This is a genomic window from Oceanihabitans sp. IOP_32, from assembly GCF_009498295.1.
GTDB classification, from domain to species: domain Bacteria; phylum Bacteroidota; class Bacteroidia; order Flavobacteriales; family Flavobacteriaceae; genus Wocania; species Wocania indica.
The window spans coordinates 1,358,015-1,473,357 of sequence record NZ_CP040813.1; the positions used below are offsets into that span (position 1 = coordinate 1,358,015).

A 115,343-nucleotide genomic window follows, 5' to 3' on the forward strand; every position below is an offset into this window, starting at 1 on the left:
CTAGGAGAGAATATAGCGCTTAGCTGATCCCAGTAAGACGACAATTTATCTTTAGCTTTTGTTAGGCCAACTGGGAAAGATTCAAAAAACCCGTATTTCTTAGTTTCAAATTTATAATATCCTAAAGCTTCTAAAGTCTTAGGGGTAGATGCTGGTGCATATACTAGACCTAACTTTCCATCCTCGCTAATAGATAAAGGCAACTTAGTTTCTTGTCCATCTCTTAAAACAGTGGCAGAAACGTTTTGTCCGCTATATTTTTCCAAACCGAGTATCACCTCATCGGCATATTTAGTTTTAAAGTCGTTAAGCCCAACGATAACATCGCCCTTTTTAAGTCCACTTAATTTATTTGCAGAGGTGTCTGGAACTTGAACAACCACAAAGGGTTGTCTTAAACTTATAAATCGGCTCTCGTTAGCATCTATTAATTGTGCTAAAAAATCTTCAGGTAAGGTTATGCTAACTTGTTCTCCGTCCCTTTCAACCGTAACTTGTTTACCAAAAAGCACTTTTTCAGAAATTTCAGAAAAATTCTCTATGGAATTTCCATCAACAGCCAAAATTTTATCACCAGTTAAAAGTCCAGCGTTGTTAGCAACTGTACTCTCAATTAATACCCCATCCTTAATATTGTTATTAGGCAAAAAATTATCGCCATAAAAATAACTCATCCCAATATAAATGAATATGGCTAATAAAAAGTTAACTGTAACACCGCCAAGCATGATAATTAAACGCTGCCAAGCTGGTTTAGAACGGAATTCCCAAGGCTGTGGCTCTTTAGCCATTTGCTCGGTATCCATGCTCTCATCAATCATACCAGCAATTTTAACATAACCTCCTAGAGGCAACCAGCCAATGCCGTAAACGGTATCTCCAATTTTCTTTTTGAACAAAGAAAACTTAACATCAAAAAATAAATAAAATTTTTCTACTCTAGTTTTAAAAAGCTTTGCAGGAATAAAATGACCCAATTCATGCAAAACAATTAATAAAGAAAGGCTCAATAAAAATTGAGATATTTTAATAACAAACTCCATATACTTCAGTATAATTTTTTAATCGTGCAAAAGTACACTTTTAAACCAACTTAAGGAAGGCTATTATTTTGATGTGTAAATTTTTAACAGGAATTTAAGTTTAAGTAAATCTTAATACTTTTATCTTTTAGCCTAGAAAGATTCATTGTATTTTTGTTATAATTATTTATTAACCACTACTTATGCTTTCATTTTTTAAAGACTACAAAGGGTTTGCAATTGTTTTTGGTGTTATTTCATTAATAATATTAATTATAATTTACAATACCTTAAATGTGTACCAACCGCTGCCAATTTATCAACCTGCAATGGTGAGCACAGAGTTGGTAGACAGCACGATTCAGCATAAAAAAAAATATCATAAAATAGCTAATTTTAAACTTATCAATCAAAATGGAGAAACCATAACCCAAGACCATTACAAGGATAAAATTTATATTGCCGATTTCTTTTTTACCACCTGCCTTACCATTTGCCCGATCATGACAGACCATATGGTGTTAATACAAGAAGAAATTAAAAATGATGATGAAGTTATGCTACTTTCGCATACCGTAACTCCAGAAATTGATACCGTTGCACAGCTAAAACGATATGCCAAATCTAAAGGCGTCATTGATGCGAAATGGAATTTAGTGACTGGCGATAAAAAACAAATTTATCAACTTGCCAGAAAAAGCTATTTAGCGGTTTTAGATGATGGCAGCGCAGATGAATTCGATATGATTCATACCGAAAACTTTATGCTTATTGATAAAAAAAGAAAAATTCGCGGGTTTTATGATGGTACAGACAGAGAGGAAATAGAACGTTTATTAGAGGATTTAAAAATTCTCAAAGAAGAGTACACCAAATAGTGTGATAAGTATTTTTTCAGTAAAAAATTTTGCCTTACATTTACTTCTTTAAAACCAATCTAAATAAGCTTGCAGCATACAATAGCCGATTTAAAACGTGGAGAACGTGGCATTATTACCGATGTTTCATCTGTACATATTCCTTTAAAACTTTTAGAAATGGGATGTTTACCAGGAAATCCTGTACAACTATTACAGCTCGCTCCTTTTCAAGACCCGATGTATTTAAATATAAATGGTACGCATCTAGCGATAAGAAAAGAGACTGCTATTCACATCTTAATAGACAAAGTAGCACATGAGTAAGCAAATTAATGTAGCCCTTATAGGAAACCCCAATACGGGAAAAACATCCGTATTTAATGCCCTTACTGGTCTAAACCAAAAAGTTGGCAACTACCCTGGTATTACGGTCGAAAAAAAAGAAGGCATCTGTAAATTACCACGTGGCGTTAAAGCCCACATTCTTGATTTACCGGGTACCTATAGCTTAAATGCCTCTTCGTTAGACGAGAATGTAGTAATCGAACTCCTACTTAATAAAAACGACAAAGATTTCCCAGATGTAGCCGTGGTTGTTGCCGATGTAGAAAACCTTAAAAGAAACCTTCTGCTTTTTACGCAAATAAAGGATTTAGAGATCCCTACCATACTAGTCATTAATATGAGTGACCGTATGCACTACAAAGGCATTTCGTTAGATATTGAATATTTAGAAAAACAACTACAAACTAAAATTGCCTTAGTAAGTACACGTAAAAATGAAGGGATAAATGATTTAAAAGAACTCATAGCGAATTACAAAAGCATTCCTGTTTCGTCTTGCATAGACGCTAATGATATTGATGCTGCGTATTTTGAAAATTTACGTAAAGCCTTTCCAAATCAGTTACTTTACAAGCTTTGGCTTGTTATTACCCAAGATGTAAACTTTGGAACCATTAACAGAAATGAATTTGATGACGTAGCCGATTTTAAAACCAAAAGCAAAAGCGACCTAAAACGATTACAGCAAAAAGAAACCATAAAGCGCTATCAGTTTATTAACCAAGTGCTTAAAGAAGGACAAATTATTGATGCTTCTAAAGCAAAAGATTTACGCACAAAATTTGACAGAATACTAACGCATAAGTTTTGGGGGTACTTCATATTTTTGCTCATATTGCTTCTTATTTTTCAAGCTATTTACGATTGGTCAAGCATCCCTATGGATTTTATCGACAGTACGTTTGCTTCTTTAAGTGAATGGACTAAAAATAGCTTACCCGAGGGTACTTTTACAAATTTACTTGCCGAAGGTATTATACCTGGTCTTGGTGGCGTCGTGATTTTTATCCCGCAAATTGCTTTCTTATTCCTGTTTATAGCCATACTTGAAGAGAGTGGCTATATGAGTCGTGTAGTCTTTTTAATGGATAAAGTCATGCGGCGTTTTGGCTTAAGTGGAAAAAGTGTGGTGCCTTTAATTTCTGGTACCGCTTGTGCCATTCCAGCCATTATGGCGACACGTAATATTAGCAGCTGGAAAGAACGCTTAATTACCATTTTAGTCACGCCGTTTACAACTTGTGCAGCACGTTTACCGGTATATTTAATAATAATTGCGCTAATTATTCCCGAAGGTCGGTTTTTAGGAGTAATAAGTTACCAAGCTTTAACATTAATGCTGTTATACCTTATTGGTTTTGGGGCTGCAGTGGGTTCGGCTTATATTTTGAATAAAATTTTAAACATAAAAAGCAAAACGTTTTTTGTTGTTGAAATGCCAAATTATAAACTCCCCCTAATTAAAAACGTAGGGTTAACCGTTGTTGAAAAAACAAAGGCCTTCGTTTTTGGCGCTGGTAAAATTATTCTTGCTATATCTATCATACTCTGGTTTCTGGCTTCTTATGGCCCTGGTGAAGAATTCAATAATGCAGAAACCATTGTAAAAACCGAATATGCTGCTCAAAATTTAAGCGAAGACGAATTAGAAGAACAAATCGCTTCTTATAAGTTGGAACATTCCTTTATTGGTATTACAGGAAGAGCCATAGAGCCCGCCATAAGGCCTTTAGGTTACGATTGGAAAATTGGTATTGCGATTGTAAGTAGTTTTGCTGCACGAGAAGTGTTTGTGGGCACGCTTGCTACCATTTATAGCGTAGGAAGCGATGAAGAAGAAACCATTAAAAACCGTATGGCAGGCGAGGTAAACCCCATTTTAGGTGGGCCCTTATTTAATTTTGCCTCTGGTATTTCATTACTGTTATTTTATGCTTTTGCCATGCAATGTATGAGTACACTAGCCATTGTTAAAAAGGAAACTAACAGCTGGAAATGGCCCATGTGGCAACTGGTTATTATGAGTGCTTTTGCTTATGTGGTGGCATTAATAGCATTTCAGCTTCTAAAATAATTTGTCTTTGCGAAAAGTTTTTACGACGCGGTAATCTTTAAATTGAAAAAAAGCCTTAATTTTATTAATTGATTGATTTACACCACTTATGAATACTATTATACAAAACATATTGGCCTTTACTGTTCTTGCTTTTGCTATCGTTTTCTTAGTAAAAAAGTTTGTGTGGAAACCCAAGAAAAAATCGGTTAAAGCCTGCGGAGGTGATGGCGGTTGTGGGTGTAGTTGATTTTATTCAGAGTAGTAAAATTTTTAGTTCATTTTATTACAAGGTTTGATAACGGTTATTAAGACTGAAGTCAAACTATTTAATTTTCAGTCAATCTTCCTATTCTAAATAATTCATACTTATTTTTAGTGTAAATAGAGGCACTTTCAATTTTATAGTCCTTCTCATTATAGTTAAAATGGAGTACGCCGTCACAAAATTTTAATCCGTTTACCTCGTTGATCTTGTATGTAAAATCATCATAAGTTATTCGAGAAAGGTCCATTTCATAAGAGGCAGCACGCTCTTTTATCTTATCGTATTTCTCAATAAAATCACCATAGTATTCATCTTTGGGCCATGAGGTAACCTTATTTTTAGTTTCTTGACTGATTTTCATTTCGGGATTATTAACAAACGTTCTCAATTCTTCAAGCTTTAAAAAATGGGATAAGAACTCCTCTTGTGTAGAAGAGGGGATTTTTGTAACAATTGAATACAATTGTTTTCCAATATCTTCTGGCTTGTCTACTGGAGTTACAACTGTAGTTTTACAAGATACTAACATTAGAATTAGGTATGGCGTAATATATTTGTATGTGTTATTTTTCATTTTTTTAATATATGTTAGTTAGCTGTAACTTTTATAACGATGCATAAACGCAATGAAAGCCAATCCTTATTCACTCATTTTAAAAATCAATCATTATACCTATTAATCCAAGCCAAAGTATGCGCCACCTTACTAATTAAATTACTAGGTTTTCTGGCAATACCATGGGCAGCACCTGGGATTTCTACTAAAACCGTTTCTATTTTTCGCAATTTTAGAGCATGGTATAATTGTTTGGCTTCGCTTGGCGGGGTTCGCAAATCTTCCATACCTACCATGAGCATGGTTGGAGTTTCAATATTGCCAACTAAAGATATTGGCGAAAACTTCCAATAGGTTTCAAAATTCTCCCAAGGTTGCCCAGGTAGACGCGTGTCGGCATAAGCATAATAATTATCGGCAACCAATGTTTTACTAATCCAATTTATAACGGGTTTTGTAACTACGGCAGCTTTAAAGCGGTTGTTTTTGCCAATCATCCAAGTGGTCATTATGCCACCTGCGCTACCGCCAGTAACATAAAGTTTGTTATTATCTACGATGCCTTTTTCAACTAAATAATCTACGCCATCCATCACATCTATATAATCTTCGCCTGGGTAGTTATGGTATAATAAATTTGCAAATTCTTCGCCGTAACTCGTACTTCCACGTGGGTTTGGGTAGAATACCACATAACCATCGGCAGCGTATAATTGAATTTCTGCCGTAAAGCGGTCGCCATAGTTTAAAATAGGGCCACCATGATTTTCAACCAATAAAGGATATTTTTTTGAGGGGTCGTAAAACGGTGGTTTTACAATCCAGCCTTGAAGATCTCGACCGTCGAAAGACGATTTATACCAAACTTCTTCGGTTGTTCCTAAGGTTCTAAAGGCTAAAACATCATCATTTAAACGGGTTATGCGATTAGCGACTTTTTTATTCTGAATAACAGCTAAATCCGCAGGATAATCTGGTGTAGATTGTGTAAACGCAATAACGCCATTTTTAGACACCGAATACGATCCCGATGCATAAGGACGCCCCAGTGTGGTGCCACCCATATTATCGGCATGCTTTGTTATTTTTCCTGAATTAGAAATATAGGCCACTTTAGAATTCCCTTTATCATCATAAGTAAAATATAAGCCTTTTCCGGAGCTGTCCCAAGAAATATTGTTCACACTACGATCTAGATTGGTGGATAAAACACGTCTTTTACTACCATCAACATTCATGATATTCAATTTTGTGGTTTGAAAGGCTTGCATTTTGTCTTCGTAAGATAAAAAAGCAATGGTTTTTCCGTCGGGTGAAACTTTAGGTGAGTAATCTGGCCCGTTTTGAGTGGTAAGCGCGGTAATTGCTCTTGTATTTACATCGACTTTATACACTTCGCTGTTTCTAAACTCGTATTCCCAATTATCGCTTCTATTGCCAGAAAAATAAATGGTTTGTCCGTTTGGAGCAAACGAAAAGTTTCCGCTATGGTTAAAATTGCCAGAGGTGATTTGTCTAGGTGTTCCGCCGTCTGCTGGCATAGTGAAAATATGGGTAAATCCCGGTTCTAGATACCCTCTCCCATCGGCTTCATGCTTTAATCGGTCTGTTATTCTAACCGGTTTTGCCCAATTTGCACCTTTAGGTTTTGCGGGCATTTTTATAATTACTGGAGCTTCTTGCGGTACAAACATGGTAAATGCCAAGTGTTTTCCATCTGGCGACCAGGTTAATGAAGCTGGAGATTTTTCTAATTGAGACAGCTTTGCAATTTGCCCTGTATTTACCCAATACATGTATAATTCTGATCCTGCTTCAGTCGTACTTGTAAACGCAATTCTATCGCCACTTGGCGACCATCGTGGCTGCGATTCGTTAACCTCTCTGGTGGTTAATTTACGGTGAGATGTGCCATCAGCATTTATAATCCACAGGTTGCCCTTAGGTTCATCCGTCATAATATCAAAACCGTTTCTTTTGTACACAATTTGTGTTCCGTTAGGTGAAATTTGAGGATCTGATGCCCATTCCAATTCAAAAACATCTAAAGCTTGAAATGGCGTTTTTTCTATTTGAGAGAAAGAAAATTGGAAGCTTAAAGCCAAGAGTACTACATAAAATAACCGATACATAACGACGCGTTTAAAAATTAAAACGGGAAGTTAGTAATTTTAAAAATATAATACCAAATATGCGATTAAATTAATATTTATAGCGCTTTCAAATAGAGATTTTTCGCTACGTTTTGAGAAACCACCATTTCGGTGTTGTGTAATTTTATTTTAACCGATTTATCAAAAGGTTCTTTATGAAGAACCTCTATAGTGGTGCCCAATCCAATATTATTGCTGTCTAAATACTTCAAAAAATTTGAAGAGGTATCGACTACACCAATACATTGGTACGTGGTGCCAATCTCAGACTGCGCCAAGGTAATTTTATCAATGGTTTTAAAATTCCCGTGTTTATCTGGAATCGGGTCGCCATGGGGATCGCGGGTAGGATATTCTAAAAAGGCATCCAACTCGTTAATCAATTTTTCAGATTTTATATGCTCTAAATGCTCGGCAACATCATGCACCTCATCCCAAGAAAAATTGAGTTTTTCTACCAAAAAAACCTCCCAAAGTCGGTGTTTTCTAACAATATTTACCGCAATACGCTTTCCTTTCTCAGTTAAAACCGCACCTTGATACTTTTTGTAATTGAGATACTCTTTGTCGGCAAGTTTTTTAACCATATCGGTAACAGAAGATGCTTTGGTATCTAAGGCCTCGGCAATGGCATTGGTATTAACCGTTTCTTTGCCGTATTTACCAAGATGATAAATGGCTTTAATATAATTTTCTTCTGTTAGTGTGATCATCTCCTTAAGTATATGTTAGCAAAGATAAAGTTAAACTTTTTAATAAAATATTTTTAGGCTAATCTAAAAATATATTTATATTTGCATAAAAACTAATTAAGATGAAACTAATTACCTTAGCGATAGTGTTATTTAGCTTAAATATTCATGCACAAGATTATTATAAAATTAAAGGTCGAGTTACTCACGAAAACGAAGCTTTGCCTTATGTAAACGTTTATATTAAAAATTCCAGCACCGGCACAACCACAGATGATGATGGTTATTTTACACTAAGTCGCATTCCAGCGGGTAATTTTGACATTACAGCATCGTTTGTAGGGTTTAAAACCCAAACAAAAGCGGTAAAAGTGTCTTCAAATATTAATAAGCTAGTATTTGATTTGGAATACGACAATGCTTTAGATGAAGTTGTGGTTACAGGAACGCTTAAGCCGGTAAGCCGTTTAGAAAGCGCCGTGCCAGTTGAGGTCTATTCGCCCGCATTTTTCAACAAAAACCCGACGCCAAATATTTTTGAAGCCTTACAAAATGTGAACGGTGTGCGTCCGCAAATAAATTGTAGCGTTTGTAATACGGGCGACATTCATATTAACGGTTTAGAAGGGCCATATACTTTGGTGCTAATAGATGGCATGCCAATTGTAAGCGGTTTATCTACGGTTTACGGCCTGTCTGGTATTCCAAATCCTTTAATTGAACAGGTTGAAATTGTAAAAGGTCCCGCCTCTACACTTTATGGTAGTGAGGCTGTTGGTGGCTTAATAAATATTATTACTAAACTACCAGAAAACGCACCCATAGTTTTTGCCGATAGCCATGTTACTGGATGGGGAGAAGTTAATGTAGATGCTGGTTTTAAAGCTAAAGTAGGCGACAAGGCCACCTTATTATTTGGTACTAATTATTTTAATTACAGTAATAAAATAGATAATAACAACGATAATTTTACAGATGTCACCCTACAAGATAGAATCTCGATTTTTAATAAATGGGATTTTAAACGCAAAGAAAACCGAACATTATCGCTTGCTGCCCGTTATTTTTACGAAGACCGCTGGGGTGGAGAAATGCAATGGAACCCGAGTTTTAGAGGGAGCGACGAAGTTTATGGCGAAAGTATTTACACCTCGCGCTACGAGGTTTTTGGTAAATACCAATTACCAGTTGATGAAAGTATAAATTTTGAATTCTCCTACTCAGACCACGATCAAAATTCTGTATATGGCGACACCCCTTACTTAGCAGAACAACGTATCGCTTTTGGGCAAATGCTTTGGGATAAATCCTTGAAAAATCACGATCTTTTGTTTGGTGTAGCGGCGCGTTACAACTTTTATGACGATAATACTACGGCTACTATTACAGCAGACGAAGCAACCATTCCTTCTATTTTTGTTCAAGATGAAATCAAGTTATCTGAAAAACAAAATGTGCTTCTGGGCTTGCGTTACGATTATGATAATCGCCATGGCTCGATTGTCACACCAAGAATTGCTTATAAATTTAAACCTACAAAAACCGATATTATTCGATTAAATGCCGGTACTGGATTTAGAGTGGTTAACTTATTTACAGAAGAACATGCCGCATTAACAGGAGCGCGTGATGTTATTATTGAAGAAGCTTTAGACCCAGAACAGTCATATAATGTAAATTTAAATTATTTGAAGAAGCTGTACACCAAAAAAGGCATGATTTTTACGTTCGATGCCTCGGCGTGGTACACTTATTTCACCAATGCCATTATCCCAGATTACGATACCAACCCCAATCAAATTATTTATGCTAATCTCGATGGTAATTCAGTATCACAGGGCATAAGTTTAAATATAGATGCTGTTTTAGGTAGCGGTATTAGTGGTTCCATTGGAGCCACACTGCAAGAGGTTTCGCAAACTGAAAATGATATTAAATCTCGACAAATATTAACCGAAAAATTTACGGCTACTTGGGCATTATCGTATAAGCACTATCCCACCCATTTAACTTTAGATTATACGGGGAACCTTTACGGTCCTATGCGCTTGCCAATTTTAGGTGAGCTAGACCCAAGAGATGAATACTCGCCAACTTGGAGCATTCAAAATATACAACTGACTTATGATGGGTTTAATAATTTTGAAATTTATGGTGGCGTTAAAAACCTTTTAAATTGGACACCAAACAAAGGCAACCCCTTTATTATTGCTCGTGCAGACGATCCATTTGATAAAAATGTAGATTTTGATGCCAACGGCAATGTGCTTGCCACCCCAAATAATCCTTACGCCTTAACTTTCGATCCCTCATATATTTACGGGCCAAATCAAGGCATTCGTGCGTTTTTAGGATTACGGTATACTTTAAAATAAAAACATTAGAGATTGAAATGCATTCGGTAATAAGCCTATCACCCCGAATAAGACAAGACAAAGAATTCCATTATTATAAGATGTCTCGTTATTCATTTGGTACGCTTCAATTGATTAGAACACAACCCGAAAATCTTACAAAAATTAAATTAGAACCCTTGTAAATAAGGGTGTTTGGATTTAAAATCAATAAAAAAACCACTAAATTTTAGTACCTTCGTAAATTAAATTTAGAGGAATGAAAAAAATAGTTTTTATACTGCTAATTGCTAGCACTATTATTAGCTGTAAAACTGATAAAAAAGAAAACGGAAAACTTAATATTGTTACCACAACAACCATGATTACCGATTTGGTAAAAAATATTGGTGGCGACTATATCAATATTGAAGGTTTAATGGGTAGTGGCGTCGATCCGCACCTTTATAAAGCGAGCGAAGGCGATGTTACCAAACTTGTAAATGCCGATATTATTTTTTACAACGGTTTACATCTTGAAGGTAAATTAGTTGATGTTTTTGAAAAAATGAAAAGCAAATCACCCATTGCTTTAGCTGAAGAGATTGATAAAAGCACCTTAATAGGTTCTGAATATTTTGGGTCGAATTTCGATCCACACGTATGGTTTAATATTGAATATTATAAGCAGTTTGCCAGGAAGGTAACAACAGTGCTATCAGAAAAAGATCCAAAAAACGCCAATAATTATATTGAAAACCAAAACCAATATCTAGCAAAATTAGATAGGCTACAAGAAAACATTAAAACGACTATTGAAACGCTTCCAAAGGAAAAAAGAATATTAGTGACAGCACATGATGCCTTTAATTATTTTGGGAAAAATTACGGTTTCGAAGTGGTTGGTTTACAAGGTTTATCGACTGCCACTGAAGCTGGTGTAAAGGATGTTCAAAGATTAGCGGCATTCATTATCGAAAAAAACGTAAAAGCTATTTTTGTAGAAAGCTCGGTGCCAAGGCGCACAATAGAAGCCCTACAAGCCGCAGTAAACTCCAAAGGCCATGACGTAAAAATTGGAGGCACCTTATATTCTGATGCTTTAGGAAACGAAGGTACTTTAGAAGGCACCTATATTGGTATGTTCGAGTATAATGTGAATACGATTATAAACGCTTTAAAGTAAGTTTTTAATCACTGTCACAGTTTTCAATGTTCACTCAAATTAAAAAGAGTATCGCATAATAAATGAAAGATAGCAGAACAGAAAGTCCCTATCTCGGACCCAGTCCGAATCATCAATCTGCAGAAATAATGAACGAAGGAATGGAGATGCGAAACGAAGTTTCAAGAACGTTAAGCCGAGAGTGAATGATCCGCAGGAATTTCCTCAGATTGAAATGATCTTTTGGCTTGGTTTATCCTGAGCGTAGTCGAAGGGTTTTGCATCAAGGCAAAATGAACATTAAAAACATAAAAGATGAAACAAAAAACAGCAATAAAAGTAGACGATCTAACCGTGGCTTACAATTACAAACCCGTACTTTGGGATATCGATTTAGAAATCCCAGAAGGTGTACTTATGGCTATTGTAGGACCAAACGGCGCGGGAAAATCTACGCTTATAAAAGCAATTTTGGGTATTTTAAAACCCATTGCCGGAAGTGTTAGTATTTTCGGAAAACCTTATGAAAAGCAACGCCATCTCGTCGCTTATGTACCACAAAAAGGAAGTGTAGATTGGGATTTCCCAACCACAGCACTAGATGTTGTGATGATGGGAACTTACGGCAGTTTAGGTTGGATAAAACGGCCCAAGGAAAAAGAAAAAAAGGCAGCACTCGAAGCTTTAGAAAAAGTAGGGATGCTGGCTTTTAAAAATAGGCAGATAAGTCAGCTTTCTGGCGGACAACAACAGCGCATATTCTTGGCAAGAGCCCTAGTACAAAACGCCTCTATTTATTTTATGGACGAGCCGTTTCAAGGTGTAGATGCCACAACAGAAATAGCTATTATCAACATTTTAAAGGAATTACGAAAAGCTGGAAAAACCGTTATTGTCGTGCATCACGATTTACAAACTGTTCCAGAATATTTTGATTGGGTTACCTTTTTAAATGTAAAAAAAATTGCCACAGGTCCTATTAAAGATATTTTTAACGACGATAATTTAACCAAAACCTATGGTATTAATTATAAAGTAAGTGTTCAGGAGTAATGAATTTACAAGACTATTTTTCTTTAGTATTTAGTGATTATACACTTAGAACCATCACGCTAGGCACAGCTATTTTAGGTGCTGTAACAGGTATGCTTGGTAGCTTTGCTGTATTGCGTAAACAAAGCCTTTTGGGCGATGCCATTTCTCATGCGGCTTTACCAGGTATTGCTATTGCTTTTTTAATTACTGGTACAAAAGACACGAATGTACTGCTTTTAGGTGCTTTGGTAAGTGGTTTAATTGGAACGTTTTGGATTAGAGGTATTATCACCAAAACGCATCTAAAGTCGGATACGGCTTTGGGTTTAATCTTATCGCTATTCTTTGGCTTCGGAATATTACTACTCACCTTCATACAGAAACAACCCAACGCCAATCAAGCGGGTTTAGATAAGTATCTATTTGGTCAAGCAGCCACACTAGTTGAACGCGATGTTTGGCTTATGGCTATTGTTACAGGAATATGTGTCTTGGTACTATTGCTTTTTTGGAAAGAGTTTAAAATGCTCTTGTTCGATGCCGATTATACAAAAACCCTAGGTTTTAATACCAAATTCATTGATGTTTTAATCACTTCTTTTATTGTTTTAGCTATTGTTTTAGGCTTGCAAACAGTGGGTGTGGTTTTAATGAGTGCCATGCTTTTAGCTCCAGCTGCTGCGGCTAGACAATGGACAAACAGTTTGAGCACCATGGTTTTTCTTGCGGCTATTTTTGGAGCGTTTTCTGGAGTTTTTGGCACAGCCATTAGCGCCAGTCAAAACAATTTATCTACAGGCCCTGTTATTGTTTTAGTGGCCTCTGTTTTTGTTATATTTTCATTTATTTTTTCACCCAGTCGTGGTTTATTATTTAAGCAAATTCGTTTTAGAAATAACAGACGGGATTTAGAACTTCATAAAACATTAGCCTTCATGTATCATATTGCAGAAACACACGATAACATTTCACATCCCCACGCCATTAAAATATTGAATAATTTTCAGGGGTATACCCGAGGAACCCTTCAAAAGCTAGTCAAAAAAAATTATGTTACACTTGACGGGAATATGTGGAGTTTAACTGAAGAAGGCTTTAAGACTGCTGCTAATTTATACACTCAAAAAACTCATGAATAGTGCGCAAATAGAAATACAATTAATTGCCAGTTTAGTGGCCGTGGCTTGCGCCATTCCAGGCGTGTTTTTAGTGCTACGTAAGATGGCTATGATTAGCGATGCCATAAGCCACTCCATTCTGCCGGGTATTGTTGTCGGTTTTTTTATAACCCAAGACCTCAACTCCCCATTACTTATTTTACTGGCCGCTTTAACCGGAATTATTACGGTTGTTTTGGTGGAGTATATTCAAAAAACAGGATTGGTAAAAGAAGATACAGCTATTGGCTTAGTCTTTCCAGCTTTGTTTAGTATCGGTGTGATCATGATTGCCAAAAACGCCAGCGACATTCATTTAGATGTAGATTCCGTTTTATTAGGTGAATTAGCTTTTGCTCCTTTTGATAGATTACTTATTTCTGGTGTTGATGTAGGACCAAAATCACTTTGGGTTATTGGTAGTATTTTAATAGTAAGCATTTTGTTGTTATTGGCCTTTTTTAAAGAACTAAAAGTAAGCACCTTTGATGCTGGCTTAGCAGCCTCCATGGGGTTTTCGCCAGCTATAATTCATTACGGCCTCATGTCGGTTTCTTCAGTAACCATTGTTGGTGCTTTTGATGCGGTGGGCTCTATTTTAGTGGTAGCACTTATGATTGCCCCTGCCGCAACCGCCTATCTTTTAACTACTAATTTAAAGAAAATGCTTGGGCTTGCCATAAGTTTTGGCGTTTTAGGTGCTATTTCTGGTTATTGGATTGCGCATTGGCTTGATGCTTCCATTGCGGGCTCGATAACCACCATGTTGGGTTTGTTTTTTTTAATGGTGTATTTATTTGCGCCCAGCAAAGGCATTATTGCGGTGCTTTACAGAGAAAAACAACAACGCACAGAAGTCTCTCTAATAACTTTTTTACTGCATTTAAAAAATCATAATGAACTCGAAGAACGCCATGTAAAGCATTTAAACGAGCATATTAATTGGCAAAAAGTGCGATCAAAAACCGTTTTAGATTTGGCTCTAAAAAATAATATGATTGTCATTGAAAACCAGATCGTCTCGTTAACTAAAAAAGGCGACGATTTCACCTCACAAGCCATCGATTATATCATTACCAACGAAGATGCAAAAATAGAACACATGAAGGATGATTTCTTTTTGTTCAGAGGCTAATGGCATTCAGTGCATTCCGAATATATTCGGAGTCGAAGAATCTCATGATTTTACTTGTTGTTATAATTGAAAGATGGCTTCGTCATGCTTCCTCGCCATGACGGGTTATTATGATGTGCTTTGCTTTAAAGCTGGTTGTTATATAGGGCGTAGCTTGTTACTCAGAGCTCAACCTGTCATTCAGAGCACAGCGAAGAATCTCATGATTTTACTTGTTTTTTTAATTGAAAAGATGGCTTCGTCATGCTTCCTCGCCATGACGGGTTATTATGATAAGCTGGTTGTTATATAGGACGTAGCTTGTCACTCAGAGCACAACCTGTCATTCAGAGCACAGCGAAGAATCTCATGATTTTACTTGTTGTTATAATTGAAAGATGGCGTCGTCATGCTTCCTCGCCATGACGGGTTATTATGATGTGCTTTGCTTTAAAGCTGGTTGTTATATAGGGCGTAGCTTGTTACTCAGAGCTCAACCTGTCATTCAGAGCACAGCGAAGAATCTTATCGTTTTAATTGCCGTTTAATTGAAAGATGGCGTCGTCATGCTTCCTCGCCATGACGGGTTATTATGATGTGCTTTGCTTTAAAGCTGGTTGTTATATAGGGCGTAGCTTATCTCTCAGAGCACAAACTGTCATTCAGAGCACAGCGAAGAATCTTATGATTTTACTTGTTGTTTAATTGAAAATATGGCGTCGTCATGCTTCCTCGCCATGACGGGTTATTATGATGTGCTTTGCTTTAAAGCTGGTTGTTATATAGGGCGTAGCTTGTTATTCAGAGGACAACCTGTCATTCAGAGCACAGCGAAGAATCTCATCGTTTTAATTGCCGTTTAATTGAAAAGATGGCGTCGTCATGCTTCCTCGCCATGACGGGTTATTATGATGTGCTTTGCTTTAAAGCATGTTGTTATATAGGACGTAGCTTGTCAATCAGAGCACAAACTGTCATTCAGAGCACAGCGAAGAATCTCATGATTTTACTTGTTGTTATAATTGAAAAGATGGCGTCGTCATGCTTCCTCGCCATGACGGGTTATTATGATGTGCTTTGCTTTAAAGCTGGTTGTTATATAGGGCGTAGCTTGTTACTCAGAGCACAAACTGTCATTCAGAGCACAGCGAAGAATCTCATCGTTTTAATTGCCGTTTAATTGAAAAGATGGCGTCGTCATGCTTCTTCGCCATGACGGGTTATTATGATGTGCTTTGCTTTAAAGCTGGTTGTTATATAGGGCGTAGCTTGTCTCTCAGAGCACAAACTGTCATTCAGAGCACAAACTGTCATTCCGAGCACAGCGAAGAATCTCATGATTTTACTTGTTGTTATAATTGAAAGATGGCTTCGTCATGCTTCCTCGCCATGACGGGTTATTATGATGTGCTTTGCTTTAAAGCTGGTTGTTATATAGGGCGTAGCTTATCTCTCAGAGCACAAACTGTCATTCAGAGCACAGCGAAGAATCTTATGATTTTACTTGTTGTTTAATTGAAAAGATGGCGTCGTCATGCTTCCTCGCCATGACGGGTTATTATGATGTGCTTTGCTTTAAAGCTGGTTGTTATATTGGGCGTAGCTTGTCTCTCAGAGCACAACCTGTCATTCAGAGCACAGCGAAGAATCTCATCGTTTTAATTGCCGTTTAATTGAAAGATGGCTTCGTCATGCTTCCTCGCCATGACGATTAATTTAAAAACGCGTTAAAAAATGTGCTTCAGTTGTACCTCCTGTTGAGAGATAGTGGCAATCTCATTTAATATATTTATTTTAGCAATATGGCAAAACATAACGAACTTGGAAAAAAGGGCGAACAACTCGCAGTAGATTTTCTGTTGAAAAACAAATACGACATTATTGAGCGTAACTATCGTTTTGATAAAGCTGAAGTTGATATTATTGCTCAAAAAAAAGATATACTCGCCATTATTGAAGTTAAAACCCGATCGACAACCGATTTTGGAAATCCGCAAGATTTTGTAAAACCCAAACAAATACAACGACTCGTAAAAGCAGTAGATGAGTATGTAAACTCTAAAGATTTAGACGTGGAAGTACGTTTTGATATTATTGCCATTGTTAAAGAACCAAACAGCTTTAAAATTGAGCACCTAGAAAATGCTTTTTATCATTTTTAAGACTTACACCAACAAACTACTCAACTTCAAAAAATGATTTTAAAGCCTCAAAATCGTATGGCTTAGCCACAATTTCTTTATCTCTATTTAAAATAAAATAGGTTGGTGTTTGATAAACTCCATAAGCGTTACCAATTTTATTATCCCATTTACCTTCGCCATAAATATGTGTGAATTCGGAATAATTTTTGATTAAACTCTTCCATGCCGTAGGTTCATTTTCTAGCCCAATAGCTAGCACTTTTAGCTTGCTGGCATTTACTGTTTTTATGAACTTTTGCAATTCCGGAATCTCGTCTAAACAATGCCCGCAGGTACTACTCCAAAAAACAATCACGTAATGTTCGGCTGAAAGTAACTCACTTAATTTTTTAGTGATTTTATTTGATGCGCTTGTAATCTCAAAAGAGAAATCTGGGGCTTTATTTCCAATTGAAGTGTTTTTAAACACGGTTAAATCCCTAACTAAATCGGTATCGTTTAATTTTTTTGCAATGTTAATTAAATGCTTTTCAGAAATATAATTTGCAACCTCCTCTAAACCTAGATCAATCATTTGTTGCCATAAATCGATTAGCAAGACCCGTTTTGTTTCATTTGGAGCCTTTGTCATGGCCTGGCAAAAAGCGTCGATATTCTTTTTGTAATTAGTGATTTCATCTTCGTTATCCTGCGATAAACCAAATATATAATTTAGCATTCGCTCTTGAAAGAAATCTGAACTCTGTAAAATGTCGTTATTAAAATCAACATGATCAAAATAATGCTTTTTTAAATGTTTTACATAGGTTTCTACATCTTCGAATGTTTTAGGAATATAAGGCCGGTTTGCTTTTATAAATTCTAGTGCTATAGTCCCTTTCGCTAGGGCTTCGTAGCTCGCTTGGGCTTCGCGCTGCGTTTTAAAAATAGAGTTAAGAGTTAGGGAATCTTTGCTTTCTTCTCTGTAAAAATTACCGATACTATGCGTTATCATTGACATACTATTAGTATAAGACGCTAGTAATTTATTTTCTGATGAGGATTGAAATTTAACACCAGTTTCTGAGTTGAATGTGAATTCTATATTTTCTTTTCCGTTGTAAATAATATCAAAATTATAATCTTCTTGCGGAATAGCGTATACAATTTTAAATATGCCTTTTTTTATAGTAGAATCCAGTTTAAATTCTAATAGTCCATTTTTAATTTCGGCATTTGTAACATACTTTGAAACCGTTGGTGTTACTCGGTATAACAAAGCCATATTATAGGATTGCGCAGGTGTAAACTTACCTTTTATAGTATGTTGACCAAAAAGCATATTTGGCAATATTAAGATTAAGGCAAGAAATAATTTCAACATGATTCTAAATTTAAATTTCGTCAACACTACTTAAGCCGTAATGGGTTTTAAAATCGCCAAGGCTTGCTGTACTGTTTTAACTGCATCAAAAGTAAGCAATAACCTTAAACCATTTCGAGTTTGCTTTTCTTTTATCTTACAAATATTAGGGTTTGATTGTACAAATTTAAGTACTTTAGTAAAACTATCACTTTGGTAAAATTTACTTTGTTGATCGGTTATAAAATACCCAATAAATTTACCTTTTTTCATAATAACTTTTTCGAATCCTAATGTTGTAGCCATCCATTTTATCTTAACGCTATCTAACAAATCGACTACTGGTGATGGTAATTCTCCAAAACGATCTATGAGGTTCGATTCAAACTTTTGCAAATCGACTTCGGTCTTTAACTGATTAAGTTGGGTATATAAATTTAATCGTTCTGCTATATTATTTACATAATCGTCTGGGAAAAGCAGCTCGAAATCGGTGTCTATAGTTACCTCTTTTACATACACTTTATCGGTTTCATCTTCATCGTAAAGATCTTTAAACTCGTTTTCTTTAAGTTCTTCAATGGCTTCATTAAGTATTTTTTGATAGGTATCAAATCCTATTTCATTTATAAAACCACTTTGTTCGCCACCAAGTAGATCGCCTGCCCCTCGAATTTCTAAATCTTTCATAGCGATATTAAAACCGCTACCCAACTCTGTAAATTGCTCTAAGGCCGTGATGCGTTTTCTAGCATCATCGGTCATTGCAGAATACTCTGGAGTTATAAAGTAACAAAAGGCCTTTTTATTGCTTCTACCAACACGACCACGCATTTGGTGCAAATCACTCAAACCAAAATTATTGGCATTATTAATAAAAATCGTGTTGGCATTTGGCACATCAAGGCCACTTTCTACAATGGTGGTACTCACTAAAACATCAAAAGCACCATCCATAAAAGACAGCATGAGTTCTTCAAGTTTTTTACCCTCCATTTGCCCATGACCAATACCAATTTTAGCATCGGGCACTAGACGTTGCAACATGCCAGCCACTTCTTTTATGTTTTCTATACGATTATGAATAAAGAATATTTGTCCGCCACGCTCAATCTCATAACTTACTGCATCACGAATGGTTTCTTCGTTAAAACGAATAACATGACTCTCTATAGGGTATCGATTTGGGGGCGGTGTTGTAATGACCGATAAATCTCGTGCTGCCATTAAACTAAATTGTAAGGTACGCGGTATTGGAGTAGCGGTAAGGGTTAACACATCGACGTTGTCTTTTAAGGTCTTTAGCTTTTCTTTTACGGCAACGCCAAATTTTTGTTCTTCGTCTACGATAAGCAATCCTAAATCTTTAAACTTTACATTTTTGTTTACCAATTGGTGCGTGCCAATAATAATATCGACGTTTCCGTTCTCTAAACCCTCTAAAGTCTCTCGTTTTTCTTTGGCTGTTCTAAAGCGGTTTACATAATCTACGGTAACTGGAAAGTCTTTTAAACGCGATTTAAATGTTCTGGAATGCTGATAGGCGAGTACGGTTGTTGGCACTAATACAGCAACTTGTTTCCCGTTATCGACGGCTTTAAATGCGGCGCGAATAGCCACTTCGGTTTTACCAAATCCCACATCGCCACAAACTAACCGATCCATTGGGCGCGTGCTTTCCATATCTGCCTTTACATCGGCGGTAGCTGTGCTTTGGTCGGGTGTGTCTTCATAAATAAAAGACGCCTCCAACTCGTGTTGCATATAACTATCTGGATTGTATTGGTAGCCCTTTTCGGTTTTACGTTTGGCGTAAAGTTTTATCAAATTAAAAGCCACATGTTTAACACGTGCTTTTGTTTTTTGTTTTAGGGTTTTCCAGGCATTACTGCCCAATTTATAAATTTTTGGAGCCTTACCATCTTTACCGTTAAACTTAGTGATTTTGTGTAAGGAATGAATGCTTAAATATAATATATCCCGCTCCCCGTAAACCAATTTTATGGCCTCTTGTTTTTTGCCTTCAACATCAATTTTTTGAAGCCCACCAAAGCGTCCTATACCGTGATCGATATGCGTAACATAATCGCCAATATCTAAATTAGTAAGCTCCTTTAAAGTGATGGCTTGTTTTTTGGCAAAACCATTTTTAACATGAAATTTATGATAACGCTCAAAAATTTGATGGTCGGTATAACACACGATTTTACTGTCGTGATCTATAAAACCCTGATATAAGGATAAAATAATAGTTTGATACTGCTTAACGTCAAGATTAGAATCGTCGAAAATATCGTGAAAGCGTTTAGCTTGCTGCTCGCTTACACAAGCAATATAATTGGTGTAGCCCTTTTCATGATTCGTATTTAAATCTTCTATTAAAAGATTAAACTGCTTATTGAATGAAGGCTGTGGTGTGGTATTAAAAGATATTTCTTTTACCTCGTTACGAGACGTTTGCGACGCACTAGTCTCTGCAAATGAAACAGATTGTTTCGTTTCGCTAGCCATGCCTTTGTTTCTAAAAACAGATGTGCTTCCAAATTCTAGTAAAGAAAAATCTAATAATTGTTTTTTTAGTAAAACTGAATTCGTGAATAGGGCTTCTGGTTTCGCGTGTTTTAATTCGGAGTCGAGTGATTTGAAAGCGTCTTGGGCTTTTTCATAAAAATCGTCTATTCGCGCAAAGAACAAATCGGTGTTTTTAAAACAGACAACTGTTTTCTGAGCGATATATTTTAGAAAACTTTGGCGGTTTTCGTTTAGTAATTTATTGGCAACATTGGGGATGATATTAATTTTCTTTATTTGCTCTAAAGAAAGCTGGGTTTCTACATCGAAAGTTCGAATGCTATCGACCTCATCACCAAAAAATTCCATGCGATATGGCTTGTCGTGCGAAAATGAAAATACATCTACAATACCACCACGCACTGAGAACTCACCAGGTTCGGTTACAAAATCGACACGTTTAAATTGATATTCAAATAAAACTTCGTTTACAAAATCTATAGATATTTTATCGTTTAGCGCGACTTTTAATGTATTACGCTCCAACTCTTTCCTAGTGACTACCTTCTCAAACAGCGCATCGGGATAAGTTACAATTATGGCTGGTTTTTTTTGAGAGTTAATACGGTTTAACACCTCGGCACGAAGCAGTACATTAGCATTATCGGTTTCTTCAATTTGATAAGGCCTGCGGTAACTACCTGGATAAAACAACACATCTTTTGGGTTACACAATTGCTCTAAATCGTTTAGGTAGTGTGCCGCTTCTTCTTTATCGTTAAAAATAATTAAAAAAGGATTCTTACTTTGTTTAAAAACATTCGATATCACGAAAGAAAAAGACGATCCTACAAGTCCTTTTAAATGTATTTTAGACTGGTCTTGTGCAGGATCTAAAGGTTTGTTTTTGGCAATGGCAGTTTGCAGATTTTGCATTTGCAAAGTCTGTGCATAGGTTTGCGAGAGGATAGATTGACTCACCTAGTTATTAAATTTTAAGATTGCAAATATACGGTTTACAATTATTTTTTTGATCCTTTTTTGATTCACTCGTCTTGATATGCCCTTATTTTTTAAAAACCAAGGCTTTCAAATTCCCATAGTCATGGTGTTTGCATTTACAACAGCATGCTTTTGTTGTGCTTGTGATAAGATTTAAGTGTATCGCTATAGAACGGGTACTTAACTCAAAATAAAAAACGAAGACTAAAAGCGTGACCTTTTTTATCTTAGCAAAAAAGAGTCACGCCCAAAACCATTAATCACAGCAGTTTGAAATTTCGGTAACTCGCAATGTGTTTACCATCCCTTTTTCTTTAATTGGCATGGCCGCTAAGCTTATATGCATATCTCCAGTTTGTAAATATCCCTTATCGCAAGCAATTTTATTTACATCTTCAATAGTTTCGTCGGTACTTACAAATTTGTCGTAATGAAAGGCCTTAACACCCCATAGCAAACTAAGTTGTGTTAAAATACGCTTGTTGGAGGTGAATACTAAAATATGTGATGAAGGTCTCCAAGCCGAAATTTGAAACGCCGTATAACCGCTATTGGTAAGGGTTGAAATGGCTTTAGCATTTATCTCGTTTGCCATTATTGCGGCGTGATAACATATAGATTTTGTAATGTACCGTTTGGTGCGGATGTGTGGTGGCAGTTCAGGTACTTTAATTAAATCTGAATTCTCTACACTTTTTAAAATGTTTGCCATTTGTCTTATAACTTGCACGGGGTAGCTTCCAATAGATGTTTCTCCAGAAAGCATCACAGCATCTGCGCCATCCATAACGGAGTTCGCTACGTCGTTAACTTCGGCTCTAGTGGGTGTGAGACTAGAAATCATGGTTTCCATCATTTGTGTAGCGATAATTACCGGAATTCTTGCTTTTTTAGCCCGAAACACCAATTCTTTTTGAATAAGTGGCACTTCTTCAGCGGGTACCTCAACGCCTAAATCACCCCGAGCAACCATTAGGCCATCGCAATGCGAAATAATTTTATCGATATTTTTTACAGCTTCAGGTTTTTCTATTTTAGCGATTATAGGAATTTTATGTTTGCTATGCTCTTTAATTAAATCGCGCAATTTTAATAAGTCTTCGGCATGTCTCACAAAAGACAAGGCCAGCCAGTCTACCTCTTGACCTATAGCAAATATCGCATCTTCTACATCTTTTTCGGTTAAAGCTGGCTGAGATATGGCTGTATTAGGAAGATTTACCCCTTTTTTAGATTTTAGAGGTCCTCCTTGAATAACCCGTGCCTTAACCTCGGTTGTTTTATTCGTGGAAACAACCTCAAAAATTAATTTTCCATCGTCTAATAAAATGCGCTCTCCAGGTTTAGCGTCCTGAGGAAACCTTTCGTAAGTCATAAAAACACGCTCTTTTGTACCTTCAAAGCGTTTGCCAGTTGCGAAAATTATTTCATCACCCTCTTGCACCACGACATCTTCCTTCATAACACCTACACGAAGCTTTGGCCCTTGTAAGTCTCCTAAAATTGCGGCACTATAGCCCAGTTCGTCATTGAGTTCACGTATCATTTTAATACGTGCTTCAACATCCTTATAATCGGCATGAGAAAAGTTAATTCTAAAAACATCTACGCCTTCTTCAAGCATAGCTTTAAGCGTTTCTTTAGTACTTGTAGCTGGACCCAGGGTCGCTACTATTTTGGTTTTTTTTCTTATTAACATTTAGTAAAAAATTAAATTATCTTTTGATCTTAATTGATCAACATCCACAATAAAAGCTGTTGTAACTTTCGAAATTTTCAAAATCTTATTTAAAACATAAGCGTCATCATAAAAATTAGTGTCGTTATCTATTTTTAGAAAATAGTTTACGGTTTTGTGTTCTGGCAACAGATTAAATGTTTTTGTTATTTGCCCTTCTGCATTAAATAACGATTGATGATTATGTTGTGGAGAAGCCTCTATTGTATTACAAATATTAGATACCAAACTCCAGGTGGTTAATTGTTTTTGATCTTCCCATTGGAAGATGGAATAAAAAGAACCATTTTTAGAACAGTCTAAGTCTCTAGGTTTTCTTACGAGGTTTATTCCCAAATTTTTATTGAGGAGATAAGCTAACCTATAATCTTCTATAGAACAGTGAATGGCTATTAAGGTGTACAGGGCTTCTTCAAAAACATCATCTAAAATAAGTTTATGTACAGACATGCCTTAGTTGTTAATAATTGTAAAGATAATATTTAAAATTTTTACTTGTGATACCTTTATCGTAATCTTAACGAATAAAACCACTAAAACGTTATAGTTTCATTTTATAAAAAACCCTTTATTAAAAACAAAAAAAGGTGTCTGTTTAACGACTTTTTTACCTTTAAGGTCTAACTCTTGCATATAAAATAAGCCAAGTACTTTTAAAAAAGTACTTGGCTTATTTTTACTTATAAACAGATTAAATTTTTACAATATCTGTTCTTTATTGGTCTTATTAGAAGCTATCTAGCCATCAATTCTTAAAAACGCTCCTTGCATATTAAACTCTAAATCTAATCCGTTATCCAGTTCAATTTGCTGGTTTTTATCGTCTAATTCCCAGTCTAAAATAATGTTGTTTGGGTAATTTGATTTTACGTACTCTAAAATAGACTTAGGGATCACACTATTTGGCAGTTGTGATTTTCCGCTAATATCTGTCACTCTGTTTTTGGAATCGAACTCCAAACTAAAATTATCTTGCAAAATCACTTCATAAGATGTGGAAAATAATTCTTTATCAACCTGAGCTTGCAGGATTGAGTTATTAGGAAAATGCTTACTTAAATAGCTTTTAATTTCGTTTGGCAGTTCGCTTGCTGGAATAATTTTATCTTGAGCAAAGCTTGTTAAACTTACTGAAAACATAATAAATGTGAGCACTAAAAATTTCATAGGACTTTTCATATGATATTAAATTTTTATGATTAAATAATTTTATTAACAACCTCATGAGGTCGAAGAGTTTTGAATCAACAATTATACCAGTTTTTAATTTTTATAGCTTAAAATGTTTGATTCTAGTACCAATTTAATTTTGAAATGCCGTATGGTGAGTTTGAATTATTTTTTGATTCGATGAGATAGAAATCGCAGATTCACGAACTCGTTATTTTACTATAATAAGGGCGTGAGCTAAAATCAAAGCATAGCCTAAGTTATGGTTTGATTTTAAACCGAAATATGGACGAAAAAGAACTGCGAAGCACATCATGAACACCTATTTATAAAATAGAAAGATGTGAGTAAACGAGCCATAGGCGACATGACATGGTTAATTTGGTATAACACAGCGAATTTAAAAAACTGAAGCATTTAAAAACGATATTTTACGTTTTATTAAAGCGAAATTTTAACTGCAAGCAGACGTTTTTATATGAAGGTATAAGCCACAATATCGGGTATAAAAAAAGCCAAAACAATTTATTTTGGCTTTTAATATTTTGTGGTATCACAGGCTTATTAAAACCATGGTTTTTTACCTACCTGGTACGTATTATAAAAGTCTTCATCAGATTTTGTTAAGTAAATAATACCTTCTACTAACCCAACAAGATATGTTAGACCAGCACCAAAACCACAAGTAACAGTACCTAGTACAAGAGTTGTTACTAAAAGTATAATCCCTTCTTTGTTATACCCTAAAATAAATTTATGCACCCCTAAAGAGCCTAATAAAATAGCTAAAATACCTGCTAACACTTTTTTATTTTCACCAGAGCCGAATGTTTCCTTTGCACTTTCGGTAAATTCTGAAGCTGTTTCCTTAGCTTCTTCAGCAAAATCTTTAGCTTTCTCCTTAGCACCTTGGGCAAATTCTCCTGCCTTATCACCCGCTTTTTTAGCGCCTTCTTTAGCTTTATCCGTCTTATCGTCTAGATTGTCACTAAAATTTTTTTCATCTGACATATTTGAATTGTTTTATAATTAATTGTTAAAGTTAAAAAAAAATATTGAACAGCCATTAAAATAATACGGGTATACATTATACATGAATAATCTCACCCTCGCTTAAAAGTGCCTCGCCACATAATCTTAAAAATATTTGAGCGACTGCAATGGTATCTTTTTCGCAGTAAGTTACAATACGGTTTATTTCATTTTCTTGATAATACACCTTATAAACTTCGCTTCCATCTATGTCGTCTTTAGGTGAAGGAATGCCTAAAACGTTCGTTAATAATTTTAATGAGGTATAATTTTTATAGTCGCCAAACTTCCAAAGCTCCAAGGTGTCTAAATGTGGTACTTCCCAAGGTTTTTTACCAAACAAATTAAGTTTTTCTGGAAGTTTTAAATTATTAATTATCATACGTCGTGCGATATAGGGAAAATCGAATTCTTTGCCGTTGTGCGCACAGAGTAAGTGTTTGGCTTTATTAAAATGAGAAGTTAGGAGGGTTTTAAAGTCTTCAAGAATCTTTTTTTCTTCACCATAAAAAGAGGTGACCCTAAATTTTCTACCATCTTTTTGTTTTGTAAAATATCCCACCGAAATACAAACTATTTTTCCAAACTCTGCCCAGATGCCAGCACGGGGATAAAATTCTTCGGCAGTGTAATCGTCTTTTCTTTGGTATTGTGATTTATGCTCCCAAAGGACTTGTTTGGTTTCATCTAAATCAGAAAAATGCTCTACCTCTGGAACGGTTTCAATGTCTAGAAATAAGATATTTTCTAAGTTTAGTTTATAAATCATAACCTAACATACTATATGCTTCTTCAATATACGTTTGGATATCTGGTGTAAACGATGCAATGGCATCTCCTGGCCCTTTAGAGTGCCCAAGTCGCACAATAATAATATTGTCTTTAGGCTCCACAAAAACATACTGACCGAGGTGTCCACGCATCATAAAAAAATGTTTTTTTCCTATGTCTTTCAACCACCAACCATAACCGTACTCCGGACTTTCAGGAAAACGAGGTGTTAAGGATTTTGCTACGAAAGTGGAATCTAATATTGGTTTACCGTTCCATTTGCCATGGTCTTTATAAAGTTTTCCAAAACGCGCAAAATCTTTAGCATTACTAGCAATACAACAGTAAGCTTTAACCAAATCGTTGGCTTCACTATCAACTTGCCAAAGTGTTGGGTTTTCACTACCTAAAGGTTTCCAAAAACTCTCGGTTAGGTAGTCATACATCTTTTTTCCTGTAGCTTTTTCAATAACCATAGCGAGCATTTGTGTATCGCCACTAGAATATTTATAAGCTTTGCCTGGTTCTTCAACAACTTTTAAGCCTAGAATAACTTTTTCTAAATCGTCGTCAAAATAAGCACGTGTTGTAATGGATAAGGGCGAATAATATTTCTCGTCCCAATTGGTTCCAGATGCCATAGATGATAAATCCCCCACTGTCATTTTTGCAGCAAGCCCGTCGCTAAATTCTGGAATAAAATCGCTTACTGGCTGGTCTAAACTTTTTATATACCCGTCTTCAATAGCTTTGCCCATAAGACCAGAAACATAGCTTTTAGCCATTGAAAACGAATTGGTTTTAGAGTTTTCATCAAATCCATCATAGTACTTTTCAAACCAAATGCTGTCGTTCTTAATAATGACATAAGCAATAGTACCGTTGGTGTTATTAATTTGTTTTAAACTTTCGGTTTCCTGAATTGTATTGTAATCTTTATGATTGGGCCAGGGTTGTGGCGTGCCATTGTTAACCACTTGGTTATCGAACTTTTTATAATCTTCTAAATAGGCTGTAGAGTGCCCTTTAAGATAAATGGTTCTTACGGCTTTAAGTAAGTAATCGGTATCGGTAGCGTAAAGCACTACAATTAATAAACCCAATAGGATTATAAGCCACTTTACAATTTTTTTTAAGAATGTCATTGGTTAAGTTTTGTTTTTAGATACTAAATATAAGAAAATTTATACCATAATGTGATTAATGGGTTGATGCTAATTTAGCTGCCAGTTTACTTTTGCGCTTTAATTTATAATAAGCCGTATTTGCAACATAAATAGTTTTACTAAGCTCTGCGATTACCAAGCCATCTTTAGTAACAATGTTTGTATTTTTAACCATATCCATTTCTCCATTTTTGGCAACGCTTTGTTTAATATGCTCTATATCTGTTTGGGTAAAAATAAATTCTGTAAACACGGTTTCTTTTGCGGGACGCTTGTATCGTATGGTGGCCTCTTTATCCCAAACTACATAATCGTCTTTTAATATATTTATGAGTTGAATCATATAAATCGGGTCGGTTGCCGAAAATAAACTACCTCCAAAAATACTCCCCATATAATTCTTGTTTTTTAGACTTAAGGGAATTTTTATTTTAACATAATACCCGTCTTCAGACACCTCAATAACTCTGCCTGTTGTGCGTCTGTACATTGGCGACCAATTAAAGCCGTATTTATATATTTGGGCATCGGTAAAATACCGTTTTGCGATTTTAGTAACTGTTTTGTACATTTAAAATAGTGATTGTTGTTTGTTTGGGCTTTCGTGTTCTAAGAGCCATTTTTTGCGGTGCAACCCGCCCGCATATCCCGTTAAACTGCCATCACTACCAATAACACGATGGCAGGGAATAATTATCCAGATTGGGTTTTTACCGTTAGCATTGGCAACGGCTCTAATGGCTTTTACATCGCCCAGTTGTTTTGATAATTCTAAATATGATATGGTTTTTCCGAAGGGTATCTGCTCTAAAGCTTTCCAGACGCGTTTTTGAAAGTTAGTGCCTTTTGGGTTAAGGTTTACACTGAATTGTTTGCGTTTACCCTCGAAATATTCGTTAAGCTGAATGACACAATCTTCTAATTCAAGCGGAATAATATCTGTGGGTTTTTCTTCAGAATTTAATACTGTAATCGAAACTACACCCGCTGCATCACCAATTATTTTGGTAAACCCTAAAGGCGATTTAATGATGCAGCTTTCCATCACTTTTCATGATTTGATTCCCCTAGAAGCCCTAATTTCTTAGCTCTTAATTTCCAGTTTTTTCTAGCCTGCACTTGAAGGTCTGACACGTTGTCTTTTTCATCCATAATTTCTAAGCCCAGCAAGGTTTCAATAACATCTTCCATAGTTAGTAAGCCGCTCACTGTACCATACTCGTCGACCACTAAGGCCATATGGTTTTTGGTTTCGATAAGGTTATCGAATAATATGGGAATGGCCATATCGCGATCTACAATAATAATGTTACGTTTAAGGTCTAGCAGGGTTTTATTGCCGTTTCCTAATGCCATTTCTTTAAACACATCGTCTTTTAAAACTAGGCCTGTAATATTATCTTCGGTATCGGTATAAATAGGTACTCTAGAAAAACGTAAATCTAAATTTTTATTAAAAAAATCTTCAACCGTCATGGTTTCATTCTCCAACTTCATAACGGTACGTGGGGTCATCACATCTTTAGCCTTAATTTCTTTAAAGGTTAATAGATTTTTAATAATTTTTCTTTCAGACTCCAAGAAAACCCCCTCTTCATGAGCCATATCGGCCATAACCATAAACCCTTCTCGACTTAATATACTGCCATGACCAGTGCCTCCAATTAATTTTGTGGTAAGCTGAAGCACCCAAAGAACACCTGTCCATTTTAATGGAAACATAAGCACTTTTAAGGTCTTGGTTGTAAATTTTGCCAGCGATTTCCAATAGGTAGCACCAATGGTTTTTGGTATAATTTCTGAAGCCACTAAAATTAAAACCGTCATTACTGTCGATACCACCCCAACCATTAAATCTTCAGTAAATTTTAATCCGAAAAAATTTACAGTTTTCGAACCATACATTTCAGCATAAGCTACCTTTGCTTGAACACCAACTAAAATAGCACCAACCGTGTGTGCAATAGTATTAAAGGTAAGAATCGCTATTAATGGTCTATCAACGTCTTTTTTTAAAGCCTCAAGGGTGTAGGCATAATCATTTCCTTCTTGCTTTTTTAAATTTATAAATGTTGGTGTTACGCTCAATAATACCGCTTCAAGTATAGAACAAATAAAAGAGAAGCCTGTAGAGACAAAAGCATATAATAGAAGTAAACCCATATCGTGTTTTTATTAAAATCAAAATTACTAATTTCAAATGAGAAATTATATTAATCTTTACTACTGGTGTAAAATAGTTGTTGTAGTTTAGGTCTAATATTTAGTTCATAAAGATGGCGATGTGTTCTTGTGGGGTAAACGCGATTGGAAAGAAAAATAAAAACAAGTTCTTCTTTGGGGTCTGCCCAAACAAAAGTACCCGTAAAACCAGCATGACCAAAACTTTCTGGACTTACTTGTGGCGCAGGGTAAGCATCTTTAATACTTAAAGTATCGTTACCTATTAATGGTTTGTCGAAGCCCAAACCTCTACGATTATTATTTTCTGGATATTGAATTCTTGTAAATTCTTTCACGGTTTCGGGTTTAAAATACTGCTTACCATCGTAGGTTCCGTTTTGTACCAACATTTGCATAAATATGGCCATATCTGTAGCGCTACCAAATAAACCAGCATTACCCGACACACCACCAAAAAGTGCCGCATTATCGTCGTGAACCCAGCCTTTTACAAGTTGTTTTCTAAAAACAGTATCCATTTCTGTGGGTACTATAGCGTTTTTAAAATTTTTATCCTTCGGAAGATAACCAAGTGTCTTACAACCTAAAGGCTCATAAAAGTGGGCTTGGATATAGCGTCTATAAGGTACTCCAGTAATATCTTCGATTAATTGCGGATAAATTAATGAAGCAATTCCAGAATAGAGATATTCTTTTTCGTCGTTCACTTTAACCCGTTTAATTTTTCGATACACCTTATTTTTAAATCTGTTTTTTACATACAAACCGTTGTAAACCTGATTTGAAAACCGATTACTTTTTTTAGTTCTTACGAAGCGTTTTTTTATTTTTCCGTTTTTTACAACCTCATCTAAAAAAACGATATACGGCTGCATTCCAGATTGATGCGCTAAAAGTGCTCTAAGGCTAATGTCTTTTTTATCCTTTTTATTTTTCCATTCGGGCCAATAAGTACTAAAAGGTACATCTAAATCTATCTTACCGTCTTCGTAAAGTTTCATTAATGCTGGCAATGGCCCCATTATTTTGGTTACCGATGCCAGATCGTAAACATCATCTTTAGCTACTTTTGTTATACTATCAAAAGTATGGTAGCCGTATGTTTCATGAAAAATAATCTTGCCTTGTTTAGCAACTAATAATTGTGCGCCAGGAAATGCTTTTTGAGTGATGGCATCCTGCAGAATAGAGTCGACTTTAGTTTTGATATAAGTCGAATCCAACCCAACAGATTCTGGCACATCATAGCTTAATTGCGCCTGTGTCATTTGGGCATGAAACAAAAAACAGCATAATGCAAAAACCTTAAAATGAATCATATATAAAAAATAAGTATCTTTAAAGTTACGAAATCATTTTTTAACACTCTTTTGCCATGCTTGTAAAGCCTTCAGAAAAATAAATTTATTTTTAATTATCCGCAAAGTACGACAAATTGCTATCATATAGCAACATCTCCCTTTTGGTACGAAAAAAAATAGGACACAAATTTATTTTAACGATTAATAAGTTTAATAACATCTTTTGCAAAATAAGACGCTATAATATCGGCTCCAGCACGTTTTATCGCGGTAATTTGTTCTAGCATAACAGCATCGTGGTTTAACCAGCCTTTTTCGGCTGCAGCTTTTAGCATAGCATATTCGCCCGAAACTTGATACACCGCCACAGGTACATCGACATCATTTTTAATTTCGCGAACAATATCTAAATAACACAATCCGGGTTTTACCATCACAATATCTGCACCTTCATCAATATCCATTTGGGTTTCTTTAAGGGCTTCAATGCGATTTGCAAAATCCATTTGATAGGTTTTTTTATCTTTTGGAATATGTTCTAAATCTACTGGTGCAGAATCTAAAGCATCTCTAAAAGGGCCATAAAAAGCAGAGGCGTACTTAGCTGAGTAGCTCATAATACCAGTATCTATTAAACCTTGACCATCTAAGGCGTTGCGAATTGCCAAAATTCTTCCATCCATCATATCACTTGGAGCTACAATATTTGCACCAGCTTGAGCATGAGACACACTCATTTCAGCCAAAAAATTGGCGGTAGCATCATTTAGAATTTTACCGTTTTCTACAATACCGTCATGACCGTACATAGAGTATGGATCTAAAGCCACATCCGTCATCACCAACATATCCGGACAAGTATTTTTAACGGTTTTTATGGCGCGTTGCATTAAACCGTTTGGGTTTAAGGCTTCTTTACCTGCATTATCTTTTAAATTATCGGGTACTTTTACAAAGAGTAAAACCGATTTTAATCCCAGACTCCAAAGTTCTTTAACCTCATTCTCTAGCAAGTCTAAACTGTACCGGAAGTAATTGGGCATGGAATCAATCTCTTCCTTAACACCTTGACCTTCAACTACAAATATGGGTACTATAAAATCGTTTGGCGTGATACTGGTTTCTCGAACTAATGCACGCATGGCTTCGTTGGTTCTGAATCTTCTATTTCTTCTTATTGGAAACATAATAATTTATTTTTTTATTTTGAAAAGGTTTCGATGGCGATTAAACCTTATTGTTGAATATACAACGCTCCTTATTTTTTCATTAAACAAATTTGTTCTACAAATTAAATGGTACTCTCAATTTTTTTATTAAGCTGAAGCGCTTCAACCGTTCTAACAGTAGCAGCGGTTACCGATAAAGGCAACACGATAATAACCCCAATAACGGGAATAAACAAAAACAACATGAAAACTAAACCGTTACCAATGGCCAAACCGCGATGCTTACGAACAAATCTTGTGCTTTCGGCATATTTATAATGCCGCTCTAAAGTATAATCCATATTACCAAAACCAGCGTAATAAGCTTGTACAATAAATAATAAAATGGTTGAAAACATATTGACCACTGGGATAAACTTAAGCAATAAAATAGGGATAGTTATTAAGAGTTCTTTTATTAGATTGGCCACATTTATTTTAATACCCCGCCAAAGTTGATCGAAAAACGAGGTATTTCTATCCGATTGGTTTGAGACTCCTGTTAAATGCATTTCAATTTTTTCGGAAACTGGACTCATAAACGGAGCCGATAAGGCCATTATAATATGTTTATAAAGTATTAACCCTATCACTATAATAAATAAACCACCAATAACATTTCCAATGGTTATAAAGGTTTGTTTTCCCCATTCCCAAATCCATAATTTGGAAATTAATCCGCCAATATTATCGGAAAGCCCATAGGCCGAAACTCCAATAGCTATAGCCGTTACCACACTAATAAGTACAGGTATAGCAAAGTATTTCCAGAGTTTAAGCTTGGAGATTAAACTAAAAGCGCCAAAGTAGGCTTTCACTCCTAATAATATGTTTTTAAGCATAATATTTTTCGCTAACCCGCTCTTTGTGGAACGGGTATTAATAAGGTTTATCTCTTAAAATATGCAAATCTTCTTGATATTTATAATTTATTCCTTTGAGAAAGATTACGAAGGACTTTGATACTCTTTTACAGCATCAATAAAGGCTTTTGCATTATCTAAAGGAATATGTGGTAAAATACCGTGACCAAGATTTACAATGTACTTGTCTTTCCCAAACTCATTTATCATTTGGGTTACCATTTTCTTGATTACCGCTGGTGGTGATAACAAACGTGAGGGGTCAAAATTACCCTGTAACGTGATGTTGCCGCCGGTTAAAGCACGTGCGTTTTTTGGTGAGCAGGTCCAGTCTATACCCAATGCCGAAGCGTTAGATTTTGCCATATCGCCAAGCGCAAACCAACAGCCCTTACCAAAGGTAATAACCGGTGTCTCATCTTTTAAAGCTTCAATGATTTGATTGATGTATTGCCACGAAAATTCTTGATAATCGGCAGGGGATAGCATACCTCCCCAAGAGTCGAAAATTTGAACCGCATTTACACCCGCCTTCACTTTTTCTTTCAAATAGGCTATGGTTGTATCGGTTATTTTCTGTAATAATTGATGTGCTGCCACAGGATTTGTAAAACAGAATTCTTTCGCTTTATCAAAATTTTTACTGCCTTGACCTTGCACACAATAACAAAGAATAGTCCACGGAGATCCTGCAAAACCAATTAATGGAATATCATCGTTTAATAATTCTTTTGTGGCTTTTATCGCTTGATACACATAGTCTAATTCTACCGTAACATCGGGAACAATAACATTATCGACATCTTTTTGAGTACGCACCGGATTTGGTAAATAAGGGCCAAAATTAGGTTTCATTTGCACCTCGATATTCATGGCCTGCGGAATAACCAAAATATCACAAAACAAAATCGCGGCATCCATACCGTAGCGGCGAATGGGCTGTACCGTAATTTCACTTGCCAATTCTGGGGTTCTACACCGTGTAAAAAAATCGTATTTCTCACGAATGGCCATAAATTCTGGTAAATAACGCCCAGCTTGACGCATCATCCAAACAGGTGGACGATCCACTACTTCGCCTTTTAAGGCTCTTAAAAATAAATCGTTTTTCATATCTAGCTTTTGGCTGATGGCTTTTGGCTTTTCACTTTGGCTTATCAGCTATTTTTTATTCTATTAATTAAACTATTGATCATTTTAGCTTCTTTTTGAATTAAATCAAAAATGATTATCAGTTCTTTCAACTATATTAACCCTAATTAATAATGCGTGATGCTTTTAGAGATTAAATCTATTTATTCGCGAGAACCTCACAGGTTTTTATTAGCGGAACTTCGCTATTTCTAATGCATCCTCCTGCTATATTTGAAGGCACTAAAACTAGCGCTCTGTTAAATTGACTTTTCAATCCAAACCTTTCATCTGTGGGTATTTTATCAAACAGAAAAGAAACCTGTTTTACGAGTTCTATTGCATTTTTCCAGATGTTTAATTTTTTAAAGTCTCTCATAATTCATACTACTAACTGTTGGCGATAACAACTTTGCCGTGTTAATCTTAAATAGTCAAGAGGTTACCACGTCACTGGGTTTCTCGTAATGCCGTATCACACGTAATGTTCATTAACCAATTCAATAACACTCTCTACACTTGGCATTTTGGCCACTCTAACGTCTTTAAAATGTTTTTTAGCTTCGTTTGCAGTCGATTCTCCTAGGCAAAAAGCGATAACATCGGTGTTATTTATTTGCAAGAAACTATTTACTGCAGACGGACTGAAAAACATCACACTTTCAACCGAATCTATAACTTTTATACCATCGAACTTGGTTTGGTAAGCTTCAATTTCGTTGACTTTAATATGATTTTCTTCTAATATGTTTGGCAAATCATCTAACCTTAAATCACTACAAAAATAAGTCACTTCGGTACCCTCCATGAATTCAACTAAATAGTCTGCTAATTTTTTAGCACTATTTTCTACATGGGCTACCTTCCCAATTTTTTGTTCAACTAGACGCTTGGTACGCCTGCCCACACAATAAATATTTTTAAATTGCAATTCGGTTGCCGAATAATTGGTAATTAACGACTCTACAGCATTTTTACTGGTAATGATAACGTTTTCAATTTGGTTCTTTAACAGTCTAGCAGGTATTCTGTTTAAGCTAAATTTTATAAAATCGGCACTTTCAACATGCACCTTATCCTTAAACAGCAACCGCTGCGTTTCGGTAAGTGATTTGGTAGAATATACATTCGTTCTTTTGGCGACACCTCGAATACTATCCATTAAACGTTTACCACCGCGCTCAATTACAAAATCTGCACAATACTGTGCTATATCGTGATGCTCGCCAAGCTTTTTTACCCGTGTTACATCAATTCTTTTCGAACCATCACCGCTTAATAAAACGCCTTTAAAGTTAACCTCTTCATTTTTAATATATGCCAATGCACCAATGGGTGCCGTACACCCACCTTCTAATTTATTTAAAAATTCACGCTCAATACCCACACAAATCTCTGTTTCTTCGTGATTTATTTCTCTACAAATGGCTAAAACCTCTTCATCGTCTGCTGGCGCAGTAACCATAATAGCCCCTTGAGCAGGAGCAGGAATCATCCAATCTAAATTAATGGCATCTTCTGGTCGCACACCAATACGACCTATACCAGCGGCTGCAAAAATAGTAGCATTCCAATCTTCATTATCTTGAAGTTTTTGCATTCTAGAAATTACGTTACCACGAATATCTACAATAGTATGTGTAGGATATCTGTTAAGCCATTGTGCTTTACGGCGTAAACTACCTGTTGCAATTACGGCATGCTTAGCACTTAAAAACTCTTCGTTGTTTTTAAATACTAAGGTGTCGTTTACATTACCGCGCTTTATAACCGCCGCTTGTACAATGCCTTTAGGAAAAATAGTGGGCACATCTTTTGAAGAGTGCACCGCAATATCAATATCCTTATTAAGCATAGATAAATCTAAAGCTCGCGTGAAAATACCAGTAATACCCAGTTGATAGAGCGGTTTATCTAAAACAATATCGCCTCTAGATTTTATAGGGACTATAACTGTTTTATGGCCTAAATTTTCGAGCTGTTGTTTTACGGTGTTGGCTTGCCATAAGGCTAATTCACTATCGCGGGTGCCAATTCTTATGATTCTTTCTTGGTGGGATTTCAAAATGCTGAATTAATTAGTTGAGTTGTATTTAATTGAATTGAAGGCAAAAAACAAGGTGAATATGCTTAGCCTGCTTTATAAGCGTGCTAAGCTAACAAAATAAAACGAGCTTTACTTAAGCTTGTTTTACAGCTTAGGCAATATCAGCTTTTTTTGGTGGATTCTCCAGCTGAAACACTTTTTTAATAAGCTCAAGACTTTCCTCGGTAGAAACTTCGTTGTCTTTTAAATGATGTGCGAAATGATTTGTAATTTTTTGAATGATATTATTACTAATTATCTCGGCTTGCTGCTCGTTGAAATCTGAAAGTTTTTTACGTTGGGTATCTAACTCAGCTACTTTAAAATCATTCAGTTTAAGTTTTAAAGCCTTAATTGTAGGAGCAAATTTTCGGGTTTCTAACCAAGCGTTAAATTCTGAATTAACCGTTTCAATTATAGTTTCTGCTAAAGGAATATGCTTTTTCCGCTCAGCTAAGGTTTGATCGGTTAATCTCGATAAGTGATCGAGATGAATTAAAGAAACATTGCCCAACTCACTCACGTTATCATCTACATTTTTAGGAATAGATAAATCTAGAATTAAAAGTGGTTTTTTAGTAGTTATAAGTTGCTTATCGATGGTTGGACGTTGCGCCCCTGTAGCTACAATTAACACATCTGAAGCATTAAGCTCTTCTTGTAAATTCGCATAATCTTTAACCACTAAATTAAACTTACCTGCAACTTGTTCGGCTTTAGTTTTTGTTCTGTTAATTAAGGTTATATGGTCGTTTTTCGTGTGTTTTACCAAGTTTTCGCAAGTATCTCTCCCTATTTTACCTGTTCCGAAGAGCAGAATATTTTTACTGGAGACATCTTCAATGGTGTTTAAAATGTATTGTACAGACGCAAAAGATGCCGATGTGGCACCAGATGAGATATTAGTCTCGGTTTTAATGCGTTTACTAGCCTGAATTACAGCATTTACTAAGCGTTCGGTAAAATGATTAAGCAAACCGAATTTTCTAGAAAGTTTAGCGCTTTTTTTAAGCTGACTAATAATTTCGAAATCACCTAAAATCTGGCTATCCAATCCAGAACCTACACGAAACATATGTGCTATAGCCGCCTTGTTTTCATGAATATAAGCCACCTCTTTAAACTCTTCAACGCTACCTCTAGTATTGTCGCAAAGCAACTCAATAAGCTGGAAGGGATGCTGCGCAAAACCATAAATTTCAGTTCTATTACAGGTAGAATTCACTACTAAGCTCTCAATACCATTTTCTTTGGCTTGATTTAAAAGTGCAAGCTTAGCATTCTCATCGAGGCTAAAACGCCCTCTAACATTCGCATCGGCTTTTTTGTAACTTAGCCCAATAGCATAAAAAAAACTACTTCGTGATATATTGTATTTTAACATTTACAGTTTGAAAAAATTGCCTAACAAATATAGCAAGTATGTTAGTCAAAAAACAACGCCAAAAGAACTTTTAATATCGCTTGTAGTTTTTTGGTATTTTATTTTAATAATGTGACTCGAAAACGTTATTTTTGTAAGCCCATAGAGCTTTATAGCTCTGTTGATTTAGAATGAATCTAAATAAAGCAAAAATGAATAATCAGGAAATTATCGAAAAAAATGTCGCTAGCGGTACTTTTAATAAAACGGTTGTAGATGATGGTTTTTTCGTCTTTACCTACAAAAATGATAGTAATCAAGTTGAAAAGGTATCAAAAGAAATTGGTAGCAAATTCATTCAGTTTCACTTTTGCTTAAAAGGTCTAAGCAAATTTGTTTTTAACCAAGGCACATACGGTTTAAACATTAAGGAAGATCACTCCTTATTACTATACAACCCCCAGCAAAATTTACCCATTAATTTAGAATTAAACCCAAACTCTTGGGTGGTATCTCTACTTATTTCAATTAAAAAATTTCATAGTCTGTTTTCTTTAGAAGCCGATTATATTTCATTTTTAAATGAAGACAACAAGGATAAAAAGTATTACAAAGAAGGGGTTATTTCGCCGTCTATGGCTATTGTTTTAAACCAGTTAATTAGCTTTAACCTAAATCCGTCAATAAAAAGACTTTACTTTCAAGGTAAAGCTTACGAACTGTTAAGCCTGTATTTTAATAGAAGTGAAGACACAGATATTGAGCAGTGCCCGTTTTTAGAAGATGAAACCAATGTTATAAAAATAAGAAAGGCTAAAGATATTATTATTTCAAGAATGTCAGAGCCACCAAGCTTACAAGAATTAGCAGACGAAATAGGATTAAGTTTGAAAAAATTAAAAGAAGGATTTAAACAAATTTATGGCGACTCCGTTTTTAGCTTTTTAATCGATTACAAGATGGAGGTCGCCAGAAAACTATTAGAAACTGGCGAACTTAATGTCAACGAAGTAGGCCTTAAGGTGGGCTACAGCACATCGAGTCATTTTATTGCCGCTTTTAAAAAAAAATATGGTACCACGCCAAAAAAGTATTTAATGTCTCAAACATAAATTAAAACCGTTAGGTTGAAAAAAAATCAAGGAACCAAAAAAAACATATGAAAGGAATACTATTAGTAAACTTAGGGTCTCCAGACAGTCCCGAACCTAAAGATGTTAAAAAATATCTAGGTGAATTTTTAATGGACGAGCGCGTTATCGATATTCCGTTACTTGCGAGAACTGCCTTAGTAAAAGGTATTATACTAAATACGCGCCCAAAACAATCGGCTGCAGCTTATAAAAAAATATGGTGGGACGAAGGTTCTCCCTTAATTGTATTGTCGGAAAGATTACAAAAGAAACTTCAAAAACAGGTAGATGTACCTGTAGCTTTGGCTATGCGCTATGGCAGCATGACCATTAAAAAAGGCCTTCAAGAACTAGTAAACAAAGGCGTTAATGAGGTTTTATTGTTCCCTTTATACCCTCAATTTGCCATGGCCACTACAGAAACAATTACAGTACTCGCCGAATCGCTCCGCCAAGAACATTTTCCTGAAATTTCTATAGACTCTGTTCCGGCCTTTTACAATAAACCTGATTATATTGAAGTGCTTTCAAACTCTATTAAAAGGCATTTAGAAGGTAAAAAATATGAGCATTTATTGTTTTCTTACCACGGTGTACCAGAGCGACACATTCGTAAAAGTGATATCACAAAATCTCATTGTAAAATAGATGGAAGCTGTTGTGCAACACCAAGTAAGGCGCACCAATACTGTTACAGACACCAGTGTTTAGAAGTTACACGACTCGTTGGCGAAAAGCTAGGCCTTGAAGAGGGCACATATTCCACATCGTTTCAATCGCGTTTAGGTTTCGACCCATGGTTACAGCCTTATACCGATAGAACCATAGAACGTTTAGGAAAACAAGGCATTGAAAATATGGCCATTGTAACCCCTGCATTTGTGAGTGATTGTCTTGAAACATTAGAGGAAATTGCCATGGAAGGTGAAGAAATATTTCACGAAGTTGGCGGGAAGGATTTTACGACGATCCCGTGCTTAAATGATGATGATGAATGGGTTGCCTTACTCGCCAAATGGGTAAACACATGGGTAAGCGCAAAAGTGGAAACAGTATAAAACATGGAGCACTACTTTTATATAAAAGCGCTACATCTTATCTTTATAATAACGTGGTTTGCAGGTTTATTCTACATTCCACGTTTGTTTGTTTATCAAATAGAAGCTGCTGATAAACCTTCACCAGATAAGGAAATTCTGGGCAAACAATTAAAACTTATGGCCAAAAGATTGTGGCATATTATTACTTGGCCTTCGGCAATTTTAGCCACGCTTTTTGGCTTAGTTTTATTTGTTATAAACCCTAGTTTACTGCAACAACCTTGGATGCATGTTAAACTCGTGTTTGTGGTACTGCTTTTTATTTACCATTTTAAAACGCATCAATATTTTAAACAATTACAGAACGATGTAATTAAAAAATCATCGAGCTTTATGCGAATTTGGAATGAAGGCGCCACTTTTATCCTCTTTGCCGTTGTGTTTTTAGCCCTCTTAAAAAACGCTTTAAACTGGGTGTTTGGTGTGGTTGGCATTTTTGTTTTAGGAGTATTAATCATGCTCGGTTTTAAGTTATATAAGAACATAAGAAAAAAGAATCCCGAGGCTTAAACCACGCCCAAAATAGCATTGATATGACAATTATTATTGGTCTTTTATCTTAAGACAAAAGCTTTACATAACCAGTGTTTAAAGATATTTTGATTACACTAAGGATTTAGTGTATCGCTATTTTAGTAAGGGACAATAAAAAAAACCCAAAGGTTGTGCTTTTGGGTTTTTTGATATGAAACGGGCTGGCCTTTATTATACTCGTTCTAACATAATAGATTCTTGGTGGAATGGTTTCTATAAAATTATGTATCTCAAGATTGTAAAACAGTCTTGTAAACAACGCTCTCTCTAAAAATCTAAAAACAAAAGGCCTCTTTCTTTACTGATGAAACGCTACATTATGCACTAATGTTTCCCCGCAGCTAGCACAAGGCTCAACTACACCAGATCCCCCAGCACAACCTTTACTACAAGTATAATGCCAAACGCCCGCACTATTTTGACCAGCTGGAGCAGTTGGGGCTGCAACAGGTGGATTAGCAAAAGGCGCCGAAGACGCTGGAGCGCTATTCATGTTAGCACTTCCGTGATACGCTGGATTATGCGCTAAAAGACTTCCACAATTGTTACATTTACCCGTGGTGCCAGCACCCCCTGGACAACCTTTTATACAGGTATAATGCCAAATACCTAAAGCATTTTGACCAGAATCTGCCGATATTGGTTGGGTTGTGGCCGACTTTGTAGGCGTTTTTACATCCAATGCTTGGGGTGATTTTGAAGCGCCTTGCTTTGGTGCTTCAGATGTGTCTTTACAGCTATTTAAAAAAACGGCTGAAACGAATACTAATACAATGATTTTAAAATATTTCATATGGGTAGGTTAATTCAAGTCATCTAGGCGACTTTTGTTAAAACAATAAATTATTAGCTTCAAATATAGTTAATTTCAACAAAACCGAGTTCGGGGTTTATTGTTTGGTTGGGTTGGTTCGATTTAAATAAGTCTGATGGCTTTTACTAATTTCGTAGGTTTCCCAAGGTGCATTCTTGTATGATGATTTAAATTGAATTAAACTTTAGTATAACACCTATTATACTCGGTAAGTTTTAAGTGAAAAACCGCTGTTTTCAAGCTAATCTTGTAACTATTTTGAAATTTCAACAAGCCTAACAAAACCTCAATCAACCAATTGTCTACCTAACTCGGCTAAAAACGACAATCCAATAGTGTCGTACTCATAAATATTGTCGTTAAAGACCTGGTTTTTATTCACATGTATTGTTGCCGTCATAATAAATTCTTTTTTAGTTTTTTCGTTTATTATATATGCGCAATCTGTTAAAGTACCGTAAGCACTACCCACCTTATTGTATATTTTTATGTGTTTTGGAATGGCAGCTTTCGAGTCGCCAAACATTAAAAATTTGACATAACTTTCATGGTATTCTTTAGATAGGTAACCTGCTTCATGTGGCAACATCCCCATCGCCTGTATTATAAAATTCCTATCGTTTTCAGTTAAATGAAACTGCGCTTTTTTAGGATATAGCTCCGGAAACATAATGCGTTTCATTATGCCATGCAAAGCTGTTAAGGGCAAATAATTTTTTAAAGCAAAGTCCATAGGCGCATTTACCAAACTATCGCCAACCTTAAACCCTTTTCCTTTTTTAAGCTTTTTAAGTTTTAGAGGCTTAATAGGGTCGTTTATGTGCGAACTCGTTTTAAAAACGACTTTATTATTGTTGTAAAATACAAGTGGTTTTGTTTTTAAATCGTCTGAATTTGTAACCGATAAACGATGAGAAACGCTCCCTTTTATGCCTTTTTCTTTAAGCTTTAGGTTGATATAGTCTTTTCCTAAGTATTCAAATAATTGATTAAAAGCCGTATTGTCGCTGACAGCAAAAATTCTTTCAATCGCTTTAGAGACGGTCGTTTTTATACTATCGTTTTCTAAATTAAAAACGGTGTTTCTGTCTATTAGTTTGTTGGTATTTAATTTTTCTAAGGCCAGTATAGCAATGGGAAGCTTTACGGTACTTGCTGGATAAAAATAACAGCTGTCGTCTACCTGATAGACGTGATCTTCAAAATATACGGTATCATGTTGTCTTTTAATTTCGGTAAATAGAATTTGAACTTCGTGGTCTTCTATAGCGTCGAACACCGCTTTAATTTGACTGTTTTGAGAAGTCATCACCCTTTCGATGGGATTTTTAATTTCGCTTTTACAGCTTATTAAGATAATAATCCCGACTAAAAAGAAAAAACGCATGGCTGTAAAATTAGTTCCAATAAATATAGCATTTCTTTTCTAGATTTTAAAAACTTGGTTCATTATTATAAGTATACCATGCTTAATAAACCCGTTTAAGAAACCTGAAGTAAAATAAATGGTATTTACTTCGTTTTTAATAATTCGTTTTGAAGACTCGTTAAATTTTATTTTAAATCGAATTCTTTTTTACAGTCTTCACATCTGTACTTGTGTTTGGCATGTAATGGCATGGTGCCAAAGAGACATCCGAGAATAAATGCGAAAAAAGATTTTACGTCTTTTATTGTTGAAAATAATTCGATTTTTTCACTTTTACACTGCGGACACTTAATGGTTTCACCCTCATCATCAAGAGAATATTTATTAATAGTATCTAAAATATATTGCGCTTTAAGGGCTTGTGTAGACAGTACTTTTAGTTTTACACCACCAATAGCATTACTCACCAAAGGGTCGGTGTCTATAGTAAGATTATCAGACAAAAACACCTGAATACCCTCGGCCTCTAATCTGCCTTTAATAATTTGTGCTTCAGCAGAATATTGAAATCTGGCTATCGTCTTAAAGGTATCGCCCATTACTATATTGTTTGTTAAGATGCTAAATTTGTATTAAAGATAAGCCTAATACCAACTTAAGCATACGACATTTCGAAATTAAATTGGTTTATTCCATCTGAGGTCGCTAAACAGCCTTGAATTTGTATCAATCTAACTTAATAATCACACGATTTTCAATGTTTAACTATCCTGTGTTATCCGACTATTTCAAAACTAAAAAGCCATCTTTAAAATAAAGATAGCTTTTTTACATAACTTTTTAAAAATTTGTGCGTTTATCTCATGTTGCAAACTTCTATTTTTTTTCAAATTTATTTAAGGTGTCCTTCTTTTCGTCTACAACATTTATAGTTGCAGGTTTAACATCGGCATCGTGCGCATTAAAGTACTCTTCCAGAAGATTCATAGTGGCAGTTAATAAATCTTTTGTTTCTAGTAACAAACTAAAATACAAGGTCGTATTTTTAGGACTGGACTCTTCTGTTCTGGTTCTAGAAACTTGTTTGTCAATTTTATCGGTTACTAAATCGAATACTTCTTTTTTACGATTAAGAATAGAGCCGATTTGTTCGAAAGAGTGCGAATCGAAAGCAGCCTTGGTTTCATTAAACAGAATTTCTAAGGCATTATCAATATCTTTTAATTCTTTAATCTGACTAAACTTTAGTTTCTTATGATTATTATTAATATGCTTATGGCTTACTTTCGAGATATATTCCAACGATTGTGTCATATCTTGCAAATACCCAAGAATATTAATATAGAAGCTACTAGCGCGTAAACTTGTTTCGTCTAAGTTTTTAATAAAATAGAAGATACTATCTCTTAAATCATCAACCTCATCAGATAATTTATCAACCTGTTTTTTATTCTTTTTAAGCAATGCTAAATCTTGTTTAGCTAACCCTTTTACAGCATTAGTATAAATTCTGTTCCCGCGTTTTACAACGTTCGCTATATTACCTGCACTTTCGTGAATAACCCCTTGCACCGATTTACTCCCGGTTCTTTTTAGGCTGTCTTCAGCACTTACGGCTTTAGATTTTTTATTATGTGCGACACTACTTCTTATTAACAACACAATGGCAGCTAATAATAAAATAGGGAACATGACCTGTATATTCAAGTTTAACAAATAAGCCACAATAGCCGCTGCAGTAAAAGCACTTAACGCTGTGAAAAACCAGCCCCCAATAACATTTAAAACCCCAGCCACGCGATAAACGGCACTCTCTGCGCCCCAAGCGCGGTCGGCTAAAGAGGTTCCCATAGCCACCATAAACGTGACATAAGTTGTAGATAGTGGCAACTTATAAGAGGTTGCAATAGAAATTAGCACCGCCGCAACCATTAAATTCACGGCTGCTCTTACCAAGTCGAAAGTAGGAAGATCTTTAGCATCTTCTTTCGGGGTGTTAGCTTCGGGAATTTGAAATTGTTTCTCTATTTTATCTTGCCAAGAATTAGGCAGCATATAAGAGGACATTTGCGACATTAACATCGCTGTTCTCACAAATCCACGAGATAAAAAATTGGGCTGAAAACGTTCTTTTGTTTCACTTTGGCTCGCCAAGTCTAAAGAGGTCTTTACCACATTCTTGGCCTTTGTAGAAAACCACAAGGTTAATACCATAACCATTCCAGCTCCAAATAACAGCCAGTTATTTGTTGGTACTTTTTGAGCCAAAGCACCCATTGGAAAACTGTTAGCAGCCACACCAGAAGCCGCCCACTCGTTAAAAGCACTGTATGCCGCCATAGGCACACCAATAAAGTTTACCAAATCGTTACCAGCAAAAGCTAGCGCCAAAGCAAAAGTACCGACTATAATAATAAGCTTATAAATATTTGCTTTTAAAAAAACTATGGTTGCATATGCTAGTAAAGACCAAATAACAGCACTTACTAAAACAATAAGAGTGACTTGCTCTTCTAAAAATACCTGCAAGTTACTACCTCCAAGAATATCGAGCGGCTCACTGGAGTAAGCCGTTCCTTTTAGTCCTTTTACAAAAATAAAGTAGGTTATAGCGGTTAAGGCTATACCTCCAAATAAAGCACCAACCCAAGATGGTTTTGTTTCAAAATTGTAGGACAGCAATAATCTTGAAACCCATTGAACTGCGGCACCAATGGAAAAAGCCACGAGGACCGAGAGCAGAATACCAAATATAATTTTAGAGGCCTCTGAGGTATTTATATAATTTACCACATCGGTAAAACTACCACCATCGGCTCCAATTTTTATTAAAGCCATGGCCACAGCAGCTCCCAATAACTCGAATACAATAGAAACGGTAGTCGAGGTTGGCATACCCACCGAGTTGAAAAAATCTAGTAAAAGAATGTCTGTGATCATAACCGCCATGAAAATAATCATGATTTCACTAAACATAAATTCTCCGGGGTTAAAGATGCCTTTTCGCGCTACTTCCATCATCCCACTAGAGAAAACGGCTCCAATGGCCACACCAATACTGGCAACAATCATAATCGTTTTAAAGGATATTGCTTTAGAGCCAATGGCAGAGTTTAAAAAGTTTACAGCATCATTACTAACACCAACAACCAAATCTGCAACAGCTAAAAAAGCTAAGGCAATTATCATGTATAAGTATATGTTTTCCATAATTTAGTTTAAATCTGTTTATGCTTAAAATCGCTCACAAATATCATGAGTCTTTACGTTTGTAATGTTATGTAATTGTTATATTTTAAAAATACACCTCAAATTGTAAGCGGCACATGAGTTGATTATTACCGTGGTGCACTTCTAAATGGCTTATATCGGTTTGTACTTTTAAATTGTGTCCAGCAATAAATTTTGAAACCCCTAATGTATATTGATTTTCGGTGTTTTTTCCAGTAATATTTTTATCTAAGGCTATCGTAGTGTACCGCCCTGAGATTTCCCAATTGTTTCTACACAACAAGCCCGATTGCACATTCAAGCCTTTACCTACCTGCACAGTATCTCCTGTTAAGGTACCATCAGAATTTTTTGCAAGGGGATCTTTTGCCATTCTATCGGCATATTCTGCCATAAAAGAAAAGCCTTTATACTTAAACATGGCGTCTATAAAAAGCGTGTTTATGTGAGTTTCAAAAAAATGGGCGTCGTCATCAATAAACATATAGCTTCCTTGATTACTTCTGGTTTTTACGGCCTTGTTATTGTGGTCGTAACTCACACCAAGTGCTAATTTAGGGCTTTGCTCTTTCTCTAAGTCGCCTCCTTTATAATTTCCGTTTTTCACAAAATTTCCGAAGGGTAATACTTCCAGACGACCGGTATATTGATGCCCCCCAAGATTTCCTGTGGTTATGTTCCTTCCCTCACCTTGAGCTATGGAAAAAGCTTTTCTAATCATAAATCTATCTGAAAGATTAAATTGATAGTGTAGCTGTAAACCCAAATCTCTATCAATAGTAAATTGACTATTTAATAGCGAACGCCCTACTTGTTGCAAATGAGCCGAAGAAATAAGCCTTTCCCTGTTACCTGGTAGCTTAGTTTGACCAAACCAAAGCTCGAATCCAGGTGCGAAATTCCATTTCATAACGGCATCTATAATATAACGCGGCGCATGACTTGTAAAGGGTGAGGCTCCAGAAATATCTCGGTTAGATAGCCCTAGCTCTAATTTGTACCGCAGTTTAGGCGTTAAGGCGTAACCGTCAAATTTTAAACGCGCACGTCGCACTAAAAAATTAGACTCGTTACTTGCGCCATCTTCCCAATTAGATAAAGCCTGAAACTGCATTCTTGCACCAATTTTCATGGTCCAAGTACTATCTTGCCCCACTAAATTAAACAAACCATTTCCAAATTTAGGAGCTGCAAGCTCTTGAGAATATGAGGTCGAAATGGCTAAAAAGCAGAGTGCTAAACATGTAAATTTGATCTTCATAATAATACATCTGGTTAAAACAGTTGCAAATAACCAAAACCAATGTTAATTCAATGTTTCCAAATCATTAAGTAATAGACTAAAATAGGGTGATTTAATCTGGGTGTTAACCTTTAATACCAAATTAACAATACGATATTTCGAAATTAAATGGGTATAAATGGTGTTACGACTAACAAAAAATACCTTAAATTATGAAGACACTAGCTACGACTTGAAATTATTAGAGAGAAATAGGGTTTAAATTTTTATTTTCTCATCGTTATATTCGCAGGTGTTTCATTAAAAAAAGGCGCAGAAGACTTATACTTAAAAATTAAAAACACCAGTACCAAAACAAACAATACACCCAAAACCACATAAAAAACAAGGTCTTGTGATTTGTTGGGTTCAAGCGCCCCGTAATAAACGAATGCCCCCCAATAATACGGTGATTTCTTTATATTACTAATCGTATTATCTTGTAAGTAATCGAGTTTAGATTGGCGATTCGAATAAAAAGCAGATTGCGAGATGTTTAAGTTTTTATAAAACGATTGCATAAGCTGCGACGTAGACATATCGTTTATTGGCCACAGCGAAAACACAAGATTTTGGGCACCTGCGTATTGAAAACCGCGTGCAATACTCATAGCCCCTTCGCCCTTATAAAGTTTACCCACGCCTGTTTCGCAAGCGCTTAAAACTATAAGATTAGTATCTAAATTTAAACTGTACAGTTCATTTAAGTTTAAGGTATCATCATAAAAATCGATGGTTGCAGGTTTTACAAAGTCGCCGCTACTAGCATGTGTTGATAGGTGTATGGTATTATACTTAGACGCATTCTTTAAGAAATTACTTAAGGTTGCTTTTGTATTTATAAATATTGAAGATGGCATTTCGTTCTCAATGGCTTTAGCCTCTTCAATAGAATAGACCAATTGTTTATTTGTGTTTTCAAAAACTGGAAAAAACCCAAGGAGCGAGTCATTACTAGCACCCATCCTTGTAGCCAAATAGAAAAACGCACTCGAATTATAAGCAATGCTTTGACTTTTAAACCAAAACGGCATGTTTACAAATGAGGTCGTACTAGTTTCTGCACTTAAAAGCGTTTCAAAAGGCACAAAATTTAGTAAGCCGTCTGGGATAATAACTATATTTTTATTTTCCGAGAGCTTTTGCAAATCAAGTGATTTAAAGAGTTTATAAGCTTTATTTGTGAAATTTTCAATATTGTTATTAATAATAGAGGCCTCATCAAAAAGATGAATAAAATCAAGGATCTGTCTTTTAAAACTCTCATTTAAAACCATTTGGTTTAATGAAATTGTTTTGTTTGAAACTGTAAATTGATACAGCGCTTTGTTACCCCAAAAATACGCTACTAAAACGGCCTGATCTTCTAATAATTTATCTTGCAATTCTTTTATCTCAAAAATATCATTGCGAAGGGGTTGACTTTGGTTAATAACTGTTTTTAAGCTTTTTATTTGAACACTTAGTTCTTGAAGCTTCATACTTAAATCATTAATTATAGTCGGTCGATTAGCCTCTAATTGCTCTTTTATGAGCAAGCTTGTAATTCGCTCTTGCGCTTTTAACAGACCAAATTCTTTTTGTAAAAGACTGTCCTCAGGATATTGTTTCAAACGTTTTTTTATCAAAAACATCTCTTTTAGGGTTGAAGCTTTACTGTTTTCAGAATATTGAAACGCTTTTAATAAAAGGTCTTTATTTTTGGTTTGTTTATATAAATTATAAAGGATGTCGATACATTTTTCACTTCTAATTCGGTTGTTGGTTTCGTTCAAAATCTTGGTTTCTTGCGAGGTCCAGCTGTTTTCCAACAAATGAGCCACGTGAAAACTTAAATCGAAACTTTGTAATGCTCGTTCTGGACGGGATTCCATTTCGGCATATAAATCGAAAATGTCGATAAAGGTATTCTCGGCGTATAAGTCGGATTTATTTGGCAAGCCATTACCTTTAAAGTTAGGCAATAAAAGTGTTAAAGCAGTTTGTAAACTTCTAGAAGTCGCTTTGGGCTTATTTAAAAACAAGTACAACTGCGCTTCTTCAACATGAAGTTTCGCTAGGTTTCTTTTTGATAATTTTTTATTAGAAATTCTATGATTTTTAAATTTTTGAAATTCTGAAAACGCGATAGCATAATCCCCTTTTTGAAGTGCTATTTTATAATTATTACTACTATGAAGCGAATTTGAGAAGGTTGTGTAATCAAGTAGTTTTCCAGAAGCAATTTGACTTTCTAAATTTATTTCTCTTAGTTTTTGTTTTTGGTCATTACTGGCATTACTGTGGTTTATATATGTATTTACTATTTTAAAAACCATATCGTAATTGCCAATAGAGTAATACAGCTTCGCTAAATTAATACCACCACTAATTTGATGAGGGGTTTGATTGCTCTTTTCGGCTAAAAAAATGTACTGATTTATGGTGCTTATGGCATTGGTATAATTACCTGTTTTAATGTATAGATTCCCTAATGGTTTTAAGCAGTTTTCGATAATATCAAAATCTGAATAGCCCGAAAGCGCATTGCTATTAAAGCGTTTTATGGCGTCTTCATAAGTGCTAATGGCTGCCTCAAGCTTAGAAGAGTTATTTAAGTAATAGCCTTTATGACTTTGCAAAAACACTAAAGCCAATTGTTCATCTTTAGTTTTTACTTGGTCTTTAAATACCGTTTCAAGACTTTCTATACGCCGAAAAGAGGCTGAGTTTTGGTTTGAAATAAAAGTTTCGGTTGCGCTATAGATAGTTTCTTCTAGCGTTTGCCCAAAACTTATTAAACCCGTAAAAAATAGAATAAAGCACAATTTAGTCATAACATGGCGCCAGCAAAAGCGTTTTAAACTCAGAATTTCCAAATGGCGTAGAACTGCCAATAATTGAATTCGTTTTCAAAATTCATTACATAACGCGCGCCCAAACTAGGGCCAATTCTTGCAAAACCTACGGTGGCTTCAAACAGCAAACCAGTTCTTAAATTACTAAAAGCGTTTGTATTACTGCCAAACTCTTCAAAAGTATTAATAATTGGAGCACCGGGTTGCACGCCTTCAAATTGCTCAATTAAACGCTCTTCTTTACTTTTTTCACTTAATGAAATGGTGTTTTGCAGTCCGGCTCCTAAACCTATATAATTGTTTAGGTTATAGCGTAATAAAACAGGAATATCTAGGTCTATGTTTTTATAAGACCTATTGGTGGTAGTGCGCTGCCTAAACCTAAAGCCGGCTGCGTCATCAATGATTTCTTCAACAACTTGACTATCACTTTCATAATTATGAAAGGTGTTTAAAAGCTCTACTTGCCAATACCAACGGTACGATTTATAGGGAGATAAGGTGGCACCAAAAAAGTAGCTTTCAGAGTTTTTTAAATCGCTAAACGCGTTATAGCCCATTTTAGCACCAATTGAAATACCTGGCAAAAAACGTGTCGTGGCGTAATTGGTAATAATGGGGTCGTTTTTATCGAAAATAATAGCCGTTTTACTTTTGGTTTTTTTCTTATGAAAATCTTTAGCAAACTTAATACTGTATTTTACAAAGCCTTTTGTAGAGTCGTATACTTTAACGTTTTTTTGTTCGCTGCCGGGCAAGTATATGTTTTTGAAGGTGAAAATGGCTTGCTTGTCTGTAAAAGTCGTATCTAAACAACTGTAAATCACGTCCTCTTTCGGACAAATATCGCACTTGGGATACATATCAAGAATTTTTATGGTAGACTTGTCGAGCATATCCGGAATATCGGTTTCAAGACGGATGGTTCTCGCCGGCCCCTCCCCGTTATTTTGAAATTGAATTTTATACTTTAAGGTTTTAAAACGTACCAATCTATAATTTAAAATAGTACCGTTTGATGACATTTTATTAGGATCGTGGGAGGTTACAATTTCCATTTCCATGTCTTTAACCTTATGGTTGTCGTAATTTGCATCGGGCACATAAATACCACGAACAGAAATAATGGCACTGGTGTCTTTTAGCATTTCTGGGGTGGTTTTTAAACTAAAGAAGATGTTGCGCTCTTCGCTGGGTGCCATATTATCAAATTCTAAAACGCTCCAATTTTTATATGTCGATTTAGATTCTTGAATGGTTTCCACCAAATTAAATCGTTCTGTAGAATCTTGTGGTATTTCACTGCTTTTAATCATAGCTTTATTTGATGAAGCTAAGTAAGCATTCTCATTATTTATATTATGAGTATAGACAAAGGCCGTTTCAGGTTGGTTTTTTTCATTATGATGTGTCCTTATTTCTAAAACCTCAAAATTATCGGCTTTGTATTTTAATTCGTTATAAAACAGGAAAAGTTTGCCGTTAGTTTTATAGTTTTTGGTGTTTTTATAGCTTACAATAGTCACCATTTCTTCATCTGGAATCGGGTCTCTATTTCGTTTTAATTGGAAATCTTCATCCATCGACGCTACATCTTCATACGCTGTTGGTAGCGTATTAATCAATACTTTTTTTGGTCTTGTTGTTGGCGGTTTACCCGTATCATAATTATTTGTAGCCCAAAATTTAATGGTGTATTCCCCCTTTTTTTTATAAATGTGTTTTGGTGCTTCCTCGGTGCTGTAATGCCCATCTCCAAATTCCCAGAAGTAGGTGTAAAAGGCTTTAGGTGCTCCTGCTATTTGATTTAAAACAGGTGTTTCTGGAATAAATGAAACCGAATTTCCTACAATATTAGTTTTTATGTCGGCCTTTCGGGTTATAGTATCATTAAGAAGCGCCTGCCCATACAAAGATGAAAAACATAAAAAAAATAGAACTATGGCCATGCGGTTTTTCATTTGATTATATTTTTTTGATTCCTATTAATTGTGCTCATAGCATCTCGATTTATTTTCTATGGCTTATAAATATACTAAAAGGATACGTTTTAACTTAAAAAATATAAGAGCACAACAAAAATATTTGCGAGCAAAACAAATAGAATCCAAAATACAAGTATGATTATAAAAATTTTCTTCCTCATACCATCATATCAAAAAGACCTCGCTTTTGTTACCCTATAAACTTCAAAAAACCAGAAACAAATGTTTCTGGTTTTAAATAAAAGGCTAAGTTTAGCGGGGTAAATTAAGTAGGTTATTAAAGGTAGCTGTTTAAGGCAGCCCATTAATAAGGGCTGTAAGTTGAGCTTCGGTAGCGATTTGTGTTTCGCTGTCTGTGAAAGTAAATATATCATTTTCGGCAATGGTTACCGATTTTATAGCGTATTTCCAGTTATTTCCTTCTTCGGTTGCAAATATAATGTGACATTCTAAACCAATTGGAATCTGTCCGTAATGCTCGCTAAACAAACCAGTACCAGCATCAAAAGTATCTAATTGCGCCAATCCAGTTTCCTCGCCATCATAAGAAAGATAAACAGAGCTGTTTGTATTGTTGTAACCTTCTGGCACAGCCACTAAAATAGTTGTTTTTGGTCTTGGGTCGTTATAAAATCGATCGACATTAGACCATCCAAAAGATTGAAAAAAACCAAAATAGGTATTGCCTTCTCCAAACACACCGCCTCGGCCAGCAGCATCTTCCATTTCTTCCCAAGCGAGGTTACCATCTTCGTCGATAATGCCATTCCATAGAATCATTTCATTATCTACACCACCAGTTAAATCTGCCGGAATACGCATTTGAAAGCCACAATTGCTTTCTAAAGCCATACCTTTTTGAGTGGTTTCCACAAAGAACGCTCCACCAGTTAGCAACAACGCTTTGTCGCCATTTGGTTTTATTCCCATAGTAGGTTTGTTGGTAGTTATCATTTGGCCTCTTTCGAAAATTTCAACAAATTCTAAATCTACTTCTCCTGTTACAGCATTGCCATTTAGCGTTAAACAAGCACCGTTAATGATAATTTCGACACCTTTTTGCGATGTTAAGGTTATGGAGCCATCATTTGCATTAAATTGAAAGTTTTGTGTTAAATTTTCTAAAGCAACTTCTCTTAAATTATTAAAGTCTTCTGCTGTTGCACGCGTAACCATATCACTATCGTCGTTTTTTGTGCAACTTGAAAAAAGTAATGTTGCTGCTAATAAAGTTCCTAATACGTTTTTAAATTGTTTCATAATAAATTGGGTTTAAATTATTGTTCTCATTTATATAAACAAGGCAACTAGAATGTTACCCTGTTTCGCTAATTGTTTTTTTAGAGCTGGGGCTGACTAATTATTATTTTCTCTACAATCGCATCGCCAGAAGCTACTAGTTGTATCATTTTATGTGCGTAAGCTTCAGTAGACGAATAGCCTCTTGCTTTTCCAGAAGGGGTTTCCACTTCCCAGAAATAGTTCCTTTGAGTGTTATCAATTTCAGATTTTAAAACAAAGTAACTTGTAATTTCTGTGCCTTTTACCAATTCACCAGCACTTGATAAGGCTATCATTTTTTTTGCAGATTCCAAGCTTAATGATGTTCCAGAATAATTACCTTTTATAGTTTCTACCTGCCACTCAAAAATTTCGATAATATTATTATTTGTGATTTCTAGGACTTTAATTGCGGTATTAAAATCTGATTTTGAGGTCATGGCATTAGCATTTAGTAATGATAAGGTAAGGGCTGCGATAATTAATATTGATTTTCTCATGATTTCTAATTTTTATGGATTAATACCAAATTAGCCATGTCATGCCGCATATAATTTGTTTCTTTTTCGCCCATATTTCGGTATAAAATAAAATCATAACTCAGGCTATACTTTGATTTTCTATCTCATCTGAACAAAAAATAATTCAAATTAACAATACGACATTTCAAAACTAAATTGGTATAATTAAAATTTTTGTGTTTTTTATTATATCAAATGGTTTCTATTTGTAATTAGTTAACTGGTTAAAGCATTTTTGGATTAGTAAAAATTATGGGGTTAATCCACTTTAAAGCCAAGGGCTATGTGCGGTTGACCATAATTTAAAACAGGTCCCCCAGCACCGTAAAACGCAGCGCTTTGAAAAACGACATTGCCTTCTGTGATGGGATATGCGATATTGGTAAAATTGGTATTTCTAAAAATTCTCCCAATCGTTTGGTTTAAGTTGGTGTATCCTGGCAAAATGGTACGTCTAACGGTTATTACATCGCCCACAGCTACAGCTACTGGTGTAATGGCTTGATAATCTAGCATGGTTTGAGAAAACGTATGTACACCAGTATAAGAGGTATTGCCATTAATAATTTCCATGGTATAACCACCAGCATAAGTACTCGGGTTTTGGTAGCCCACAGAACAAATTTCTCCATTTGCATTAATTATTATTTCGTATTCATGGGTTTCTAAATCCATGGTCTCCACAATATCATAACCGTTAGCAGTGGCGTAAGCTGCAGTAATTAAATCGTTAACATAATGGTTTTCACATACATTATTAGTGGGGTCGTTGTCGCTATCACAGGATACAAGTGTTAGCACACAAATTGTAAAAAGAAATAAAAGTTGAGTTGTTTTAAGATTTTTCATGATTCTCTATTTTAATAATTATGGTTAATAGGCTGTTGCCATATTTGTTATGACACCCTTAGATAAAAACCATTTTAAATTGTTACCCTTTTATTTGAAAGTTTTTTTACTTTAGTAGCAAATACAAGGTGTAATGAGTGAAAAAAAAACACATGAAGACCAAAAATATATTGTGGGATTACTGCAAAATAACTCCTCTATTATACAGTCTATATATAATAGGTTTGCACCAAAGGTTATTAATTACATCAAGCAGAACAGTGGCTCTACAGAACAAGCTCAAGATGTTATTCAAGACACTTTAATCACCATTTACAATCAAGCCAGTAAAAAAGAGCTAAGGCTAACTTGCCCTTTTGATGCGTACTTCTTTTTATTGTGTAAACGCAAATGGTTAAACGAATTAAAAAAACCTAATAAGAAGCAGGTAACAATTAATGAGGAGGTGTTATATAAAGACGACGACGCCCAAGAACTGGCTTTCGAAACGCATTTATTTGGTGAAAAGCAAGCCTTATTTACCGAGATGTTTAGCAAACTGGGTACCGCGTGTAAAGATTTACTAAACGCCGCTTTTAAAATAAAATCTATGGAAGCAGTAGCCAAAAGCCTTGGTATTACCTATGCTTATGCTAGGAAAAAGAAATCTTTATGCATTGCTAAACTAACAAAATTGGTTCAAGAGTCGCCAAAATTTAACCAACTTAATAACTAATTGTAATGGAAGACCAAAACCACATACTGTTCGAATCTTACTTATCTGAAGAATTATCTCCAGATGAAAAATTGGCTTTTGAATTACGCCTAAAAACCGAACCAAAACTCAAACAAGATTTTAAAATCTATAAAGAATTAACTTCTTTTTTAACCCATAAATTCGATCATGAAGAAGCTTCTGAAGCCTTTAAAAATAATTTAAAAACCATATCTAATACCTATTTTGAAAAAGGAGAAACGCCAAAAAAAACCATTCGTTTTAAACCCTGGCAATACGCTATAGCAGCAAGTGTGGTTTTATTGGTGGGGGTTTTTGTGTTTAACAATTTTTCAAGTCCGAGGTATACTGATTTTCATACGCACCAAAACATCAGCCTAACGGTTAGAGGCGACAACCCCGATTTATTGCATACCGCAGAAACCGCTTTTAACCATAAAGATTTCGCTAAAGCAGAAACCGCTTTTAAAGCATTATTGGATAAGGGTGAAACAAATTCTGAATTAAAACTCTACAGCGCCATCGCAAATATCGAATTGAGTAATTATGAGCGCGCAGAAACCTTACTAAACGAATTAAAGGATGGGCAATCGGTATATAAAAATAAGGCGATATGGTATCTGGCTTTAAGCAAATTAAAACAAAAAAATTATGAGGCTTGTCTGTCTATTTTAAAAACCATTCCCGAAGATGCCGAAGATTATAAACAAGCACAAAAATTAATTAAAAAATTAGATTAATTACACCCTCACGAGGTTTCAGATACATTTTTAATCATCAATGTCCGATATAAGACATAAGACCGCTTCGCTTTAATAATCAAGAACAAAGACTTGATTCTAACTAACTGATAAACAGAAGTACTTTAATTAACAAAATATCTCCTTTAAATTTTAATAATTGTTTCAAATAAAAAAAGTAACATTAAAAAAATGTGCAAAGTCCATTATTTTAAAAGAATTGAAAGCATCATAGAATTTTTAATCGGACATTATTGATTTTTAAAATAATAATCATAAATAAGCCTCAAACAGATTGCCGTTTTAAATACATACCAGCTTTATACGCGTGTGAAAAACTGCAAAATCCATGTCATACACCAAATACTTCTCTATTTTTGCAACATGATAATTACAGATACCCACACCCATTTATACAGCGAAGCCTTTAGTGAAGACAGAGACGATATGATGAGTCGAGCCATAAAACAAGGCGTTAAACGCTTTTTTATTCCGGCTATAGATTCTTCATATACAACAGCGATGTTGCAACTTGAAAAAGACTACCCTGAGTATGTGTTTTTAATGACGGGGTTACACCCTACAAGTGTAAAAGCTAATTATAAAGATGAACTTAAGCATGTTGAAGATTTACTGGCAAAACGCGATTTTTATGCCATTGGAGAGATAGGCATAGATTTGTATTGGGACACCTCAACTTTAGAGATTCAAAAAAAAGCCTTTAAGCATCAAATTCAGCTTGCAAAAAAACATAAACTCCCTATTGTTATTCATTGCCGCGAAGCGTTTAACGAAATATTTGAGGTTTTAGAAGAAGAGAAAAGCGAAGATTTATTTGGTATTTTCCATTGCTTCACTGGCACTTTAGAGCAAGCCCATCAAGCCCTATCGTATAATATGAAGCTGGGCATTGGTGGTGTGGTCACCTTTAAAAACGGTAAAATAGACCAATTCTTAAATCAAATCGATTTAAAACATATAGTACTCGAAACCGATTCGCCTTATTTAGCACCAGTGCCCTATAGAGGCAAACGAAACGAAAGCGCATACATTATAGAAGTTCTAGAAAAACTGTCCTTAATATATGATACCCCGAAAGAAGTTATCGCCAAAATTACGACCGAAAACTCAAAAGCCATTTTTAATATATAAATGATGAAAAACTCAAAACCTAACATACTACTTATATATACTGGCGGAACTATTGGTATGGTAAAAGATTTTAAAACAGGGGCACTTCGTGCTTTCGATTTTAAAAATCTAATAAAACGCATTCCTGAATTAAGCTTATTAGAATGCAACATAGATACGGTTTCTTTCAAAGAGCCTATAGACTCTAGTAATATGCATCCCAGATACTGGGTACAAATAGCCGAAATGATTGAAGACAACTACCATAACCACGACGGCTTTGTGGTTTTGCACGGTAGCGATACGATGAGCTATACCGCATCGGCTTTAAGTTTTATGCTAGAGCATTTAGCAAAACCGGTAATTTTTACAGGCTCTCAACTTCCTATTGGCGATTTAAGAACCGATGCTAAAGAGAACTTAATTACGTCCATACAAGTGGCTTCATTAAAAAACAATAACCAGCCCCTAATTAAAGAGGTTTGTTTGTATTTCGAATATAAATTATACCGAGCCAATAGAACCACAAAAATTAATGCCGAACATTTTGAGGCCTTTGCCTCTTTAAATTATCCAGATCTAGCCGAATCTGGTGTACATTTAAAGATAAACAAGGAACATTTATTCAAACCAAATCTCAAGAAAGACCTCATAGTCCATAAAAAATTAGATCAAAACATAGCTTTAGTAAAATTATTCCCAGGTATTACAGAGGCTGTTTTACAAAGCGTTTTTAACACTAGCGGCTTAAAAGGCATCATTTTAGAAACTTATGGGGCTGGAAACTGCACCACCGAAACGTGGTTTATCAATCTTCTGGCACATGCCATTAAAAAAGGCATACATATTATTAATGTTACCCAATGCTCTGGAGGAAGTGTCATTATGGGGCACTACGAAACCAGTAATCAGTTAAAAGACTTAGGGGTAATATCTGGAAAAGACATCACCACAGAGGCTGCCCTAAGTAAACTCATGTATTTACTTGGAGAAAACATTCCGCATAAAGCCTTTAAAATCAACTATGAAACTAACTTACGAGGAGAAATATCATAAAATTAACTGAAAAAATTTTACAACCTTAAATATTTTTTGTTATTTGACCCCCTGTAAGTAAAAGAAATACAATAAAAACAGAGAGGTGGCCGAGTGGCTTAAGGCGCACGCTTGGAAAGCGTGTATACGTTTATAGCGTATCGAGGGTTCGAATCCCTTCCTCTCTGCTGATATTTTTATTTTTTATTACTTTATTTTTTATATCTTTAAACACTTTAACTAACAAAATTAAGATCGAGATCATGAAAAGATTATTTTCTATCCTTGCCATTTCTGGAATTATGGCATTCGGAACTGTTAATGCAACGACAACTGCAAACACAGCTACAGCAACTACCGTTGCTAGTATGACCCAAGAACAAGATGCAGCCCCTGCTGAACAAGTTGGATTTCATCAAGAACTTAAAAACAGGTTCGTTGAAGGAGGTCCAGGATTCATGGGTATTGTATTATTGTGTTTAATTTTAGGTTTAGCCATCGCTATTGAAAGAATTATATTTTTAAACCTATCTACAACAAACACTAAAAAATTAACTCAAAACGTTGAAGATGCCCTTTCATCTGGAGGTGTTGAAGCAGCAAAAGAAGTATGTAGAAACACAAAAGGTCCTATCGCTTCAATATTCTATCAAGGTTTAGATAGAACAAATGAAGGTGTAGACGCTGCAGAAAAAGCTGTTGTAGCTTACGGTGGTGTACAAATGGGACAATTAGAGAAAAACGTATCTTGGATTTCCTTATTTATCGCTCTTGCACCAATGCTTGGTTTCATGGGTACGGTAATTGGTATGATTCAAGCCTTCGATAAAATTGAAGCCGCTGGAGACATGAACCCTTCCCTAGTTGCAGGTGGTATTAAAGTAGCACTTTTAACTACAGTATTTGGTTTAATTGTAGCGATTATACTTCAAATTTTTTACAATTATATTGTTGCTAAAATTGATAGCATTGTTAACGATATGGAAGATGCTTCTATCACGTTAATGGATATGATTATTAAACACCAGAAGTAATAATATAAAATTGTAACGATTATGAAAAAAGTATTAACCATTTTGTTAGGCCTAGTAGGATTACTCTCTATTGTGTTCCTAGCAATGATAATATCAACAGGCGATGAAGCTGTAAAAGCTGGTGAGTCTAGCGGTACTATAGATACATTTATGTATGTAGCTTATATTATTTTAGGCTTAACCATTGCGTTTGTTGTTATTTTCAGTTTGAAAAACATATTTAGTAACAAAGAAACGCTTATAAGCACTCTAAAAGGTGTCGGGTTTTTTGCCGTATTAGCTGCTATTAGTTACTTCGGATTTGCCAAAGGTGTTGAAACGCCTTTAAAAGATGGCGATGTCTTATCGGCAGGAGGCTCACAGTTATTAGGCGCAAGATTATATTTGTTTTATCTTTTATTAGGTATCGCAGGTTTATCTATGTTGTTTTTCGGAATTAAAAAAATGATCAAGTAATATGGCAAAACGAGCAGCACCAGAAGTTAATGCAGGCTCAATGGCCGACATTGCCTTCTTACTATTAATTTTTTTCTTAGTGACCACCACTATTGAAAAAGATTCTGGTATAAACAGAAAACTACCTCCTATGGACGATAGCGAAGTAGAACCGCCAATTATTAAAAAGAAAAACATCTTTACGGTTTTAATTAATAAAAACGATCAGTTGTTAGTTGAAGATGAGCCTATGGAAATTAAAGATTTGCGTAGGGCAGCGGTTGAATTTTTAGACAATGGAGGTGACGGCACTTGCGATTTTTGCCAAGGCGCAAAAGATCCTAGTTCGTCTGATAACCCAGACAAAGCTATTATATCTTTAAAAAACGATCGTGAAACAACCTATGCCGCTTACATAGCCGTTCAAAACGAACTGGTTGCAGCTTATAACGTATTACGAAATAGAAGAGCTCTAGAATTAGGCCCACAAAAAGGTTTTAGTAATATGGATTTTATTAAAATGCAAAACAATCTTAAAGATGTGAAGTGGACTGGTGACAAGGAGAAACTGAAAGAACTTGTGGATCAAATCAAGGTCGAAATCCCTCAAAAGCTTTCAGAGGTTGTAGAATAATTTAGAATTAAATAGGATTAAACATTATGTCTAAATTTAAAAAGAAAAAAGATGGAGGATTGCCTCCAGTGAACACCGCATCACTTCCAGATATTGTATTCATGTTATTATTCTTTTTTATGGTGGCTACCGTAATGAGAGAAAACACACTTAAAATACAAAATATCTTACCAGTGGCAGACCAAGTTGAAAGACTGGATAAAAAATATCCTATAAGCTATATTTATATGGGTAAGCCAAGTGAGAATTACAAGAAATTTGGAACGGTTGCTAGAATTCAGCTTAACGATAAGTTTGCCGATATTTCAGAAGTTGGAAGGTTTATCGATGCAGAACGTCTTGCAGTTCGAGAAGAATTAGTCCCTTATTTAACCGTGTCTTTAAAAGTAGACAAAGACGCTAATATGGGTATAGTTGGTGATGTAAAACAAGAATTGCGTAAAGTAAATGCATTAAAAATCAACTACACTACTGGTATAGGAGATGCGTTAACGAATATTAAGTAATTAGATCTATCTTAATTTTATACTTAAAAGCGTTTTGTTAATTCAAAACGCTTTTTTAATTTTAATATCAATTTAATTTTGAAATATCGTATGGTTAATTTGTACTATTTTATTGTTCAGATGCGATAGAAATCGCAGATTCACGAACTCGTTATTTTACTATAATATGGGCGTGAGCTAAAATCAAAACATAGCCTGAGTTATGGTTTTATGTTATGACGAAATATGGGCAAAAAAGAACTGCGAAGCACATCATGAACACCTATTTATAAAATAGAAAGATGTGAGTAAACGAATTATACGCGACAGGACGTTGTTATTTTGGTATAACACCAAATCTCTGGCAAAACAAACGTTTATATTTTTAACAAAACATAAAATACAGCGCATGAAAACTCTAATTCTTATGGCTTTCTTAATAGGTGGTTTTCACACCATTCTGTCTCAAGAAATTGAAACGACCGCTATAGATTCGTTTTATAAAGAAGATCAATTTTATGCCGGTATAACCTATAACCTCTTATCTAACACGCCCAATAACTTCTCTCAGCAAGGTTTCTCTACAGGTTTTAGTCTTGGTTTTATAAAGGACATGCCTATTAATAAACAACGCAATATAGCCATTGCAGTTGGTTTTGGTTACGGTTTAAATACGTTTAACCAAAATATTCTGGTTAGTAAAAACAGCTTTGGTCAATACGAGTACAGCATATTAAGTGGCAGTGACACATATTCTAAAAACAAATTCACAACACATATGTTAGAATTACCCATAGAGTTTAGATGGCGTACTTCAACACCAACCCAATACGATTTCTGGCGCATTTACGCAGGATTTAAGCTAGGTTATACATTTGCAAACACCACAAAGCATGTTGGTGATTTGGGAGCCTTTAAACATCATAACGTCGCTGGTTTTAATAATTTCCAATATGGATTAACCCTTAGTGCTGGATATAACACTTGGAATATCCATTTATATTACGCTTTAAACTCTATATTTAAGGACGATGTACTAATAGATGGCACTAAAACAGATCTTAATGCTGTTAAATTAGGACTAATGTTTTATATATTATAACCAATAATTCACTAAAATTAATTGCGGTATAAGGCCCACAAAAGCTCCTGTAATTAATTCTTGATAGGTGTGCGCTTTTAAATGTAGCCTCGACGTTGCTACTGCACCCATTACTATGGCCATAAGTGCTAAGGTGCCACCAATGTTTATTTTAAAATGAATACTTAAAGCAATAAAAAACATATACAATCCGGAGACCGCTATCATGTGAATACTGGCTTTAAATTTAAAAAGCACTAAAATTAAACAAGCGAGATTAGAGTATAAAATACCTACAAAAAAATAATACAGTTCAATAACTTGGTTTGGCGTAACTACACGCTGTAATACCAAAACCAGCACCAAGCAATTAATTAACAACGGATAGATACGCTCTTTGGTACTCTCTAAATTAATGGTTTTAACGTGGCCAGTGATTTTTAGTAAATAGTACAACAACACCGGTAAAATAAGGGTTAAAATAAAGAGTGCCACGACTTGAGCTCGAACAATTTCAACTGGAATAAATCTTGGAGTTTTAGCAAAATAAAACACCACACCAAATAGAGGCATTAATAACGGATGAAAAATATAAGAGAAACTCTTTAAAATGCCATTAATCATTTTATTAAAATTTTAATACCTCAAACCAGAAATGGTAAAAAGCAATAAACGCAAACCAAGAGATCACTTAAATTTCCTTACGCAATCGAGCCACAGGAATATCTAATTGTTCTCTGTATTTAGCAACGGTTCGACGCGCTATGGGATATCCTTTTTCTTTTAAAACCACCGCTAAAGCCTGATCTGTAAGTGGTTTTCGTTTATCTTCAGCTTGAATAACGGTCTCCAAAATTTTCTTAATTTCTCTGGTAGAAACATCTTCACCTTGAACGTTTTTCATAGATTCAGAAAAGAATTCCTTAATTAACTTCGTCCCGTATGGCGTATCTACATACTTACTATTTGCTACTCTGGAGACTGTGGAGATATCCATAGAAATTTCGTCGGCAATGTCTTTAAGAATCATGGGCTTTAAATTACGCTCATCACCAGTTAAAAAATACTCTTTTTGGTAGTGCATAATAGCGCTCATGGTTACAAAAAGTGTTTGCTGGCGTTGCTTAACCGCCTCTATAAACCACTTTGCAGCATCTAGCTTTTGTTTTATAAAGATTACCGCATCTTTTTGCGATCCCGACTTCTCTTTACTTTCTTTATACCCTTTAAGCATATTGCTATACTCGCGAGAAACGTGAAGTTCTGGAGCATTTCTGCCATTAAGCGTGAGTTCTAGTTCGCCCTCTACAATTCTAATAGCAAAGTCTGGCACCACATGCTCTACTATTCTATTATTACCAGCGTAAGAGCCACCGGGTTTAGGGTTTAAACTTTCAATTTCAGAAATCGCCTCTTTTAATTGAGCCTCAGAAATATTAAATTTTTGTATTAATTTAGAATAATGCTTTTTAGAAAATTGCTCGAAAGCGGTATCTATAATATTTATCGCTAGTTCTGTACGCGCTGTTTTATCTTTTCGGTGCAATTGAATACTTAAACATTCTTGCAAATTTCTTGCACCAACACCTGCAGGATCTAACTGATGTACCACTTGTAACACCGAGGCTACCTTCTCTTCGTCGGTATAGACGTTTTGAGTAAAGGCCAAATCGTCGGTAATATCGGCTATTGAACGTCGTATATATCCTGTTTCATCTACACTGCCCACCAGAAACTCGGCGATAACAAATTCTTCATCGGTTAGTCTAAAGGTATTTAACTGATTGATGAGGTGTTGGGTAAAGGAAATTCCTGCAGCATAAGGCATGGTTTTTTCCTCATCGTCGCTACTGTAATTACTGGTTTGCGTACGATAATCTGGAATTTCATCGTCGCTTAAATATTCGTCTATATTTATGTCTTCGGCTTCAATGCTTTCATTATCGTTAAAATCGTCTGTGGTATTATCTAAATCCACATCGTACTCACTATCGTGCTCCTCCTTACCAGCTTCTAATGCTGGATTCTCTTCAAGCTCTTGCTTTAAACGCTGCTCAAAAGCTTGTGTGGGCAACTGTATCAATTTCATTAATTGAATTTGCTGCGGCGACAGTTTTTGCGATAATTTAAATTGTAAATGTTGTTTAAGCATGTTATGACTTACTTTAAGCTAAAGCTAATACCTCTTAGTTACCAATATACAATTCTTTTATTAAAAATCGGCGTTATGCGGCGTTCTTGGAAACGGAATAACATCTCTAATATTAGTCATTCCTGTCGCGAACATTACTAAGCGCTCGAATCCTAAACCAAAACCAGAGTGTACGGCTGTACCATATTTGCGTAAATCAAGATACCACCATAGTTCTTTTTGATCGATATTAAGCGCTTCCATTTTTTCTTTTAAAACCTCAAGGCGCTCCTCTCGCTGCGAACCGCCTACAATTTCTCCAATCCCTGGAAATAAAATATCCATAGCGCGTACAGTTTTACCATCTTCGTTTAAGCGCATGTAAAAGGCTTTTATATTAGCTGGATAATCAAATAAGATTACTGGGCATTTAAAATGTTTTTCTACAAGATAACGCTCGTGCTCACTTTGTAAATCGGCACCCCATTCGTTAATTAGGTACTTAAATTTCTTTTTCTTGTTGGGTTTACAGTCGCGTAAAATATCGATAGCTTCGGTGTAACTTACTCGTTTAAAATTATTTTCGGTAACAAATTTTAATTTTTCAATTAAATTTAATTCACTGCGCTCTGCCTGAGGTTTTGTTTTTTCTTCGTCTTGTAAACGTTTATCTAAAAACTCTAAATCTTCAAGGTTATGTTCTAAAACATGGCTTATTATGGATTTCATAAAATCTTCGGCTAAATCCATATTTCCGGCTAAATCCATAAAGGCCACTTCGGGCTCTATCATCCAAAATTCTGATAAGTGGCGCGAGGTATTCGAATTTTCGGCTCTAAATGTTGGTCCAAAGGTGTAGACTTTACCTAAAGACATAGCGTAGGCCTCGGCTTCTAATTGTCCAGAAACGGTTAAGTTGGTTTCTTTTCCGAAGAAATCTTTAGAGAAATCCACTTCCCCATCGTCTGTAAGTGGCGGGTTTTTAGGGTCTAAGCTACTCACTCTAAACATTTCGCCTGCACCTTCGGCATCGCTTCCTGTTATTATTGGTGTGTGCATATAATAGAAGCCTTTGCTATTAAAATATTGGTGAATCGCAAAAGACAGGGCCGAGCGTAAACGCATAACCGCACTAAAGGTACTCGTACGTGTGCGTAAGTGGGCATTTTCTCTTAAAAATTCAAAAGAATGCTTTTTAGGCTGAATAGGAAATGTTTCTGGATCTGAATCGCCCAATATATCGATAGCACTGACATTGATTTCAACATTCTGACCTTTTCCTTGGCTTTTAACCAATTCGCCTTTTATATGAAGTGCGGCACCTGTATTAATGCGCTTTAAAATAGCGTCGTCTGTATTTTCAAAGTCTACCACACATTGAATGTTATTTAGTGTAGAACCATCGTTTAAAGCAATAAAGCGCTTGGCTCTAAAGGTTCTTACCCAACCTTTTACTTCTACTTCTGGTAAGGTATTGTCTTGTGATAATAATTCTGAAACGGTATGTAATTGCATGTGTATTAAATTTTAAAAGTGCAAAGATAATTTTTTTTATATCTTATCATGATTAATTTCGTCGTCTTCCCCCCCGGGAATAATATTAATTGCTGGTTTTTTAAACACCTCTTTATTAGCAATACTGCGTTCTAAAGACAGTAATAAAGAAGGTAATAGCAACAGGTTAGAGAGCATAGCAAACAGTAAAGTGGCCGATACTAATGCCCCTAAAGCCACCGTACCACCAAAACTTGAAATGGTAAATACCGAAAACCCAAAGAACAACACAATGGAGGTATAAAACATACTCACGCCAGTTTCGCGTAAAGCGGCATAAACCGATTTTTTAATTTTCCAATGATTGGCTATTAACTCTTGGCGGTACTTTGCCAAAAAGTGAATGGTATCGTCTACCGAAATACCAAAAGCTATACTAAAGACCAATATTGTTGATGGTTTTATAGGAATACCTAAATACCCCATTAATCCAGCTGTTATTAAAAGAGGCAGCAAATTAGGAATGAGCGACACCACAATCATTCTAAGCGATCTAAACATATAGGCCATAAAAAGCGCAATGAGTAAGATGGCTAAGGATAATGAAATCACCAAGTTTTTTACCAAATATTCGGTGCCTTTTTGAAACACCAAGGCCTTTCCCGTCATGGTAACATGATAGCGCTCTTTGGGGAAAACTTTATCTATTTTAGCCTGAAGATCCTCTTCAATACGTTCCATTTTATCGGTACCAATATCCTTCATAAAGGTGGTAATACGAGCGTATTGCCCTGTACTATCTACAAAATTATTAAGCAGATCGACGTTTGAGGTTGAATTTTTGGCGTAAGACAAAATAAAATTATTTTCTTGAGCTGTTGGCAACTGATAATACTTAGGGTTGCCATTATAATAGGCCTGCTTCGAGTATTTAACAAGACCAACAACCGAAATGGGCTTAGAGAGCTCTGGGGTTTCTAAAATTAACTCTTCAAGCGCGTCCATACGTTTTAATGTCGACAGTTTCATGACTCCTTTTTTACGCTTGGTGTCAATCATAATCTCCAATGGCATAATACCATCAAATTCCTCTTCAAAAAATCGAATATCGTTAACAAAATGAGAATTTTGGGGCATATCTTCAATTAAACTACCCGATATTTTAATTTGATAAATACCTATAATACAGGCTATAAGCAGAACTATAGCAGTAATATAAATAGTAATGCGTTTTTGCTTTACCATGCGCTCAATCCAATCAACAAAACCACCAATCCAGCGTTTATTAAGGTGCTCTAAATGCCGCTCTTTAGGATAAGGTAGCACCGTATAAATAATAGGAATTATAAGTAAGCATAAAATAAAAATAGCCAAAATACTTAACGAAGCGACAATACCAAACTCTTTTAAAAGCTTGCTCTCGGTTAAAATAAACGTTGCAAAACCACAGGCTGTCGTTACATTTGTCATTAAAGTAGCGTTACCAATTTTAGTAATAACACGTTGTAATGATTTTACTTTATTACCATGAAGTTTAACTTCGTGCTGGTATTTATTTATCAAAAAGATGCAATTAGGTATCCCAATTACAATAATTAATGGCGGAATTAAAGCTGTTAGAACCGTAATCTCGTATTTTAATAAGCCAAGAAAACCAAGAGACCACATCACACCAATACAAACTACAATAAGTGATATAAATGTAGCCCGAAAGGATCTGAAAAAGAAAAAGAAAATGAGCGAAGTTACCAATAAGGCAGCCAACACAAATTTGCCAATTTCATCTATAATAAGTTGAGAATTAAGCGTTCTAATATAAGGCATTCCAGAAACTCGAACATTTAAATCGTTTTCAATTTCGAACGTTTCAATTAGGGGTATTAAATCATGAATTATAAATTCTTTTCTTAGGGACGTATTAACAATTTCCTTTTTTAGATAAATGGCTGTTCTTATGGTTTTTGTCTCTTTGTTAAACAAGAAATTATCATAAAACGGATATTTATTAAAAAGTTCATCCTGAAGACGCTCAATCTGTTCTAAAGAGGACAGAGAATCTTTTATAAACGGTTCGAGATCAAACTTCTGATTTTCGTTATCTTTAACAAGCTTTTGTAAATCCTTAACAGAGACAACGGTTTCTACACTTTTAAAAGTCTTAAAGGTTTCTGAGAGCTTATTCCAAGCGTTTAATTTTTCGACTGTAAAAAGCGTTGAATCTTTAACGCCTAGAATAATTAAGTTACCTTCTTCGCCAAAAACTTTTAAAAAATCGTTGTAAACGACATTAACCTCGTGATTGTCTGGTAGCAAATTGGCTTCTGTAGTAGAGAACCGCATGTTTTTCCACTGTAAACTTAAAACTACGGTTGCAGCTAATACAGCTAAAAGGATAACAATTTTATTGCGTAAAATTAACCTTGCAGTGACATCCCAGAAATTTGTTGTAAATAGTTTAAACATGCTTTTTTTTGCCCTTTTACAGTTTACACTTTGGGCTACCCTAAAATTTATAATTCATTTAAACGGCGTAAACTTGTTAGTGTGGTCGTTGTATTTAATAATTTGCAAAGGTAAATAAAACCAATGTATTACTAGCTTTAATTGGCTTATAAAGTAATATTAAAGGTGAATTTAAGCGCGAAATTATCTGTTAATACTGGCAGATGGTATGCGCCATAGCGGTAGGTAAAACTTAGTCCAAAACCAAAGAGGAGTTTATTAATCTCGAAACCAGATTCGGTATACCCTTTTTTTAGAGCATTAAAACTGATATTTTGATGCCGCTCTGGATGTGTGATATCGCCAATAGCAAAGCGTGACACTAATACCAATTGTGGCTTAAAGCGTTTTGAAAAATGAAAAGGATTTAAATAATGTTTAAACTGAATGGTAGTGAATTTATCTGAAAAAAATTCGTTAAAAAACATGGTTTCAAAACTATTTAAACCAGCAACAGAAAACCGTTGCATAATCGTCTCTTTATTGATATTGTTGGGATAAGCGTGGTACAAATGGGTAAGTGGAGCATTTTCTGAGGTGATTCCAGAAACCAAAATAAGTTGTGAAAGTGCCTTGTTTTTGTGTTGTATTTTATGAATGGTTCTAAAGTCTAACTTAGAAAAATGAATATTGCTTTTAAATACATTCTTAAAACTATTTGTAAACTGAAATGTAAATTTAGGATACTTTTCTTTGGTCTCCACCAGCTTTCCCGCTTGGTGCTCAAAATCGCTAAAAGGGCTCCATTGCAGTGCTAAGGTTAAGGTGCTTAAATTAAACTCTCGAAGGACATCGTTAAAAAACACATATTGATAGTTGTAAGTTGGATTTACATTACTTATAGAAAATTTAGTTTCGCTTAATATTTTCGGACTTATCTGGTGCTGTAAAGAAACTGCTTTGGTAATATGCTTGTGGAACAAATCGATATTTAAAAGCCGTGGTTCGAAAAATTGAAAGAACCTTTTATCGGTTAGAAACTTCGTGCTACCCGTTTCTTGCAAATCGTCTGTATAAGCAAAATTTAACCAGGTGTTTGTTTTCTCGGCTAATCTAAAGCCAAGTCCCATGCTATATTTAAACCGATGATCTTTAAAACCATAAACGCTGTACCCGTTTACTCGAAAGGTTTCGGAAAACGCCTCGTTAGTGATACCACCAATACCTGTTCTAATAGACTCATATTGATTGTACTTAATAAGGTAACGCAAGTCGAAATTAAAATACTTAGTTGGTAAAAACCCATTACCAAGTTGCTTAATAAAATTTCTACTTTTTATAGAGTCTTGCTTGCGCGCTTCAACATTGTGCAATAAAGATTGTGTGTGCACAAACATTGAAAAAATAAAAAACAAAAATAATGTACACTGCTTTAGCATGTTTATAACGGCGAGGGATAAAATATGACGTGTTACAAAAAAAGCGACATTTCTGCCGCTTTTTTTAGATGGTCATGATTTCTTTTTCTTTAGTTTCAAAAATGTCATCTATTTTTTTCACATAACTATCGGTAATCTTTTGAATTTCAATCTCGGTGTTCTTTTTAAGATCTTCAGAGATGTCTTCATTTCTCTTCACCTCATTCATCGCTTCTTTACGCCCAGTTCTAACACTAATTTTAGCTTCTTCACTCTCTGCTTTTGCTTGTTTCGCTAGATCTAAACGTCGCTCTTCGGTTAAAGGTGGTACATTAATTATTATAGTTTCACCATTATTCATGGGGTTAAAACCAAGATTGGCATAGGCAATACCACGTTCTATTTCTTGTAACATACTTTTTTCCCAAGGCTGTACGGTTATCGTTCTACCATCTGGTGTGTTTACATTTGCTACTTGACTAAGTGGGGTTTGGGAGCCGTAATAATCTACCATAACACTTCCTAGCATCGCTGGGCTCGCTTTTCCTGCCCTAATATTAACTAATTGCTTTTCTAAATGTTTTATCGCATTATCCATAGCTTCTTTAGCCGTGTCTAATATAAATTTTACATCTTCACTCATCTGTTAAACTTTTAAATTAATAATTTTAAAAATTACTCTAAAATTAAAAATGGACTTCTGTTCCTATTTTCTCGCCGGTTACGACTTTCATTAAATTCCCTTTCTTATTCATATCGAAAACAATTATGGGTAACTTGTTTTCTTGACTTAAGGTAAAAGCCGTGGTATCCATAACTTTTAATCCTTTTCTTAGCACGTCGTCAAAAGTAATATGCTCAAACTTAATGGCTTCGGTGTTTTTCTCTGGATCGGCATCGTAAATACCATCCACTCGTGTGCCTTTTAAAATCACATCGGCTTCAATTTCAATCGCTCTCAATACTGCTGCCGAATCGGTGGTAAAATAAGGGTTTCCTGTGCCGCCACCAAAAATTACTACACGTCCTTTTTTTAGGTGACTCATAGCTTTACGTCTAATAAAAGGCTCGGCTACTTCATTAATTTTTATGGCCGACTGCAAGCGGGTTTTTACACCGGCATCTTCTAAGGCATTCTGTAATGCTAAACCGTTTATTACGGTTGCAAGCATGCCCATATGGTCGCCTTGTACGCGATCCATACCATTCATAGCACCAGCTACACCTCTAAAAATATTACCACCTCCAATAACTATAGCTACTTCGATACCGCGTTCTGTAATCGCCTTAATATCATGAGCGTATTCTGATAAACGCACGGGGTCTATACCATATTGTCGATCGCCCATTAAGGCTTCACCTGATAATTTGAGAAGTATTCTTTTATATTTCATCTTAAAAATTGAAGTTTAGCAAAGCTACATAATTTTTTTATTTTATGAATTCATAAAAAACAGATTTTAAGTCATTCTTACACATCTAGACAAAAACAAAGCAATCTAATTTAAAATCGAGGTAAAGACCAAGATTTATGAATTTTAATTTATACCAAATTAGCCAAGTCATGCCGCATATAATTCGTTTACTCACATCTTTCTATTTTATAAAATAGGTGTTCGTGATGTGCTTCGCAGTTCTTTTTCGCCCATATTTCGGTATAAAATAAAACCATAAATCAGGCTATGCTTTGATTTTAGCTCACGCCTATATTATAATAAAATAACGAGTTCGTGAATCTGCGATTTCTATCTCATCTGAACAAAAAATAATTCAAATTAATAATACGACATTTCAAAACTAAATTGGTATGACTTGTTTTAGCAAGAATTCTAAAACAAAAAAACCACCATTTTTAATAAAAAATAGTGGTTTTTTATGAATTTATAGTCGTAATACAGACTTAAAGACTAGCCTAAAGCTACACGTTTAAATTCTGTAATTTCAACATCTCCAAATGAAGCTACATATTCAGCAACATTTTTCTTTTCATCTTTAATGAATTTCTGATCTAATAAACACTGCTCTTGATCTAGGGTTGTGTTATCAGAAATGAAACGCTCCATTTTACCTGGTAAGATTCTATCCCAAATTTGCTCTGGTTTACCTTCTGCTTTTAATTCAGCTTTTGCAGCCTCTTCAGCTTTAGCTAAAACCTCAGGAGTTAACTGTGCCATAGAGATATAACTTGGTACATTTTTAAGCGTTTTGCCTAGACGTCCTAACTCGATATTGTCTTTTTCAATTACAGCAATTCTCGCTTCGGTTTCTGCTGCGATATAAGCTGCATCAAAATCTTTGTAAGATAATGTTGTTGCACCCATTGAAGCTACTTGCATAGCTACATCTTTTACAAGGGTTTCAACGTTATCTACCTTAGCCGATAAACCTACTAAAGCAGCAATTTTATTAATATGAACATACTGTCCAACATAAGGTGCTTCAAGTTTTTCGAAACCTGTAATATCTAATTTCTCACCAATTACTCCAGTTTGCTCAATTAATTTTTCTTCAACCGTCATACCGCCAAAATCGGCAGCTAAAAGACTTTCTTTGGTATCGTGATTTAAAGCAATCTCTACTAATTGATTGGCTAGGGCTAAAAAGTTTTCGTTTTTCCCAACAAAATCAGTTTCGCAACCTAAAACTAGAGCCACACCTGCAGTTTTATCTGCATTTACTTTAGCGACTGCAGCCCCTTCACTAGATTCACGATCTGCTCTCTTTTCAGCAACTTTCTGACCTTTCTTGCGAAGCACATCAATAGCCTTATCGAAATCGCCGCCAGCCTCAACTAAGGCTTTTTTGCAATCCATCATTCCCGCACCAGTAGCTTGTCTTAATTTATTTACTTCAGCGGCTGTAATTTTTACCGTAGTACTCATAGTTGTTATAATTTAAAAAAGTCGTTCAATTAATTTTCAAAAAAGAAAAAAAAATAAACGACTTGATAATGATTTGTTATTCTTATTTTATTCTTCTTCTTCAGCTGCTACTTTCTTAGCAGGCTCAGCTTTAGCTTTAGGCGCTTCCTCTTTTTCAGATGCTGTAGCATCTTTTTCGGCTTTGCGTTCTGCTAAACCACCAGCTATTGCTGCAGTTACATGCGTTAAGATTTTATCAATTGATTTAGAAGCATCGTCGTTTGCTGGTATAACATAATCCACTTGACGCGGATCTGAATTGGTATCTACCATAGCAAAAATAGGAATGTTTAATTTCTGAGCTTCTTTTATCGCGATATGCTCACGCTTAATATCGACAACAAACAATGCTGCTGGTAAACGGGTCATATCACTAATAGATCCTAAGTTTTTCTCTAACTTAGCTCGTAATCGATCAACCTGTAAACGCTCTTTTTTAGATAAAGTTAAAAAAGTACCATCTTTTTTCATTCTATCGATAGAAGCCATTTTCTTAACAGCTTTTCTAATCGTCACAAAGTTAGTTAACATACCACCTGGCCATCTTTCTGTGATGTAAGGCATGTTAATCTCTGATGCTTTTTCTGCTACAATATCTTTAGCTTGCTTTTTTGTTGCAACAAATAATATTTTACGACCTGAACTTGCAATTTTTGCTAATGCTGCACTTGCTTCTTCAATTTTTGCCGCTGTTTTATAAAGGTTTATAATATGGATGCCATTACGCTCCATATAAACGTAAGGAGCCATGTTTGGATTCCACTTACGTGTAAGATGCCCAAAGTGAACACCTGCTTCAAGTAATTCTTTTACTTCTACTGCCATTTTGTAATAGTTTACGTTCTGTTGAATTAGCAATGTTCCAATTGACTTTTAGTGTTTAACTAGTAGTCGGTGGCTTCATTTAGATGCTAAACTAAATCCTGTTTTTACAACTAGGACAACAATAACTTGTTTAATTCTTTGTTTTGTGTTGAAAATAAATTCAACAAGCGTATTAACGTTTCGAGAATTGGAATTTTTTACGCGCTTTTTTCTGACCGAATTTCTTACGCTCTACCATTCTTGGATCTCTAGTTAATAACCCTTCAGGTTTTAAAATCGCTCTGTTCTCTGCATCCAGTTCGCACATAGCGCGAGATAATGCTAAACGAACGGCTTCTGCTTGACCTGTAATACCACCTCCAAATACATTTACTGTAATATCAAAGTTGCTATCATTGTTAGTCATAACTAAAGGTTGCTTTACTTTATACTGTAATGTTGCAGTTGTAAAGTAAGCAGTTACGTCTTTTTTATTAATAGTGATGTTACCACTTCCTGGGGCAACATACGCGCGAGCAACAGCCGTCTTTCTACGGCCAATTTTGTGAATTACATCCATTATTTGAATTCGTTTAAGTTAATTGTTTTAGGCTTTTGCGCTGCATGTGCATGCTCTGAACCAACAACAACTGTTAGATTACGGAATATACTTGCTCCTAATTTATTTTTAGGTAGCATTCCTTTAACTGATTTTTCTACTACTCTTGCTGGGTCTTTCCCGAACAATTCTGTAGCAGTTAAACTTTTTTGACCTCCTGGATATCCAGTGTGACGAATGTACGTTTTATCGTCCCATTTGTTACCAGATAACGTGATTTTTTCGGCGTTGATAACAATAACATTATCCCCGCAATCTACATGAGGTGTGAAGTTTGGCTTGTGTTTACCTCTTAAAAGTTTTGCAACTTTAGAGCTTAAACGACCAAGCGCCTGACCTTCAGCATCAACTAAAACCCACTCTTTATTTACAGTAGCTTTGTTGGCTGAAATCGTTTTGTAGCTTAATGTGTCCACACTTTAAATTTTTTCTAAATTAAACATTCCTCTCTTAAAAAGAGTTTGCAAATTTACGATTATATATTTGATTACCAAATAGTGAAGTCATATTATTTTAGATATTACATAAGCCTAGCAATAATACTACCATTCTACTAATCATAAACTTAAGGGCTTAGCATACAATTTAATTTCAAGATTTGGTGTAGATAACTTGAGACTCAGCATTTAAAAACTCATATCAATGCTTGAAAACCTTGATGTATATTATACCAAATTATCCTTAAACTAAAAAAACTTATGCCTTATTAGATATCTGGTTATTATCCGTGACGTGCTTTTATTATTTTTTGAAAAACTTGTTTATCTGTATCGCCTTCCGTGCTTATAAATAATATATTGGTGTTTTTATTTATGTTAAGGGATGCTTTGACCGGGTTTAAATCAATTTCGTTTACAATGGCTAGAAACCCTGCTAAACCAGCAGCCCCAGATTCTCCTGAAATTATTTTTTTGTCTGAACCTAATGGAAAATACAACTCTCGCATGGCGAGTTTGGCATAATTATCATTAATTTTTATTGAATAATCAGTGCCGTTTTTTAATAGAGTCCAAGCCCCTACAGAAGGTGTTTCACAATTTAATCCCGCCATTATAGTGGTGCTACTCCCTTTAGACGTTACAATTTTATTGTTTTGAAATGAACTAAGAATCCCGTCGGCTTCTTCTGGTTCGACAATCACTATTTTAGGTCTGTTTTTACCATATTTGTTTAAAAAATAATAAATTCCAGATGCCGCCATACTTCCTACTCCAGCTTGTAAGAAGACCAGGTCTATAGTTTTTATATCCATATTCTCTTCTAATTCTTTAAACATTGTTAAATAACCTGCCATTATTAAACTGGGAATGTATGTATAATCTGCCCATGCGGTATCTTGAATTAATGTCCATTTATTAGCTTTACTAGCGTCTTTAGCTTGTTGGCAAGCTTCATGGTAATTCCCATTTACTTGAATCACTTTAGCACCGTATTCCTCAATGGCTTTAATGCGTTCTGTTGTGGTGTGCTTAGGCACAAAAATAACTGCCTTTTTCCCCGATCTTGTTGCCGACCAAGCTACTGCTCGTCCATGATTTCCATCTGTTGCTGTGCAAAATGTTACTATGCTATGATCTTTTTCTAAAGATTGATTTATGGCGTAAGATGCTCCCAAAACCTTAAAAGCATTTAATCCAAATCTATGAGATTCATCTTTTACATAAATATTTCCCACTTGATATTTCTCAGATAAGTTTGGAAGCTGAACTAATGGAGTTGGCTTATAGCCATCTATAGATTTATGAAAATTAAGAGCATTATACTTTTTGAGAACGCCAACTGTTTCGTCGTTTACAATAATATTATTTGGTGTGTTTTTATAATATCTCTCCGTCATAATTTGTTTCTTTTTTTTTAACTCCTTCAAACTGCATCTTACATAAAAAACTGACTGCTAATATATTATAGCTAATATACAGGTTTTAAATAAATTTAATATGATTTACGCTTTTGAAAGTTTATTTGGTCTACGGGTTATAATTTAAAAATAGTATGGCGATTTGATTCTATGTCGTTTAGGAACCTAATAATGACAAGAATTTTAAACAGTCTTAGGGATTAGAAGCAGAGCAAAACAGGCCTAGTAGCCTATTGAGCGACCATAATTTAACAGGTTAAAAAATTGAAGCCCCAAAAACCTTAAAGATTTATTACTGTTTACCATTTTATTTTTAAATCATCCATAAGAATATAGGTATCAAACTGAGAAGGCGTCGAACCGCCAATATAGGTGTCTAACCAAACAGATCTAATATGAACGGAGTTCTTATTTCTAAATTTCCATGAGTTAGAATGGTATATTTCATCTCCATCAACAGAAAAAATCAATATGCCATTGCTTTTATTTATCTCATTCATTTTAATATAAAGCTTCAAGGTGTAAGTCTGCTCCTTGTTTAAAGAAAAATCGGGGTTTATAGTTGTTCCATAAGTCTCAGACATTCCGGGGTGATACACATATAATCCAATTGGTATATTCCCTTCATTGTTTTCACCAGCATGAGCAATTCTAACAGACCAACTATTTTGACTTGTAACTTTTCTTCCGCCCCAACCTGCACTTCGGTCGTAAATACCTTCAAAACCAGAAAATTTTCCAGCCTCATGATCCACTCCATTTTTTTGAAAATTTTCTGCTAACCAAATAGTAAATTCTATCTCCGCTTCATTGGGTTCGCCACCATTATTTTTAAACCAAAATTTCCGACCTAACCCCTTATGTTCATTAGCTTTAATAGGTGATTTAAGTTGCTCGTTTTCTAAATAAGAAGGGTCGTCTCCAAATGACGGTAGATCAATTAGCTGGGTCGAATCTTTAAAATCGAATTCTCTTAAATAATTATTTAAGCCATAAAGTCCGGTATCGGATTGATGAGCAGTTTTGTTACATCCAAATAAAAGAAACACAACCATAACTATAAATATTACATTTTTCATATTGATTGCTGTTAAGGGTGTTTAAAAGAAAAGTAGGGTAGATGGATACCCCCTTATACCAAATTAACAATACGACATTTCAAAATTAAATTGGGATAAGCCCACTAAATTTCGCAATACAGCAACTCGTTAAAAACAAAAACGCCCTAAAGAAGGCGAATTTGAAGTTTAATTCATGTAAATCTATGACTTTTGCAATGGATACCGATATTGCGCACAGTTTTGGCATTCTGTTTTTACGATTGCGAATGCACTCCAAACATATTACCCTCAGTATCGTATGCCAAGACCATAAATCCGTGTTCACCAAGTGATTGTTTTGATTTAAACACTTTTCCTCCCGCATTTTTTATTCGGCCTTCTTCGATAGCGCAGTCTTCGCTCCTAAAATAGACAATCGTAGAATTTCCACCTGCTTCAAATCCTTTCATTTTTACCAAGGCTCCACTGGCACCATCCTGTTCCATTTCCATCGGGAAAGCCCACATCTCCACCTCATCTTTTATATCGGCTGGCATTGGCAATTCAGTCAATTTTATATCTAGTACGTGTTCATAGAAATGTTTCGCTCTATTTAGGTCGTTAATATGTATTTCAAACCAAACTACTGGATTTTTTGCTTTCATGTTTTTATGATTTTTAATTATACCCCTTAAAATTAATCAGATTTATTATAAAAAATCTTGCCATATGACAGTAAAAATTAATCGAAAAGAATTTCTTTTCGTATTCGGCTCAATGAGGTATCTGTAATTCCCAAGTAGGAAGCCATATGCTTTATTGAGGCATGACGAAGGACTGCAGGTTTATCATTTATCAATGTGTTATACCTTTGCGTTGCGTTTTGGGTTAGCATTTCCATTTTACGTTGCTTTAAAACAAATAATTGTCCAGACATCCACGCTCTTCCCCATTCTCGAAAGCCCTCTATTTTATGAAACAGTTCTTGAAATTTATCGAATTCTATTTGCCAAGCCACTCCGTTAGTGAGTGCGACTATATTTTCTATAGTGGGCACCCTTTGAAATAGAGAAGACACCTCAATGGAAATTTCGTTTGTGCTGTAAAAATCAGTTGTAATTTCCTTTCCATTAAAATCGTGAACGTATGCTCTTACTAATCCTTTTTCAATTAAACCATATGAATTCGCCATTTTACCACTTTCCAAAAACAATCTGCCTTTTGAGAAATTAATTTTCTCGTGCGCATCCATAATTTCATTTAAGTCGTTTTTCGCAATTAATGGATGGTTGTAAATGGATTGAAAAAAGTTAATATTCATAATTTATGGTATCAAAATTTTTATTGTAGCTTTCTCACGAACTTAAAATTAGTGTTTTATAATAACATTATCAGTTCATCCAAATTTATCAATTTGTTTTTATATTCTTTTAAGGACACCCATTTTCTTTTAGCTTCAGGCACAAATAGCGTTCTAAATTTTATAATAAGCAATTCCTAATTTAAGCATTTTTAAAATATTAATCGCCAATATATAACCGTTAACATCCTAGAATTAACAAATAGAACTATTCGGGAACTAGACTCGAGCGTTTATAAAGTATGTGGTTTATTCTTATTACTTTTTTTATTTTGAAGGGACTGCTACATAAAAAGCATAGGCATGTTTAACGTTTAAAAAGAAATTATTTTCTGGCGCGTAATATTCTAATGCTAAGGCACAAATTTCAGCTCAACCTCCATGATTTAAGCAGTCTAAAACCGTAGCCTTAAGTGGTTATTTGTAAAGTAAAAATAATCAGCGCTGATTTGTTGCAACATTCTGCCCAATCGCATCGCTTTGCTTAGACTAACTCAAAACATTGGTTTTGAATACTTTAAATGTAAATTAAAACATTACGGCAACAAAATATTACTTATACATTTAACAAGGAAACGCGTTTTTTAGTTTTTAGTCGATATTTTGAAAAATACAGTTGTTTGTTGGAGTGTTGTTTTTTGAATTTTTGATGGCTCGTAGAACAATAAAAGCCCATAAATAGTAGTACTACTGCTGATGATTTTATGCTATTAAAAAACGAGATTGAAGAAGCCCCAAATCAACACTTTCTATAGCTTTTTAGCTTTATAAGTTAATTACAGTTTATAGATGATTTTAAACATAATGATTCTTGGTAAGACAAAGGTTTTACTATCGCTTATTAAAAAGCTGTTAAAAGAATTCTGTTGCTTAAATTTAATATTGAAAAGATTGGTGGCTTGAATTTCGAAACCCCAAGGATTGTTTTCGTTCTGATAAAATAAAGAGGCGTTTGCTGTATCGAATGCAGTATTAACACGGCTATTTTTATTTTTGTAATTATCAAAACGATAATCAGCTTTAAAAATAAAATCCGTTAAAAAATCATACTCTAAATTTATAAAAAATCGATTGTTTTCAAATTTAGACATAGAATTAAGCGCTCGATAACTGCTGTAATCTTTGGTATAACCGATTTCTATATTAGGATAATTTTTAAAAAATGTTTCTGCACTAATCGTTGCAGATATCGATTTAGAAATATTTTTATTGATACTATTATTAAGTATTTGAAAGAAATCGCTATAAGAAAAATTGCTTTTTAACTTATACCGTATCTTATTAATTTTTTTTGCAACACTTCCGTTTACAGACCAATTATCCTCAGGCTCATCAAATAAAACAGGTGTGCTAAATTGATTTATGCCATTTAAAACAGTAATATTTTTAAAATGTTTTATTTTTTTATTGAAACTAACTCCAGTATGAATATTTAAGTTTTTAAATAAGCTAAACTTATAATAATTTAAACTTGCGCTGTGGTATAATTGGTTTTCTAGACTGGTATTACCCTTAAAAACACTATTAAAGTTGTTTAGTATAAAATTATTTGCTAATCGCTGAGCATCAGGAAAACTAGCATTTAATTTATATTTGAAATTCAAAATTTCAGTATTACTAAATTCTATTTTTGTTGTAAACTGAGGTAATAGTAAAGCTTTGTAGTTTGAAAATTTGTCGTCAAACTGTTTGGTGTTCCAATTGTAAAAATGATAATACAACATGGGTTTGAAAGTAGCGATGCCTATTTGAAACTTATATTCTAAACCTAGAAAAGTGTCTATAAAATCATAGCCAAAATCGTTGCCAAAATTTGCAGTGCTAAAATTATTGATAGCTCCGTTGCTTAATTTTTGTAAATCTTCGTTGTAAAAATCGTTAAAAGCAGCGTTAAGCCCCATACTTGTATATAAATGATTGAAATTATTGAGCACCCAATAATCCTTAATAATGGCATTAAAGGTATGTGCTTTAGATTTTTTGGTTTGAATGATATTGTAAATATCATCATCTTCCAAAGGAATTAAACCTTGTAAAATTTGATTATTTGTTAACCACTCGGTTATGGGTTTATCATTCTGAAAATTATAGGTTGCTTCTAGAGTTGCTGTATGCTTTTTTGATAGTTTTCTACTGTAACTTATATGCTGTTTTACATTGAGGCCTTTAATGTTTGTAAGTGTATTAATGGTATTGTTATCCGAAGGATTTATAGTCGTTATTAAACCGTTACTAATGTTAGTTGTAACTTTTACAAAACTATTATAAGTAAAATCTTCATTATAACTAGGTCTGTAATCTAATGTTAGTTTGGCTATAGTAAAATAATTGTCAAAATTATCAGAAACTGTTCTGTCTTCAACAAAGGGATTTGTTGTACTTAAATATTTATTTAAAGTATTACTATTTGTTTGAGTTTTACTTTTTGAGCTAATAATATACCCACTTAAATCTGTATAATTATTGAGTGCCTGCCTAATATTTAAAGCTCCAAATTGATTGGTATTTGCTGTATAGTCTTGATTATTTAAGTAGCGTGCAAAATCGCTTTTAAATAAACTAAAATAACTGCTAGCATCCCGCATTAACTTACCAAAACCTCCTTCAAACTCTAAATAATCTCTAAACGAGAAGCTTTTAACACCTTGATTGTTTAAATCTCCTATAAAATTTACATTTGTTTTTGGGCTATAAAAAAATATATTGGGATGTAGAACATATATATCTTCTATGCCTGCTCCAGCCTCAATGTCGCCAAAAACAAATTTCTTTTTATTGGCTTTCAATTTAATATTCATTGCCATATCTTCATTGTCCTCCAAACCTTTAAGCATAGCAACGTCATTGTAGTTGTCTAAAACCTCAATTTTGTCTACGGCATCGGCAGGAATATTATTTACTGCTAATTTACTATCGCCAGTAAAAAACATTTTATCCTCCACCAGTACTTTAGTCACTTTTTTTCCTTGCACAGTAACATTGCCGACTCGATCTACCTCAACCCCTGGTAATTTTTTTAATGCATCCCTTAGTTTGCGTTCTTCGCCAGTAACAAAACGGCTCACATCGTAAGTTATGGTGTCTTTTTTTACTATTACTGGAGGTGTGTAATTTAAAGTAATGACATCAAGCTTATTTAAAGCTTCTGAAAGTAAAAAGTTTTTATTAATATTTTGGGTTTTAGAAGTTATATTTATGGTTTGCGTTTTATAGCCTAAATAGCTAACCGTAACCTCATAGCTTTGATTTTTACTTAAACCCAGTTTGTATGTGCCATTATCTTGAGTACTTGCAAAGCGTACATTTTCAGTTTCACTTTTTGGTATAGCTAATATATTGGCATAAGCTAAAGGGTTTTCCAGAGTATCTGTAACTTTTCCAAATATGAGTATTTGCTGTGCGTAAGACGAAGGGCTTATTAGCAGAAAGCTTAAAACAAAGAAATGTATAATTTTTTTTCTGTAGCCCAAATTTTAATTCAATTATTTCTTAAAAGCGCGACCTCATGGTAATAATAAATTTCTCTCCATTAGCTTTAGTAAAGCTATACTTTTCTTTTGTTTCTCTGTTCTCATTATATTCACTTTGAGTTCCAAAAAGTAAACCTGCAATTTTTAGCTTAAAATCAATTGTATTTAAAGCATTTAACACTCTAAATATTGATTTTTTCTAATTAAAAAGTAATTTAAATTCAATATTCTTAGACTTATTTAAAGCTTCTTTAATCATATTTATTTCTGATCTCGCGTTTTTTTATCTGCTTTTTGAGTTGCACTTGACTCAACCTTAAATAATACGTTTGATTCGATTTTTTAAAAAACTTCTTTAAAACCCAAACTCCTCAATTTTTTCCAAAACATAATCTTGAAATTCTGAAACCGTTATTTTTTTACCTTTCGTAGGTCTAATAATTGTTATTGGTGCTTTAGAAAAACTTATCTTACTGGCATAATAAATAATGTCTTCCTCTTGAAGCTCTAAAATTAGTCCAGGTAGTCCGGCATAACCTTTAGGGCCCTGATTTAATGGAATATCTGGGCAAAACCACGCAGTAATTTTCCTGTCTTTTCTAATTGTTTTATCTTTTTTTAGCACAGCAGTCGCTTTATAACATACATAACCCTCTATTGCTTTACGCTCTTTGGTTATATGCCATTCTATAGAGTTAAACCTTGAATGAATTAAAAAAAGTTCTCCTAAAAAAGGTCTTTCATTAATTTTTAAGTCTAATGTTTTATTTAAATAATACGTTTCTTCGGCTCCAGAAAACAATTTAGCAGACTTCGATGCGAATGTTTCTTCTTCGCCTACAAGTAAATTATCTTTTATTTTAAACAAAGATTCATTGTTTTGATTAAAAAGCAATTCAAATTCAAATTGCACAACATACTTAGCAGACTCATTAAGCATGGCTCCCACCTTATTTACATCTTTTTTATTATAATCTGAATTTACATTTATTTTATATTCAATTATACCAGAATTGGCTTGTGAGTTCACTGCTAAAACAAAAAAAACATAAATAAGAGAAAACCAATATTTCATATCAAAGTTAAATTTACCAAGTTAAACAGTCATTATAGGCCCATATTGCCAGTTCCATAGCTCGTCCTGAATTACCGTGCCTTGACATACTTCCTTCATATACTGCACCAGCAAATTCATAACACTCGCTGTTTGGTATTTCTTCTTCACTCGCATTTAGACCATAAGAACTACCCATTAAAAAAAACACTACCATAAAAATATTTAATACTTTTTTCATAATTTCTAAAATTTTAAACCAGTTAAATTTGTTTTATAACCAGTTGGTTAAACTAAATAATCGCGGAGTCTAAGCAGTCTAAATTTTTAGTCTAATAATGTGAAGTCTATTTCCTAGCTTAAGCAGTCTAAAACCATAGCCTTAAGTGGTTATTTGTAAAGTAAAAATAATCAGCGCTGATTTGTTGCAACATTCTGCCCAATCCCATCACTCTGCCTAGACTAAAACAAAGCTCTGATTTTGAACACTTTAAATGTAAAAAAAAATATTAGGGCAGCAAAATATTTCTTATAAATTTTACAAGAAAACGTGTTTTTTTGTTTTTAATCGATATTTTTGTAGAAAAATAGGACAGGCTTTTTTTTGTATCACAAAGACTTTTATCAAATGATAATCTGTCCATTTCGTTTTTAATGCCAACGTTTTGATATATGATATGAAAAGTAGCAGATTTATATTTGCTAATATTCGGTTTATAAATAAAGATAGCAGAAAAGAATCTAACTTTAAATTTGGCTCTTAACTGCTATTTTTTATAAACCGTGTTTTTGTAGGAAGTATTTATAGCCCATATTCAATTTTTAATTTGCCTTTAGTTGCTTTGTAAGGTTCAAAAACCCAAATAATATTTTCAGTACCATAATAATCACCATTTATTAGAGTGTCTATACTGCCAGATAAATTAATATCATAATATCCTTTTCTCTTTATTTTAATAGTGTCATTGGAAAAACCATTTACTTTAATATAAAACGAATTATAAATTTTCGAACTTAATGGCTTGAGGGTATCTATTCTTTCATTAGAAAAATCTGTTATTGTAAATTTTGAAATATCTTTATTACGATTATTTTCACAAGAAAAAATTAAAAATAATATTATTAAAATTCTATTTTTCATCTATTAGTTTAGCTTGTTGGTATTAATGAAGATGAATTTGTGGCTCTTCCACTATCTCCGCCTCCGAGTAAATTTGACAAAAATCTTAATTCACCATTGGTTATCGCATCTAAGATACTTTCACTTAAAGAACTGTAACCATTAGAAAACCAATTGCTTTTAGTTCTACCAACTTGATTGTTGAATAAATCCATTTGTTTTTCTTTAAAGTCATTTGCATAACTAGAAGGTTTATCTTCATGAGCAGCAGCCAAACTTGAAGCTAATGAGTCTCCAAGTAATATCACATTCAAGGCATTCCAGTAAGCGTGCCTGAAAGCATCTGCTCTACCATTATAAAGTGAATTTAGGAATAAATTTTCTGCTAGCCAAGTGGCTTTCTGAGCGTTAACCAAATAGCTGATTTGTTGCAACATTCTGCCCAATCCCGTCGCTCTGCCTAGACTAAAACAAAGCCCTGGTTTTGAATACTTTAAATGTAAATTAAAACATTACGGCAACAAAATATTTCTTATACATTTAACATTAAAACGTGTTTTTTGGTTTTTAATCGATATTTTGAAAAAATACAGTTGTTTGTTGGAGTGTTGTTTTGTGAATTTTTGATGGCCTGTAGAACAATAAATAGTAGTACTACTGCTGATGATTTTATGCTATTAAGAAGAATACCTACTTTTTATCATGCGAAAATTTTTGGGATCACGCCCATTTTCCCTCATGTTTATTTTATTGCTAATTACCTAGACTAATGGTGTGTTTACTTGTATAAAACTATACGTTTACACCATCAATCTTAATCAAACTCCAAGTTTTATGCAGTTAATTAAAGTTCAAATCTTCTAGAACCTCATCGTCTTCATCATCTGTATTGGTCTCAACTTTAGAACAATCTACATTAATTGAAAGGTTTTTTGGGGCTTCAAATTCAGATTTCGATATATTTAAACTCTCATCGGCGTAGCAATTTTTCATATAAACACCCCAAATTGGCAATGCCATGGCTGCACCTTGCCCATATGTAATGCTTTTAAAATGTACTGCTCTGTCTTCTGCACCAACCCATACTCCAGTTACCAAATTTGGCACCATACCCATAAACCAACCATCACTTTGGTTTTGAGTAGTTCCCGTTTTTCCTGCTATAGGGTTTTTAAATTCGTAAGGGTACCCCGTTATTATTTCGCGGTAATCGGCTCTGTAAGCATCAGCTCCCTTGGTTCTTAAACGCACGCCCGATCCAGACTCTGTAACACCTTCCATAAGTTTTACTGTCACATAAGCTGTTTCTTCGCTTATCACATCGTTAGTCTCTGGTGTAAATTGGTATAAAATGGTGCCGTTTTTATCTTCTATACTGGTTACCATTACAGGTTTGGTATAGACACCCTTGTTAGCAAACGCCGCATAAGCCCCAACCATTTCATACAAACTTAAATCTGGAGTTCCCAAGGCGATAGAGGGTACTGGAGGAATATCAGACTCTATTCCCAACTTTCTGGCTAAATCTATAACAGATTGCGGCCCAACCTTATCAATTAATCGCGCCGTAACGGTATTTACCGAGTTTGCCAATGCATTTTTAAGTGTTCTTTTTCCGCCATAATTCGGACTCGAATTTTTTGGGCACCATTCCTCTGGATTTCCGTGCTTATTTGCTTCAATGCAAAAAGGCGTATCTGCAAATTCGTCGCAAGGTGATAGCTGTAATTGATCCATAGCGGTCGCATACACCAGAGGCTTAATAGTCGAGCCTATTTGACGTTTCCCTTGTTTTACCATATCGTATTGAAAATGTCTGTAATTCATGCCGCCAACCCAAGCTTTTACATGACCTGTTTGTGGATTCATAGACATTACTCCGGTTCTTAAAAAAGATTTATAATAGCGCATCGAATCCATGGGCGTCATTATTGTATCTCGTTCAGAGGGTTTCCCGTCTTTCCATTCGAATACCGCCATCTTTACAGGCTCATAAAAGGATTTTTCTATTTCTTTATCCGATTTTTTTAAATCGTATTTCATATGTCGCCAGCGTTCAGACTGGCGCATAGCACGCTTTAATAAGGCATCAATATCACTTTTTGTTAGATCTAAAAACGGAGTTGTAGGATTCCTTTTAGGTGTATTTTGATGAAAAAACTCCGCCTGCAACCTAGGCATATGCTGTTGTACCGCATCTTCGGCATGTTTTTGCATACGCGAATCTATCGTGGTGTAAATGGTTAATCCATCGTTGTATAAATTGTATAGTGAGCCGTCTGGTTTCGGATTGTTTTTAATCCAATCTTTCATAAAATTGGAAAGGTAAGCTCTAAAATATGTCGCCAAACCTTCGCGATGAGACTCTGGAGAAAAATTTAAATTTAATTCCGTTTTTTGTAGCGAATCTTTAACTTGAGCATTTATGTACCCATACTTTTCCATTTGATACAACACCACGTTTCGCCTGTTCTTTACACCTACAGGATTTCTAGACGGTATAGGGTTATAAAAAGAAGAATTTTTAAACATGCCCACTAACATAGCCGATTCTTCTATATTTAAATCTTTGGGTTCTTTACTAAAATATATTCTTGAGGCACTTCTTATACCATCGGCATTATTTCCAAAATCATAAATATTAAAATATTGGGCTATAATTTCTTCTTTAGTGTATTGGCGCTCTAAACGTGTAGCGATAACCCATTCTTTAATTTTCTGTCCTATGGTTTCTACGATGTTTTTAGATCTAACACCAACAAATAATTGCCTTGCTAATTGCTGTGAGATGGTACTCGCACCTCCTCTACTTCCAAGAAAGAAAAAGGCTCTTAATGTGCCCCTAGCATCGATACCAGAATGCTCATGAAAACGGGCATCTTCGGTGGCGATTAAGGCGTCTATTAAATGCGGCGATAAGTCTTCGTATGCCACAGGCGTTCTGTTATCGTTGAAATAAAATTTTCCTAAGGTTTCACCATCTGCCGATAAAATTTCGGTAGCGAGATTAGTACTCGGGTTTTCTAATTGCGTATGGTCGGGCATTTTACCAAATGCACCCCAAGAGGCTAATAAAAATATTAATACAACACTAAAAATGCCTAATGAAAAGAGTATCCAAAACCAACGAATATATTTAGAAAAATCTAAATTCTCTTTTTTCTGTTTGTTTTTTGCTTTTGCCATTTAATTTTAAATATTAATTGCACTTAATATACGCGATAAGTGCAACTATTAGGTTTTTATTTTTCTGATGGTCTTTCTATTCTAAACCCAATATCTGTAATACCTTCAAGCGCAATCACACCATTAACTTTGCCGTTTTCTCTCATGGCATGCTGGATATTAACCGTATATTCTCCGGCTTCACTAAATACCACTTCCTCTTTGTACCACAGCTTGTTTTCTTTAATTCCTGACGCCCCAGTCCCTAGTAGTGCCCCATTGGGATCTGCCATTTTATACTCTAAAGTGTCTTTTAAAGTTTTACCATGCGGAAAAACCATCTCAACAATTAAAAACAAATTGTTAAATTTATAGTCGTTTGTATTTCTTAAATTAACAAACAAATTATACGTCTGTGTGGAATCTGGCGGTTTAATTTTAAAACTTACAATAGAGTCTTTATGCCAAGCATTGGGAATTGATTTATACGTGTCGAAAACGCGTTTAGAATCGCATGATATGAATAGAAAAGAAAAAATTAAATAAAATAATAAGGCACTACTTGTTTTCATTTTTATTTTTTTGAGGTTTCCTCTTGTAATTTTTATTTCTATTGTTTTTATTACTAGTTTGATTAGAGTTATTTGATTTCGCGTTTTTATTAACGGGGCTCGTTTTCTTTCTGTTGTTTTTACGCTTAGCATTACGCTTTGGGCTATCGAACCGCGTTAAACTATCTTGACCTACAACGTTCTCGAAGGCTACTTTAGTACTTTCAATTAAATCTGAAGCATACTGTTCCAAACTGGCTACTTTTTTATTCGCTTTGTTGGCCTCAATAATTTCGTTAGCTTGAGTGGTTGTTATTTTATGCCAATTCATCCATTCGCCTTCGTAGGCATACCACATGTGCCCGTTAAAAATATCTGTTTTCTGGCAAACCGCTATACCTTTTTCGGTTTTAAGTTTTATATCGGTTTTAGGAAATGCTTTTAAAGCATCTAAATACGTATCGAGCTCATAATTTAAACAGCATTTTAATTTACCGCACTGCCCAGCTAGCTTTTGCGGATTTAAAGATAATTGCTGGTATCGTGCTGCCGATGTGCTAACCGACCTAAAATCTGTTAACCATGTCGAGCAGCATAATTCGCGTCCACAAGAGCCAATACCTCCAAGCCTTGCTGCTTCTTGCCGAAACCCAACTTGCTTCATTTCTATTCGCGTTCTAAACTCCCGCGCAAATACTTTTATAAGTTCTCTAAAATCTACGCGTTCTTCGGCGGTATAATAAAAGGTAGCTTTACTGGCATCGCCTTGAAATTCGATGTCAGAAATTTTCATCTGTAACTTCAAATCGATTGCAAATTGGCGCGCTTTAACCTTCATCAATTCTTCTTTGTCGCGTGCCGCTTGCCAAATATCAATGTCTTTCTGACTCGCTTTTCGGTAAATTTTTAAAATGTCGTCACTTTTTTCCGAAATGTTTTTGCGTTTCATTTGAATACGCACCAATTCCCCCGTAAGGGTAACCATACCAATATCATGACCAGATTTTGCCTGCGTGGCTACCACATCACCAATACTAAGCGTTAAGTTTTCGGTATTGTGGTAATAGTGTTTTCGTCCGTTTTTAAAACGGACTTCCACCCAGTTAAAAGGTTTTTCGCCATTGGGTAGCGACATATTCGCCAGCCAGTCAAAAACCGTTAATTTATTACAACTATCTGTGCCACAAGTGCCATTATTTTTACACCCTTTGGGTTGACCGTCTTTTCCAGTTGAACAACTGTTACAAGCCATAGGTTTTATATATTGATTCTGACTAAAACAAGTGTTTTACCAGAAGAAGGTTGATAATTCTTTTTAAAAAGGTAAAGATAAGATTATTATAGCGACTTTTAAAAAGCATCTTAAATTTAAATATTCTTGACACTAATGATGTTTACAGGACATGCCCGAGCTGCTTTCTCACAAGGCTCTAAAATATCGTGATCTTTAGATTTTAAAGTGTAAAAGCCTTTTTTATCTTTGGCATGCAATAATACCGATTTGCCGTCCTTTTTAGACATTCTAAATTGCTCAGGAGCCAATTCTACACAATAATTACATCCAATACATTTGTTGCGCTGCAACGTAACAATCACCATTAAGCTTCTATTTTATTTTCTACAATTTTATACAATCGATCTGAAGGCCGAATTCTAAAGCTTAACGGAATGGTAACCGAATCGCCTTTAGAGGCTTTACTTAAATTCTCGTCGTTTACCAACATTTCGGTAAGCTCCATTTCCTGAACTCCAGTGGTTGGACCCGTAATTAAAATGGTGTCTCCAATACTTAAATCGTAGGCTTCTATTTTAAACTCGCCAATACTTACTTTAGGAAAAAAATGCATGCCTTTGGCAATATAAACCTTTTTTTGTGTGGCATGAGAGCCTGCACCTTTGCTCCATTCTCCAAGTTTTTGACCCAAATAATAACCATTCCAAAACCCGCGATTGTACACTTTTTCGAGTTCTTTCATCCAAGCATTCACGGCTTCTGTATTGTACGTTCCATTAGCAACAGCATCTATAGCTTCGCGGTAGCATTTAATAACTTTCGCTACATACTCTGGAGCACGACCACGACCTTCAATTTTTAAAACCTTAATTCCGGCATCGGCTACTTGGTCTAATATATCGATAGTACACAGGTCTTTTGGCGACATGATATATTCGTTGTCCAATTCCATTTCAAAACCAGAGTCTTGATCTATAACCGTGTATTTTTTTCTACAATTCTGTTTACAAGCGCCTCTATTAGCCGAAGAGTTATGCGCATGCAAGCTCATATAGCATTTGCCAGAAACCGCCATACATAAGGCCCCATGACCAAAAATTTCAATTTCCACCAATTGTCCAGAAGGGCCTTTTATTTGCTCTTTTTCAATCTGTTCTGTAATTTTTTTTATTTGGCGTAAGCTTAATTCCCGACTTAATACCATAGTATCGGCAAACATCGCATAGAATTTTACCGTTTCGATGTTAGTGATATTAATTTGAGTAGAAATATGCACTTCCATACCAATTTCTCTGGCGGCCATAATAACCGCTTGATCCATAGCGATAACCGCCGTAATATTGGCTGCTTTTGCTTTGTTTAATAGGGTTTTTATAATGGATAAATCATGATCGTAAATAATAGTGTTTAAGGTAAGATAAGTACGTACATTTTTAGCCTGACAACGTTTTGAGATTTCTGGTAAATCATCTAAAGTGAAATTAATAGTTGCTCTAGCGCGCATGTTTAATTGTTCTACGCCAAAATATATTGAATTTGCACCATTATCTAAAGCCGCTTGAAGGGATTCAAAATTTCCCGCAGGAGCCATTAATTCTATGTTCTGCATGTTAAATATGTTATTTTGTTTCGACTTTTAAAGTTTCGAAAATATTTCTTAAATCTTTTTTATACGGTAGGTGGTCTGCACGTCCCTTTTTAAAAATATCGTTACTATTACCTTGTCCTTTACGGAGTTCTTTTTGTACCTCATAAGGTAAGGCGTGCATCTCTTTACATGCTGTAGAACAGCAATTATCCATCTCGGCTTTACAGGCGTCACATTGAATAAATAATAAATGACAGGCATCGTTTGCGCAATTGGTGTGCACATCGAAAGGCTTGCCACATTGGTGACAACTGGCAATAATATGGTCGCTAATTTTTTCGGCTCTTCGCTCATCAAAAACAAAATTCTTACCAATAAATTTGTTCTCTAATTGTTTCGCGTTTACCTGGCGCGTGTATTCAATTATTCCGCCCTCAAGTTGATACACATTTTTAAAGCCCCTATGTTTAAAATAGGCACTGGCTTTCTCGCAGCGAATACCGCCAGTACAATACATGACCAGTTTTTTATCTTCTTTATGAGACTTCAAGCCTTCTTCTATAATGTCTAAAGATGCTCTAAACGTATCTACATCTGGTGTTAGGGCGTTTTTAAAATGACCAATTTCGCTTTCGTAGTGGTTGCGCATATCGACCAAAACGCTGTTATCGTCTTCAATAAGATTGTTAAATGTTTCGGCATTCACATGAATACCCTTGTTGCGCACATCGAAAGTAGCATCGTTTAATCCATCGGCAACAATTTTGTCTCGTACTTTTACCTTTAACTTTAAAAACGATTTATTGTCTTGCTCAATAGCAACGTTTAACCGAATATTTTTTAAAAAATCAATGGTATCTAAATGGGATTTAAAGGCTGTAAAACGCTCTGCAGGAAGAGACAATTGCCCATTAATCCCTTCGTGTGCCACATAGATTCTTCCCAGAACATCCAAGGCATTCCAAGTTATAAATAGATGGTCTCTAAATTCTTGAGGATTGTTAATTTTAGCGTATTGATAAAAAGAGAGCGTTAATCGATCTTCTCCCGCTTTTTCGATTAGCTCTGCTCTTTCTTTAGCGCTTAATGTATTGTACAGTTGCATGCTATACTAATATTTAAGGTTAAAAAAATATAATATGCAAAAGTAGAGCTTTTGTTTTTAGGCGGCACTAAATTTTATAAAAAACCCAGCTGTATATGAAAAAATTTGAGCAAACACCTCAATTTTTGTGGTGTTTTAAGTCTTAGTGAGTTGAATGTTGACTGAAAAATTTTCACCTATTGTAATAAAATTTCAAAAACTATTGAAAAGTTTAAGTTTATGGCTTAATACAAAACCACATCATAAACATCAAAATGTTCAGGATAAATTTTATCCGTGGTACAAACTAGCATTGACGATTTCTCTCTAGTTTTAAATTGAATTTTTAAGTTGGGCTCCTTAAAAACCTTAGGAAGTGTCGCTGTTATAATAGAGTCTTTTTCGTTTAATTTTATAATAAAAACGGGTTCAAGACCGCCAGTACAAGTTGTTTGGTTTAGTACAATTCCGGTTTTATATAATTGCGCTTCATCTTGATCGCTACAAGAAAAAAGAATAATCACTAAAAAGACGATTAAAACCTTAGGCATATTAAAAAAAACAATCTGTTTGTCTTAAAAATTAAATTTACAAAAAAAGGGGAAGCAATAAAATTGTATCGTGAAAAAACTTATAGTATTTTAGCAGCAATTACTTCAGAAAAATAATAGAAGATGAGCAAAGAAAATAGTAAAGAAAAAGATGCCAAATTAAAAGCACTACAATTAACTCTAGATAAATTAGACAAAGCCTACGGAAAAGGTACGGTAATGAAAATGAGTGATGCCGCTGTAGTCGATGTAGAAGCGATCCCTTCTGGGTCTTTAGGTTTAGATATTGCCTTGGGTGTTGGCGGCTATCCGCGTGGTCGCGTGGTAGAAATTTATGGACCAGAATCTTCTGGTAAAACCACACTAACCTTACACGCTATAGCCGAAGCCCAAAAAATGGGAGGTATTGCAGCCTTTATTGACGCCGAACATGCTTTTGATAGAACTTACGCCGAAAAACTAGGAATTGATATAGACAATTTAATTATCTCGCAACCCGATAATGGGGAGCAAGCTTTAGAGATTGCCGATAATTTAATACGCTCTGGGGCTATAGATATTGTAGTAGTCGATTCTGTGGCCGCCTTAACCCCAAAGAGTGAAATTGAAGGTGAAATGGGAGATTCTAAAATGGGACTTCATGCCCGTTTAATGTCTCAAGCCTTAAGAAAATTAACGGGATCGATAAGTAAAACCAACTGTACGGTTATTTTTATTAACCAACTACGTGAAAAAATTGGCGTAATGTTTGGTAACCCCGAAACGACAACAGGTGGTAATGCCCTAAAGTTTTACGCTTCGGTAAGATTAGATATTAGACGTTCTACACAAATAAAAGATAGCAACGGTGAAGTTTTAGGGAACAAGACACGTGTTAAGGTCGTGAAAAACAAAGTCGCTCCGCCCTTTAAACAGGCAGAGTTTGATATTATGTATGGCGAAGGCGTGAGCAAAGTAGGCGAGATTTTAGATGTGGCCGTAGAACTTGAAATTGTAAAAAAGAGTGGCTCATGGTTTAGCTATCAAGATACGAAGTTAGGCCAAGGGCGAGATGCTGTAAAAGCCATTATTAAAGACAATCCGGAACTCATGGAGGAGCTGGAAGAGAAAATTAGGACCGCTTTAAAAACAGCAGAATAAATATAAATCCCGAGCAATCGGGATTTTTTTATGCTCTTAATATTAAAAGTACACGCAACCTTTTTATTTGTTTAGCATCTATAAAATAGAAAAACAAGTAAAAAATATTTACAATGAAAAAATTTATTGTGTTAAGTTTAGCACTATTTGTGTTAGCATCATGCAGTCTTGATGACGACAGGCAAAACTATAGATCTGTATTTTTACCAATTGAAAGTGTAGATATTCCAGATGAGTTTACTTTAGGCAAAACCTACCCGATAACGGTTTCCTACTTAAAGCCATCCACATGCCATGCCTTTAAAGAGTTTTATTATTTAAAAAAAAACAACCAGCGAACAGTTGCCGTTATTAATTATGAATATGAAAACAATAGGTGCGACACCCTTACAAATAAACTGGTAGAAGCAACATTTAACTTTGTTGTTACCAGTAACGGATCATATATATTTAAGTTTTGGCAAGAAAAAGACTCGACTGGAGAAGACCAATACCTAACCATAGAAGTCCCTGTTACAAACTAAGTTTAAATAGTGTCCTGAGTGCAAACAGACAATGTACGTCCAGGCTAAGTGTTAATAAATACGAGTTTAAAATTGGGGTTAAACCAACTCATAGAAAATTGTAAAATTAATGATACTAAAGCCCAAGGAGAATTATATAAACTCTTTTCGAGTAAACTATTCTCTATATGCTTAAAGTATTCAAGAAACTATGCCGAAGCCGAAGATAATTTACAAGACGCATTTTTAACAATTTTTAATAAAATAGAACATTATAAAAACAAAGGTTCTTTTGAAGGTTGGTTAAAACGAATAACCATAAACACCGCTTTACAACGCTACCGATCTGAAAAAAAATTTGATCTTATACATGAAAACATACAAGATGAGGCTGAAATAGAGATTTGCCAAGACCCTATTCCGTTAGATTATCTCTTAAAAATAATACAAGAATTGCCAGATCGCTACAGGTTAGTATTTAACCTTTATGTTTTAGATGGTTATTCGCATAAAGAAATAGCAAACATGTTAAACATAAACATAGGAACCTCAAAATCTAATTTGTTTCGAGCTAGGCAAACTTTAAAAGACACTATAGAAAACCATAAAAAAACACAGCGTTTACAATCTTTATAAATGAGCAATAAAAAACATATAGACAGATTGTTCCAGGAGCGTTTTAAAAACTTTGAAGCAACTCCCAGCGATACTGTTTGGAATAATATTAGAGCCGAACTTGATACGAAAAAGAAGAAACGGCGGATTATCGCTATTTGGTGGCGTTACGCAGGTATTGCGGCTTTACTTGCGCTTTTAATAACTGCTGGTGCTTTGTTTTTTAATGATGCGGATACAGTTATAACAAATCAAGTTGGAGATACCGAAAATTTAGATTCAGAGGAATTAAAAACCAGAGGTAGCGACCCATCAATCGATTCACATCCAAAAACCTCAAACACAAACGATGCTGTTGTTGAATCTAATTCGGGAAAAAACGCTTTGGAAAAAACAACCCAAAACACTATTAAAAAAGACTCAGATGCAGTTATGCCTTCAACCAAAACATCAATTACGGGAAATGCATCTTCAAAACATAAAAATGAAAGCCGCTTAAAAACCCATCAGAATCCAGATGAAAATTCGAAGCTCCCTAGAGCTATTATAAAAACGGACCGCACTCTTCTAGCTGTTCAAAACTCAGAAAACAACACAAAAGAAAAAAACAATAAGCCCATCCAAAATAAAAATAAATTGGCTCAATTTGAAACCAATAAAGAAAGCGAAATAATTAACAATCCAACAAAAAGCAATACCGTAATTGCGGAAACAGAACAGGAAAAAAAAACAGAAATTATAGCTGAAAACACAAAGGAAAACACACTTACTATTGAGGAAGCGTTAGATAAAAACAACGACATTTTTGAAGAAGAAGAAAAAGGAGATTTAAACCGTTGGAGTATTACCCCAAACGCGGCACCCGTTTATTTTAGCAGTTTAGGAAATGGCTCTTCAATAGATCCACAATTTAAAAATAACCCACAAAGCGGCGAAATCAATATGAGTTATGGTATTAAAGCGCGTTATGCTATCAATAAAAAATTAAGTATTAGAACAGGCATAAGTAAAGTTAATTTGGGTTACCACATTAATAATGTCATCGTATTTCAATCTATTAATTCTGACCCTAATCCATTACAGAATGTAAATTTTAATACTGTGACCACCAATAGCGTTTCTTTTGTTAGTGGTGATAATTTGAGCGCTTTAGGCGCGGAAACATTTACCGAAAATCGAAAAACTTCTATTGATCAAGACATGGGTTATCTTGAAGTGCCTTTAGAAATCCAGTATGCGCTATCAAACAAAAATTTTGGCATTAATCTTATTGGTGGGTTTAGCGCTCTGTTTTTAAATAAAAATGAGATTTTTTCAGAAATTGATGGGTATCGAACGCTTTTAGGCAAAGCCAATAATATAAATAAAGTGAGCTATAGTGCTAATTTTGGACTAGGGTTAAATTATAAAATTTTTAAAAAAATAGATTTGAATTTTGAGCCTATGTTCAAATATCAAATCAATACGTTTAATAATACTTCTGGTAATTTTAAACCTTATTTTATTGGGGTTTACACTGGTTTTTCTATTAAGTTTTAGATTTTTGGTTAGATCTGGATACGGGTTTCTTTAATCTTGGGAATCCTTATCAAAAAAAACTGCCTTCACATGGGCAGTTTTTTATACCTCTAACTTTTCAAGTTGATTTAAAATAACCGCTCTGGATCGATCGTTTAAAGCTTGAGTATCGTCTATGGTTAAGCTCTGGGTAGGAATAAATTTATGCATAATAACCCGCATGCGTCCTGGACCTCCGCTAAAAAAAGTGTAAGAGAAACGCCTTTTATTATCAGCAAAAGTTAAAGGTACAACAGGTGTTCCATGTTTAATGGCTAAACGAAACGCCCCGTTTTTAAATTCGTCTAACATAATATGCTCTTCGGGTACACCGCCTTCAGGAAAGATGCAAATACTTAAACCTGTTTTTAATCGGCGTTGTGCCGCTAAAAAAACGGCTTGCCTACTTTTTGCAGAATTTCTATCCACTAAAATACAAGTTCTTTTATAAAAAAAACCAAAAAGCGGAATGTTAGCCAATTCTTTTTTTCCAACAAAAACAAATGGGTTTTTAACCGAAACCAACATTAACATAATATCTGCCATTGAGGTATGGTTGGCAATAAACATATAACTTTTGTGCTTTTCTGGTTTTTGCTCGTATAGTATAATCGGCCTAAAACCCATGCCAAATAAAATAAAGCGCGCCCAAAATCGAGCCAATTTAAAAAAGTAAGGATACCACGATTCTTTTAAAATTGAAATTATTAAAATAGGCATAAGAATAAGAATGGGTAATGCCACTAATATGTAAAACCACACTCGGTAAAATATCCAAAAAATGTATTTTAAAAGCTTCATAAGTGTCAAAAATACATAAATGTATTGAGCAATTCTATTAAAAAATTTACCTTTGCTTCTTTAGTTTAATTTAAAATCGTTCCGCTTTCGCGGAAGACAAACATGGCGAGAATACTTACAGGCATACAAAGTACAGGGACACCACATTTAGGTAATATTTTGGGCGCTATTTGTCCGGCAATAGACATGGCAAACAATCCAGAAAATGATTCGTTTTTATTTATAGCCAACCTGCATACCTTAACTCAAATAAAAAACTCAGAAATATTACGTTACAACACCTATTCTACAGCTGCAACTTGGCTTGCTTTTGGTTTAGATACAGAAAAAACGGTGTTTTACAGACAAAGTGACATTCCTCAAACCACAGAATTATCGTGGTATTTAAGTTGCTTTTTTCCATTCCAACGTTTAACTCTAGCCCATAGTTTTAAAGATAAAGCAGACCGCCTAGAAGATGTTAATTCTGGGTTATTTACATACCCTATGCTCATGGCTGCAGATATTTTATTGTACGATGCCCAAATTATTCCTGTAGGTAAAGACCAGTTACAGCATATAGAAATGACTCGCGATGTGGCCTCACGTTTTCACGCTAAAATGGGTGAAACGTTTGTGTTGCCAGAAGGCAAAATTCAAGAAAACACCATGCTTGTTCCAGGCACAGATGGTGAAAAAATGAGTAAAAGTAGAAATAACCATATCAATATTTTTTTAGACGATAAAAAACTGCGCAAGCAAATTATGAGTATCCAAACCGATAGCACTGCGCTTGAAGATCCTAAAGATTGGAGTACCTGCAATTGTTTTGCGCTCTATAACTTATTAGCTTCTCAAGACCAAATAGAAACCATGAAAGCCAATTACGAAAATGGCAATTATGGATACGGTCATGCCAAACAAGCTTTATTTGAACTTATTGTTGAAAAATTTGCCATTCCACGCGAACGCTATAATTATTACATGAATAATCTAGGTGAAATAGATCGTATTCTGGCCATTGGTGCAGAAAAAGCGTCGGTGGTGGCTAACGAGGTTTTAAATAGGGTAAGAGCGCGCTTAGGTTATTAATACCAAGTTGTTTTTTTCTGAACAACTCGTTAAACAAAGTGGACACCTAGCTTTATTGAATTGATTTTTGTGTTTATTTTTAGGCCATGTACCAAAACACAAAAGACATTCAAAAGCGTTATGATGGTTTTTTAAACACCTCTTTTTTATGGACTAACAAAGGGGTGTTTAACTTGCATCAGTTTGAAATTGAATCTAACTCCGAAAAAATCAATATTGAAATAGAAGACCATTTACCACTTGGCAAATATATAGAGCGCTTAGTATCCTTCGAATTAAACTCACAAAAATCGATTTCTGTCTTGTATGAAAACATTCAAGTACAAGACCAAAAAGTAACTTTAGGCGAATTAGATTGTATTCTGTTAAAAGACGATAAACCTATTCATTTAGAAATTGTATACAAGTTCTACTTATACGATGATACCGTAGGCCACTCTGAAATTGAACATTGTATTGGCCCTAATAAAAAAGATACCTTAGTTGAAAAATTAAACAAACTTAGCAAAAAACAACTACCGCTGTTATACACCGTCGAAGCCAAAAAATACTTAAAAAATTTAAAAGTAGCCGAGATAGAGCAGCAGGTCTATTTTAAAGCGCAATTATTTATTCCTTTTCAGAAAAAAATTTGCTTACACACCTTAAACAACGACTGTATTGTAGGGTTTTATTTGGCTAGAAAAGATATGCAGCAATTCGCCGACTGTAAATTTTTTATCCCAAAGAAAATAGACTGGATTATAAGGCCTCATACAAACGTTAATTGGTTGAATTTTGAGACGTTTAATACCAATTTAGTTTTGCAATGTCGTATTATTAATTTGAATTATTTTTTGTTCAGATGAGATAGAAAATCAAAGCATAGCCTGAGTTATGGTTTTATTTTATACCGAAATATGGGCGAAAAAGAAACGAATTATATGCGGCATGACATGACTAATTTGGTATAAGACAACCGTTCAACCTTATTTAACCGCTCATTTCTCGCCACTTTGCTGGATAAAATTCTCCAATGGCATACTAAAAAAATTCTTTTTAATTTGGTGGTAAGAATATGGTTATATCATCTCAAATAATTTCCCAGGTAAGGGCCTAACCAAGCCTTTTAACTCCATAGCTAACAATACACTGGCGACTTTAAAAGTAGGTAATTGGCAATTTATGGCAATAACATCGAGAAGTTGTTGGTTATTTTCTTTAAGGTAGTTATAAATTATTTTCTCGGTCGCATCCAGCTCCACGAACAATTGCTTTTGTACGGCAGGTTTTTTGTAATCTTCAAGTTGCCAGTTTAAAATGTACGGGACGTCTAAGGGCGTTGAAAGCATGTGGGCTTTTTGGTGTTTAATCAAATTATTACAACCTACACTTTGAGAATCTGTGGTACGACCTGGAACGGCAAAAACATCACGATTATAGGAGTTAGCAATATCGGCAGTAACCAGACTGCCCCCTTTTACGGCAGATTCTATAACAATTGTAGCTTCGCTTAAACCGGCAATCACGCGGTTTCGTTTTAAAAAATTATTTCTGTTAAAGGTATCGCTGCTCCAAAAATCGGTAAGAAATCCGCCATTTTTTTCAATATCGACCATGTATCTTTTATGCGCTTTAGGATAAATAGTATGCAAGCCATGGGCTAAACATCCTATAGTTTGCAAATTGTGTTTTAACGCTGCTTTATGTGCAGTAATATCGGTGCCATAAGCAAAACCAGAGACAATTATTGGGTTATACGGTACAAGAGCCTCCACTAAACTCTCACAAAAAGCCATACCATTTGTTGTAATTTTTCTGGTTCCCACAATACTCACAATAGGTTGCGCACTTAAATTAATATTACCCGATTGAAACAGTAAAATAGGACCATCGATACAATGTTTTAACTTCTCTGGATAATGGTCATCTTTAAAAAAAAGCACTTCAATATTGTGCTCTTGAATAAATTTAATTTCCTGTTCTGCTTCTTTTAAATTTTGCGTTTTAAACAGTTCGTCTAATATAACACGGCCCACACCATCTATCGCACTAAGTTTATGCTTTTTTTCTTTAAAAACAGCTTGTGCAGAACCACAATGGCCTATTAGTTTTTTTGCAGTAATATCGCCAATATTCGGTACATGCTGCAAGGCTAGGGTATAGAGCAATTCAGTTTCTGTCATTGTAATCCTTTGAGATAAAGATACAAAAAAGAATTTCTCATTAAATTTTAAAAGCTAACTAGCAGCCATCACATAGCAAGAAGTTCGTTGCTTAGTATGGTGAAACGGACATCCATTTTAACATATTCAACAAAAATAGTTGTCTTAAAGATTTTAACTCATAGTTTATTTTATTAACTTTGTTTTTATGCAACTAGAGACTTACATAAGCGATTTATTATACAGATATGAATGTGTTACGATTCCTGAATTTGGATCTTTTATTACGCATCGTGTATCGGCAAGTATAAACGAAACCACACATACGTTTTACCCGCCTAAAAAAGCGGTGTCCTTTAATGAGCAAATTCAACATACTGATGGTTTATTAGCACATTATATTGCTGATTTAGAGAAAATTCCTTTTGAGGTTGCCGCAAAAAAAATTGCGAAACGGGTTAGCACGCTAAAATTATTTTTACTGCAAGGCAAAACCGTAACATTTAATAATATTGGTGAATTACGCTATAATAGTGAGGGCAAAATTTTATTTGAACCTACTTACAAGCTCAATTATTTAACCGATGCCTTTGGTTTATCTCCTTTTGAAGCTCCGGCCATAATTCGGGAAATGCATAAGAAAAAAGTTGAGCAATTAGAACAAGTAATTCCGCTGAATATTACGCCTGAAAAACGCAAATCGAGACCTTATTTTAAATATGCTGCTGTAGCGGTTATAGCCATGACTATTGGTGGCTTTTCTGCCTCAAACTATTACACTAATAAAATTGAAACATACAACGAATTAGCCCAAGAAGAAGCCACAAAACAATTAGATACCAAGATACAACAAGCCACGTTTAGTTTAAATCCGCTTCCAGCGATTACCCTAAATGTTACCAAGCAATCGGGCAATTACCACATCATTGCAGGGGCTTTTAGAGTTGAAGAAAATTGTAATAAAACAATTACTCAATTAAGAAAAGCTGGTTTTAATGCGCGACATATTGGTAAAAACAAATACGGTTTATATCAAGTGGCTTATGGGAGTTATGAGAGTGGTAAAGAAGCCTTAAAGGCCATTCGCGAGATTAGAAAAACACACAATAAAAATGCTTGGTTGTTGGTTAAAAAACTAGATTAAAATCTAAAATTCTTTCGATAAATCTAGTGTAATTCTACGATAAAGTGTACTGTATTAATAATAGTACATTTAAAACAAAAGCGATGCCAATTAAAACACCCGAACAGTCTAAAACAACACTCACCGATATGGTTTTACCTGGTGAAACCAATCCCTTAAACAACTTATTTGGTGGCGAATTATTAGCGCGTATGGATCGTGCCGCTAGTATTGCTGCTAGACGCCACAGCAGGCGCATCGTGGTTACCGCCTCGGTAAATCATGTAGCTTTTAGTAAAGCCGTACCTTTGGGTAGTGTGGTCACGGTAGAGGCTAAAGTATCTCGCGCCTTTAAAACCTCTATGGAAGTGTTTATTGATGTTTGGATTGAAGACCGTGAGTCTGGTGAAAAATCGAAAGCCAACGAGGCTATTTATACTTTTGTTGCTGTAGACGATACAGGTAGACCTGTTGCTGTGCCAGAAGTGCATCCAGAGACCAAATTAGAAAAAGAACGCTTTGAAGCCGCCTTACGTCGTAAACAATTAAGCCTACTATTAGCTGGTAAAATAAAACCCGATCAAGCCACAGAACTTAAAGCGCTGTTTGAATAATCTCCCTTTTTAAATCGCCCTACATTTTATAAATCCAAGAGGCGGGATTTTGAGTTGCGCTCTCCTTCGAGATACTAAAACTCAAGATGGTTTCGCCAGTTATTCTATTGGTGAAAACTTCACCAATTTCTTGCTTAGTCGTTACTTTATCACCCTCTTTCACATAGACTTTCGAAAGGTTTTTATAAGTGGTGATGTAATTTCCATGACGAATCATTACTAACGGATTTATATTTCTCATATTAACCACTGCTATAACTTCACCATTAAAAACAGCTTTTACTTTAGCATTTTTTTCAGTAGCGATTCTAACCCCATTACTTTTAATTTTTAGCGACCTATTAATAGGATGGGGTTGTGTGCCATAACGCACTTTTACCACACCTTTATCAACTGGCCAACCCAATTTCCCTTTGTTCGATTCGAAATTCTTAGCAAGCGCTCTGCCAGCCGGCGTTAAAGCAAAAGTAGTTGCACTTGAAGATTTTCCAGCCTTTTTATTCGATCTGGCAATAGCTTCTCGTATAAGCTTCTTTATTTCTGCATCAATTCTATTGGCCTCACGCTCACGCTGATTAATTTGAGCGGTATAACGATTAATATTTTCTTTTATAGACGCCATTAAAACCCTTTGTTGTTTACGCTCGGCTTCTAAAGATTTTTGAGTGACTCTGTTCTCGGCAATAAGCTTTTGTTTATCTTCCTTTTGCTTTAACAATTTAGCGTTAATTTGCTGCAGCTCGGTTGTTTTTGCCTTTATAGTTTCACCTTGTTGCTTTTGGTAATCGCTGTATTGTTTAATGTATTGTAAGCGCTTATACGCCTGCTTAAAATCGTTTGAAGACAACAGGAACATTATTCTACTTTGTTCATTTTTGCTCTTGTAAGATTTAACAATCATCTCGGCATACTCGGCTTTTAAATGGGTTAAATCCTCCCGTAATTTGGTTATTTTTTTTTGATTAGAATTTATTTCTCTAGTAATTAAATTGGCTTGTTGATTGGTGACCTTAATTAAATTATTTAAGACTCCAATTTTGTAATTAAAATCTTCAATTAAGGATAATTGCGACTTTTGCTTCGATTGATTTTCTAAACGTAATTCGTTAATTTTTTTAATCTCACGGCGTAATTCTTGACGGCGTGTTTCTAAAGCTTTCTGTTTGCTATCTTGAGAAAAACTAAACGTGGTGCACAAGCAGAAGCACAGTAGCAGTAAAACTTTATATGTCTTTTTTCTATCCACAGTTACAGCTCAATTTTATTAAAACCAGATGGTATTTTAAACGGAAAACGCAAGGTTTCATTTAACGAAACATTTCTAAATTCTAATTTTATAATGGTTTCTTCAGTACCCTCAACGGCATTTATCTTTATATGTTTTGGTACAGATTCGTGATTTACTTCTTGATATGCCAAATAATCAACCTGAAAATGTTTAAATGTTTTTGGTTGGGTAAACTGCTGCGACTTGACTTTAAAATGCCTAGGGTCTAATAAAAAAAACACTTCCAGTAGATCTGGTTGTTTTTTGGGATGTAACACATAAAGCCCCTCGTTAACATGAGACGCATAACCATTGGCTTTAAGGTCTAATAAGGCCTCTCCAAACAATAAATTTTGAAGCTTTTGAAAATCTAAAGGAGTACCTAAAACCTCACTCAAATAGTTGTAATCGCCTTCAAAATAAGTATTGTCTAGCTTGTTGTAAAAACTCACCTTTTGTGGCGTAATTTTAGCTCTAATCACAGAGAATGTAGCACTCAACCACATTATCTCGTCCTTTTTAGCTCTAAAAGACACCGTGTGTGTTTGTTCCTTATCGTTTTTTAAATAGCTTACTCTTAGTTTAGCTTGTAAGGTTTTAAAACTAGCTTTTTGTTTTTCATTTGCTTTAACTAACTGTCTGGTAGACAGGCTATAATTTGCTTTGGTATCGCTAGGGCTTTTCGCCGACTTACAACTAAAAACAACCATTAGTATAAGCGATAAAATGATATATTTAGGTGTATTCATTAATTTGAACTTTGTAACTGTTTAGCCTTATCACTAAACGTTTTTGCTTTGTCGGTATTGTTTAACAAATAATGTGCCTTACTTAATTGATTGTAAAAGTCGGCTTCCATTTTCGTATCATCAATTATAAAATCTAATCCAGACTCCAAAATTTCAATCGCCTTTTGCGGTTTATTTAACCGGTTTAAAGTTACCGCATTTATTAAATAAAATATAGGTTGAGAAGGGTACTTTTCTAGAGCTTTAGTGCTTTTATTTAAAGCTAAGTCGTACTGCTCTAATTCCATATAAAGCAATAACACATTTCGAAGAATTCGAAAATTATTCGATTCTAAAACTAGTGCTTCTTCATAATATTTAAGCGCTTTTTCTTTTTGGTTTCGCTTTAAATAATACTGTGCTAACTCTATCAAAGTTTTGCTGTTATTACTATCGCCAACCAAAGCTGTTACTTCTAGTAAATCGTCTTCGTACTGCGGATTAGCATGTACAAAACTAATGAAATCTGATAGTACCTTAAGTTTTGCCTCCGGTTTTATTTGGGTGCTTTTTAAAACGATTTTCATCGATTCAATAGCTTTTTCGGTGTTGTTATCGTCTAAATAAAACTTGTATAAAGCTAAGTGAACTATTTGCGATTCTGGATTAATAGAAAGTAGTTTCTTTGCGGTTTCAAAGGCCTTTTCTTTGTCGTTGTTTTCGCTGTAGCGGAAAATAAGGGCAATGTAATTAGACTCTTTCTCCGGATTATTATCCACACGAGATTTAAGGTTTTGTATCTGATCTTTTTTACGCCCAGTTACTTTGTAAATACCATTTCGAAGCACATCTCTACTTTTAGATATCCCATACTCGCTATCTAGTTCGTCTAAAATTTTTAAAGCCTGTTTATACTTTTTTATTTGTACGTATAGTTCTGCTAAATCTTCTTTGTAGTCGGGACGATATCTTATTAGTTGTCTTAATATTTTTATAGCCTTATCAAATTCGTTTTGCTCTTTATAGAAAACATACAACGCCTGTAAATACCATGGGTTATCTGGTTTAATTTTAACAGCGGTTTTAAAGGCTCGCTCTGCAGCACCAAAGTTTTTTAGGATATTATAGTTTTTACCCAACTCAAAATACAACACCGCAACTTTATCATTTATGTCTATACATTTTAAAAGGGCATCAACCGAGCGGTCGTAATTAGCCATCGCTTTTTGTTTTAGAGCTTCGTAAAACAATTCTTGAAATTTATCGTTTACTTGTCCTAAATCATCATTGGGTTTGCTATTAAAATCGACTTGGGCATACGTTATCTTCGGAAAGAGCATCCATCCGAAAAGGAAAACCAATATGTATAACTTCTGTTTCACGTCTTTATATTTATTGTTTGGTCGTCGGTGACAGGCATCATCCATTTAATCATTTCCCTGGACATCAAGTTTTAATAATGGACGTTTCATAAAATAATAGGTTCTAACTCGCCTTTAAACGCAATATAATCAGAATTGTTTTTAAAAACCCTTTTTTAAAAGTTTGAGAGCACAGAAATTTATTCTAAAACCGAATAATCACCAATACTAATGCTGGTAAAATTACCATTAAATTTTACATGGTTACCAATCATAGCTTGATCTAAATTACCATTTTTAATGGTGCTGTGCGTTTGAATTAAGCTATTTTTAACAGTTGTATTTTCAATACTACTATGGTCTCCAATCGAGACAAATGGCCCTACCGTACTGTTTTTAAGTACAACATGCTCGCCTATAAAACAGGGTTCTATGATGTTGGAGTTCTCTAATGTAACCGATGGAGACACTAATTGCGCTTCGCCATCTGCCTTTAAAAATCCCAACATGCGCTTGTTGGTTTCTATGGTTATGGCCTTATTACCGCAGTCCATCCATTCGTCGACTGTTCCTGTTTTAAATATGTTCCCATCGGCCATCATGCGTTTTATACCGTCGTTAATTTGGTATTCACCGCCATTCTTAATGTTTTCATCAAGAATTTCTTGTAATTTCTCTTTTAAAACCCCAACTTCTTTAAAATAATAAATCCCGATAACGGCTTGGTTACTCACAAAGTGTTTTGGTTTTTCAACAAGCTCGATAATCTCATGATTCTCGTTTAATTTTACGACACCATAAGCCTCTGGATTATCGACTTCTTTGGTCCAAATAACGGCATCGGCTTTTTGATCTAAGTCAAACTGAGCCCTTATTAGAGTATCGGCATAGGCTATAACGGCAGGGCCAGACAGTGATGGCTTGGCGCACATAATGGCATGACCTGTACCTAAAGGTAAGTCTTGGCGATAAATAGAGGCTTTAGCTCCTAAACTTGCCGCTAATGCTTTCAAACTGTTTACAACATCGTCGCCAAACCAAGCGGGATCGCCCAGTACAAATGCTATTTCTTCGATTGGCTGTTTTAAAACTTTCGCAATATCTGTAACCAAACGATGCACAATAGGTTGTCCTGCAACGGGAATTAACGGTTTTGGTACGGTTAAACTGTGTGGGCGTAAACGAGAACCTCGTCCCGCCATAGGTACTATTATTTTCATATCTGCGCCTGACAAAGCAGGTATCTTTTTGATTAAAATTTAGTCGTGTTTAAAACAAAACTATGGTTTTGCTCATTTATATGTTTGTTATAATATAAGCTTTTATTTGTGCTCAAATCGGATTAGCTAACACATCCATGTCGAGAGATTGTTCTATCGATTACGCAGACTTTACAGGTTTTTGAAACCAGTTAGGTCAATATTATGACGTAAATTGATAATTATCAGTGCTCTAAATTGATTTTTGCTTTACGGTTAAACAAACGTTTTTAAAGCCTTCAAAATATGTGGCCTTATCACCATTTTACTTCGCGCTACATGATTCTAGAACTGTCTTTAATTTAAGTGTTTAAACACTTTCATTAATGCTATTTGTAGCTTCAACACACCACACACCTTCCTTTTTACTCGTCGTGATGTAAAACACAGCAAAGGTTCACGCCTTTTGATTTTAAGGCTCATGTGATTGTGAAACCAATTACTTCACCCCTGTACTTCCAAACCCTCCGGCACCTCTAGCAGTATCCGAAAGTTTTTCGACTTGTTTCCACTGGGCACGCTCGTGTTTTGCGATAACTAATTGAGCGATGCGCTCGCCATTATTAATTACAAAATCTTTGTTAGATAAATTTACCAAAATAACACCTATTTCACCTCTATAATCGGCATCAATAGTTCCTGGGGCATTTAATAAAGTAATACCGTGCTTGGCGGCTAAACCACTTCTTGGTCGTACCTGGGCTTCGTACCCTATAGGTAATTCTATAAATAAACCAGTGCCTACGATACTCCTTTCTAAAGGTTTTAAAGTTCTCGATTCTGATATGTTTGCTCGTAAATCCATACCTGCAGAGGCCATGGTTTCATAATGCGGTAACTCATGATTCGATTTGTTTATTATTCTTATTTGCATGTTAGCGGTTTAAAAGGTTTTTAATTTGATTTTTTTCTGAAAGATATACAATGATCAAAAATACGATTAAGAACGTTATTCCGATGAAATAATTCTCTCGAAATTGATAAAAGGACACGATTGATAAACCCACAGAAAGCGATAAATACAATCCGATTTTTTTTAGATTATACGGAATGGGGTAATATTTTCTTCCAAAACCATAAGACAAAATCATCATGGTCGCATAGGCTGTTAAAGTTGCAATAGCAGAGCCTTTATAACTTATTATTGGTATGAGCCAAAAGTTTAAAACCAATGTCACCATAGCACCAGCAACCGAAATATAGGCGCCGTATTTTGTTCTATCGGTAATTTTATACCAGACCGAAAGGTTGTGATAAATCCCTAAACAAAAATTTGCAAGTAGTAAAACGGGAACCACCCACATGGCTTCCCAATAGGCTTCGTTAGGAATAAATATCATTTTTAAAACATCGGCAAAAACCACAACACCTAAAAAAATTAAGGCTCCTAAAATAACAAAGAACTCCATTATTGTAGCATAGTTTTTTTGCGGATTCTTACTCTTGGCATGACTAAAAAAATAAGGCTCAATGCCCAGTCTATATGCCGTTGCAAACAGCGTCATGAACAAAGCTAATTTATAACAGGCAGAGTACATGCCTATTTGTGTTTTTGCAATATTTTCTGGTAGTAGTTCATCCAATAAAAACCTATCGAAGGCCTCATTAATTGAAAAAGCAATACCAGCAACAAGCACTGGAAATGCGTAACGCAGCATTTTTTTGTATAATTCCAGATTAAAGACATACTTAATTCTGGTATAATAAGGAATTAACAATATAAAGGTAATGGCACTAGCCATTAAATTAGCAATGAATATGTAGTTAATTTCAAAATTAGGTCTGTAAATCGCATTGAAAAAAGAATGGCTTTCCGCAAGATTTTGTAGTGCAAACAAGAAAAATAGATTTAATCCCACATTTACAGCGACGTTTAAAATCTTAAGAACCGCATATCGCACAGGCTTTTCGTTGGCTCTTAACCATGCAAAAGGAATAATAACTAAAGCATCTAAAAACAATACCCAAATAACGAGGTTTATATATTCTGCTTTAAGATTTGCTAAATGGGCTATTTCATTTTTAAAAATTAAAGCAAATATTAAGAATAGTAAAGAAGAACTTATTAAACTAATTGAGCTTGTGCCTACAACCTTATCTTTATCCTCTTCTTTGTGAAAAAACCTGAAGAATGCTGTTTCCATGCCATAGGCCAAAACAACATTTAAAACAATAAAAACAGAATAGATTATGGAGACCTCACCATAATCGGCAACGCTATCTAAAACACCTTCTTTGGTATGAATCCAGACCAACAAGAAGCTTAACATTCTGGGTAGCACAGTCGCTAAGCCGTAAATAAAGGTTTGTTTAAAAAGAGATTTTAGTCCGCTCAACACTAGGTTATTTAAAGCGTTAAAAATACGTTTTTAGCTCATGCTAACCAAAGAATAAGCTACTGCTTATTAGCTTCGAAAAAATCTTAGATGATGCTTATTTTTCAAAAAGGTTTGGAATTTTATAATACTTTACGGTATTTCCTTCTTTATAACTAATAACGCAAGCATTAGCTTCCAGTTTAAAAGGTTGTGTTTTAGGACGTTCAGGTAATGCGTTTTTAAACTCTGCTATAGGGTCGCTACTCATAATAACATCCTTGTTTTTAGGAATTTGAAAACGACCAACATAAAGCCTATTGTCCGATGTTTGCAACTTAGACTGTTTTCCTCTAAAAAAAACGCTGTCTAAGGCAATATTTAAAGGATTTGAAACTACAGGAATATATACATCAATGTTAGAATAATCGTACGCTTCATCTGTAATTATATGCTGATAGTAAACTTTGCCCAATTTGAAAGGTAGGCCTTGCTGAAGCGTTTTAGAAGTTGAACAGCCAGAAAATTCAAGAACAACTAAACATAGAAATACGGTGTTTAATAAATTTTTAAAAGCCTTCATAGCCATATTATTAATTACTATAAAGCTACCATTTACAAAATGGATGCCATAAAAAAAGCCCCACGACTTGTGAGGCTCCATATTGTATAACTGAAAATAAATTCAGTAGAAAATTATTTGTTTCACGCTACAACTTGATTGAAAATTTGACTCGCTCTGCGTCGTCTAATTGTTCAACGCCTCAGCTTGATTGAAAATTTGACTCGCTACGCGTCGTCTAATTGTTCAACGCCTCCGATTGATTGAAAATTTGACTCGCTCTGCGTCGTCTAATTGTTCAACGCCTCAGCTTGATTGAAAATTTGACTCGCTCTGCGTCGTCTAATTGTTCAACGCCTCCGATTGATTGAAAATTTGACTCGCTCTGCGTCGTCTAATTGTTCAACGCTTCCGCTTGATTGAAAATTTGACCCGCTCTGCTTCGTCTAATTGTTCAACGCCTCAGCTTGATTGAAAATTTGACTCGCTACGCGTCGTCTAATTGTTCAACGCTTCTGTTTGATTGAAAATTTGACTCGCTCTGCGTCGTCTAATTGTTCAACGCCTCCGATTGATTGAAAATTTGACTCGCTCCGCGTCGTCTAATTGTTCAACGCTTCCGCACCACCAACAATTTCTAAAATTTCGTTGGTAATTGCGGCCTGACGCGCTTTATTATAGGTTAATTTAAGTTCGTCTCTTAAATCTGTGGCGTTATCGGTGGCCTTGTGCATGGCCGTCATACGTGCGCCATGTTCACTTGCAAAACTATCTCTAATCCCTTTATACAAAAGTATTTTTAAGGATTTCGGAATTAATTGCTCAACGATTTCATTTTTTGAAGGCTCAAAAATATATTCAGTTTCTTCAATGGCTATTTCATCATCTTTTACCTCAGGAACTGGTAGCGGTAAAAACTGCTCTGTCATCACAATTTGGGTGGCCGCATTTTTAAATTTGTTGTAAACGATTTCAATTTTATCAAACTCGCCTTCAACAAATTTTTCCATCAGCATTTCGGCTATTTCTGATACATTTTCAAACGTTAAATCATCAAAAACCCCACTTTTATTGGCAATTACACGCCCTGTTTTAGATAAGGCATCATTGGCTTTTTTACCAATCGCAAGAAAAGACACTTCTTGGTCTACGTAAGTTTCTGTTGTTAACTTACTAACTTGCTTTAATATATTCGAGTTAAAAGCACCACATAGGCCCCTATTAGAGGTAATAGCTACAATTAAAACGTTTTTGACTTCTCTTTGCGCGGCAAATTTATTTTCGGTTTTAGCGTCTAAAGTAGCGCTAATTATTTCCAAAAGCTCAGTTAACTTCTCAGCATAAGGACGCATTGCCGTAATAGCATCTTGCGCTTTCTTTAACTTAGCAGCAGACACCATTTTCATGGCACTTGTAATCTGCATCGTTGAAGACACGGATGATATTCTACTACGTATTTCTTTTAAGTTTGCCATTTATTTTAGTATTAAGTTTTTAGTTTCAAGTATTAAAGACTAAAAAACGACTTACTACTTTGAAACTTGTGCTTTGTACTTACTACTTTGTACTTTGATCTTTGTACTTTGTACTTACTACTTTGTTCTTTGTACTTTGTACTTATTCCTGTGTTTTAAATTTCTCTGCTACCTCTTTAGCCACATTCGTTAACGTGTCTGTTGCTTCATCGGTTAATTTACCTGCCTTTAAAGTATCTAAAACATCTCTATGCTTAACGTTTAAAAACTCAAGATAATCACGCTCAAACGCTCTCACTTTATCTACAGGCACCTCTTTCAATAAATTTTTAGATCCGGCGTAAATAATAGCAATTTGATCTTCAACCGTAAACGGATCGTTTTGAGCTTGCTTTAAAATTTCAACGTTACGCTTACCTTTCTCAATTACATTTAAAGTAACGGCGTCTAAATCTGAACCAAACTTAGCAAAAGCCTCTAATTCGCGGTATTGCGCTTGGTCTAATTTTAAGGTTCCAGAAACTTTTTTCATTGATTTAATCTGTGCATTACCACCAACACGAGATACAGAAATACCCACGTTAATAGCTGGTCGAACACCCGAATTAAACAAATCACCATCCAAGAAAATTTGACCATCGGTAATAGAGATCACGTTTGTTGGAATATAGGCCGAAACGTCACCAGCTTGTGTTTCAATAATAGGCAAAGCTGTTAAAGAACCTCCTCCTTTAACCAACGGTTTTAACGATTCTGGAAGGTCTTCCATTTGTTTAGCAATGTCATCATCGTTAATAATTTTTGCAGCACGCTCTAATAATCTAGAGTGCAAATAGAACACGTCTCCTGGATACGCTTCACGTCCTGGTGGACGACGTAATAATAAAGAAACCTCACGATATGCTACGGCTTGTTTAGATAAATCGTCGTATACAATTAAAGCTGGTCGCCCAGTATCTCTAAAAAACTCCCCTATAGAGGCTCCGGTAAACGGTGCATACACCTGCATTGCCGCTGGATCTGAAGCATTTGCCGCCACAATAGTTGTATAGGCTAAAGCCCCTCTTTCTTCCAGGGTTTTGGCAATAAGTGCTACTGTTGAAGCTTTTTGACCCACAGCAACATATACACAATACACCGGTTCTCCTGCATCGTAAAATTCTTTTTGATTTAAAATGGTATCAATACAAACCGCCGTTTTTCCCGTTTGTCGATCTCCAATAACCAACTCACGCTGTCCACGACCTACTGGAATCATGGCGTCGATAGACTTAATTCCGGTTTGTAAAGGTTCGGTAACTGGTTCACGATAGATAACACCAGGTGCTTTACGCTCTAATGGCATCTCGTACGTTTTACCTGCAATAGGACCTTTACCATCTATAGGATTCCCTAAAGTATCTACAACACGGCCAACAATACCTTCACCAACATTAACAGAAGCAATACGAGAGGTACGTTTTACAGTAGAACCTTCTCTTACACCAACCGATTCACCAAGTAATACTATACCTACGTTGTCTTCTTCAAGGTTTAGTATAATACCTTCTAGTCCGCCTTCAAACTCAACTAACTCACCATATTGCGCGTTAGATAATCCGTAAGCACGTACAATACCATCACCTACAGTTAGCACTGTTCCCACTTCGTTTAATGAAGCACTAGCTTCAAACCCTTGTAGTTGTTCTTTTAAGATTGCTGAAATCTCAGCCGGTTTTACTGCTGCCATTTTATTTTAATTTAAAGTAAATTCTCTTTTTAATTCGCTTAACTTATTTGCAATACTCGCATTATATTGAATATCGCCAACTCTTAAAATGAAACCACCTAAAATGCTTTCATCAATAATATTTTCTAATTCTGCACTTTTACCTGTTAGTGCTTTAATTTTATCTGTAATTTTTGTTTCTAAAGCCTCGTTTATAGGCACAGCGGTTGTAACTGTTGCTAATTGTAGGCCTATGTGTGCATTGTATAGCTTCGTATACTCTAAAGCCACCTGCTCTAAAAGTGGTAGGCGGTTATTCTCACTTAAAACATGAATTAAATTAACCGTTAATGCACTAGAATCTTTAAAAATCTGTAATAACGATGCGGTTATAACTGGCCTACTGATGTTAGGCGTTTTTAAAAAATTGGCTAAGTCTTCACTTTCTGCAATCGTCTTGGCATATAACTCCATATCGTTGGCTACCGCCTTTGTCGAATCTTGATCGATTGCTAAACTTAACAACGCTTTTGCGTATCGTATTGCTGCTCTTTCTAATGCCATGGTTTTATAGACTAACACCTTTTTTATAACCGCGAGAGGTCATAAGGCTTAGGTGTTGGTTAAACTTAATTTAATTTTGCTTCAGTTAACATAGAATCTACTAATTCTATCTGCTTGTTTTTATCAGACAATTCCTGACGCAACACTTTTTCTGATATCTCTAAAGATAAATTTGCCACCTGATTTTTCAACTCATCCATCGCCGCAATTTTCTCTTGTTTAATGGCCAACTGCGCTTGCTCAATCATGGCATCGGTTTGCTCTTGTGCTTCCTCTTTAGCTGAAGCTATCATATCGTCCTTCATCTGGCGTGCTTCCTTTAGCATCGCATCTCTTTCGCTACGCGCTTCCTGAAGTAATTTTTCGTTTGAAGCTTTAAGATTCGCCATCTCTAACTTCGCTTTTTCTGCAGCATCCAACGCATTTTGGATACCGTCTTCTCTAGACTCTAATGCATCTAAAATTGGTTTCCATGCAAATTTTTTCATTAAAAAAATGATGATCACTAAAATAGCGAACTGCATAAAAAACAAACCTACCGAAAAATCGTTTAATAAAACATCCATATTATATCGATTACTTAAATTCTTTTTTTGTTTAATTTAAAACAGGCTCTACAACCAACCGTTGTAGAAACCTGTCTTTTTTTTCTAGGAATTTCTTATTTCCCTAAGATTAAAGCACCAAATGCTAAACCTTCCACTAGAGCTCCAATAATAATCATCGCGGTTTGGATCTTTCCTGCTGCTTCTGGTTGACGAGCGATACCCTCCAACGCTTTAGCGCCAATGTGACCTAAACTGAAACCTGCTCCGATTACGATAATTCCTGCTGCAAATAAATTGTACATACTAATTTGGTTTTATAAATATTAATTAAACAAATTCTTCTTTCTAACTAAAGCGTTTTAAACCTACGCCTTAGTGTTAATCATGCTTTACAAGCACCTTCTTTTTTAGTGATCGTCGTGATCTGCAACAGACATCCCTATAAATAAAGACGATAGCATCGTAAATATATAGGCCTGTAAAAACGCTACCAACAACTCAATCATGGCAATAAACAACGACAATACTAAAGACAATCCTGTTGATGCCACAGGGCCAAAAGCAGCTTTCATAGACACCATTAGAGCCATTAAACTCATAAATATAAAGTGTCCTGCTGTTATGTTTGCAAATAAACGAATTAATAACGAAAAGGGCTTAATAAGCAAAAACCCTGCTAGCTCAATAATAGCTAACAGCGGCCTAATTAAATAAGGCACTCCAGGCATCCATAAGGTATGTGCCCAAAAATCTTTAGTCCCACTAAACATATACACCAACATGGTGAAAAAAGCGAGACAGGTAGTCACGGCGATTTGCCCGGTCACGTTAAATCCTAGTGGGGTTAAACCTAATATATTTAATATCCAAATAAAGAAAAATACGGTAAGGAGAAAACCCATAAACTTTCTATATTTCTTTTCTCCAATATTTGGTATCGCAATCTCATCACGAACGTAAATTACAAGCGGCTCTAAAGCCCTAGAAAACCCTTTAGGTATAGTATTTCCTTTTTTATACTGTCTCGCCAAACCGCCAAATGCCAAAAGCATTATTAGTCCGGCTAAAAGCATACCCAGAACACTTTTAGTAATCGATAAATCGAGAACTCTTTTTGCATTTGCTGGTTTTTGAGCTTCGTTTAATTCCAGTGCCGTGGCTCCTGGTTCTAGTTCGTATATTTTAGTGTGATATTTTACTAATTGCGTGCCATCTTTATTGACAACCACCTCACCTTCATCGTTGTGCTTAAACTCTGAAGACATAAAGGTTTTTAATCCGTTACTTGTCCAAACAATTACAGGTAAGGAAAACCCGTAATGCACCCCGGTAGCATTATTCGTAAAAAGATGAAAATCGTGAGCGTCTTTAAGATGATGAGCAATATATGCATTTATCTCTTCGGGCGTGTTTACTAAATTATCGTCTTTAGCATCGTCCTGAGCAAATGTTGGAAATGTTACTAGAGCTAAAACGAATACTACTAAAAACTTGATAGATTTTGTCGCTACCATAATGCTTTATCTGAATAATGAAATTTATGTCTTACAAATTTTGTGCAAATCTAATGAATAATTTGAAATCGACAGCTTTTTTTTAAATAGATTTTAGCTAAATGCAAAAGTGCTAAAAAAACGAACAAAATCATCAATAACTACTTACTGTTTAACAACTTACCTACGCCCGTTATTTCTGCGATTAAAAAAACGAATAAGGGCACCACCAAACTTATGCGTTCAGGCTGAGATAAATTGTCGTTGTCGAATACAGGTTCTTTAAACAATAAGAAGAATATACCAAATTTAAAAAACAGTAATCCCAAGTAAACAAAACCAGCAAAACTCAATAAATTTAATGCAACTAACTCAACACAAACGTATAGCACTATGGCTGCTATGGCATGAAAAATATAAACCTTGAGTAAAGAGTAAGCCAATCCAGAGCCCATTAAATAATTATTTAAGCTAAAACTAATCGCAAATAATACTGCAACGGCTAGTATAAAATATAAGATACGTGTAATCATTAATTAATGTAAAATAACTGTTAATGTAATTTCAATCTTTATTGGTTAGGTTAGTAACCTGCCTAAT

The 115,343-nt window shown here is 35.0% G+C and carries 106 protein-coding genes and 1 tRNA gene (2 of these 107 running past the window's edge); 31 read left to right on the plus strand and 76 right to left on the minus strand.

Annotated elements, in window-relative coordinates:
- Window positions 1-1,043: the 5' portion of an RIP metalloprotease RseP gene (gene rseP / locus FEZ18_RS05650; protein WP_153267407.1), read on the minus strand. It extends 304 nt beyond the left edge of the window; 1,043 of the gene's 1,347 nt are visible here — the first part of the coding sequence; it begins with the start codon at window positions 1,041-1,043; its stop codon lies off the left edge, out of view.
- A 182-nt stretch (window positions 1,044-1,225) separates the two neighbouring features.
- On the opposite strand from rseP, the gene FEZ18_RS05655 reads away from it, so the two are divergent.
- The 4 genes from FEZ18_RS05655 to FEZ18_RS05670 all read left to right on the plus strand — a co-directional run bounded on the left by FEZ18_RS05655 (window position 1,226) and on the right by FEZ18_RS05670 (window position 4,530).
- A complete protein-coding gene (locus FEZ18_RS05655; protein WP_153267408.1) occupies window positions 1,226-1,900 on the plus strand; it encodes an SCO family protein in 675 nt (224 codons plus the stop codon).
- Between the two features lie 69 nt (window positions 1,901-1,969).
- The gene (locus FEZ18_RS05660; protein ID WP_153267409.1) at window positions 1,970-2,206 is read left to right on the plus strand and encodes a ferrous iron transport protein A; all 237 of its coding nucleotides are present in this window, start codon (window positions 1,970-1,972) and stop codon (window positions 2,204-2,206) included.
- The gene (feoB, locus tag FEZ18_RS05665; protein ID WP_153267410.1) at window positions 2,199-4,301 is read left to right on the plus strand and encodes a ferrous iron transport protein B; all 2,103 of its coding nucleotides are present in this window, start codon (window positions 2,199-2,201) and stop codon (window positions 4,299-4,301) included. The genes FEZ18_RS05660 and feoB overlap by 8 nt, the downstream gene beginning before the upstream one ends.
- An 88-nt stretch (window positions 4,302-4,389) precedes the next feature.
- Window positions 4,390-4,530 (plus strand): FeoB-associated Cys-rich membrane protein, encoded by a 141-nt coding sequence (locus FEZ18_RS05670; RefSeq protein WP_153267411.1) that lies wholly within the window; start codon window positions 4,390-4,392, stop codon window positions 4,528-4,530.
- Window positions 4,531-4,609: 79 nt separating this feature from the next.
- On the opposite strand, the gene FEZ18_RS05675 is transcribed toward FEZ18_RS05670, so the two are convergent.
- The 3 genes from FEZ18_RS05675 to FEZ18_RS05685 form a co-directional block, all read right to left on the minus strand.
- Complete coding sequence (locus FEZ18_RS05675; RefSeq protein ID WP_153267412.1) at window positions 4,610-5,122, minus strand: hypothetical protein; 513 nt, start codon at window positions 5,120-5,122, stop codon at window positions 4,610-4,612.
- Between the two features lie 86 nt (window positions 5,123-5,208).
- A complete protein-coding gene (locus tag FEZ18_RS05680; RefSeq protein WP_153267413.1) occupies window positions 5,209-7,236 on the minus strand; it encodes a S9 family peptidase in 2,028 nt (675 codons plus the stop codon).
- A 77-nt stretch (window positions 7,237-7,313) separates the two neighbouring features.
- Entirely contained in the window at window positions 7,314-7,970 is a 657-nt protein-coding gene (locus FEZ18_RS05685) for a metal-dependent transcriptional regulator (protein WP_153267414.1), read from the minus strand.
- Between the two features lie 101 nt (window positions 7,971-8,071).
- On the opposite strand from FEZ18_RS05685, the gene FEZ18_RS05690 reads away from it, so the two are divergent.
- The 6 genes from FEZ18_RS05690 (at window position 8,072) to FEZ18_RS05715 (ending at window position 16,915) form a co-directional block, all read left to right on the plus strand.
- Entirely contained in the window at window positions 8,072-10,324 is a 2,253-nt protein-coding gene (locus FEZ18_RS05690; RefSeq protein ID WP_153267415.1) for a TonB-dependent receptor, read from the plus strand.
- 238 nt (window positions 10,325-10,562) lie between these two features.
- Entirely contained in the window at window positions 10,563-11,468 is a 906-nt protein-coding gene (locus FEZ18_RS05695) for a metal ABC transporter solute-binding protein, Zn/Mn family (RefSeq protein WP_153267416.1), read from the plus strand.
- Window positions 11,469-11,762: 294 nt separating this feature from the next.
- Entirely contained in the window at window positions 11,763-12,500 is a 738-nt protein-coding gene (locus tag FEZ18_RS05700; protein WP_153267417.1) for a metal ABC transporter ATP-binding protein, read from the plus strand.
- Entirely contained in the window at window positions 12,500-13,621 is a 1,122-nt protein-coding gene (locus tag FEZ18_RS05705; RefSeq protein WP_153267418.1) for a metal ABC transporter permease, read from the plus strand. Before FEZ18_RS05700 ends, FEZ18_RS05705 begins: the two co-directional genes overlap by 1 nt.
- Complete coding sequence (locus tag FEZ18_RS05710) at window positions 13,614-14,774, plus strand: metal ABC transporter permease (protein ID WP_153267419.1); 1,161 nt, start codon at window positions 13,614-13,616, stop codon at window positions 14,772-14,774. The genes FEZ18_RS05705 and FEZ18_RS05710 overlap by 8 nt, the downstream gene beginning before the upstream one ends.
- Before the next feature lie 1,781 nt (window positions 14,775-16,555).
- On the plus strand, window positions 16,556-16,915 hold the full coding sequence (locus FEZ18_RS05715) for a YraN family protein (protein ID WP_153267420.1): 360 nt from the start codon (window positions 16,556-16,558) through the stop codon (window positions 16,913-16,915).
- Between the two features lie 16 nt (window positions 16,916-16,931).
- Here FEZ18_RS05715 and FEZ18_RS05720 read toward each other — a convergent pair whose 3' ends face one another.
- The 18 genes from FEZ18_RS05720 to hemA all read right to left on the minus strand — a co-directional run bounded on the left by FEZ18_RS05720 (window position 16,932) and on the right by hemA (window position 37,786).
- On the minus strand, window positions 16,932-18,260 hold the full coding sequence (locus FEZ18_RS05720; RefSeq protein WP_153267421.1) for a TlpA family protein disulfide reductase: 1,329 nt from the start codon (window positions 18,258-18,260) through the stop codon (window positions 16,932-16,934).
- 30 nt (window positions 18,261-18,290) lie between these two features.
- Window positions 18,291-21,686: a transcription-repair coupling factor gene (gene mfd / locus FEZ18_RS05725; RefSeq protein ID WP_410505147.1), complete on the minus strand. Its 3,396-nt coding sequence runs from the start codon at window positions 21,684-21,686 to the stop codon at window positions 18,291-18,293.
- Window positions 21,687-22,008: 322 nt separating this feature from the next.
- Window positions 22,009-23,451, minus strand: coding sequence for a pyruvate kinase (gene pyk, locus FEZ18_RS05730; protein ID WP_153267423.1), 1,443 nt, complete (start codon window positions 23,449-23,451; stop codon window positions 22,009-22,011).
- On the minus strand, window positions 23,452-23,940 hold the full coding sequence (locus FEZ18_RS05735) for an IPExxxVDY family protein (protein ID WP_153267424.1): 489 nt from the start codon (window positions 23,938-23,940) through the stop codon (window positions 23,452-23,454).
- Between the two features lie 288 nt (window positions 23,941-24,228).
- Complete coding sequence (locus FEZ18_RS05740) at window positions 24,229-24,669, minus strand: PepSY-like domain-containing protein (RefSeq protein ID WP_153267425.1); 441 nt, start codon at window positions 24,667-24,669, stop codon at window positions 24,229-24,231.
- A 555-nt stretch (window positions 24,670-25,224) separates the two neighbouring features.
- Entirely contained in the window at window positions 25,225-25,671 is a 447-nt protein-coding gene (locus FEZ18_RS05745) for a TM2 domain-containing protein (RefSeq protein WP_153267426.1), read from the minus strand.
- A gap of 76 nt (window positions 25,672-25,747) precedes the next feature.
- Window positions 25,748-26,461: a 3'-5' exonuclease gene (locus FEZ18_RS05750; protein ID WP_153267427.1), complete on the minus strand. Its 714-nt coding sequence runs from the start codon at window positions 26,459-26,461 to the stop codon at window positions 25,748-25,750.
- Window positions 26,451-27,608, minus strand: coding sequence for a serine hydrolase domain-containing protein (locus tag FEZ18_RS05755; protein ID WP_153267428.1), 1,158 nt, complete (start codon window positions 27,606-27,608; stop codon window positions 26,451-26,453). The genes FEZ18_RS05750 and FEZ18_RS05755 overlap by 11 nt, the downstream gene beginning before the upstream one ends.
- Window positions 27,609-27,663: 55 nt before the next feature.
- Window positions 27,664-28,200, minus strand: a complete 537-nt coding sequence (locus tag FEZ18_RS05760) for a PaaI family thioesterase (RefSeq protein WP_153267429.1) — start codon at window positions 28,198-28,200, stop codon at window positions 27,664-27,666.
- A complete protein-coding gene (locus tag FEZ18_RS05765) occupies window positions 28,201-28,674 on the minus strand; it encodes a methylated-DNA--[protein]-cysteine S-methyltransferase (RefSeq protein ID WP_153267430.1) in 474 nt (157 codons plus the stop codon). It lies immediately after the preceding gene.
- Entirely contained in the window at window positions 28,674-29,792 is a 1,119-nt protein-coding gene (locus FEZ18_RS05770) for a CNNM domain-containing protein (RefSeq protein ID WP_153267431.1), read from the minus strand. The genes FEZ18_RS05765 and FEZ18_RS05770 overlap by 1 nt, the downstream gene beginning before the upstream one ends.
- A gap of 50 nt (window positions 29,793-29,842) precedes the next feature.
- Window positions 29,843-31,132, minus strand: coding sequence for a serine hydrolase domain-containing protein (locus tag FEZ18_RS05775; protein WP_153267432.1), 1,290 nt, complete (start codon window positions 31,130-31,132; stop codon window positions 29,843-29,845).
- A gap of 176 nt (window positions 31,133-31,308) precedes the next feature.
- A complete protein-coding gene (gene hemB, locus FEZ18_RS05780) occupies window positions 31,309-32,301 on the minus strand; it encodes a porphobilinogen synthase (RefSeq protein ID WP_153267433.1) in 993 nt (330 codons plus the stop codon).
- Between the two features lie 104 nt (window positions 32,302-32,405).
- A complete protein-coding gene (locus tag FEZ18_RS05785; protein ID WP_153267434.1) occupies window positions 32,406-33,164 on the minus strand; it encodes an EI24 domain-containing protein in 759 nt (252 codons plus the stop codon).
- Between the two features lie 105 nt (window positions 33,165-33,269).
- The gene (gene hemE, locus FEZ18_RS05790; RefSeq protein WP_153267435.1) at window positions 33,270-34,298 is read right to left on the minus strand and encodes a uroporphyrinogen decarboxylase; all 1,029 of its coding nucleotides are present in this window, start codon (window positions 34,296-34,298) and stop codon (window positions 33,270-33,272) included.
- Between the two features lie 178 nt (window positions 34,299-34,476).
- Window positions 34,477-34,695: a four helix bundle protein gene (locus tag FEZ18_RS05795; protein WP_153267436.1), complete on the minus strand. Its 219-nt coding sequence runs from the start codon at window positions 34,693-34,695 to the stop codon at window positions 34,477-34,479.
- Between the two features lie 96 nt (window positions 34,696-34,791).
- Window positions 34,792-36,381: a hydroxymethylbilane synthase gene (hemC, locus tag FEZ18_RS05800; protein WP_153267437.1), complete on the minus strand. Its 1,590-nt coding sequence runs from the start codon at window positions 36,379-36,381 to the stop codon at window positions 34,792-34,794.
- Window positions 36,382-36,514: 133 nt separating this feature from the next.
- Window positions 36,515-37,786 carry a glutamyl-tRNA reductase gene (hemA, locus tag FEZ18_RS05805; RefSeq protein WP_153267438.1) on the minus strand — a complete coding sequence of 424 codons (1,272 nt, stop codon included), beginning with the start codon at window positions 37,784-37,786 and terminating at the stop codon, window positions 36,515-36,517.
- Between the two features lie 191 nt (window positions 37,787-37,977).
- Between hemA and FEZ18_RS05810 the strand changes: the two genes are divergently transcribed.
- From FEZ18_RS05810 to FEZ18_RS05820, 3 genes are read left to right on the plus strand one after another with little or no spacing between them, the layout of a single operon-like run.
- Window positions 37,978-38,877: a helix-turn-helix transcriptional regulator gene (locus FEZ18_RS05810; protein WP_153267439.1), complete on the plus strand. Its 900-nt coding sequence runs from the start codon at window positions 37,978-37,980 to the stop codon at window positions 38,875-38,877.
- 47 nt (window positions 38,878-38,924) lie between these two features.
- On the plus strand, window positions 38,925-39,956 hold the full coding sequence (gene hemH, locus FEZ18_RS05815; protein WP_153267440.1) for a ferrochelatase: 1,032 nt from the start codon (window positions 38,925-38,927) through the stop codon (window positions 39,954-39,956).
- A 3-nt stretch (window positions 39,957-39,959) separates the two neighbouring features.
- Window positions 39,960-40,508 (plus strand): CopD family protein, encoded by a 549-nt coding sequence (locus FEZ18_RS05820; protein WP_153267441.1) that lies wholly within the window; start codon window positions 39,960-39,962, stop codon window positions 40,506-40,508.
- 322 nt (window positions 40,509-40,830) lie between these two features.
- On the opposite strand, the gene FEZ18_RS05825 is transcribed toward FEZ18_RS05820, so the two are convergent.
- The 10 genes from FEZ18_RS05825 to FEZ18_RS05870 all read right to left on the minus strand — a co-directional run bounded on the left by FEZ18_RS05825 (window position 40,831) and on the right by FEZ18_RS05870 (window position 54,701).
- The gene (locus tag FEZ18_RS05825) at window positions 40,831-41,325 is read right to left on the minus strand and encodes a hypothetical protein (protein ID WP_153267442.1); all 495 of its coding nucleotides are present in this window, start codon (window positions 41,323-41,325) and stop codon (window positions 40,831-40,833) included.
- 307 nt (window positions 41,326-41,632) lie between these two features.
- On the minus strand, window positions 41,633-42,733 hold the full coding sequence (locus FEZ18_RS05830) for a serine hydrolase (protein WP_153267443.1): 1,101 nt from the start codon (window positions 42,731-42,733) through the stop codon (window positions 41,633-41,635).
- A 167-nt stretch (window positions 42,734-42,900) separates the two neighbouring features.
- The gene (locus FEZ18_RS05835; protein ID WP_153267444.1) at window positions 42,901-43,314 is read right to left on the minus strand and encodes a DUF2007 domain-containing protein; all 414 of its coding nucleotides are present in this window, start codon (window positions 43,312-43,314) and stop codon (window positions 42,901-42,903) included.
- A 277-nt stretch (window positions 43,315-43,591) separates the two neighbouring features.
- A complete protein-coding gene (locus tag FEZ18_RS05840) occupies window positions 43,592-45,925 on the minus strand; it encodes an inorganic phosphate transporter (protein WP_153267445.1) in 2,334 nt (777 codons plus the stop codon).
- A gap of 85 nt (window positions 45,926-46,010) precedes the next feature.
- Complete coding sequence (locus FEZ18_RS05845; protein ID WP_153267446.1) at window positions 46,011-47,207, minus strand: porin; 1,197 nt, start codon at window positions 47,205-47,207, stop codon at window positions 46,011-46,013.
- A gap of 248 nt (window positions 47,208-47,455) precedes the next feature.
- On the minus strand, window positions 47,456-50,044 hold the full coding sequence (locus FEZ18_RS05850) for a CHAT domain-containing protein (protein ID WP_153267447.1): 2,589 nt from the start codon (window positions 50,042-50,044) through the stop codon (window positions 47,456-47,458).
- Between the two features lie 29 nt (window positions 50,045-50,073).
- On the minus strand, window positions 50,074-52,026 hold the full coding sequence (locus FEZ18_RS05855; protein WP_153267448.1) for a PKD domain-containing protein: 1,953 nt from the start codon (window positions 52,024-52,026) through the stop codon (window positions 50,074-50,076).
- Between the two features lie 315 nt (window positions 52,027-52,341).
- A complete protein-coding gene (locus FEZ18_RS05860) occupies window positions 52,342-53,310 on the minus strand; it encodes a hypothetical protein (RefSeq protein ID WP_153267449.1) in 969 nt (322 codons plus the stop codon).
- An 80-nt stretch (window positions 53,311-53,390) separates the two neighbouring features.
- On the minus strand, window positions 53,391-53,831 hold the full coding sequence (locus tag FEZ18_RS05865; protein ID WP_153267450.1) for a hypothetical protein: 441 nt from the start codon (window positions 53,829-53,831) through the stop codon (window positions 53,391-53,393).
- Window positions 53,832-54,110: 279 nt separating this feature from the next.
- Window positions 54,111-54,701, minus strand: a complete 591-nt coding sequence (locus FEZ18_RS05870) for a hypothetical protein (RefSeq protein WP_153267451.1) — start codon at window positions 54,699-54,701, stop codon at window positions 54,111-54,113.
- A 133-nt stretch (window positions 54,702-54,834) separates the two neighbouring features.
- Between FEZ18_RS05870 and FEZ18_RS05875 the strand changes: the two genes are divergently transcribed.
- From FEZ18_RS05875 to FEZ18_RS05920, 10 genes are all read left to right on the plus strand, one after another.
- On the plus strand, window positions 54,835-55,416 hold the full coding sequence (locus FEZ18_RS05875; protein ID WP_153267452.1) for an RNA polymerase sigma factor: 582 nt from the start codon (window positions 54,835-54,837) through the stop codon (window positions 55,414-55,416).
- Window positions 55,417-55,421: 5 nt separating this feature from the next.
- Complete coding sequence (locus FEZ18_RS05880; protein ID WP_153267453.1) at window positions 55,422-56,156, plus strand: hypothetical protein; 735 nt, start codon at window positions 55,422-55,424, stop codon at window positions 56,154-56,156.
- A gap of 384 nt (window positions 56,157-56,540) precedes the next feature.
- Window positions 56,541-57,308: a TatD family hydrolase gene (locus tag FEZ18_RS05885; RefSeq protein WP_153267454.1), complete on the plus strand. Its 768-nt coding sequence runs from the start codon at window positions 56,541-56,543 to the stop codon at window positions 57,306-57,308.
- 3 nt (window positions 57,309-57,311) lie between these two features.
- Complete coding sequence (locus tag FEZ18_RS05890; protein ID WP_153269062.1) at window positions 57,312-58,343, plus strand: asparaginase; 1,032 nt, start codon at window positions 57,312-57,314, stop codon at window positions 58,341-58,343.
- 79 nt (window positions 58,344-58,422) lie between these two features.
- A tRNA-Ser gene (locus tag FEZ18_RS05895) sits at window positions 58,423-58,510 on the plus strand.
- A 75-nt stretch (window positions 58,511-58,585) separates the two neighbouring features.
- Window positions 58,586-59,356 carry a MotA/TolQ/ExbB proton channel family protein gene (locus tag FEZ18_RS05900; RefSeq protein WP_153267455.1) on the plus strand — a complete coding sequence of 257 codons (771 nt, stop codon included), beginning with the start codon at window positions 58,586-58,588 and terminating at the stop codon, window positions 59,354-59,356.
- A 21-nt stretch (window positions 59,357-59,377) separates the two neighbouring features.
- Window positions 59,378-59,812, plus strand: a complete 435-nt coding sequence (locus tag FEZ18_RS05905; RefSeq protein ID WP_153267456.1) for a hypothetical protein — start codon at window positions 59,378-59,380, stop codon at window positions 59,810-59,812.
- A 1-nt stretch (window position 59,813) separates the two neighbouring features.
- Window positions 59,814-60,425: an ExbD/TolR family protein gene (locus FEZ18_RS05910; protein WP_153267457.1), complete on the plus strand. Its 612-nt coding sequence runs from the start codon at window positions 59,814-59,816 to the stop codon at window positions 60,423-60,425.
- A gap of 26 nt (window positions 60,426-60,451) precedes the next feature.
- On the plus strand, window positions 60,452-60,931 hold the full coding sequence (locus tag FEZ18_RS05915) for an ExbD/TolR family protein (protein WP_153267458.1): 480 nt from the start codon (window positions 60,452-60,454) through the stop codon (window positions 60,929-60,931).
- A 388-nt stretch (window positions 60,932-61,319) separates the two neighbouring features.
- Complete coding sequence (locus FEZ18_RS05920; RefSeq protein ID WP_153267459.1) at window positions 61,320-62,012, plus strand: porin family protein; 693 nt, start codon at window positions 61,320-61,322, stop codon at window positions 62,010-62,012.
- Here the strand turns inward: FEZ18_RS05920 and FEZ18_RS05925 are convergent.
- From FEZ18_RS05925 to FEZ18_RS06055, 27 genes are all read right to left on the minus strand, one after another.
- Window positions 62,007-62,615 carry a hypothetical protein gene (locus FEZ18_RS05925; protein WP_153267460.1) on the minus strand — a complete coding sequence of 203 codons (609 nt, stop codon included), beginning with the start codon at window positions 62,613-62,615 and terminating at the stop codon, window positions 62,007-62,009. The two genes, FEZ18_RS05920 and FEZ18_RS05925, sit on opposite strands and share 6 nt — an antisense overlap.
- A gap of 67 nt (window positions 62,616-62,682) precedes the next feature.
- Window positions 62,683-64,143, minus strand: coding sequence for an RNA polymerase factor sigma-54 (gene rpoN, locus FEZ18_RS05930; protein WP_153267461.1), 1,461 nt, complete (start codon window positions 64,141-64,143; stop codon window positions 62,683-62,685).
- Between the two features lie 60 nt (window positions 64,144-64,203).
- Window positions 64,204-65,637 (minus strand): asparagine--tRNA ligase, encoded by a 1,434-nt coding sequence (gene asnS, locus FEZ18_RS05935; RefSeq protein ID WP_153267462.1) that lies wholly within the window; start codon window positions 65,635-65,637, stop codon window positions 64,204-64,206.
- A 36-nt stretch (window positions 65,638-65,673) separates the two neighbouring features.
- Window positions 65,674-68,079 (minus strand): efflux RND transporter permease subunit, encoded by a 2,406-nt coding sequence (locus tag FEZ18_RS05940; RefSeq protein WP_153267463.1) that lies wholly within the window; start codon window positions 68,077-68,079, stop codon window positions 65,674-65,676.
- Window positions 68,080-68,225: 146 nt separating this feature from the next.
- Window positions 68,226-69,455: a hypothetical protein gene (locus tag FEZ18_RS05945; RefSeq protein WP_153267464.1), complete on the minus strand. Its 1,230-nt coding sequence runs from the start codon at window positions 69,453-69,455 to the stop codon at window positions 68,226-68,228.
- 106 nt (window positions 69,456-69,561) lie between these two features.
- Complete coding sequence (frr, locus tag FEZ18_RS05950) at window positions 69,562-70,119, minus strand: ribosome recycling factor (RefSeq protein WP_153267465.1); 558 nt, start codon at window positions 70,117-70,119, stop codon at window positions 69,562-69,564.
- 43 nt (window positions 70,120-70,162) lie between these two features.
- Window positions 70,163-70,870, minus strand: a complete 708-nt coding sequence (gene pyrH, locus FEZ18_RS05955) for a UMP kinase (protein ID WP_153267466.1) — start codon at window positions 70,868-70,870, stop codon at window positions 70,163-70,165.
- Window positions 70,871-71,383: 513 nt separating this feature from the next.
- A complete protein-coding gene (gene tsf / locus FEZ18_RS05960; protein WP_153267467.1) occupies window positions 71,384-72,358 on the minus strand; it encodes a translation elongation factor Ts in 975 nt (324 codons plus the stop codon).
- 87 nt (window positions 72,359-72,445) lie between these two features.
- The gene (gene rpsB, locus FEZ18_RS05965; protein ID WP_153267468.1) at window positions 72,446-73,222 is read right to left on the minus strand and encodes a 30S ribosomal protein S2; all 777 of its coding nucleotides are present in this window, start codon (window positions 73,220-73,222) and stop codon (window positions 72,446-72,448) included.
- Window positions 73,223-73,394: 172 nt separating this feature from the next.
- A complete protein-coding gene (gene rpsI, locus FEZ18_RS05970; protein WP_153267469.1) occupies window positions 73,395-73,781 on the minus strand; it encodes a 30S ribosomal protein S9 in 387 nt (128 codons plus the stop codon).
- On the minus strand, window positions 73,781-74,236 hold the full coding sequence (gene rplM, locus FEZ18_RS05975; RefSeq protein WP_153267470.1) for a 50S ribosomal protein L13: 456 nt from the start codon (window positions 74,234-74,236) through the stop codon (window positions 73,781-73,783). The genes rpsI and rplM overlap by 1 nt, the downstream gene beginning before the upstream one ends.
- Before the next feature lie 305 nt (window positions 74,237-74,541).
- Window positions 74,542-75,657 carry a diaminopropionate ammonia-lyase gene (locus tag FEZ18_RS05980; RefSeq protein WP_153267471.1) on the minus strand — a complete coding sequence of 372 codons (1,116 nt, stop codon included), beginning with the start codon at window positions 75,655-75,657 and terminating at the stop codon, window positions 74,542-74,544.
- Window positions 75,658-75,977: 320 nt separating this feature from the next.
- Window positions 75,978-76,757: a polysaccharide lyase gene (locus tag FEZ18_RS05985; protein ID WP_153267472.1), complete on the minus strand. Its 780-nt coding sequence runs from the start codon at window positions 76,755-76,757 to the stop codon at window positions 75,978-75,980.
- Between the two features lie 236 nt (window positions 76,758-76,993).
- The gene (locus FEZ18_RS05990) at window positions 76,994-77,383 is read right to left on the minus strand and encodes a VOC family protein (RefSeq protein WP_153267473.1); all 390 of its coding nucleotides are present in this window, start codon (window positions 77,381-77,383) and stop codon (window positions 76,994-76,996) included.
- 77 nt (window positions 77,384-77,460) lie between these two features.
- A complete protein-coding gene (locus tag FEZ18_RS05995) occupies window positions 77,461-78,039 on the minus strand; it encodes a Crp/Fnr family transcriptional regulator (RefSeq protein WP_153267474.1) in 579 nt (192 codons plus the stop codon).
- 815 nt (window positions 78,040-78,854) lie between these two features.
- Window positions 78,855-81,548 (minus strand): carboxypeptidase-like regulatory domain-containing protein, encoded by a 2,694-nt coding sequence (locus FEZ18_RS06000; protein ID WP_153267475.1) that lies wholly within the window; start codon window positions 81,546-81,548, stop codon window positions 78,855-78,857.
- A gap of 355 nt (window positions 81,549-81,903) precedes the next feature.
- Window positions 81,904-82,623, minus strand: a complete 720-nt coding sequence (locus FEZ18_RS06005; protein WP_153267476.1) for a GLPGLI family protein — start codon at window positions 82,621-82,623, stop codon at window positions 81,904-81,906.
- Window positions 82,624-82,636: 13 nt separating this feature from the next.
- Entirely contained in the window at window positions 82,637-82,843 is a 207-nt protein-coding gene (locus tag FEZ18_RS06010) for a hypothetical protein (RefSeq protein WP_153267477.1), read from the minus strand.
- 561 nt (window positions 82,844-83,404) lie between these two features.
- A complete protein-coding gene (locus FEZ18_RS06015; RefSeq protein ID WP_153267478.1) occupies window positions 83,405-83,743 on the minus strand; it encodes a hypothetical protein in 339 nt (112 codons plus the stop codon).
- Between the two features lie 8 nt (window positions 83,744-83,751).
- The gene (locus FEZ18_RS06020) at window positions 83,752-84,159 is read right to left on the minus strand and encodes a DUF6973 domain-containing protein (protein WP_153267479.1); all 408 of its coding nucleotides are present in this window, start codon (window positions 84,157-84,159) and stop codon (window positions 83,752-83,754) included.
- A 403-nt stretch (window positions 84,160-84,562) separates the two neighbouring features.
- Window positions 84,563-86,908 carry a penicillin-binding protein 1A gene (locus tag FEZ18_RS06025; RefSeq protein WP_153267480.1) on the minus strand — a complete coding sequence of 782 codons (2,346 nt, stop codon included), beginning with the start codon at window positions 86,906-86,908 and terminating at the stop codon, window positions 84,563-84,565.
- Between the two features lie 56 nt (window positions 86,909-86,964).
- Window positions 86,965-87,459, minus strand: a complete 495-nt coding sequence (locus FEZ18_RS06030; protein ID WP_153267481.1) for a gliding motility lipoprotein GldH — start codon at window positions 87,457-87,459, stop codon at window positions 86,965-86,967.
- Entirely contained in the window at window positions 87,446-88,690 is a 1,245-nt protein-coding gene (locus tag FEZ18_RS06035) for a stage 0 sporulation family protein (protein ID WP_153267482.1), read from the minus strand. The genes FEZ18_RS06030 and FEZ18_RS06035 overlap by 14 nt, the downstream gene beginning before the upstream one ends.
- Before the next feature lie 116 nt (window positions 88,691-88,806).
- A complete protein-coding gene (locus FEZ18_RS06040; RefSeq protein ID WP_153267483.1) occupies window positions 88,807-89,037 on the minus strand; it encodes a ferredoxin in 231 nt (76 codons plus the stop codon).
- On the minus strand, window positions 89,037-90,281 hold the full coding sequence (locus tag FEZ18_RS06045; protein WP_153267484.1) for a peptidase U32 family protein: 1,245 nt from the start codon (window positions 90,279-90,281) through the stop codon (window positions 89,037-89,039). The genes FEZ18_RS06040 and FEZ18_RS06045 overlap by 1 nt, the downstream gene beginning before the upstream one ends.
- Before the next feature lie 10 nt (window positions 90,282-90,291).
- A complete protein-coding gene (locus FEZ18_RS06050; RefSeq protein WP_153267485.1) occupies window positions 90,292-91,365 on the minus strand; it encodes a rhodanese-related sulfurtransferase in 1,074 nt (357 codons plus the stop codon).
- Window positions 91,366-91,589: 224 nt separating this feature from the next.
- A complete protein-coding gene (locus FEZ18_RS06055) occupies window positions 91,590-91,895 on the minus strand; it encodes a hypothetical protein (RefSeq protein WP_153267486.1) in 306 nt (101 codons plus the stop codon).
- 123 nt (window positions 91,896-92,018) lie between these two features.
- Here FEZ18_RS06055 and recA point away from each other — a divergent pair, with 123 nt between their 5' ends.
- From recA to FEZ18_RS06075, 4 genes are all read left to right on the plus strand, one after another.
- Complete coding sequence (gene recA, locus FEZ18_RS06060; protein ID WP_153267487.1) at window positions 92,019-93,035, plus strand: recombinase RecA; 1,017 nt, start codon at window positions 92,019-92,021, stop codon at window positions 93,033-93,035.
- A gap of 113 nt (window positions 93,036-93,148) precedes the next feature.
- Complete coding sequence (locus FEZ18_RS06065) at window positions 93,149-93,559, plus strand: membrane lipoprotein lipid attachment site-containing protein (protein WP_153267488.1); 411 nt, start codon at window positions 93,149-93,151, stop codon at window positions 93,557-93,559.
- A 72-nt stretch (window positions 93,560-93,631) separates the two neighbouring features.
- On the plus strand, window positions 93,632-94,174 hold the full coding sequence (locus FEZ18_RS06070) for an RNA polymerase sigma factor (RefSeq protein ID WP_153267489.1): 543 nt from the start codon (window positions 93,632-93,634) through the stop codon (window positions 94,172-94,174).
- A complete protein-coding gene (locus tag FEZ18_RS06075) occupies window positions 94,175-95,692 on the plus strand; it encodes an outer membrane beta-barrel protein (RefSeq protein ID WP_153267490.1) in 1,518 nt (505 codons plus the stop codon).
- Window positions 95,693-95,773: 81 nt separating this feature from the next.
- On the opposite strand, the gene FEZ18_RS06080 is transcribed toward FEZ18_RS06075, so the two are convergent.
- Window positions 95,774-96,511 carry a lysophospholipid acyltransferase family protein gene (locus FEZ18_RS06080; RefSeq protein ID WP_153267491.1) on the minus strand — a complete coding sequence of 246 codons (738 nt, stop codon included), beginning with the start codon at window positions 96,509-96,511 and terminating at the stop codon, window positions 95,774-95,776.
- A 102-nt stretch (window positions 96,512-96,613) separates the two neighbouring features.
- Between FEZ18_RS06080 and trpS the strand changes: the two genes are divergently transcribed.
- Both trpS and FEZ18_RS06090 read left to right on the plus strand, forming a co-directional pair.
- Window positions 96,614-97,582, plus strand: coding sequence for a tryptophan--tRNA ligase (gene trpS / locus FEZ18_RS06085; protein WP_153267492.1), 969 nt, complete (start codon window positions 96,614-96,616; stop codon window positions 97,580-97,582).
- An 86-nt stretch (window positions 97,583-97,668) separates the two neighbouring features.
- Complete coding sequence (locus FEZ18_RS06090; protein WP_153267493.1) at window positions 97,669-98,430, plus strand: DUF1853 family protein; 762 nt, start codon at window positions 97,669-97,671, stop codon at window positions 98,428-98,430.
- A 213-nt stretch (window positions 98,431-98,643) separates the two neighbouring features.
- On the opposite strand, the gene dprA is transcribed toward FEZ18_RS06090, so the two are convergent.
- Entirely contained in the window at window positions 98,644-99,747 is a 1,104-nt protein-coding gene (gene dprA, locus FEZ18_RS06095; RefSeq protein WP_153267494.1) for a DNA-processing protein DprA, read from the minus strand.
- A gap of 187 nt (window positions 99,748-99,934) precedes the next feature.
- Here dprA and FEZ18_RS06100 point away from each other — a divergent pair, with 187 nt between their 5' ends.
- Window positions 99,935-100,870, plus strand: a complete 936-nt coding sequence (locus FEZ18_RS06100; protein ID WP_153267495.1) for an SPOR domain-containing protein — start codon at window positions 99,935-99,937, stop codon at window positions 100,868-100,870.
- Window positions 100,871-100,953: 83 nt separating this feature from the next.
- Window positions 100,954-101,463, plus strand: coding sequence for an acyl-CoA thioesterase (locus FEZ18_RS06105; protein WP_153267496.1), 510 nt, complete (start codon window positions 100,954-100,956; stop codon window positions 101,461-101,463).
- A 19-nt stretch (window positions 101,464-101,482) separates the two neighbouring features.
- On the opposite strand, the gene FEZ18_RS06110 is transcribed toward FEZ18_RS06105, so the two are convergent.
- The 15 genes from FEZ18_RS06110 to FEZ18_RS06180 form a co-directional block, all read right to left on the minus strand.
- A complete protein-coding gene (locus tag FEZ18_RS06110) occupies window positions 101,483-102,709 on the minus strand; it encodes a murein hydrolase activator EnvC family protein (protein ID WP_153267497.1) in 1,227 nt (408 codons plus the stop codon).
- Window positions 102,710-102,711: 2 nt separating this feature from the next.
- Complete coding sequence (locus tag FEZ18_RS06115; protein WP_153267498.1) at window positions 102,712-103,479, minus strand: DUF4292 domain-containing protein; 768 nt, start codon at window positions 103,477-103,479, stop codon at window positions 102,712-102,714.
- Window positions 103,479-104,840, minus strand: a complete 1,362-nt coding sequence (locus FEZ18_RS06120; RefSeq protein WP_153267499.1) for a tetratricopeptide repeat protein — start codon at window positions 104,838-104,840, stop codon at window positions 103,479-103,481. Before FEZ18_RS06120 ends, FEZ18_RS06115 begins: the two co-directional genes overlap by 1 nt.
- 179 nt (window positions 104,841-105,019) lie before the next feature.
- Window positions 105,020-106,039 carry a sugar phosphate nucleotidyltransferase gene (locus FEZ18_RS06125; protein ID WP_153267500.1) on the minus strand — a complete coding sequence of 340 codons (1,020 nt, stop codon included), beginning with the start codon at window positions 106,037-106,039 and terminating at the stop codon, window positions 105,020-105,022.
- A 478-nt stretch (window positions 106,040-106,517) separates the two neighbouring features.
- Window positions 106,518-106,952, minus strand: a complete 435-nt coding sequence (dut, locus tag FEZ18_RS06130) for a dUTP diphosphatase (RefSeq protein WP_153267502.1) — start codon at window positions 106,950-106,952, stop codon at window positions 106,518-106,520.
- A gap of 1 nt (window position 106,953) precedes the next feature.
- Window positions 106,954-108,414, minus strand: coding sequence for a polysaccharide biosynthesis C-terminal domain-containing protein (locus tag FEZ18_RS06135; RefSeq protein ID WP_153267503.1), 1,461 nt, complete (start codon window positions 108,412-108,414; stop codon window positions 106,954-106,956).
- A gap of 97 nt (window positions 108,415-108,511) precedes the next feature.
- Window positions 108,512-109,057, minus strand: a complete 546-nt coding sequence (locus FEZ18_RS06140) for a hypothetical protein (RefSeq protein WP_153267504.1) — start codon at window positions 109,055-109,057, stop codon at window positions 108,512-108,514.
- Between the two features lie 500 nt (window positions 109,058-109,557).
- Entirely contained in the window at window positions 109,558-110,430 is an 873-nt protein-coding gene (atpG, locus tag FEZ18_RS06145) for an ATP synthase F1 subunit gamma (protein WP_153267505.1), read from the minus strand.
- Between the two features lie 142 nt (window positions 110,431-110,572).
- Complete coding sequence (gene atpA / locus FEZ18_RS06150; RefSeq protein ID WP_153267506.1) at window positions 110,573-112,159, minus strand: F0F1 ATP synthase subunit alpha; 1,587 nt, start codon at window positions 112,157-112,159, stop codon at window positions 110,573-110,575.
- 6 nt (window positions 112,160-112,165) lie between these two features.
- A complete protein-coding gene (atpH, locus tag FEZ18_RS06155) occupies window positions 112,166-112,702 on the minus strand; it encodes an ATP synthase F1 subunit delta (protein ID WP_153267507.1) in 537 nt (178 codons plus the stop codon).
- 65 nt (window positions 112,703-112,767) lie between these two features.
- Window positions 112,768-113,268 carry a F0F1 ATP synthase subunit B gene (locus FEZ18_RS06160; protein WP_153267508.1) on the minus strand — a complete coding sequence of 167 codons (501 nt, stop codon included), beginning with the start codon at window positions 113,266-113,268 and terminating at the stop codon, window positions 112,768-112,770.
- Between the two features lie 95 nt (window positions 113,269-113,363).
- Entirely contained in the window at window positions 113,364-113,552 is a 189-nt protein-coding gene (gene atpE / locus FEZ18_RS06165) for an ATP synthase F0 subunit C (protein WP_153267509.1), read from the minus strand.
- Window positions 113,553-113,657: 105 nt separating this feature from the next.
- Window positions 113,658-114,764 (minus strand): F0F1 ATP synthase subunit A, encoded by a 1,107-nt coding sequence (gene atpB, locus FEZ18_RS06170; protein ID WP_194269521.1) that lies wholly within the window; start codon window positions 114,762-114,764, stop codon window positions 113,658-113,660.
- A 140-nt stretch (window positions 114,765-114,904) separates the two neighbouring features.
- A complete protein-coding gene (locus FEZ18_RS06175; RefSeq protein WP_153267511.1) occupies window positions 114,905-115,276 on the minus strand; it encodes a DUF6168 family protein in 372 nt (123 codons plus the stop codon).
- 31 nt (window positions 115,277-115,307) lie between these two features.
- A protein-coding gene (locus FEZ18_RS06180; RefSeq protein ID WP_153267512.1) for an AtpZ/AtpI family protein crosses the window boundary here: on the minus strand, window positions 115,308-115,343 show its end. 210 nt of this gene lie beyond the right edge of the window; the window shows 36 of its 246 coding nt (coding positions 211-246); its start codon lies off the right edge, out of view; the stop codon is at window positions 115,308-115,310.

Bases quoted from the DNA above. Each gene is read 5' to 3' on its own strand.
- FEZ18_RS05655 (WP_153267408.1), top strand. From the start codon at position 1,226: ATGCTTTCATTTTTTAAAGACTACAAAGGGTTTGCAATTGTTTTTGGT.
- feoB (WP_153267410.1), top strand. From the start codon at position 2,199: ATGAGTAAGCAAATTAATGTAGCCCTTATAGGAAACCCCAATACGGGA.
- FEZ18_RS05670 (WP_153267411.1), top strand. From the start codon at position 4,390: ATGAATACTATTATACAAAACATATTGGCCTTTACTGTTCTTGCTTTT.
- FEZ18_RS05675 (WP_153267412.1), bottom strand. From the start codon at position 5,122: ATGAAAAATAACACATACAAATATATTACGCCATACCTAATTCTAATG.
- FEZ18_RS05680 (WP_153267413.1), bottom strand. From the start codon at position 7,236: ATGTATCGGTTATTTTATGTAGTACTCTTGGCTTTAAGCTTCCAATTT.
- FEZ18_RS05685 (WP_153267414.1), bottom strand. From the start codon at position 7,970: ATGATCACACTAACAGAAGAAAATTATATTAAAGCCATTTATCATCTT.
- FEZ18_RS05690 (WP_153267415.1), top strand. From the start codon at position 8,072: ATGAAACTAATTACCTTAGCGATAGTGTTATTTAGCTTAAATATTCAT.
- FEZ18_RS05695 (WP_153267416.1), top strand. From the start codon at position 10,563: ATGAAAAAAATAGTTTTTATACTGCTAATTGCTAGCACTATTATTAGC.
- FEZ18_RS05700 (WP_153267417.1), top strand. From the start codon at position 11,763: ATGAAACAAAAAACAGCAATAAAAGTAGACGATCTAACCGTGGCTTAC.
- FEZ18_RS05705 (WP_153267418.1), top strand. From the start codon at position 12,500: ATGAATTTACAAGACTATTTTTCTTTAGTATTTAGTGATTATACACTT.
- FEZ18_RS05710 (WP_153267419.1), top strand. From the start codon at position 13,614: ATGAATAGTGCGCAAATAGAAATACAATTAATTGCCAGTTTAGTGGCC.
- FEZ18_RS05715 (WP_153267420.1), top strand. From the start codon at position 16,556: ATGGCAAAACATAACGAACTTGGAAAAAAGGGCGAACAACTCGCAGTA.
- FEZ18_RS05720 (WP_153267421.1), bottom strand. From the start codon at position 18,260: ATGTTGAAATTATTTCTTGCCTTAATCTTAATATTGCCAAATATGCTT.
- mfd (WP_410505147.1), bottom strand. From the start codon at position 21,686: ATGCAAAATCTGCAAACTGCCATTGCCAAAAACAAACCTTTAGATCCT.
- pyk (WP_153267423.1), bottom strand. From the start codon at position 23,451: ATGTTAATAAGAAAAAAAACCAAAATAGTAGCGACCCTGGGTCCAGCT.
- FEZ18_RS05735 (WP_153267424.1), bottom strand. From the start codon at position 23,940: ATGTCTGTACATAAACTTATTTTAGATGATGTTTTTGAAGAAGCCCTG.
- FEZ18_RS05740 (WP_153267425.1), bottom strand. From the start codon at position 24,669: ATGAAAAGTCCTATGAAATTTTTAGTGCTCACATTTATTATGTTTTCA.
- FEZ18_RS05745 (WP_153267426.1), bottom strand. From the start codon at position 25,671: ATGTCAGATGAAAAAAATTTTAGTGACAATCTAGACGATAAGACGGAT.
- FEZ18_RS05750 (WP_153267427.1), bottom strand. From the start codon at position 26,461: ATGATTTATAAACTAAACTTAGAAAATATCTTATTTCTAGACATTGAA.
- FEZ18_RS05755 (WP_153267428.1), bottom strand. From the start codon at position 27,608: ATGACATTCTTAAAAAAAATTGTAAAGTGGCTTATAATCCTATTGGGT.
- FEZ18_RS05760 (WP_153267429.1), bottom strand. From the start codon at position 28,200: ATGTACAAAACAGTTACTAAAATCGCAAAACGGTATTTTACCGATGCC.
- FEZ18_RS05765 (WP_153267430.1), bottom strand. From the start codon at position 28,674: ATGGAAAGCTGCATCATTAAATCGCCTTTAGGGTTTACCAAAATAATT.
- FEZ18_RS05770 (WP_153267431.1), bottom strand. From the start codon at position 29,792: ATGGGTTTACTTCTATTATATGCTTTTGTCTCTACAGGCTTCTCTTTT.
- FEZ18_RS05775 (WP_153267432.1), bottom strand. From the start codon at position 31,132: ATGATTCATTTTAAGGTTTTTGCATTATGCTGTTTTTTGTTTCATGCC.
- hemB (WP_153267433.1), bottom strand. From the start codon at position 32,301: ATGTTTCCAATAAGAAGAAATAGAAGATTCAGAACCAACGAAGCCATG.
- FEZ18_RS05785 (WP_153267434.1), bottom strand. From the start codon at position 33,164: ATGCTTAAAAACATATTATTAGGAGTGAAAGCCTACTTTGGCGCTTTT.
- hemE (WP_153267435.1), bottom strand. From the start codon at position 34,298: ATGAAAAACGATTTATTTTTAAGAGCCTTAAAAGGCGAAGTAGTGGAT.
- FEZ18_RS05795 (WP_153267436.1), bottom strand. From the start codon at position 34,695: ATGAGAGACTTTAAAAAATTAAACATCTGGAAAAATGCAATAGAACTC.
- hemA (WP_153267438.1), bottom strand. From the start codon at position 37,786: ATGTTAAAATACAATATATCACGAAGTAGTTTTTTTTATGCTATTGGG.
- FEZ18_RS05810 (WP_153267439.1), top strand. From the start codon at position 37,978: ATGAATAATCAGGAAATTATCGAAAAAAATGTCGCTAGCGGTACTTTT.
- hemH (WP_153267440.1), top strand. From the start codon at position 38,925: ATGAAAGGAATACTATTAGTAAACTTAGGGTCTCCAGACAGTCCCGAA.
- FEZ18_RS05820 (WP_153267441.1), top strand. From the start codon at position 39,960: ATGGAGCACTACTTTTATATAAAAGCGCTACATCTTATCTTTATAATA.
- FEZ18_RS05825 (WP_153267442.1), bottom strand. From the start codon at position 41,325: ATGAAATATTTTAAAATCATTGTATTAGTATTCGTTTCAGCCGTTTTT.
- FEZ18_RS05830 (WP_153267443.1), bottom strand. From the start codon at position 42,733: ATGCGTTTTTTCTTTTTAGTCGGGATTATTATCTTAATAAGCTGTAAA.
- FEZ18_RS05835 (WP_153267444.1), bottom strand. From the start codon at position 43,314: ATGGGCGATACCTTTAAGACGATAGCCAGATTTCAATATTCTGCTGAA.
- FEZ18_RS05840 (WP_153267445.1), bottom strand. From the start codon at position 45,925: ATGGAAAACATATACTTATACATGATAATTGCCTTAGCTTTTTTAGCT.
- FEZ18_RS05845 (WP_153267446.1), bottom strand. From the start codon at position 47,207: ATGAAGATCAAATTTACATGTTTAGCACTCTGCTTTTTAGCCATTTCG.
- FEZ18_RS05850 (WP_153267447.1), bottom strand. From the start codon at position 50,044: ATGACTAAATTGTGCTTTATTCTATTTTTTACGGGTTTAATAAGTTTT.
- FEZ18_RS05855 (WP_153267448.1), bottom strand. From the start codon at position 52,026: ATGAAAAACCGCATGGCCATAGTTCTATTTTTTTTATGTTTTTCATCT.
- FEZ18_RS05860 (WP_153267449.1), bottom strand. From the start codon at position 53,310: ATGAAACAATTTAAAAACGTATTAGGAACTTTATTAGCAGCAACATTA.
- FEZ18_RS05865 (WP_153267450.1), bottom strand. From the start codon at position 53,831: ATGAGAAAATCAATATTAATTATCGCAGCCCTTACCTTATCATTACTA.
- FEZ18_RS05870 (WP_153267451.1), bottom strand. From the start codon at position 54,701: ATGAAAAATCTTAAAACAACTCAACTTTTATTTCTTTTTACAATTTGT.
- FEZ18_RS05875 (WP_153267452.1), top strand. From the start codon at position 54,835: ATGAGTGAAAAAAAAACACATGAAGACCAAAAATATATTGTGGGATTA.
- FEZ18_RS05880 (WP_153267453.1), top strand. From the start codon at position 55,422: ATGGAAGACCAAAACCACATACTGTTCGAATCTTACTTATCTGAAGAA.
- FEZ18_RS05885 (WP_153267454.1), top strand. From the start codon at position 56,541: ATGATAATTACAGATACCCACACCCATTTATACAGCGAAGCCTTTAGT.
- FEZ18_RS05890 (WP_153269062.1), top strand. From the start codon at position 57,312: ATGAAAAACTCAAAACCTAACATACTACTTATATATACTGGCGGAACT.
- FEZ18_RS05900 (WP_153267455.1), top strand. From the start codon at position 58,586: ATGAAAAGATTATTTTCTATCCTTGCCATTTCTGGAATTATGGCATTC.
- FEZ18_RS05905 (WP_153267456.1), top strand. From the start codon at position 59,378: ATGAAAAAAGTATTAACCATTTTGTTAGGCCTAGTAGGATTACTCTCT.
- FEZ18_RS05910 (WP_153267457.1), top strand. From the start codon at position 59,814: ATGGCAAAACGAGCAGCACCAGAAGTTAATGCAGGCTCAATGGCCGAC.
- FEZ18_RS05915 (WP_153267458.1), top strand. From the start codon at position 60,452: ATGTCTAAATTTAAAAAGAAAAAAGATGGAGGATTGCCTCCAGTGAAC.
- FEZ18_RS05920 (WP_153267459.1), top strand. From the start codon at position 61,320: ATGAAAACTCTAATTCTTATGGCTTTCTTAATAGGTGGTTTTCACACC.
- FEZ18_RS05925 (WP_153267460.1), bottom strand. From the start codon at position 62,615: ATGATTAATGGCATTTTAAAGAGTTTCTCTTATATTTTTCATCCGTTA.
- rpoN (WP_153267461.1), bottom strand. From the start codon at position 64,143: ATGCTTAAACAACATTTACAATTTAAATTATCGCAAAAACTGTCGCCG.
- asnS (WP_153267462.1), bottom strand. From the start codon at position 65,637: ATGCAATTACATACCGTTTCAGAATTATTATCACAAGACAATACCTTA.
- FEZ18_RS05940 (WP_153267463.1), bottom strand. From the start codon at position 68,079: ATGTTTAAACTATTTACAACAAATTTCTGGGATGTCACTGCAAGGTTA.
- FEZ18_RS05945 (WP_153267464.1), bottom strand. From the start codon at position 69,455: ATGTTTGTGCACACACAATCTTTATTGCACAATGTTGAAGCGCGCAAG.
- frr (WP_153267465.1), bottom strand. From the start codon at position 70,119: ATGAGTGAAGATGTAAAATTTATATTAGACACGGCTAAAGAAGCTATG.
- pyrH (WP_153267466.1), bottom strand. From the start codon at position 70,870: ATGAAATATAAAAGAATACTTCTCAAATTATCAGGTGAAGCCTTAATG.
- tsf (WP_153267467.1), bottom strand. From the start codon at position 72,358: ATGAGTACTACGGTAAAAATTACAGCCGCTGAAGTAAATAAATTAAGA.
- rpsB (WP_153267468.1), bottom strand. From the start codon at position 73,222: ATGGCAGTAGAAGTAAAAGAATTACTTGAAGCAGGTGTTCACTTTGGG.
- rpsI (WP_153267469.1), bottom strand. From the start codon at position 73,781: ATGGATGTAATTCACAAAATTGGCCGTAGAAAGACGGCTGTTGCTCGC.
- FEZ18_RS05980 (WP_153267471.1), bottom strand. From the start codon at position 75,657: ATGACGGAGAGATATTATAAAAACACACCAAATAATATTATTGTAAAC.
- FEZ18_RS05985 (WP_153267472.1), bottom strand. From the start codon at position 76,757: ATGAAAAATGTAATATTTATAGTTATGGTTGTGTTTCTTTTATTTGGA.
- FEZ18_RS05990 (WP_153267473.1), bottom strand. From the start codon at position 77,383: ATGAAAGCAAAAAATCCAGTAGTTTGGTTTGAAATACATATTAACGAC.
- FEZ18_RS05995 (WP_153267474.1), bottom strand. From the start codon at position 78,039: ATGAATATTAACTTTTTTCAATCCATTTACAACCATCCATTAATTGCG.
- FEZ18_RS06005 (WP_153267476.1), bottom strand. From the start codon at position 82,623: ATGAAATATTGGTTTTCTCTTATTTATGTTTTTTTTGTTTTAGCAGTG.
- FEZ18_RS06010 (WP_153267477.1), bottom strand. From the start codon at position 82,843: ATGAAAAAAGTATTAAATATTTTTATGGTAGTGTTTTTTTTAATGGGT.
- FEZ18_RS06015 (WP_153267478.1), bottom strand. From the start codon at position 83,743: ATGAAAAATAGAATTTTAATAATATTATTTTTAATTTTTTCTTGTGAA.
- FEZ18_RS06020 (WP_153267479.1), bottom strand. From the start codon at position 84,159: ATGTTGCAACAAATCAGCTATTTGGTTAACGCTCAGAAAGCCACTTGG.
- FEZ18_RS06025 (WP_153267480.1), bottom strand. From the start codon at position 86,908: ATGGCAAAAGCAAAAAACAAACAGAAAAAAGAGAATTTAGATTTTTCT.
- FEZ18_RS06030 (WP_153267481.1), bottom strand. From the start codon at position 87,459: ATGAAAACAAGTAGTGCCTTATTATTTTATTTAATTTTTTCTTTTCTA.
- FEZ18_RS06035 (WP_153267482.1), bottom strand. From the start codon at position 88,690: ATGGCTTGTAACAGTTGTTCAACTGGAAAAGACGGTCAACCCAAAGGG.
- FEZ18_RS06040 (WP_153267483.1), bottom strand. From the start codon at position 89,037: ATGGTGATTGTTACGTTGCAGCGCAACAAATGTATTGGATGTAATTAT.
- FEZ18_RS06045 (WP_153267484.1), bottom strand. From the start codon at position 90,281: ATGCAGAACATAGAATTAATGGCTCCTGCGGGAAATTTTGAATCCCTT.
- FEZ18_RS06050 (WP_153267485.1), bottom strand. From the start codon at position 91,365: ATGCAACTGTACAATACATTAAGCGCTAAAGAAAGAGCAGAGCTAATC.
- FEZ18_RS06055 (WP_153267486.1), bottom strand. From the start codon at position 91,895: ATGCCTAAGGTTTTAATCGTCTTTTTAGTGATTATTCTTTTTTCTTGT.
- recA (WP_153267487.1), top strand. From the start codon at position 92,019: ATGAGCAAAGAAAATAGTAAAGAAAAAGATGCCAAATTAAAAGCACTA.
- FEZ18_RS06065 (WP_153267488.1), top strand. From the start codon at position 93,149: ATGAAAAAATTTATTGTGTTAAGTTTAGCACTATTTGTGTTAGCATCA.
- FEZ18_RS06075 (WP_153267490.1), top strand. From the start codon at position 94,175: ATGAGCAATAAAAAACATATAGACAGATTGTTCCAGGAGCGTTTTAAA.
- FEZ18_RS06080 (WP_153267491.1), bottom strand. From the start codon at position 96,511: ATGAAGCTTTTAAAATACATTTTTTGGATATTTTACCGAGTGTGGTTT.
- trpS (WP_153267492.1), top strand. From the start codon at position 96,614: ATGGCGAGAATACTTACAGGCATACAAAGTACAGGGACACCACATTTA.
- FEZ18_RS06090 (WP_153267493.1), top strand. From the start codon at position 97,669: ATGTACCAAAACACAAAAGACATTCAAAAGCGTTATGATGGTTTTTTA.
- dprA (WP_153267494.1), bottom strand. From the start codon at position 99,747: ATGACAGAAACTGAATTGCTCTATACCCTAGCCTTGCAGCATGTACCG.
- FEZ18_RS06100 (WP_153267495.1), top strand. From the start codon at position 99,935: ATGCAACTAGAGACTTACATAAGCGATTTATTATACAGATATGAATGT.
- FEZ18_RS06105 (WP_153267496.1), top strand. From the start codon at position 100,954: ATGCCAATTAAAACACCCGAACAGTCTAAAACAACACTCACCGATATG.
- FEZ18_RS06115 (WP_153267498.1), bottom strand. From the start codon at position 103,479: ATGAATACACCTAAATATATCATTTTATCGCTTATACTAATGGTTGTT.
- FEZ18_RS06125 (WP_153267500.1), bottom strand. From the start codon at position 106,039: ATGAAAATAATAGTACCTATGGCGGGACGAGGTTCTCGTTTACGCCCA.
- dut (WP_153267502.1), bottom strand. From the start codon at position 106,952: ATGCAAATAAGAATAATAAACAAATCGAATCATGAGTTACCGCATTAT.
- FEZ18_RS06140 (WP_153267504.1), bottom strand. From the start codon at position 109,057: ATGGAGCCTCACAAGTCGTGGGGCTTTTTTTATGGCATCCATTTTGTA.
- atpG (WP_153267505.1), bottom strand. From the start codon at position 110,430: ATGGCAAACTTAAAAGAAATACGTAGTAGAATATCATCCGTGTCTTCA.
- atpA (WP_153267506.1), bottom strand. From the start codon at position 112,159: ATGGCAGCAGTAAAACCGGCTGAGATTTCAGCAATCTTAAAAGAACAA.
- atpH (WP_153267507.1), bottom strand. From the start codon at position 112,702: ATGGCATTAGAAAGAGCAGCAATACGATACGCAAAAGCGTTGTTAAGT.
- FEZ18_RS06160 (WP_153267508.1), bottom strand. From the start codon at position 113,268: ATGGATGTTTTATTAAACGATTTTTCGGTAGGTTTGTTTTTTATGCAG.
- atpE (WP_153267509.1), bottom strand. From the start codon at position 113,552: ATGTACAATTTATTTGCAGCAGGAATTATCGTAATCGGAGCAGGTTTC.
- atpB (WP_194269521.1), bottom strand. From the start codon at position 114,764: ATGGTAGCGACAAAATCTATCAAGTTTTTAGTAGTATTCGTTTTAGCT.
- FEZ18_RS06175 (WP_153267511.1), bottom strand. From the start codon at position 115,276: ATGATTACACGTATCTTATATTTTATACTAGCCGTTGCAGTATTATTT.